Genomic DNA, 83,920 nt, shown 5'->3' on the forward strand with positions numbered 1-83,920 from the left:
TATTTTGCCTGATGAAGCATCCTGAAACAGCATCACACCAAATGTCCTGGAAAAGTATGTTGTATCCAGTATTATTACTGCAGATTTGGGGTAAGTAGCAGTAAAGCTATCTACTACTAAGCTCAACCTACGTCGTATGGTTCGCTTTGAACATTTATAAAGAGTGGATAGATCAGAAATCGTTCGATTTGCCGTCAGATAGTCATTCCATAGAGAAATATTATTTATACGCAGATCACCTTGAAATTGTCTACCACAATCCTTGCAAAAATACATCTGAACAGTACGTCGATGCCCATTTTTTTTAACATTTGAGCTATTACAGAAGATACAGTTTTTTTATTCATAGGTTTTCAAATGCTGCAAAGGTAGTAAATAAAAGGATTCAGAGAGGTTTTCAGCCTACCAAATGTCCATTACGCCGTCATTCATATATCATTTCCCAAAATTTAAAAGGTCACGGATGAAGAGTTTTCTTTTAAAAAGGTCACTTGAAGGTCACCGGCAAAAGAAAAAGCACTTGCGATAAAATTCGTAAGTGCTTGATTTTCATTTGTGGACCAGATAGGGCTTGAACCTATGACCTCCAGATTATGAGTCTGTTGCTCTAACCAACTGAGCTACAAGTCCAGTAAAGAAACAAATCTGTTCGGAGTGCAAAGATAGGTAATTTTGCGAGAAACACAAAATATTTAAGAAGAGATTTCAGCCGTAAGCATGATTTCACAAGCCCATTCAATGAGCCAACGACCCACTTTATGCATGCCCATTCAGACCCTCTTCATTCTCTGTTGTCAACGATAAATGGCGGAAAAGACGATGCTGTGCTTGGTTTATTTTGTCTGCATTCGCATAAGGATTCGGTTGATGTCGTTGATAAGTTTGCTCCAACAGAAACACTTGTTGGCGATTTTCTTCAGACAACATCATCCAATGAATTAACCGTTCTAAATCAGAGGTGCTGATTTCGCCCGTGACGAACTGTGCGATTAATTGGTAATCTATGCGTTGCACGACTTGATGTATAAGTGAATATAAAACGCTATATTGCCGTTTCTCCCATTCTTTCAGTGGAAGAATGTACTTATATAAACAAGTGTGGCGCGAGATTTACTTAATCCAAACTAATAAAAAATGTTATCACGCGAAAGAAACAGCCCGCAATTTCTTGCGCAACACGCGCAGAGCCTTATAAAGATGCACCTCAACCGTGCGTGGTGAGATGGCTAATTGCACAGCAATCTCCTTTTTCTTCTTTTCATGGAGATAGCTCAACACAAACACTTTCCGGCACTTCTCGGGGAGCGAATCAATGGCCATTCGGAGCTGTTCTTGCATTTCTTCGGTAGCAGTCAGTTCGCCCACATCTCCATTTTCAGGATGATAATACGACAAACGCCATTGATCCATCTGCTGCATGGCACGCGCATAATCGGTTTCTACCTGCCGATGTTTAATTAAATTGATAGCTTTTGTGTAGACCACCCGATAGAGATAGGCCTTGACATGGTTCCTATTTGTGAACTCTTTTCCACGCATCCACAAATCGGTAAATGCCTCTTGCACAAGGTCATCCACCTCGTTTTCGCGCACCAAACGTGCAGCATACAACGCAATGTTAGGATATAACTCCCAAAAAAGTTGTTTAAATTCTTGTTCTTGCAACTTCATTTTTGTTAGGTCTTTTCGCATCATCTGCTCCCGAAAGATGATTGAAAACACCTCAAAGAAACAGCATAGGGCAAGCCCTTTGCGATTTGTTTTATGTAGTTACACTGCAAATGTACATCTTTTTGCAGGGATAACCGAAAAACAAATCGTTAAAATTGATAAAACCTCATCCTTCTTTTACCCACGAACGAAGCGCGTCTGCACATCGTAAGTCCATCGATAACGAAGGCTAATTGGCTGCAAGTGCCCACCACAGGGGCCCTCTTTAACGTAGCATCAGACCTTTTCTGAAGTATTTTTACCTCCTTCTTCAGGATAGGTGAAAGGCACAAACCATGTAATCAGCAAGGCTGGAATGGTGCAAATCAACACAAAAAAGAAAAAGTGTTTGTAGCCCAAAGCATCGCTAAAGAGGCCACTCACCATGCCCGGAAGCAGCACACCGAGGTTCATTAAACCGCTGGCAAATGCATAGTGTGCCATTTGATGCTTTCCACGAGCCACTTGTTGCATCATGAAAAGCGTTAATCCCACGAAGCCAAATCCATAACCAAAATACTCCAACACAATGCCCCCACCAATAAGTAGCAAGCTGTGGGGCTGATAATAAGCCAAAAGGGTGTAGGCCACGAAGGGGATATTAAACACCAAAGCCAAGGAGAACAGGCTTTTTTTCAATCCGCGCCATGCGATGTAATAGCCTGCAAGAATAGAGCCAATGACAAAGGCTGCCGCACCAAAGGTGCCATAACACAATCCAATCTCTTGCTCACTCAGTCCCAAGCCTTGCATTTCGCGAGGCGCTTTGAGAAACAAAGGCACAATTTTCATCACAAAACCTTCGGCAAAGCGATAAAGGATGATGAAACAAATGTAATAAACGATGTGTGGCTTTTTGAAAAATTCTAAAAACACTTTAGCCAATTCGTCCCAGGTCTGCTGTAAAGATAGCTTTTTCTCTTGTGCCTTTTCGTGGGCTTGCGGCAGCATAAAATAATGATAAATGCCAATCGCCACCATCAAAACAGCGATGATGAGCATCACCAACATCCACGCTTGCGTGACCCCAAAACGCTGAATGAAGAAACCGGCCAAATAAACCAAGCCTCCGGTGGCTGCAATTTTCGCAATGTTATAGAATGCCCCTTGCCAGCCAATCCAGCGTGCTTGTTCCTCATTCGACAACACCGACATATAGGTTCCGTCGGCAGCAATGTCGTGGGTTGCACCACTAAAGGCTATCACGGCAAGCAAAGCGACGGTGATTGTGAAGAAGGTTGGCAGATGTAATGCAAACGCTATCAACGCAAACAGCACACCGGTGAGCAGTTGTGTCGTTACCACAAAGAACTTTTTGCTTTTATACATCTCTAAAAAAGGACTCCACAAGGGTTTGAGTGTCCAAGGAAATATAATTAAAGATGTCCAGAAAGCAATCTGTTTGTCGGACACCCCCATGCCTTTATACATCAAGGTGCACACCATATTGAGCACCACAAAGGGCATGCCCATGGCGAAATAGAGCGTGGGAACCCAGCTTGCGGGACTTCGTTTTATTTGCATTTCGTTCTTTTTCATTCTTGATTGATCCTCTATGGAATTTTTATTTACCTAACCTTTAGTCATAAAACAACTCAGAAGTTGTTCCTACGCACTGTTGCAATCAATATTTAATGTTTATTCACTAAAAAGATAATTCATACGGCTGCAAACTGTTTTTAAAGCTGTTATTCATCTTTTTGCCGAGTGCTTGCAACAGTTGGCATCCCCCATCTTTTGCCAACCGTTCGACAATATAGTGCAAACTGCTGTGCCATTCTCCACTTATAAACTTACCATCCGGTTGGTATGATGAAACGATATAACAAAGATGGCACAGTAATAGCATATAAATTGCATGACAATCTGCACCATATTGTGCACTAATCTGTGTGACATTGCGGCGTAATCTATGCCATATTACTTTTAAGTGGTGCGTATGTGGAAATAAAAAAGCGCCGGCAAGCAGAGCCTGTCAGCGCGTGGTGGAGTTGTTTTCACATGCGAAAAAGGGTCGCATGTTCTTAAAGCAGACTTTGAATGGCTGCGTTAATATCTTTTATTTGCGTGTTGCGCAACTTCAAAGTGTTATCTTTTCCGATGAGGAAGAACGTGGGAATCGACTGCACATTGTATTGGGCTAAGATGGGAGACTGCGCTCCTGCGTCGTCTCTTACGCTAATCCAAGGCAGCGCTTCGGTCTGCGTTTTCCAGAAATGTTCATCAGGGTCGATGGATATCTGATAGATTTCTAAGCCTCGCGCATGATACTTGTTGTAGAGATCGCGCAACATCATGATGCGTTTCGGGCTTTGGTCGGTTGCAAACAAATGGAAATCTAAGAGCACAACCTTGCCTGCGAGGTCGGATAGTCGGCGCACTTTGCCATGATTGTCTGCCAATGCAATGTCGATGATGCCGCTCACTTTCACCTTGTTGGGGTCGATTTGTGCCGGTTGTTGTTCGGCTTGCAAGATGCGTGCATCCTTCATTCCCTGAATAGCGATGTTATGCAGGTTCACACCGCGTTCGGCTTTGGGATAGAAAGTGTCCCAACTTGTGGCCACAGCTGCATAGACTTTGTTGTCTTCTTTGTTGTTGCGTGGGTTGAAAATGAGCAGTTCATTGTTGCCCAACACCACGGTTTGGAACAGCGCAAAGTAAGCATAAGCGCGCATAGGTGCCTTGAAAATATAGTTCAACTTAATGTTGTTTTTATAGTTTTCGACCACACTGGCCACACTATCTTCAACGGCATCGATACCGAGATTAGGGTTCTTTGCGATGGCGTTGATGCGACTTTGCAAGTTTTGTTGCAGAATAGAAAGCGTCTGAATTTGCTTACATTCGTCACTTCCTGTTACTTCATATTGGCGCGACATGGTGGGATAGGCCGCCTTGATGGTAATCGACTCTGTCGAATCTACCGCCAAGTTGATGATTTGTCCGGCAATTCTCAACCGATAAAACTCGGGGGCTTGTTCCGCTTCGCCACTGAAATTAAAGTGCCCATTGGCATCTAACTTCGTTGAATCAACGACAACAGGACCGTTCAAGCTCATGTTTTCGAAATATAACATCGAATCTTGCGCTTGCGAAATCTCACCTTCTATGTGATATTTCTTGTTGTTACAGGCTGTCAAAGTGATGGCAGCAATGGCCACAACGGCCATACAGAAGTGCTTCATTCTTTTCATTTAATGGTTCTTTCCCAGGTTGCTCATGCAAATTTAATGCAATAAATGGATTTGACAAAACAAATCATTGATTATTTAAATCCACTTCGCTACTTGCATTCCACCATAAACTGCGAGTAGACCGAGGAACACACTGCCACTCACATAGCACGCCATGGCTAAGAATTGCTGCTGTCGAAGCAAGGCAAGACTTTCGTTACAGAAGGTTGAAAACGTGGTGAAGCCGCCACAAAAGCCCACGATGAGCAGCAATTTTAATGCGTCGTTCGCGTCGTTATGATGCGTGAATAAGCCATAGAAGAAACCTATCAGGAGACAACCTGACACGTTGACAAGGGCCGTTCCCCAAGGAAATGTGTGGCAATGATCGCTCAACAGCAAGCGAGGAAGGTACCATCGGAGCACCGAACCGGCTGCGCCTCCTAAAGCAACAAGCAATATATGATGTAAATGATTCATGCCACAAAAGTAATAAAAAAATGGGATGCTGCGCTTTTCCCTACGAACGAATAGGAAAAATCCCCCTCCGGTTTAGGCGTTTTCCTAACAGATGGCGCAGAAAAAACGTTTACCTTTGCATCAGATTTAACATTCAGAGAGTTATTACAGACGATAGGTTTAGCATTTTAAGGAAAAAGATTTCAACGACTAATTGAAATAAAACATTGTAGAATAGGATTAACTATGTGATGAAGGGCCATTTCCGCAGCTGTGGGGATGGCTTCTTTTTTGTGTAATCCGTTGTAAAATTCATGAAATAATAAGGTTAACATTCTTTTGTTTCATTTATAATAGGTAACTTTGCGCCACATTATATATATAGATGTAAAGATAAACAATAAATTTTAGATGAACGTTATTACAAAAAAAGTTCAATTGCCTGATGGGAGAACCATCACAATTGAGACCGGAAAAGTTGCAAAACAGGCCGATGGTGCCGCAGTTTTACGTATGGGCAACACAGTACTTCTCGCGACTGTTTGTGCAGCAAAAGATGCCGTTCCGGGTACAGATTTCATGCCTTTACAAGTGGATTACCGCGAGCAATATAGTTCTGCGGGTCGTTTTCCCGGTGGTTTTACCAAGCGTGAAGGTAAGGCCAGCGACAGTGAAATCCTCATATCGCGCCTCATAGACCGCGCTCTTCGTCCCCTTTTCCCTTCAAACTATCATGCAGAGGTGTATGTACAGGTGATGTTACTCTCTGCCGATGGGGTTGATCAGCCCGATGCTTTAGCGGGTTTTGCTGCTTCTGCGGCGATGGCTTGCTCTGACATTCCTTTTGAACACACCATATCTGAGGTGCGTGTAGCACGCATTCATGGTGAATATGTCATTAATCCTACGTTCCAACAAATGGATGAAGCCGACATGGATTTGATGGTAGGTGCTACCAAAGACAATATCATGATGGTGGAAGGTGAGATGGATGAGGTCTCTGAACAAGAGCTGATTGGAGCCTTAAAGGCTGCTGCTGAGGCCATCAAACCCATGTGTACGTTGCAAGATGAATTGTCAAAGGAACTTGGAAAAGATGTGAAACGCGAATACGATCATGAAATTAATGACGAGGATTTGCGCCAACAAATCAAGACAGAGCTTTATCAACCGGCTTATGATGTGAATAAACAAGCGTTGGAAAAGCAAGCTCGTCATGATGCATTCGATAAGATTTTAGCTGACTTCTTAGAGAAATATGATGCTGCACATGCTGATTTAAAGGAAGAAGAGCTTGAGGAAAAGCATGCTGAAGCAACTCGTTATTACGAGGATGTGTTGCGCGATGCCATGCGCAGATGCATTCTTGACGAGGGTAAACGCTTGGATGGTCGTCAGACAACTGATATCCGTCCCATCTGGTGTGAGGTGTCTCCGTTGCCCATGCCCCATGGAAGTGCTATCTTCCAGCGCGGTGAAACGATGTCACTCTCTACTTGTACGCTCGGCACAAAGTTAGATGAAAAGCTTGTAGATGACGTGTTAGAGAAGAGCTATCAGCGCTTCTTGCTCCATTATAACTTCCCACCTTTCTCAACAGGTGAAGCAAAAGCACAGCGAGGTGTAGGTCGTCGGGAGATTGGTCACGGCCATTTGGCATGGCGAGGTCTTAAGGGTCAGATCCCAACCGATTATCCTTACACCGTTCGTTTGGTGAGCCAAATCCTCGAATCCAATGGTTCTTCGTCGATGGCTACTGTTTGTGCGGGCACTTTAGCATTGATGGATGCGGGCGTTCCGATGAAGAAACCTGTGAGTGGTATTGCGATGGGACTCATTAAAAACCCAGGAGAAGAGAAGTATGCTATACTGAGTGACATCCTGGGTGATGAGGATCACTTGGGCGATATGGACTTCAAAACCACAGGAACACGTGATGGTCTTACAGCCACACAGATGGATATTAAATGTGATGGCCTCTCGTTTGAGATTTTAGAGCAGGCATTAATGCAGGCCAAAGCAGGTCGTGAGCATATTTTAAACTGCATGCTTGAGACCATTTCTGAACCTCGTGCAGAGTTGAAACCACAAGTTCCGCGTATTGAAGCCTTTGATATTCCTAAGGAATTTATTGGCGCTGTCATTGGCCCCGGTGGTAAAATCATTCAGCAGATGCAGGAAGAAACCAACACAGTTATCACCATTGATGAGACTGATGGCAAAGGACATATCACCGTTTCTGCACCCAACAAGGATAGCATCGAGGCCGCTATTGCCAAGATTAAAGGCATCGTGGCTATCCCAGAGATTGGCGAAATCTACGAAGGTACTGTGCGTAGCGTGATGCCTTACGGCTGCTTTGTTGAAATTCTTCCTGGAAAAGACGGTTTACTTCATATCTCAGAGATCGATTGGAAACGCCTCGAAAGCGTCGAAGAAGCTGGTATTAAGGAGGGAGATAAGATCAGAGTGAAGCTCATGGACATCGATCCTAAGACGGGGAAATATAAACTTTCACGTCGTATTTTGATGGAAAAGCCCGAAGGTTACGTTGAACGTGAGCGTCGTCCACGCCCGGATCGTCGTTCACATCGTGAGGGTGAGCGTCACGAATAATTGTATTTTTTATTATAATTCACATAACAAGGAGGAGAACAGACTTGCTGTTCTCCTCCTTTTCTTTGGGTATACCTGACGCGACAGATGGCGAACGATTGTAAAACTATTTATAGATGAGCGTGGTGAGACCTTGCTCGTGCATGATTTCCTCTGCCACAGCCTGAATACTTTCAGCTGTAACTTCGTCAATATGACGATAAAGTGAGGTGATATCACGCTCCCAACCATAATGCAAAAAACTCTTCCCGAAGTCCAAAGCAAAGTTCTCTTTATTGTCACAAGCGATGCCTATTTGCCCCTTTAACTGCCGTTTCGCTGCGGCAAGCTGCCGTTCTGTCAAAGGTTTATCAATCATTTTATGAAGTTCTCGCTTGACCAATCGCACACATTTATACATGTCATCGTGGTCGCAACCAAAGTAAACCGCCCACAAACCTGCATCATCATAGTTCACCATGGTGCTCTCAATGGTATAGACTAAACCATGCTTCTCGCGCAGACTTTGATTGAGTCTTGAGGTCATTCCGGGCCCACCTAATATGTTATTTAAGAGGTAAAGGCTCATTCTCTCTTCCTGATGAATGCTGTAACCCCGATGCCCCAACATCACATGTGCCTGACATGTGCCCTTATTTTTTGTAAACCAATCGGGAAAATAGCGCTGCAAAGGTTTCTGAACTGTCGGGTGAATGATGGGCTTAGCGGCAGGAAAATCGTTCGTAGCCTGCTCTAATAGCTTCACAACACGTTGGAAATCGACGTCGCCCGAGATAAAGAAAATGCTGTTTTCCGGGCGATAATATTTCGCAGTAAACATGCGTGCGATGTCACTATTGAATGCTTTTACCGTGAGTAGCGAACCTAAAATGTTGTGTCCTAAAGGGTGATTGCCGAACAAGATATTCTCAAAATCATCATAAATCAGTTCGGCTGGCGAATCATTATAACTATCGATTTCATCGCATATCACATCCTTTTCCTTGGCAAGTTCTTCTTCCGGATAGACCGAATGAAACACCATATCGGTCAAAAGATCAATAGCTTGCGGCGTATGTTCTTTGAGAATGGCCGCATGAAACACCGTGTCCTCTTTATTGGTAAACGCATTTAAATCGCCACCCACGCGCTCTAAAGCATTGCTGATGGCCCAAACACGCCGCCGTTTAGTACCTTTAAAGGTGGCATGCTCACAGAAATGTGCCAAGCCACATTGTAGGAATCGTTCGTTGCGCGAGCCTACATTGATCTCGTAACCGCAATAAACAACATGTGAAGAGGTGGGTAGATGGATAATCCTTAGCCCATTACTAAGGGTGCAAGTGTTGTATAAATTCATAGCGCAAAGTTACTTAAAAATTTGTATTTTCTACCGAATTCCCTTATATTTGCAACCCAACAAGCAGTCATCATAACGTATGCGTAAAGTCATTGGTATAGGAGAAACCGTCTTAGATATTATCTTTAAGGACAATAAGCCTGTGAATGCGGTGCCCGGAGGATCGGCTTTTAATGCCATCATCTCTTTGGGTAGAGCGGGAATTTCAGCCCATTTCATCGGCGAAGTGGGCCATGATCGTGTGGGAACTTACATCCTTGATTTCCTGAAAGCGAATCATGTTGATGGCTCTAACGTGGAGATTTCGCCCGAAGGACAGTCCCATTTGTCGTTAGCTTTCTTGGATGAGGGCAACAATGCCGATTATTTGTTTTATAAAGACCATGCCCATGATTCGTTTTCGATGGGCTATCCCGAGATAAACCGCGATGATATCGTGCTTTTTGGCTCATTCTTTGCGGTGAACCCTATCATACATGCCGAGGTAAACGAGTTCTTAAAATTCGCCCATCAAAAAGGCGCTATCCTTTATTATGATGTCAATTTTCGCCCATCTCATCGGCATGAGGTGATGAAAATCACACCCAACTTCATCGATAATCTCGAACTTTCTACCTTTGTTCGGGGGAGTCATGAAGACTTTGAGGTGCTTTATAAGCAGACAGATGCCGCGAAAGTCTATCAAAACCAGGTGAAGTTCTATTGTAAAAACTTCATCTATACGCGTGGAAGCAAGCCCGTTTCCGTGTTTGCCACACCCCAATTCCAAAAAGATTACGATGTTCCGCCGTTGCAACCCGTGAGCACCATCGGTGCAGGAGACAACTTTAATGCCGGTTTTATCTATGGTTTGTTGAAAGAACACATCACGTTGCAGCAAATAGAGGAAGGACTATCGGCTGTACAATGGGATGCTTTGATAGGCTCTGCGCAAGCTTTTTCTGCCGCGTGTTGCCAAGATATTTATAACTATGTGAGTGAAGCGTTCGGCCAAAAAATGTCGATGTAATCGGCACTTTTTAACCATTCAGCCGTTTTTTCGTTACGCCATATCTTGCAAAAGCGCGGCGATGTCAGTCAAGTTGTTTGCCGTTTGAATATAATCTTGCCATTTCCCGCGTATCATTTGTTGGGCTTGCAGGTCGTCAAGCAGGTTGATCAGCGGATTGAAAAAGCCCTTCATGTTATAAAGGATGATGCCCTTTTGGTGATAACCAATCGTTTTACTGGCTGCCACGGTAAACACTTCGTCAAGTGTTCCGATGCCTCCCGGCAAGGCAATGAGCACATCACTCTTTAGCAAAATCAAGTCTTTGCGGTCGCTAAGGTTATCACATGCAATACTTATATCCACGTAATCGCTCACTCTTCCACCTTGTTCGATGATGCGGGGAATAACTCCTATGGTCTGTCCACCGTGCAAATGCACCGCTTTCCCCACGCATTCCATAAGCCCACAATTACAACCTCCATAGACAATCGCGTGGCCTTGTGCGGCAATCCATGCACCTAAGGCCTCTGTTTCTGCAAAAAAGTCGGCATCAATCGTGTTGTTTGCCGAGCAAAATACACCTATTTTCATCCCACAAATTTACAGAAAAATGCGCAATAACGTCTCTCCTTTATCTTTTTTTGATAAAAGAATCTGTGGCATTGAAAAAGGTTTTTTAGCGTAATCAAGAGGTGTTGAACACCCCCTAATATCCATAGTTCCCGCTATTTGATGATGCGTAAATAGAAATCCCATGATTTTAATCCCACTAAAAGCTATTGAATTGTTGTCTAATAGGGTGCATATTGTCCAACAATTCAATAGAGATTACCGGACAATTTGGTATATATTGTTCTATGATTTCCTCATGATTGTGTAATGTGTGCCGATGTAGCTCTTGACGAAAGGGAATTAATTACTTTACGATTTGCCCATCATTGTGCGGTGAACATGGATGTAACGTTGTTTGATGAGGGATATTTCGGTGGAATATAGCTCTGAAAATGAAGGAGGAGATTTGCCTGTTTACATTCTTTTCCGTATATTTGTAACATTCAATAGTGAGGAGCATACAGGACGAAATCATGGCATTAAACATCCTACCGATAAGACTTCGCAACCAGCAATTAGAGGATTCACAATTCAAATCTCCCGAAGATTTAGTTGCATGGATGGGGGCTGTTCAGGCACAACAGCCTGAAATGGCTAAACTTGCACTTGCCTTGCGCCTGCAAAAGGGGGCGGTCGACAGTATTGATGAGGCCATTGATGAGGCAAAAATCATACGAACTCACGTGCTTCGGCCTACATGGCATCTTGTAACTTCACAGGATATCAGATGGATGTTGCAGCTTTCTTATCGCAGATTGAAAAATGCTTATGATACTTATGAAAAGGGTTCTGGACTGTTATCGGAAGGACATGAATGGGCCAAGCATCTTGATACGCTCGCTCATCTCTTATGTCATCGACACTTAACTCGTCAGCAACTATCGGAGTTGTTCACGCAAAAGTTGGGTAAACTTCATCCGCATTTTATGACCAGTTTGCTCTTGAATGCAGAGCTTGAAGGTATTGTTTGCAGTGGAAAACAACAGCAAGGGAAGCACACTTATACGCTCATGGATGAGTGGGTGCCACCTTATCCTGTGCCAACACACGAAGAAGCGTTAGCCCTTTTGGCACGAAAGTATTTTCAAAGTCATGGTCCTGCATGTTTTAAAGATTTTCTTTGGTGGTCGGGTTTAACCATCACTGAGGCGAGAGAAGCGCTCGCTTTGATTGGTCATGAGTTGCAAAAGGTGGTGCATGGAGACGAGGATTACTTCTTTTTTGAGCAAGCCATTATAAAAAGAAAGCGGGTGGAGCGCATCATCTTTCTACCTGCTTACGATGAATATATCATTGCTTATAACGTGCGAAAGGATGTATTTCGTGCGAAAGATATGCCTAAAGCCTTCACTAAAAATGGTCTCTTTTTTCCATTAGTCCTCGTCAATGGTAAAGCGATTGGCACATGGAAACTGAAAAACAAGAAGTTTCCAATGCCCTTATACACGATGTTTGAGGACATGAAACAGCCTAAAGAGTCCATACTTTCACGAGCTATTGAGGAGTTTTCTTTACGCCTTGGAACGGGTAAAGATGCGATGTTGTAGATGGTTGGGGAGCGATTTGGGCTTACCCCACAGCTATTAGAAGCACTAAAAAATAATTTTACTTAAGATATTTTCTACGGCTCCGACCTTGCTTTCCACATATTTTCCAGCCGCATCTCCTGCTTGACGCAAGAAATCGGCATCGGTTTCGAATTGTGATAACAAGGTATCAAAAGACGCTTCGTCGGTGATTTCGAAGCCTCCTTTTGCTTGTTTCAACTCTTGTGCTTCCTGAAAATGTTGGTTGTTAGGACCAAAAATGACGGGAATGCCCCATACAGCAGCCTCTAAAACATTGTGAATACCCACGCCAAAACCACCACCAACATACGAAACGGTGGCGTAATGATAGATGGATGACAGCAGACCAAAACAATCAATCAGCAGCACTTCGGCATCCAACACGTTTGTTTCATTGGCTTGTGTGTAGCGTACTACCTTGCGATGCGGCAGCAAGGCTTCGATGGCTGCAAGGTGATCTTCGCCAATAACATGCGGTGCGATGATGAGTTTCCACTCGGGGTGTTGTTCAAAATATTTCAAAAAGATAGCTTCATCGGGCAACCATGATGACCCGGCAACGAATACTTGGGGTGCTGAACCGACGAAACGTTCGACGATGGGAAGCTGTTTTGCGGCCGCTTTAATTTGCAATACACGGTCGAAGCGCGTATCACCCACCACGTCAACGGCTGTGATACCAAGCGTTTTCAGCAAGGCCTTGCTCTCTTTGTTTTGCACATAGAAGTGTGTAAAGCATTTCAATACCTTGGCATATTGCGCACCATACCATTTAAAAAACACTTGATCGGGGCGGAAAATGCTGCTCACACTGTACGTAGGGATGTGACGATGTTGCAAAATGTGGAGGTAGTTGTACCAAAATTCATACTTGATGAAGAATGCCATCACGGGTCTTACCGTGCGTAAAAAGCGCTGAGCGTTGCGAATAGTGTCAAGAGGTAGATAGCAAATGATGTCTGCCCCTGCATAGTTTTTGCGCACTTCATAGCCCGATGGCGAGAAGAATGTGAGCAAAATCTTATATTCGGGATGCGATTTCCGGATGCTTTCCATCAGCGGTCTGCCTTGTTCAAATTCGCCTAACGAGGCAGCATGAAACCAAATATAGCGTGCTTGTGGGTCGACTTTCTCTTTTAAAAGCGCCACAGCCTGTCGCTCTCCCTTCCACATTTTCTTTACTTTTTTACTGAAGAGGCTTGCAATCGCCACGCCAAGTAAGTAAAGATAGATGACAATTTGATACACGAGACTTGTTGTTTAAATCTACTTCCTGCTCCTTTTCCCTTATTTCAAAACTTCCACAGCACGTTGCATGCGACGCAAAGTCTCTTCTTTTCCCAAGAAAGCCGATATGTCGAACATCCCCGGACCCATGCCTTTGCCGACCAATGTGAGGCGGAATGCATTCATTACGTCGCCCAATTTGTAGCCTTTTTCTTCCACCCAGCGCATCACTACGGGCTCTTGTCCCTCAACAGTGAAGTCGGTTATGCCCGAAAGTACATCAGAAAGCTCCGTCATTTGTTGTGCAGAGTACTCTTTCCAGCGCTTCTTGACGGTCTTTTCATCATAGGAAGCGGGTGCGATGAAGAAGAAAGCACATAAATCCCACAGCTCTTTTACGAAGTTAACACGGTCTTTCATCAGGTGAACCACTTGCTGAATGCGCTCCATCGGCTCATCTACTCCGTTGTTAGCCACGATAGGTGCAAAGAGAGTTGCTATCTCTTCGTCGCTTTTTTTCAAAATATATTCGTGGTTAAACCATATCCCTTTTTGGTAATCGAACTTCGCTCCGTGCAAGGAACACTTGCTGATATCAAAAGCTTTCACCAGCTCTTCTAACGTGAAGAGTTCTTGTTCGGTACCGGGATTCCACCCTAATAGCGCTAAAAAATTCACGACTGCCTCGGGAAAATAGCCGCTTTCACGATAGCCTGACGACACTTCTCCCGTCTTAGGATCATGCCATTCCAAAGGAAACACTGGGAAACCGAGTCGGTCTCCATCGCGTTTGCTGAGCTTACCCTTGCCTTCCGGCTTCAGCAACAGGGGCAGATGAGCAAACGAAGGCATGGTGTCTTCCCAGCCAAACGCTTGATAAAGCAACACATGTAGCGGTGCACTGGGCAACCATTCTTCGCCTCTGATGACATGTGTAATCTCCATTAAGTGGTCATCCACAATGTTTGCCAAGTGATAGGTGGGCAATTCGTCGGCACTTTTGTAGAGCACTTTGTCGTCGAGGATATCACTTTTCACCACCACTTCGCCGCGAATCATATCGTGAACATGCACTTCTATGCCGGGTTTGACCTTAAATCGCACGGTGTATTGTGTGCCATCGGCAAGGAGTTGCTGCACTTCTTGCTCCGAGAGTGTTAGTGAGTTGCGCATCATGTTTCGCGTATGCGCATCATATTGAAAGTTTTTTATTTCATTACGCTTTACTTCTAACTCCTCAGGTGTGTCGAATGCAAGGTAGGCTTTGCCTGCTTTGAGCAGTCGGTCAACATATTCTTTGTAGATTTCCCGACGCTCACTTTGGCGGTAAGGACCATGCTTGCCGCCAAAACTGACCCCTTCATCAAACCGAATACCCAACCAACGGAAAGACTCTATGATATATTCCTCTGCACCAGGCACAAAGCGTTGTGAGTCGGTATCTTCAATTCTGAAGATGAGTTCACCACCATGTTGGCGTGCAAACAGATAATTATAGAGGGCTGTGCGTACGCCTCCGATGTGCAAAGCACCCGTAGGGCTGGGCGCAAAGCGCACTCTTACTTTTCTTTCAGCCATTTCTTTGAATGATTATTTTCCGCAAAATTAATATTTTTTTTTCAGTATTGTGTGATTTTTTAGTATTTTCGCAAGGTCAAATATAAAAGCAACAACATGGATGTATTCAGCAAATATCAAAATATTCAATGGCGAAAGATTGCGACCCAGTTCGTACTTATCCTCATAACCGTGTTAGTTATCGTGTGGTTTATGCCGCGACATCAGCAAATACAATTTCGCTATGACGTTGGAAAACCATGGATGTATGGGTCGTTGATTGCAGATTTTGATTTCCCTATTTATAAGTCTGACGAGAGTATCAAGGCCGAACAAGATTCTATTTTGGCAGCTTTCCAACCTTATTACAATTATAACAAGGCACAAGAGCGACGGCAAATCAAACTCTTTCATCAGGCCTTCAGCCAACCAATCAATGGGCTTCCGACACCCATATTGCGCGTGATTACCGATCGGTTGCATCGTTTGTATAGCGTGGGCATCGTTAATACGCCTGATTATAACCTCATCTCTGGAGACTCTATGCGCACGGTTCGCCTCATCAGCGGTAAGGAAGTCAAGAGCGTTCAAGTGAATTGTCTCTATTCAACCCTCACGGCTTACGAAACGTTATTGGGCGATCCGGTGCTCAGTCCCTATCGAAATATTTTGCAACGCCACAACTTAATCAATTACATTGCACCCAATGTGGTGTATGATCGCCAGCGAAGTGAGGCCGAAAAGAACGACCTTTTGAGCAGCATTCCTTTGGCCAGTGGCATGGTGATGAGTGGGCAAAAGATTATCGATCGGGGAGATATTGTAGATGAATACACGTTTAGAGTGCTCAATTCTTTTGATAAAGAGTTGCAAAGACTCAGTGCATCCAAGACCGAAATCACCGATACTTTGATTGGGCAAATTCTCTATATTGCCCTCCTTGTCGTCATCTTCACGTCCTATTTAAATCTGTTTCGTAAGGATTATTTACAGAAATCGCGTAACATTGCGATGCTTTATGCGAGCATCACAATCTTTCCTATTGCGGTTTCTCTGATGATAACGCATAGCATTTTCAACGTCTATGTGCTGCCATTTGCGATGGTTGCCATTTTTGCGCGTGTGTTTATGGACTCTCGAACGGCCTTCATGACCCATGTTGTCATGGTGTTAGCCTGCGCTGTTGCGGTGAGATACCAGTATGAATTTGTAGTCATTCAGTTGCTGTCGGGGCTCATTGCCATCTATTCGCTGCGCGAACTCTCGAGTCGTTCACAACTGTTTAAAACGGCTTTGTGGGTAACTTCGGGCAGCATGGTGGTGTTTTTCGCCATCCAACTCATGCAAAGCAACGACATCATGAAGATGGATTTCGACATGTACACCCTCTTTATCGTCAATGGTGTGTTGTTGTTGTTGGCCTATCCGCTGATGTATCTTATCGAAAAACTGTTCGGATTTGTTTCAAATGTCACGCTCATTGAGCTGTCGAATACCAATAAAGGGGTGCTACGTGACTTGAGTGAGATCGCTCCCGGCACGTTTCAACATTCCATTACCGTGGGAAATATTGCGGCCGAGATTGCCAATCGCATCGGTGCTGACAGCTTATTGGTGCGCACTGGTGCCCTCTTCCATGATATAGGAAAGATGAAAAACCCTGTATTCTTCACCGAGAACCAAGCCGGTGTGAACCCACATGACAACATGAGTTATGAACAAAGTGCACAAATCATCATCAGTCATGTGACCGATGGAGTGAAATTGGCCGAAGAAAACAATCTCCCCGCCATCATCAAAGAGTTTATTTTGACACACCATGGGCGCGGTGTGGCCAAATATTTCTACATTAAATATAAGAACGAACATCCCGATGAGGACGTTGATATAGAGAAGTTTACCTATCCGGGCCCCAATCCTTTCACGCGCGAACAGGCCATTTTGATGATGTCTGACGCTACAGAAGCGGCCTCACGCTCGCTGAATGACTACACAGAAGAGAGCATTAGCGGCTTGGTAAACAAAATTATTGATGGGCAAGTGACCGAAGGTTTCTTTGCCGAATGCCCCATAACGTTCCGCGATATTAGTTTGGCCAAGAAGATTATCGTGTTCCGTTTGATGGCCATTTATCACACCCGCATACAATATCCCGAATTAAGTAAACGGGCGAAAGACGAGGAAAAAAAGAAAGAAGCGCCCTTATCGCCCGCAGAAGCTGAAGCCGCTGAGGGCGCATAGCTTGTGGTGTATCCCGGAAAATGCATCGCAATGGTCGGCCGAAGCGAGGGGGTGCCGTGGCAAAGTGCAACGGGTGTGTCCATCATAACTGCCTTCAAGCACGAGCATTTCTCTCGATTGGAAATGGATGTAAATACCAATCGTTTTAATTTACAAAATATCTTATAGGATTGGCGTATTTTCATTCCAAAAGATTTTGGATGGGAATACGCCAAAAATGGTGTGTGTAGGTATGGCACTTATAACCAGGTGGTTATAAAACAAACGCCAAAACGACACATGAAAAATAGGCGAAAATGCTCATTTTGCGCCTTGTTTTCGCCTCTTTTTGTGTGAAATAACGATGCAAAAGCGCTGTGTTTGTGGTGTAAAGTGGGCTGTTTTACACACAAAAGTAGTAGCATTTGCTGCATGATTTATGCCGCATCATCAGGAAAAGCATCATTTTCAATAGGAAAAAATTCTATTTCCATTCTTTCAGAACATCACTTTTTAGTTAAGAATAGTTTACAAAATGGAGAATTAGAAGACCAAGATTTGATTTTAATACAGAAAACACTTAATTTTGTATTTGATATTTGAATCTACTAAACTTAACAACATGAAATATCATTATTTGTTAAACAAAAGAATATCATTTGTGAAACAGGCTTTTATAGTCGGTTTGTCTCTCTTTTTCTTTCTCCCGGTAAAGGCTTATCATATTCGGGGAAAAGTGATAGATCCAACACAAAAGCAGACGCTGATCGGTGCAAATGTGGTGGTCAAAAAGGATTCTACAACCATTTTAAAAACTACTCAGACAGATGAGAATGGCTGTTTCTCCATCAAAGATATAGCTGAACCGAATATCAGTATTGCCATTTCTTACTTTGGTTATAAGGGCATCACCCTTCATTACTACGGTAATTCGTCGGATATAGATATGGGAACCATCCACCTGTTGCCAGAAACACAGCAGTTGAAAGAAGTGACTGTGATAGGGAAGCGAGTCATTCAGAAAGCCGATAAATATGTCATCATCCCATCTACAGAAGAAATCAATAGGGTTTCTGCATCTATAAGTTTGCTGAATGAACTGAAATTAAAGATGCCGGGACTTAGAATTAACGAAGCCCTTCAAACGATTGCCATAGACGGTTCCGCACCGGTCTTCATGATTAACGGCAAAAAACAGCCGCTGTCTAAAGTGCAAGGGCTGAACCATCAGGATATACTTCGAATAGAATATAGCAACACACCAGACCTTCGTCATATAGATGATGGCAACGGAGGGGTTATTAATTTTATCATGAAAACGCCGGTACAGGGTGGTTTTATCATGGCAAATACGAATCAGGCCATTACAACGATGCGCAACAGGTCGCAGCTTACGGGCAGCTATTTCAAGAAGAAATCGGAATGGAGCATGCAATATAACACCACATGGAGGGACTCCAAAAAGGTATATGACAACAAGAACGAAAGGTTTATCGGTAGGGAGTATGATGTTATACGTCGGCAAGAGGGCTTGCCTTCGACAACGAAAGACTTTGACAACAGTTTGCTGTTTTCATATACTTATATGTATGATCCGTCAACGATGTTGATGGCTTCATTAGATTTGAAATTGCATCATAAGAAGGATTGTGAAGACAATCGCATCGTAGAGCAATATGGTTCTTCGGTGGAACGCTACACGAAGAATTACTATACAAACAGCCACTACACATCGCCCTCTTTAGACTTGTTTTTCAGAAAGGCGCTGAGCAAAACGCAAACGATTGAATTAAACAGTGTCGGTAGGTGGTCGAACGGCGACTATACCAGGGGAATGCGCAACAGCAATCTCTATCATCAAGAAAACAATACCCATAACAACAGCTGGAATATGACCCATGAAGTTTTATACACCCAGCTTTTTAAAACGCTATCCACGAAATGGGGAGCGAACTATTCCCATCAAGTAGCCGAAAACAACTATGCAGAGAACAGCAGGAAAAAGGTTACAGACAAGCTCTTTAAAGACGATATTTATCTCTATGGTGTGGTGAGTGGTTCTTTGAAGAGCCTTGGATATACAGTTGGTTTAGGGGGAAAGATGTATAGAAATGCAACTGCAACGCGCAGCAAGACATTCTTCAGGTTGAAGACTACCGCCACCTTTAATTATGCTATGGGTAGGAACTGGAGTTTGAATTACCTTTTCATGTACAACCCTTCCCAACCTTCTTTGGCTAATTTCTCGAACGTCGTGCAAACCATAGACCGTATTTCCGTGCAGGTGGGCAATGTGAATGTGAAGCCCAGTGTGTGGACAAGAAACCGTTTGTTACTCTTGTTTAATAAGAATCATATCAGTTCTTCGTTACAAACCAGCTATAGCGTAACAACCAATCCATTGGTTAACACATACCAATATATTTCAGATGCGGCCTCACCCTATCATGGTCTGTTCATGAAGAAAACAGAAAACGGGAAAAATGATCGGCATTTTAATGTGGAATATTCCTTTGGAATGCAGAATATTGCCCAGCATCTTTCGTTTCAGCTGATTACTGGCTGGAGCCGATTTTCCATGGAAGGGAGCAATTACCGGCATCATGTGTCTAAGATGTATGCCTCCATTTCCTTGAATGGTTATTGGAAACACTGGTCGGTTTTTGCCAATATTGACCTTGCACCACAGTATAGCATTTGGGGAACAAATCTGTATAGTGGAACGAAATACAACTATATGGGGGTGAAGTATCATTTAAAGAACTGGGATTTTGGTTTGCGTCTTGACAATCCTTTGACCAAACGCGGGTTCATTCAATGTGCGGAAAATATCTCAAATGTAGTCCCCTCTCATTCCGAATATTATATTTCGGACATGGCCAACATGGTAGAACTATCCATACAATATCGGCTTCCGTTTGGTAAAGCCTACAAAAAGGCAAGCAGAACCTTGAGGAATAAAAACTTTGATGCCGGGGTTAACAATGAATATTAATCCCCATCGGTTGATGAGCACTTGCAAGGATTTCGGTTTATAACAGAAACTCCTTCTTTATGGTGCAGACTTATGTTGGCTCATTCGGGCTATTTTCATTGCAAAGTCTTTGCTATTCATGGAAAATACATTAATTTTGCGGCCACAAATAGCTATTTGATGAAAATATTAATCACGGGTGCCAGTGGCTTCATTGGCAGCTTTATTGTGGAAGAAGCATTAAGGCGTGGCATGGAAGTATGGGCGGCTGTGCGCAAAAGCAGTTCGAAAGCCTATCTCACCGATGCACGTATTCACTTCATTACACTTGACTTCTCGTCGCAAGAAGCGCTCGAACAGCAACTTGCCCCCCACACCTTTGACTATATTGTGCATGCAGCCGGTCTTACCAAGAGTTTGCATCACGACGAATTTTATCGGGTGAATACCGACGGAACGCGTCATCTTGTGCAAGCCATTTTGGCCTGTAAGATGCCCATTAAGCGGTTTATTTATTTGAGTAGCCTGAGTGTTTTTGGTGCTATCAAAGAGCAACCGCCCTACCAAGAGATTGATGAGACCGACCATCCACAGCCCAACACCGTCTATGGTAAGAGCAAACTCGAGGCCGAAGAATACTTAGATAGTGTGGGAAATGATTTCCCTTACATCATTTTGCGACCGACAGGGGTTTATGGTCCGCGCGAAAAAGATTATTTCCTGATGGCACAAAGCATCAAAAATCATGTGGATTTTGCGGCCGGTTTTCGCCGTCAAGACATCACGTTTGTTTATGTTTTGGATGTGGTGCAAGCTGTGTTCCTGGCTTTAGACCGTGGAAAAGACGGGCGGAAATATTTTCTTACGGATGGAAATGTCTATCAAGCGGCTGATTTCAGCAACCTCATTCGACAATATTTAGGTCGGCCTTGGTGCCTTAGGGTGGTGGCTCCGCTATGGGTGTTGCGGCTCATTACGCGCATAGGTGAAGTTTATGGTCGTCTGACTGGACATATCACGGCCTTGAACAACGATAAATATCACATATTGAAACAGCGCAACTGGCGTTGTAATATAGAGCCTACTGTCGACGAGTTGGGCTATCATCCGCAATACAATTTGCAGCAAGGAACGCAGGAAACGATGGCGTGGTATCAACAGCAGCATTGGTTATAGATGGCAAAAAAACAAAAGCATCAGACATCAACCCTACCTTGGCAGGGGAAAGGGTGGAGGCCCGAATATAAAGGTTTGTTGCCTTTTGAATGGGTAGTGCTGGCTTATATCCTTTTTACAAGTGTCATTGTGCTGTTCACTTCCACCAAGATGGCCAATCCAGAGGCCATGATTTGGGGGCGCATAAGGGTGGGAACTATGACCATAGCCTTATGGATAGTCTATCGCATGCTGCCTTGCAAGCTCACGATGTTCATGCGTGTGGGGGCACAGATGGCGTTGTTGGCTTGGTGGTATCCCGATACCTTTGAACTGAATCGGCTGTTCCCCAATCTCGATCACGTGTTGGCCACGTGGGAACAGCAACTCTTTGGCTTTCAACCCGCCTTAATCTTTGCACGCACTTTCTCATCTCCTATCATCAGTGAGCTGATGGATTGTGGCTATGTGTCCTATTTCCCCATGATTGCAACCATCATTTTGTTCTATTTCTTTAGGCGTTATGATGAATTTCAGCGCACGGTTTTTGTGATTTTAGCCTCCTTTTTCACCTATTATGTCATCTTCGATTTGGTGCCCGTTGTGGGTCCAACGTTCTATTATAAGGCCATAGGTTTGCACAATGCCGCGCAAGGTGTGTTCCCCAATGTGCACAATTATTTCAATTTGCATCAGGATTGCTTGCCGAGTCCGGGCTATGTGCAGGGCTTTTTCTATGACTTAGTGGAGGATGCTAAGGCTGCCGGCGAACGACCTACTGCTGCTTTTCCAAGTAGTCATGTGGGCGTTGCCACCATTTGCATGCTCTTTGCTTGTCAAGCCAAGAACAGAACGTTACTCTTGAGCTTGCTGCCTTTCTATGTATTCTTATGTATGGCCACCGTTTATATACAGGCACATTATGCCATTGACGTTGTCGCTGGCTTTATAACAGGCGTGGCTTTTTATTTTATTTTCAAATGGCTTTATCCACAGCGCTGATTCGTTGGTGGATGAAGTAGCATCAATTCAAAAACAATGGAGAAAAAATTATATATTGAAACCTATGGCTGTCAGATGAATGTTGCTGACAGTGAAGTGGTTGCTTCCGTGATGAAGATGGCGGGTTATGACCTCTGTGAGGATGAAAATGAGGCCGATGCTATCTTTTTAAATACGTGTAGTGTGCGGGAGAATGCCGAAAATAAGATCTTCCATCGCTTAGACACGTTGCATGCTGAGCAGAAAAAAGGACGTAAACTCATTCTCGGTGTGTTGGGATGTATGGCCGAACGTGTGAAAGACGACCTCATTCAAAACCACCATTGCAGTTTGGTTTGTGGTCCCGATGCTTATTTAAATCTGCCCGAAATGATTGCAGAATGTGAGTTAGGGCATACTGTTATGGACACCGAACTCTCAACCACTGAAACCTATCGTGACGTGCTTCCACAGCGCATTGGCGGCAACAAAGTGAGCGGATTTGTGAGCATCATGCGCGGTTGTAACAATTTTTGTCACTACTGTATCGTGCCTTATACGCGCGGAAGAGAGCGTAGTCGCGATGTAGAGAGCATTCTTAACGAGGTGAAAGACTTAGCACAAAAAGGCTTTAAGGAGGTGACTTTGCTGGGACAAAACGTGAATTCATACGGACTTTTGCCGAATGGGAAGCGGCCAAAGGAAGGCACTTCGTTTGCCGAACTGTTGCGCAAGGTGGCGCAAAGCGTGCCTCACATGCGCGTGCGTTTCACCACTTCGAACCCTGAAGATATGACCGAAGACATTCTTCATGCGGTGGCTGAGGAACCCAATTTGTGCAAGCACATTCATTTTCCGGCGCAGAGTGGTAGCAGCAAGGTGCTGAAACTAATGAACCGCAAGTACACACGCGAGGAATATCTCGACAAAGTAGCGGCCATTAAGCGCATCATTCCCGACTGCGGATTGACCACAGACATCTTCGTAGGCTATCATAATGAAACAGAAGACGACCAACAACTGACGCTCGACTTGATGAGAACGGTAGCCTTCGACAGTGCGTTCATGTTTAAATACAGCGAGCGTCCCGGTACGTATGCGGCACAACATCTGCCCGACAACGTGCCCGAAGAGATAAAGATTGCGCGTTTAAACCAACTCATTCAGTTGCAAAACGAAATCAGTGCAGCGCAAAATAAAAAGGATGAAGGCAAGGAGTTTATCATTCTTACGGAGCGTTTTGGCAAGCGCGACCGCAATCAACTCATGGGAAGAACCGAGCAAAATAAAGCCGTTATCATTAATAAGGGCAAGCATCATATTGGCGAATTTATCAAAGTGCGCATCACGGGCTCAACCAGTGCTACGCTCTTTGGAGAAGTGATAGACGAAGCATAGGAGAGGAAATCATGAGAGAGTTTTTGCAGGTGCTGCGCCGTTTTGTGCCACCTTATAAGAAGTATTTGGCGTGGAGTGTGTTTTTCAACATCCTTTCGGCGGTGTTGAATATCTTCTCGTTTATGACATTGATTCCTATTTTGCAGATTTTGTTCAATACAAAGGATGTCACCCCGGTTGAGAAACTCATCACATGGGACAGTGTGCACGGCGTGGAGAGCATGGTAGATATGCTCACCAACAACGTCAATTATTACATTCAGCACTACATTGCGAGTGCAGGAGCCGCCAACACGTTATTGGTTATTGGTTTGTTTTTGGCACTGATGACCCTATTAAAGACGGCTGCTTATTTCTTTTCTTCGGCCACCATCATTCCCATTCGCACAGGTGTGGTGCGTGATATTCGCAATCAACTTTATCAAAAAATCAATGCCCTGTCGCTGAGTTTCTTTAGTGAAGAGCGGAAAGGGGATATCATTGCCCGTATGAGTGGCGACGTGCAAGAGATTGAAGGCTCTATCATGTCGAGCTTAGACATGTTGTTTAAAAACCCCGTGTTAATCATTAGCTATTTCATAGCCTTGGTGATTACCTCGTGGCAGCTCACCATTTTCACCATCATCTTTGTTCCTATTTTTGGTTGGTTTATGGGCTTTGTGGGACGAAAGCTCAAAGCGCAGAGCATTGAGGCACAAGGGTTGTGGAGCGACACGATGAGCATGGTGGAGGAAACCTTGGGTGGCTTGCGCATCATCAAAGCCTTTTGTGCCGAAGGTTTGATGAATAAACGCTTCGATGATATCAATTCAAATTTCAGAAAGCAGGTGATGCGTGTGAACATTCGGCAGCAGTTGGCACATCCGATGAGCGAATTTCTCGGCACGGTGATGATTATTATTGTGCTGTGGGTGGGGGGAATTTTGGTGCTCAATTACAACACTTTGACAGGACCTAAGTTCATCTACTACCTCGTGATGCTCTATTCCATCATCAATCCACTGAAAGAGTTTTCGAAAGCCAGTTACAACATTCCTAAGGGATTGGCCAGTATGGAGCGCGTAGACAAGATTTTAAAGGCCGAAATCAGCATCAAAGAGAAAGAACATCCCGTGCATATCGTCGGTTTCGAATACGCTATAGAGTTCCGCCATGTGTCGTTTAAATATGATCATAGGTGGGTGCTACGCGATATTAATCTCATCATTCCTAAGGGGAAAATGGTAGCCTTGGTGGGGCAAAGCGGCTCGGGAAAGTCTACCCTTGTCGACCTTATCCCGCGTTATTATGACGTGCAAGAGGGCGAAGTGCTCATCGATGGCATCAATGTGAAAGACCTTGGGGTGCACGATTTGCGCCAGCTCATTGGCAATGTCAACCAAGAAGCCATCCTCTTCAATGACACCTTTGCCAACAATATTAAGTTTGGTGCACAGCAAGCCACACCCGACGACATCGAACGGGCGGCCAAAATAGCCAATGCCTACGACTTTATTATGGAGACAGAGCATGGCTTTGACACGAATATCGGTGACAGAGGCGGGCGCCTTTCGGGTGGACAACGGCAACGTGTGAGCATTGCACGTGCCATCTTAAAGAACCCTCCAATCCTCATTCTCGACGAAGCTACTTCAGCTTTAGATACTGAAAGTGAGCGATTGGTGCAGGAAGCGCTCACTCATTTGATGAAAACGCGCACCACAGTGGCGGTGGCCCATCGCCTGTCAACGATCAGAAACGCCGACGAAATCTGCGTGCTGCATGAAGGACGCATCGTGGAACGGGGCACACACGAAATGCTCTTGGCGCAAGATGGCTACTACAAAAAGCTCCACGACATGCAACAAGTATAGTTAATTGCAAGGATAGTGGGTAGTGGTGCGTGCACCTTTACACGGTTAATGCGCGGGGGGAATGGTGTAATATATACCAAATTGTTCGGTAATCTCTATTGAATTGCCCGGCAAAGTGGGCTTCTTTGTTGGGCAATCTATGCTATATTGTTTGGCAATCGCTATCGCAATGTTTTATGGTCTTGTCCAAGTGGCAAGATAATAGGGGGAGTATGGGGTAGCAACTCAATACGAGTTGTGCTTTTGATCGTTCCACATTGGCGGATGCAATGTGCCTATGTGGGATGGAATGCGCGTCGGAAATAGGCCCAGTATGAGTTTTACCTTTTCGCATTGGTTCAAAAACAGTCTAAGGGTGATTTGGTTTTCATGCGGTTTGAGGGCAGAACGAATCAAAAAAGGGAAAAGCGTTGGTGGCTTTTCCCTTCTGAAAATAGCGATGGAATGGGCTATTTTATGATGCGATAATAATCGGCTTTCCGAGGTTTCACCGTCTTTGGATGAGACGAAGGATAGCCCAATACCAACGCACCAATGCCCATGAGTGCTTCAGGAAGTCCCCAATCGCGCATCAGTTGCTGTCCTTCGGCAGTTTCAAACATTTTCTCTTCCCGATTAATCCAGCAGCTACCTAAGCCCAAACTATGGGCTGCTAACATCATGTTGCCTAACACTAAACTGCCGTCTTTCACGTTGTTGGGCCACTCTTTTGGTGCAAAAACCAACACAATGGTGGGTGCACCATAATAAGGATCGCTGCTCACTTCCATCAGCCTTGCATTCTCTTTGCGCAGCCATTCCAACTGTTTTGCGTTTTGAACCGCCACGATATAGGGGCTTTGTAATCCTTTTCCAGTAGGCGCCCACGTGCCCGATTCCAACACCGTTTGCAGTTCTTCGTCCGTAATTTGTTCGGCTTTAAAGCTGCGAATGCTACGCCGTTCGCACAAAGCTTTTAATACTTCGTTGTCCATCTTCTATCTTCTTTATGTTAGTTTTGGACAAAGATAGTCAAAAAAGGCATAAATACCTATTTGTAGGTATTGCAGTTTTTCATCCGTTCTCATATCTTTGCATTGTTTAAAATGAATTTGTATTTAGGATTTTTTGAAAATAGTTTATGCAAAATACGAAACAGCGATTTTCCCTGTTCGTTATTCTCTTTGTCGTTTTTAGTGCTCTCATGAACCGTGTACAAGCACAAACGGCAAGTAATGCGTTCACTGTTCGTGTGACGGTTCTTGAGAAAGGAACGAACGAATCGGTCATGATGGCCAGTTGTTATCTGCACCCTTTAGAGGCCTACACCGTGACCAATATCGATGGAAAGGCCACTTTCAGCAAAATTCCTAACGGGCGTTACACCTTAGAAGTGCGCTATGTGGGGTATGAAAAATATCAGATGGTTGTGGATGTCACGCGTGATTTAGATTTTAAAATCAGCATCACGCCCACCTCTTTAGCCATTGAAAGAGGTGGTAGTGACGGCACAACAAAAGGCATCGGGTGCTTCAACAACGAGCATTATCGGCCGACAAGCCATTGATCACCTGCAGGCTTCGTCGTTAGGAGACATCATGCAGCTGCTTCCCGGCAAGCAAATGGGGAACTTAGACCTTACCCAACAGAGCAACCTTCAGCTCAGAACGTTGGTCAATAACAACACCAGTGCGTTTGGTTCAAGCATTGTTGTTGACGGAATGCCCCTTTCAAACAATGCCACAATGACGGCTGGAGGCTTCTCAGGCACGGCTTTTGTGGGCACCGATTTGCGTCAGATCAGCGCCGATAACATCGACAATGTGGAAGTGGTCCGTGGCATTCCTTCTGCCGAATATGGCGACTTAACAAGCGGTTTGGTGATTGTTCACTCTAAAGTGGGACTCACTCCTTGGCAGTTTAGAGCGAAAGTAAATCCCGCTTTACAGAACTATTCGTTGGGCAAAGGGTTCCGTCTGGCGCAGGCAGGCATCATGAATTTCAATTTCGATTATGCCAAAGCGTGGGGCGATCCGCGCATGAAGACGCGTTCTTATGGTCGTTATACGTTCAATGTGGGGCATGGCTATAACCTCTCGAAGCAATGGCATATCGACACCAAGCTGCGTTTGTTCTATGCCAATGATTGGAGTGGTAAGGACCCAGATGCTGTTAATGATGGCACGGAAAACAACAATAAGAATTACAGTTTCAACCTCACCCACAACGGACGCATTAGCATGAACCGCCCTTTGATGCGCACATTGTCCTACACGTTAGGTGGAAGTTTCTCGCAAGTGAATAGTAAAAACACCCGCATTGTCCCCGTTTCATCGGGACTTTTACCCATTCTTACGGCCGAAGAGACGGGCTATCACGCCGTGCCTTGGACGACTTCGAGCTATTTGGCCACAGGAAATACCCGGAGTAGTCCGGCCAATTTCTTTGCAAAGCTAAACGATAGCTTCTTCTTCAATGCAGGAAAAACGAATCAAAGCTTTAAGATGGGTGTTGATTATCGGGTGAGTTGGAATAGTGGACGAGGCTATTATAATGAGAATGATGAACGCCCTTATACCCCCAACAGCGATGGTCGGCCACGTGCTTTCTCGTCCTATCCGGCTTTGCATCAGCTTTCTTTCTATGCCGAAGACAACCTTACGTGGCACATTACGAAACAGCATTTCGTCCGTGCCAATGTGGGTTTGCGTTTCACGACGCAGCAACCCTTTGCACATGTGTCTACAACCGCACTCTCACCTCGGCTCAATCTCATGTATAGAGCGGCAAAATGGATAGATCTTCGCGGTGGAATCGGCCTCAATAGCAAGACGCCAAGTTTAGACTATCTCTATCCTTCACCCAAATATGAGGACCATGTTGCAGCGAATTATATGCCCGTTGGCGACCCTGCTGCGCAGCTATTGCTCTACCACACGCAGGTTTATCAGGTGCCTTATAGCAAGGGAATGAAGAATGCTACAACAACAAAGGTGGAGTTAGGCCTTGACCTTCGTTTGCCAGGTAACCGCAAATTGAGCCTCTTAGCCTATCAAGACCGGACGCCAAATGGTTTTAGTCCGCTCTTCAACTACATCACCTATTATAGCAATGTCTACACCCCCACACAAGGATTGGTGCTCACACCGGGGGCAGCCACGAAGGTAAATTTCAACAATCCCGCACGCCGTGACCTGCGATTTATGACAACAGGCGAGATTGGTAATGAGAATGTAACGGTGAACAAAGGCATAGAATTCGATTTTGATTTAGGTGTTATCAACCCCATCAACACGACTATCTATTTCAATGGGGCTTACGCTGAAATGGAAACATGGCAGAAGGGGCGCACATACAGCAGTGTTTCTCCGTCTCTTTTGCCTGCTACTTATTCTGCCTATGGGCTGACTCCTTTCAAAATGGTTTACTCTTCAGACTACAATCGCAACATTTATCGCCAATTTATCAATACGCTACGCATGGTAACCCATATTCCACGCCTGCGCATGGTGGCTTCGTTCACGGGACAAGTGATTTGGTATAATTATAGTTTTAACAAGGTGAGCACCACTAATCCCATCGGCTATCTTACGCCCGACCTCAACCATCACCCCATTACCCCTGACATGATGCAAGGCTTTTTAGACTTAGATGGCCATTATTATGCCGCAGCTCCGTCCGGTCACTATGTGCGTTTAAGCGATGTTGTGGTGCGTGCCAGTGATGCAGTGCCCACGAAAACGCCCATCACCTGGAACCTTTCCGCACGCTTAACCAAAGAGTTGGGCAATATTGGCGGCTTGAGTTTATATGTAAACAACGCCCTCTTCTATGAACCCTACCTGCACAATAGCACCACAACCACGCTTTCTCAGCGCAATGTGGGCAGCTTTGGTTATGGCGTTGAGCTTTATTTTAATTTATAATGAACAACAAAAAAATATGAGAAAATATCATCATCACGCGGCAAAGATGGCTGTAAAGGCTGCTTTTATAGGGCGCATTGCTTCAAGAATGAAATGCTTCGGAGGCTATATAGCCGTGGTTTTAACTTTGCTTTTAAATGGTTGTGTTGACTATAGCGACACCACACAAGCCGTTTCCACCACGATAAAACTGACCGTTCCCACGGCACTTACCGGCACAATGGCGCTGAATGGACACACTATCACGCTCACCAATGCCGATGGTGTCAAGCTAACGGCTACGACAAATGCGCAGGGTGAGGCCACATTTGCCAACCTTGTGCCCGACGTTTACACTGTCTCGGCGGCATGGAACCTATCCTTTGCCGAATACAGTCAGGTCACAGGCGACACACAAGTGAATGAGGGTGCTGTGGTATCGGCCACACTTAACAACCAACTCATTGATCGATCTACCACCATTACGTTGCCCACTATCCTTGCGATTAAACGCTCATTGGTCATCAGCAAGGTGTTTTATGCCGGCAACAAAGACCGAAACAACCGGAATTCGACAGCAGCACAATACATAGAGCTTTATAATCAGAGCGACCAACCCGTGGATGTGGCAGGCCTATATATCGGTTTATTGGAGACAGGCAGCATGCCGGCTTATACCCTTTCCAACCTCCATACGGCATATAACGACAGTATTGTTGTGTGCAAGCAGGTGTTCCAAATCCCCACTTCCACGCCTCATGTGATGCAACCCGGCGGTAGTGTCGTGATAACGAATAGTGCGGTGAACCACAAAGTGAATATTCCTTTGGCACAAGACCTCACCACTGCCGACTACGAAGCGAAGGATGCACGGGGCAAAACACAAAACAATCCTGCCGTTGCAGCGCTGGATTTGGTGTATTCTAATCTGCCTGCGCTCTCAAATATGAATTTCCTTGCGGGTGGACCCAATGGCGTTGTGATCTTTAAAACGACGCTTCGTGTGCAAATGTTCCCAAAGATTTATGCTTTTGGCAAGAACAATGGCATGCAATATTTGGCCATTCCTAAACGCTATGTCATGGATGGTGTTGACATTTTAAAATATAAACCTGCCGGAGTTGATGTGGCTACGAAACGCCTCAACAATGACATTGATGCAGGATATGGGGTTGTTCATGCCGTGAATGGTTATAACAGCGAGGTACTTTACCGACGTGTTTCCCGGCAAACGGGCGGTAGTGGGCAGCACATTTTGCAGGATACGAACAACAGTAGCAGCGATTTTGGTCGCTCAACAATGATAAATATTCGGGAATATGAAGAGTAAATATAGTCTCATCCTCTGTGTGATGGCGACACTTCCTGCGTGGAGTCAGTCTGCAAACGATAGTCTGATGTCTCTGGGACACTACCAGATGCTCGACCAACAACTGCTGTTTCGCCACACGAATAATGCGGCAGGCTTGGCCATTGACGCATCGCCTAACCGTGGAACAGCAGCTTTTCGTTACACTTATGATGGTGGACATTATCGTCGTGTGCAAGAGGGTACGTCGACACATGCGTTGCATTTTGTAACTGAAAGCTATCAAAAGCTCTCCAAATGGCTCTATGCCTACGGGAAGTTTGACTTCAACACGGGACGAACCAAGGAGAAAGCGTGGGCCGATGTGATGCGCCCTTACAACAGTAATCCCTATTTTGCAGGCTCATCTCGTGCAGGTCGCTACGATTTTCAGAACATTAAACTCTCGGCTTCAGTAGGAACAACCCAGATAGGTGCATGGAATTTTGGTGCGAAGTTGGATTATGCGGTGGGTGATTTGAGCCGTTTGCGCGACCCACGTTCACGTGCTGAGTTGCTGAACTATCGCATTACGCCGAGCCTGCTCTACCACTTTGGACGGCAAGCCATCGGTCTTTCGGGTTGGTATGACCGCCGAAAAGAGAAGATAAATGGGCTTACCACCGTGCAACAAGATGCCAACTTGAAGTATTATTTGATGGCAGGTATGGAGCATGCCGTGGGCACTTTGGGCGGCTTTAGTGCGTTTCAGCGCGAATGGGTGAACCACACTTTGGGCACAGAGCTGTCTTGGTATGCTCAAACAACCGACGAAGCGCTGCGCAGTTTGACCACACTCACACTGCAACGTGGCAGCGAAAGTGTGTTAGGGCAATATAAATACCGGCCGGGGCACTACTACACTTACGATTATGGTTTCACCCATCAAACGCTCATTCGCACGCAACATCTGTTGCATCGCATTGACTTGGGGGCACAATACGAAGAGGCTTATGCCAACGAATATCGTCCACAGTTGGTCATTACCACCGACCCTGCGACGGGCATCAGCTCCTATCGCTACGACAATCAGCTCACTTTCAAGAAACGTTACCAAGTGAAAGTGCTCAATGCCAACACACACTATCGTTTGAGCACGCTCGAAACACAAGGTAAATGGGGCTACATTGGCGGCTTGCTTACCTATCAAACGGTGACCAATCGCTATTTGTTGCCCACCTCAGAACTGCAATATCGTCGACTCAATGCGGCTTTAGAAATGGGTGGAAGCTGCCATGCCGTCATACTAAACGTGCAAGGTGGCTACAGCTTTTCTACGCGAAGCCGACTCGATTTGGCCGATGCGCATACCGATTATGCACGGCAAGTGCTGTTGCCTGATATGCATTATTACAGCCTCAACTACGCTTTCGGCCACGTAGATGTCGCTTATGAGCATCCCTTCGCGTTTAAAAACTATCGCGCCAAGGCATTCATCAAGGGGTGGATAGACGCGATTGCAACGGCAAAGTATCGGGGCAACAACTATCATCAATACCAGATGGGGGTGAGTTTGGGTGTCGTTTATTGAATAAAGGTGAGCCAACAAGATGACAATTACTGATGGATCATGATTTATACTATAAATACTTTTATTGATAAAATCATTTGGCTTGCAATTCGTTTTTGTCTATCTTTGCCACAACAGAGAACGAAATAGAAAGATAAACATTTTATTTTTTAAAAATATAGAGATATGAAAAATTTAGATTACACAGGCTTAGATGCTAAGAAAGTAGAGAAAGTTGTAAAAGAGTTAAGTCAACTGTTGGCTGATTTCCAAGTTTATTATGCTAATCTTCGTGGTTTCCATTGGAACGTTAAGGGTGATAAATTCTATCAACTCCATGAGTATTATGAAGGTCAGTATAATGATGCAGCTGCAAAAGTGGATGAGGTTGCAGAACGTTTGCTGCAATTGGATGCTCGTCCTGAGAACCGTTTCAGCGAATATTTGAAGCAGAGTCAGTTGAAAGAGGCTGGTTTTGAGCCCGAGAAGATGGAAGGTTTGAAATACATCTTGGACACGTTGAAGGTGATTATTGCACAGGAACGTCGTGTATTGGCTGCTGCACAAGAAGCTGAGGACGAAGTAACCGTTGCCTTAATGGATGATTATTTGACCGGTCAAGAGAAGAATGTTTGGATGTTAGTTGCTACATTGAGCTAAGCATCTGTAACAAATGAAAGAAAGGCTTTTGCATGTTCGCCATGCAAAAGCCTTTTCTTTTTATAAGCCACGCGCCTTTAATAAGGCCGAAGTATCGGGTGATTTCAACCCCGTGAAGCGGGTAAAAGTTTGCATTAAGTCCTCGGTGTTGCCCTTGCTCAGCACTTGTTGGCGGAACGCCTGCCCCACTTCGCGTTTCAAAGCGCCACGCTTGGCAAAGCAATCGGCAATGTTATCGGCCAAAACCTCGGTCCAAAGATAGCTGTAATAGCCTGCAGCATAGCCGCCACCCCACACATGATTGAAATAAGAAGTGCTGTAACGAGGTGGAATTTGCGCATCCAATAAGCCCACTTTAGCCAGTGCCTGCCGTTCAAAATCATCTGCTTTATCGGCTGAAGGCACTTCGTTTTCGGGCAAAGTAGTCCATGCCATGTCGACAGAAGAGGCGGCAAGGTTTTCGCCTAAAGCATAAGCTGAATGGTAATTCATCGCAGACATGATTTTATTGCGCAACGTATCGGGCATGGATTCACCCGTTTTTACATGCTTGGCAAAGTGATTAAACACCTCGGGAATGGTGGCAAACGACTCGTTAAATTGTGAAGGCATCTCCACAAAGTCGCGCGCTACGGCCGTTCCACTCAACGTGTTGTATTTGCAATCGGACAGCATACCGTGCAAAGCATGACCGAATTCATGGAACATTGTCGTCACTTCGTCCCACGTAAGCAGGGTGGGTTGCCCCTCGGGAGCTTTGGCATAGTTGCACACATTATATATAATAGGCTGTTGATGGCGCGCTTTACTCTGTTTGACAAAGCTGCTCATCCACGCTCCTCCACGCTTCGTTGGCCGGCGAAAATAGTCACAATACCACAAAGCCAAGGGCTTTCCGTCGTAATCAATGACCTCAAAAACACGCATATCGGGATGATAAGTGGGCAAATCTTTACGTTCTTTGAAGGTCAATCCATAAACCCTGTTGGCCGCATAGAATACGCCATTCACCAAAACGCTGTCGATATTGAAATAGGGTTTCACGTCGTCTTCGGAGAAATGAAACTTCTCTTGCTTCATCTTTGCCGAATAAAACATGCGGTCGTAGGGCTGTAATTGGAAATCGTTGCCCATGGTTTGGCGCGCATAGGCTTCAATCTCGCGCGTCTCTTGCTGTGCCTTGGGCCGATAAGCCGTGGTGAGTTGCTGCAAAAAGGTCTGCACATTTTGCGGCGTTTTGGCCATCGTTTTCTCCAAAGAATAGGCAGCATAGTTGGGATAGCCCATGAGTTTTGCCATCTCGGCGCCCAGTTTAGCCAACTCAACAACAAGCGGATAAGTGTTGAAAGCGTTTGTTCCGTCGGCACGATGACGCGAAGCCTCGTAGACTTTGCGGCGCAATTCGCGATTTTCCAAGTTGGTTAAGATGGGTTGTTGCGTGGTATTGACGATAACAATGCAATAAGGAGCCTTGCCACCACGACTTTCTGCATCCTTTTTACATTGCGCAATGTCGGCCTCACTCAAGCCTTTCAGCTCGTCTTTACTGTTCACCCACACCACAGCAGCATTGGTAGCAGCGGGCAAAACATTGCTCCATTGCTGTTGAAGGTCTGAAATTCGCTTGTAGACTTGCCCCATCCGCACCTTCTTTTCGGGCGAGAGCAGTGCACCATTGCGAACAAAATTTTTATAGATTTCATCTAACAAGCGCAGATCTTCGCCCTTTAACTGTTGGCGTTGATGGTCATAAACATATTTAATGCGCTGGAAGAGCTTCACATTAAACGTGATTTCGTTTTGCAAATCGGTGAGCAACGGCGTGATTTCCTGCTGCGTTTGCGCGATTACGGGCGTCTTGTGTGCGCCCACCAGTGCATAGAAAATGCTCGAAACACGGTCTAAAGTCTGCCCACATTGCTCGTAAGCCAGCACCGTATTGACAAAAGTAGGCCGTTGTTTGTTGTTCACAATGCGCTGAATTTCTTCGCGTTGTTGCCGAATGCCCTCTTTCAAAGCCGGCAGATAGTCGCCCTCTTGAATGCGATTGAAGTCGGGTGCACCAAATGTCAGTTTACTTTTTTGGAGCAGTGGATTGTTCATTGCGGTGGCAGGAGCAGTTTGTGCAGCCGCAACGAGTGCCATTGTCGAAGCCAGCCCCGTTGTCATCAGGGTGCGCTTCATCATTGTTTGTAGTCGTTTCATTTTTTCTTTCTGTTGGATTTGAATATTCTTTTCTGTTCAATCACACGTGGTGTTGCACGGCATCGCGCAGCTGTCGCAACGCTTGTTCCACTAATTGCCGTGGACACCCCACGTTTAATCGCATATAACCTTCGCCGCCTGGCCCGAACATCTCACCGTCGTTGAGAGCCAAATGGGCCTCGTCGATGAAGAGATGCAGCAGTTCCTCGTGCGACAAATGCAGTGCACGACAGTCTAACCAAATGAGGAATGACGCCTGAGGGCGCAGGGGTTTGATGGCCGGCATGTGCTGTTGGCAGAACGCTTCCACAAACAAAATGTTGCGTTCTACATAGTGAATCATCTGTTTGCGCCATGCTTCGCCCTCACGAAAGGCTGCTATCGTGGCAATAGGGGCGAAGAGATGCGGCTCGTCCAACTCGTTGACTGCAAGCCAATCGTAGAACACTTTTCGAATGTTTTCATTGGGAACGATGGCATAAGCCGACACGATGCCCGCAATATTAAAGGTTTTTGTGGGCGCTTGAAACGTGATACTGATGGCCGCAGCCTTATTGCTTACCGAGGCAAATGGCGTGTGTTGGTGGCCAAAGAGGGGCATGTCGGCATGGATTTCGTCGCTCACCACCAACAAATGGTGGTCGAAACAGAAGTCGGCCAAGCGTTGAAGTGTTGCCTTTGTCCACACCAAACCACCGGGATTATGGGGATTGCAGAGCAGGAGTACGCGGCATTTGTCGTCGCACACCTGCGCCAAGTTGTCGAAATCGATGTCATAATAGCCATCGCTACGCTTGCGAAGAGGGTTCCAAACCACCTCACGATGGTTGCCTTGTGGCGTTAAATGGAATGGATGATAGACGGGAGGCATGACAATTACCTTCTCATCGGGCTTCACAAACAGGTTGCAAATGATGCCGATGCCCTTCACAATGCCGGGAATGAAGCGCACCCATTCGCGCTGAATAGCCCAACCATGATGGGCTAACACCCAGTCGTGGATGGCCGGAAAATAGTCCTTTGGCTCAACGGTGTAACCCAAAATGGGATGATCTAAGCGCGCTTTCAGTGCCAGAATGATAGCCGGACAGACGGGAAAGTTCATGTCTGCTACCCACATGGGCAGCAAATCGTCGCGCTTCCAACGCGGGAGCAGTGCCTCGTGCATGAGGTCTCCGCTGCCTTTTCGCGAAATTAAGGTGTCGAAATCGTAGGTCATGCGAGGGCTTGTTGAATGTCGTTAAACAAATCATCCACATTCTCTAAGCCAATACTGAGGCGCACTGTGGTGTCGAGCACGTCCATCTTCGCCTTTTGTTCGGGCGTGAAAGCCACGAAGATGGTGCTATAGGGATGAATGGCCAGCGTGCGATTGTCAAACAAATTGGTGGCGCGATGAATGAGTTTCAAGCGATTGATGAAACGGAAGCAAGCCTCCTGGCTCGCCAATTCAATGCAAACCATGGCGCCAGATGTCGCACCAAACTGGCGTTTTGCAAGCTGATGATAGGGATTTTGGGGCAGTCCGGCATAATTCACATAGCGAATGGCGGGCAAATGCTGCAACCGAGTGGCCAATTCCAAGGCGTTTGCGGCCTGAACCCGGTAGCGTGCATCGAGCGTTTCGAGCCCAAGCGTTTGCAGATAGGCCACTTGCGGCGTCATGTAGGCACCGAAATTATAAAGCTGTTCGATGCGGATTTTGTGATCAAAGCCCTTCACTGTGCCATAATCAATAATGAGTCCGCCCAAAGACGTTGCGCCACCGCTGATATATTTGGTAGACGAAACCAACTCAATATCCACACCTAAGGCGTGGGCAGAGAAGCAAGTGAAAGGAATCATCGTCGTGTCGGCCACCAAAGGCACATGCTTTTCGTGGGCCACACGCGCCAAAGCGGCGATGTCAACAATCTCCATTTGGGGATTGGTCATGATTTCAAAGAACACACATGCCGTGTTTTCATCGATTAATTGTGACGTCTCTTCTATGTTAGAGAGGTCGGCTAAGCGCGTTTCTATGCCAAAACGAACGAGCGATTCGGTGAGCAATGAGTAGGTGTTTCCAAAGAGATGCTTCGACGTTACGATGTTCTTTCCTTGCGAGGTCAACGCCAAGAAAGCATTGCTTATGGCAGCCATGCCACTGTTGAATGCCGTTACACTATGCGCATCGGTGAGTGCTTTCACGCGGTTTTCAAAATAGGTCACCGTGGGATTGCCCGTGCGCGAATAGTCAGGAGCGCCCGAACGACCGGCAAAAGCCTCGGTCATGGCTGCGGCATTGTCAAACTCATAGGCCACAGCATGGTATACAGGCATGCTCAAAGCATCATAAACATCGCGGCGAGGATAGGCCAAATGCAACGCCTGGGTCGCCTTTCCCTGCACCTTACCCTCTTTCTTTTCGCCCTTAGATTCCTCTTTTTCTGACATTTCGTTCATGTTTTATTATTGTTTATCGTTATGATTTTCCTTGCTTTGGTCTGCACCTTGCGCCGGCATGGTTTCCTCTGTGGCAGACGATGCCACGCTTCACGTGCGCCTGTTTGCAGCAGCCTTTGGCAAAAGTAGTAACTTTTAATGAGTTGTGCAACAATCTTTTCATTGTATTTCGCGCATCATAACCCACCGATAAAATAATGTTTCAAAAACACATTGCACTACAAGAAAAAGGTTTTTAAGGCTGCTTAAAAGAGGATTATCAAGCACATCGGTCGCCATAATCATCGCTGAACATTGCTTTTTTATAGGTGATAACAAACTTTTTCCGCATTTTTTAGTCTGCTTTTAAAAAAAGTTTGTACATTTACACCGCATAACTGAGACAAATCAAATCGCGTAAGTGAATGAATAAAACTATCCTACTATTGCACTTTACCGCATCTTCCATACGACAAAGCGTGGAAGAACAAGTTCCTTTATCTGATATACTGCCAAGCAAACCGCGCGGAGGTCCTAAGTAAAGTGGTACAGATTAGGTTGCAATTTATGCTGTTTTCTACTAAAATATCATCTATTTTAATACATAATATATATGACTTTACACAAGAAACCTATTAGTTTTGCGCTATGGTTAGGCGCATCGCTCGTGACTCCTGCCGTGGGATGGGCAACGCAAGTGCCTGCTCCACAGCACACGCAACAAAGCAATCAGTGCACAGGAACCATTACTGACGAGCAAGGAGAGCCCGTTATTGGGGCAACTGTTCAAGTAAAAGGCACGAACAATCGGGTGATAACCGACTTCGATGGCCGTTTCACTTTGCAGAATGTCAATCGTGGTAGTGTGCTCATCTTGAGCTACATTGGCATGGATTCACAAGAAGTGAAATGGAACGGGCAACCGATTAAGGTGCACATGAGAGAGCAATCGCATGCCCTGAACGAAGTGGTTGTGACGGGTTATGGCGGACAACAGAAGCGTGCCACGCTGACAACGGCCATCTCGAAGATGGATAATAAGGTGTTGGATGCGGCTGCTTTCGCCAATGCGGGTAGCGCTTTGCAAGGCAGTGTGACGGGCTTGCAGGTGTTTAACGGTTCGGGACAGCCGGGAACAGCACCTTCCATCACGCTTCGTGGTGGCGCTTCGATCACAGGTAATGCACCTGCTTTGATCATTGTTGATGGTGTGGAGCGCACGCTTTCAGAGGTAAACCCATCGGACATTGAGTCGATGGAGGTGCTGAAAGATGCGGCGTCGACCGCCATTTATGGTGCAAGAGCCAACGGAGGTGTTATTTTGATTACCACAAAGCAGGCAAAACGTGGCACATCGAGCATCAATTACCGCATGAAAGTGGGTGTGAACTTCCGTCGGGATGACTACGATTTCATGAACGCACGCGATTATATCTATTATAATCGTTTAGGGATGAAGCGTTATGCAACGTCAATGGCCGGGCACGGAACTCCTGCAAATGTAGACGCTCAGAATGGTTATTCGGGCTATGGTTACAGCCATTACACCCCACGCACCGATGTGTTATACTATGATGCGACCAATCCCGACCACAAACGCATGTTGGAACAAGAGGGATGGCAGCTGATGGACGACCCTTATTACAACACTGGACCCGGCAAAAAACTGATGTTTAAAGACTATAGCGGCCTGTTGGAAGATGCTATTTTCCACAATCAGACCACCACACAAGACCATTACATGAGCTTTTCGGGTGGCAACAACTTGGGATCGTTTGTGGCTTCGTTGGGCTATTACCACGAGGATGGTGTCGTTCGCAATACCTCTTACAAGCGTTTCACGGGTAGTGTGAAGGGCGATTACCAAATTAAACCCTGGCTAAAGGTGCGTGCCGGTGCACAATACACCTGGTACACGCAACCCAATAGCTATTATGGCTCGTGGTCTTCACTCTTCTATCGCACGCGTTCTCAGCGTCCAACGTGGAACCCTTACTTGGAAGATGGTAGCCCAGCACCAGGTTGGAGCTCCTCAGATGGTAACTATTTGTATTGGAATGACAAGCTCACTACGAGCAATGGTAACCGCGCAGAGACTTACAATTTGGGCTTTGATTTAACGATTATCCCGAAACATCTCACGCTGACAACCAATGCTTCGGTCTATCATACGTTAGATCAACAGGAGACATTCAATAAGGCTTACTACACACAAAGCAATCCTGGCAAGATGAATACCACGCGTCGCGCGTATGGTTATTTGATGAAAGACACGCAAACGCAGCTCAATGCTTTCTTGAACTATCGCAATACGTTTGCCGAGAAACATAATGTTGACGTGATGTTGGGTGGCGAATACTTCGATTACAACTACTATCAGTTGTATGCTTCAACGAAAAATTCGCCCACAGACGATATTCCTACGCTCAATGCTGGTGCTGATAAAGACGACAATCCCAGCTCATATAAATCGCGCAATCGCATAGAATCGCTCTTTGGTCGCCTCAATTACGACTACATGCAAAAGTATTTGCTCTCGTTTACTTTCCGTTATGACGGCAATTCTAAGCTCAAAGATCATCGCTGGGGCTTCTTCCCTGGTGTGTCATTGGGCTGGAATGTGATGGAAGAAGACTTCTGGAAAGATTCTAAACTCGCAAAAGTGGTGAGCAATATCAAACCGCGTATCAGTTATGGTAGCAACGGAAACGTGAGCGGTATCGGCGACTTCTACATCTATGGTGTGTATGGTCAGCAGACAAACTACAACGGAAACACGGCCTTCTACGACCGTTCGCTCGTTAACACCGCACTGAAATGGGAGCAAAGCCACACGTTTGAAGGTGGTCTTGACCTTGGTTTCTTCAAAAATCGCTTGGCACTTATCCTCGATTACTACGTGCGCAACACCAGCAACCTGCTGCAAAGTGTCAACCTTCCTTCGTATATGGGTTTCCAATCTATCCAAACCAACTTAGGAAAGTTGCGCAACCAAGGTTTCGAAATGGAGGTGCGTGCCACACCAGTGCACCTGAAAAACGGCTTCCGTTGGGATCTTTCGTTCAACCTTTCAACAGTTAAGAACACCATTATCAAGCTGCCTAAGAGCGATCGTCCATTCAATCAGCTCAACGGAGTGGAAGTAGCTGCCGGGCCGGTTGATGCAAATGGCAAGACACCTACAAAGTGGATTGGTGGCTATCGCGAAGGAGGAAAGCTCGGAGACCTTTATGGTTATCAGCAAGATCACATCTTTCGCGACTGGGATGACGTGCGCACGCATGCCAATAAGCGCATCGATAACGTGGCAAAACTTTACGGACCGGGCCTCGCTGACGAGATAAATCCGCAAACGGGCGTGCTTTATAAGAACTCAACCGGTTGGAAACCCATCGAACCCGGTGATGTTTGCTGGGAAGATATCAATGGCGATGGCATCATCAACACGCTCGATCGCAAGGTAGTCGGCAACGAACGACCCAGCGTAACAGGCGGATGGTCGACCACACTCACTTATAAAAACCTGTCTTTGTATGCACGTTGCGACTATGCTTTGGGCCACACCATCTACAATGACCTCAAGTCTCGCTCTATGGGACAGTTTCAAGGGCAGTTTAATCTCATCACGAAAGTGAAAGAAATGTGGAGCGAAGACAACCCCAACAGCAAGTATCCGGTCTTCACTTACGCCGACCAACTGAACAAACATAACATCTGGCGCGGCAATTCTATCTTCTATGAGAAGGCCAGTTACATGGCTTTGCGCGAGATAACCCTCAGCTATAGCCTGCCCAAACAATGGATTAAGGCGCTCCAAATGAGCAATGCCAACGTGTATATCACGGGACAAAACCTCTTTTATCTCACCAGTTACGATGGTGCTTCGCCCGAACCTACCAACGGAGTTGACTATGGTCGCTACCCGGCACCGCGCACTTTACTCTTTGGGCTCAACATCACTTTCTAACAAAACAAAGTAATTTACAATGAAAAAGCTATTTTCTTATATCGCAGCCACCGTGGTAAGCCTGTCGCTTACGGGCTGTTTGGACTTAGAACCCACCAGTAGTATCACCGATGCCAACTTCTGGAAAAACGCCGACCAAGTGCAATCTTTCAACCAGGGTCTCCACTCTTTTGTGAGAGACTATGGCTATGAATACATCATTTGGGGCGAGATGCGCAGCAACATCTACAGCGGAACGCCCTTCAGTGGTGAGGCTTCGCAAGGCTATGAGCGCTTATGGAACAACACACTTGAAAAGAGTAGTCCTGTAATCAGCAAGTATGGCGGCCTTTATACGGGCATCAATCAAATCAACCTGATGATTGATAAGATTCACGAGGCAACGTTTTTGAGCAACGAACAGAAAAACAAATACCTCGCCAGCAGCCATGGTTTGCGCGCATTTCTCTATTTCCAGTTGCTGCGTAGCTATGGCGATGTCATTCTTTATCTGCAACACACCGAAGGCAACACCGTTGATTTGGACAAAGTAGCCCGCAAACAAGATGCGGCAGCCGACGTGATGACGCAGATAAAAGCCGACATCCAAGCCTCTGAAAACGCCTACAACAACAACTATTCCTTTGCCGATGGGCGCATGTATTGGTCGCTCGCAGCCACCAAAATGCTCAAAGGCGAGGTTTATTTGTGGAGCGGAAAGCAGATGGGAGGTGGCACAAGCGACTACCAAACGGCGCTGCAAGCCTATCAAGATGTGAAAAACAATGCCGATGTTGCATTGCTCAACAACTACAACGACGTGTTTGCCTACGACAAGAAAGGCAACAAAGAGGTGATTTTTGCCTTGCACAACCGCGAAAACGAAACCTCGTTGTGGAATGGGCTCTACACCTCTTTGGTGATGAACAAGCAGAATGTGAGTGGCTATCGCCTGCACGATGCCGGCGGAAATGCCATCCAATTCAGCCAATCACAGTATTTAAACCTCAGCCTTGGCAGCGGAGTGATGCGCTTTCCGCTTGACAAACAGCTGTGGACCAAGCTCTATTTCAACGGCAACGACACCCGCAGAGCCGGCTCTTTGGCCGATGTTTATGAAAGCGATGGCACCACCTACGTGGGCAACATCTGCAACAAGTTCCACGGAACGTTGCTTGCCGGCGGATCGGCTACCTCGTGGTTCGACGACCAACCCATCTATCGCTATGCCGAATGTCTGCTGGGAATGGCCGAGGCGAAGGTGCTTTTGGGACAAAGTCCGGCGGCAGAAATCAATCAAATTCGCAGTCGGGCTTATGGCGTAACCTATTTCACTGCTCACCCCGAGGTGCAATATCCCAACGAAAAGAGCACCGGTGGCTCGCCCGCTTTGACGGCATTCTACACCAATAATCCCTTTGTTGGTGGCGACGAAACGCCCGAAGAGGCCGTGTTAAAGGAGCGTATGCGCGAGTTTTTGTTCGAAGGAAAGCGCTGGCACGACATTCGTTTGTTCAACAAAGCCACGCAATATTCCACGGCTAACAACACGCGTTTGCTTTGGCCTATCGACGAAACAACGCTCTCTACCAACAACCTGTTGACGCAAACACCGGGCTATGGCGATTAAAAAGCATGCAAATTGCGCCGTAAAAAGATAGAGATTGCATGGCAAACCGATAGAGATTGCGCACTAAAATGATAGCTTTTACCCCACAAAGGAATTGCAAGCGCGAAACCAACCGGTAGCCATCGGGCGGAAAAGCCATTAAAACAGAGCCATAAGCTCCACAAAACAAGGTGCCTGATTTGCCGACATGAGCAAATCAGGCACTGTTCTTTTGCCCTCCAAACGCTGCACCTTTCACCTCCAAACACTGCACCTTCCACCGCCAAACGCTGTATCTTTCACCCTTCAAATGCTACACCTTCCACCGCCTTTGTTAGCAAACAAGGCACCTTCGACCGGCAAAAATGGCACAACAAGATGCTCTTTTGTCCTCATGATAGCGCATATTTCGACGAAATATTAACCCAATCAAAAGTAGGTTAACATTTCTCTTGTGCAAAAACAACCCAATTAAAAGTGGGTTAACATTGTTCTTTCCCAAAAGTAACCCAATTAAAAGTGGGTTAATATTTCTCTTGCCTGACGATAACCCAATTAAAAGTGGGTTAATATATCTTCCTATGCACGCCAAAAACAAACAGATTGGACGAAAAAGTGGGCTGCTTTAGGAGGCAAATCGGTTGCTTTTGAAACAAATTGTGGGTGAGGAAGGATTGAATGAAGGCTTGTTTTGAAACAAATTGTGGGTGAGGGTGGGTTGAATGAAGGCTGGTTTTGAGACAAATTGGGGGTGGGGGTGGGTTGAATGAAGGCTGATTTCGAGACAAATTGCGGGTGAGGGTGGGTGGAATTAGAGTTGGCTTTGAAACAAATTGCGGGTGCAGGTGGGTGGAATTAAGGCTGGATTTGAAACAAATTGCGGGTGAGGGTAGATGGAATTAAGGCTGGTTTTGAAACAAATCGGGCTCGGCAATGAGCTGGAAACTCTTGCGATGCAAGGGCGAAATGCCGTGCGTGAGGATGCCCATGCGGTGCTTCTTCGTGGGATAACCCACGTTGTGTTCCCAGTCATAATAAGGATATTGCGCCGCCATCTCGCGCATATAATCGTCGCGAAAGGTCTTGGCAAGGATGCTGGCAGCGGCAATCGTCTGATATTTCCCGTCGCCTTTCACCACGCAAGTGTGCGGCAATGTGGTGCCTTCGCCGGGCAATCCCTTGCCAACCACGTAGGCATCGAAACGGTTTCCATCCACCACAACGGCCTCGGGACGCACGCTTAACTGGTCGAGGGCGCGGTGCATGGCCAGAAAACTGGCATGGAGAATGTTGATTTTGTCAATCTCCTGGGGCGTCACAATGCCCACAGCCCAGGCCAAAGCATCCTGCATGATTTGTTCACGCAGCGCATAACGCTTGGCCTGCGTGAGCTTTTTGCTGTCGTTTAGATGAGGGTTGTCATAATCTTGCGGCAGAATAACGGCGGCCGCATAGACGCTTCCGGCCAAGCAACCGCGTCCCACTTCGTCGCAGCCAGCCTCGATTTTGTCGGTGTAATAGTGTGGAAGGAGCATCATTGTCGGTCATTTCGGGCGCCATCGGGTGCCATTAAAACATGGTTGCAATGCGCTTAATGGCGGCCACCAATGCGTCAACCTCTTCGAATGTGTTGTAGAATGCGAAGCTCGCGCGTGCAGTTCCGAGCACACCTAAGCGCTGCATGAGGGGCTGTGCACAGTGATGTCCGGTGCGAATGGCAATGCCCAAATGGTCTAACAGCGTGCCCATGTCCATGTGATGAATGTCTTTCACTTGGAAACTCAACACGGCATCGTGCTGCAAAGTGTCGAGGTCTGTATCTTGAGGAATGCCATAAAGGTGCATGCCTTCGATGGTTTGTAGCTGGCGGATGGCATATTTCGTGAGCGCTTCTTCGTGGGCTTGGATGGCATCCATGCCGATAGCCGACACATAATCAAGCGCCTTGGCCAGCCCGTTGGTGGCGATATAGTCGGGTGTTCCGGCCTCAAACTTCAACGGGGGCTGCTCAAATGTGGAGCCTTCAAAACTGACATGGGCAATCATCTCGCCGCCACCTTGATAAGGAGGCAACTGCTCTAACCACGCTTCTTTGCCATAGAGCACGCCAATGCCCGTGGGTCCATAGATTTTATGGCCGCTGAACACAAAGAAGTCGCAATCCATCTGCTGCATGTCGACCTTGAAATGGGGTGTGCTTTGCGCCCCATCAACCACCACGGGAATGGCATATTCGTGGGCCATGCGGATGACTTCGGCTACAGGATTGATGGTGCCCAACACATTGCTTACCTGCGAAATGCTGATGATTTTGGTGCGCTCGTTGATCATGTTGCGCAGCGCTTGCACATCCATTCGCCCGTAATCGTTCATCGGAATCACGCGCAACACGATGCCTTTTCGCGTGGCCTGCAGCTGCCAAGGCACGATGTTCGAATGGTGTTCTACGGTAGAAATAATCACCTCGTCGCCCGCTTTCATCATCGATTCGGCAAAGCTCGACGCAATAAGGTTGAGCCCTTCGGTGGTTCCGCGCGTGAAAACAATCTCGTTTGTGCTGCGGGCGTTGATGAAACGGCGCACCGTTTCGCGTGCCTGTTCGTGCAAATCGGTGGCTTGTTGGCTCAACCAATGCACGCCACGATGCACGTTTGCATTGACATTGAGGTATTCTTCGCGCATCGCATCAAGCACAACCATGGGCTTTTGTGTGGTGGCTGCATTGTCGAAATACACCAAAGGCCGGTCGTAAATGGTGCGCGCGAGGATGGGAAAATCGGCGCGTATCTGCTTTATATCGAGCTTATCTATCATTATCTTATTTCAAAAGGTCACCTATTTGCACAGCTGGCAGCCCTCACATTTATTCAGTTCGCCCCGGAAACGCTTCTCCACTAAGTGGTGAAGTCGGTCACGAAGCGGCACTAACTCCATCTTATCGATGACTTCATTGACGAAAGCAAACTGCAACAACAACTTTCCTTCGCGCTTGCTGATGCCGCGTTGCTGCATATAGAACAAGGCATCGTTGTTCAGTTGCCCTACGGTTGAGCCATGAGCACACTTCACATCGTCGGCATAAATCTCCAACATGGGTTGCGTAAACATGTGTGCTGTCTTCGTAGCGCACAGGTTTTGATTGGTTTCCTGGCTCACAGTCTTCTGCGCTTCCTGCCTCACTAACACACGACCAGCAAAGGCTCCCACGGCATTGTCGTCGAGAACATATTTGTAAAGCTCATTGCTTGTGCAATGAGGCACGCGATGATCGATGAGCGTATTGTTGTCTACGTGCTGGCTTTTGTCGGCAATCACGCAGCCATTGCAATGGCATTCGGCGCCTTCGCCTTTGAAAACAAGATCTAAACGATTGCGCGTGATGCCGTTATGCAGCGTGATGACGTTGTGATTGACACGGCTATTGGCCTGCTGATCGATGTAAACATTGCTCACACGCGTATTCTTTAGATGCGTCTCCTCTAAGCAATTCAACTCTAATTGCGCACCCTCGCCCACATAAGCCTCGATGACTTGCGTGGTGAGGAACCGGCGATTGTCGGCCGCATGATCGCAAAAAAGCAACTTCAGTTCGGCACCTTCCTCCAAAACCAACAACACACGGCGGTTCACCATCAGCTCAACATCGGCACGAAGAATGTTAATCACCTGAATAGTACGGTCGACTTTCACCCGCTTGGGCACATAGATGAAGAGCCCATCTTGCGCCAACATGGTGTTCAACGCCGTGATAGCGTCGTCCTTTGTCTGTGCCAAACCCGCATAATAGGGTGCAACTAAATCGGGACGTTCGGCTGCAATGCGATTTAAAGAGTCGATGATGACGCCTTCAGGCAGCTTGTTTTGTGGCAAAGCCTGCGTATAAAAGCCGTCATTTACTACGAAATAAACCGATGTACTAAGGTTGGGAACATCGCATGTAAACGTCTCGTATGGGTCGACAGGGATAGGCAATCGCTTGAGATTTAACCCGTAATCGGGTGCAAAAAGCGCCGCCATATCGGTGTATTTATAACGTTCTACCTTCTTTGTGGGGAAGCCTTGCGCCTTGAAATCAGCAAAAGCCTCATCGCGAACCGCATTCAACACATCGGCCGAATGGGTTTTAATCAGCTGCGAGGCCTGCTGATAAAGGTCTATATATTGTTGTTCACTCTTCATGATGTGCCTCCTTTTTATTCACCAAAGCGTGCATCGGCCTCTTCTTTTATCCAGTCGTAGCCGTGTTGTTCAATCTCTTTTGCCAGCTCGGGACCTGCCGTTTTCACGATTCTTCCTTTGTAAAGCACGTGCACTTGCGTGGGTTTAATCATGTCGAGCAGGCGCTCATAGTGCGTAATCACGATGGCTGAAGTTTGCGGTGTATGCATTTTATTCACGCCATCTGCCACAATACGCATGGCATCGACATCCAACCCCGAGTCGGTTTCGTCGAGAATGCTGAGCGTAGGTTCAAGCATTGCCATCTGAAAAATTTCGTTTCGCTTCTTCTCTCCGCCCGAGAATCCCTCGTTAACCGAACGATTTGAGAGCTTACTATCAAGGTCAACTAACTTGCGTTTCTCGCGCATCAGCTTCAGAAAGTCGGCCGCATTGAGCGGCGCTTTGCCCTGATATTCGCGCTTAGCATTAATGGCTGCCCGCATGAAATTGGTCATTGAGACCCCCGGAATTTCTACAGGATACTGGAAAGAGAGAAACAATCCCGCATGAGAACGGTCTTCAGGACTCATCTCTAACAGATTTTTTCCGTTGAAAAGTGCTTCACCCTCGGTGACGGTGTAGAGCGGATTGCCTGTCAGCACGGCACTCAATGTTGATTTACCCGAGCCATTTGGCCCCATGATGGCGTGGATTTCGCCATCCTTCACTGTGAGGTTTATACCCTTTAATATCTCTTTGTCCGCAATCGTTGCGTGTAAATTTTTAACTTCTAACATGGTTGTTTCTTCAAAAATGATGATTAATGGTGATTATCCTACCGTGCCTTCGAGCGTAACACTCAACAGCTTTTGCGCCTCAACCGCAAATTCCATCGGCAGTTTATTGAGCACTTCCTTGGCATAACCATTCACGATTAAGCCCACAGCTTGCTCGGTTGGGATGCCACGTTGGTTGCAATAGAAGAGCTGATCTTCTGAGATTTTCGATGTAGTTGCCTCATGTTCGACGATAGCCGAGTCGTTATGCACGTCCATATAGGGGAAAGTATGGGCGCCACACGTGCTACCTAACAACAGAGAATCGCACGAACTATAGTTGCGTGCATTGTCGGCATGAGGCGTAACGCGCACCAAACCGCGATAGGAATTTTGGCTCTTCCCGGCCGAGATGCCTTTAGAAATGATGGTCGACTTGGTGTTTTTGCCCATGTGAATCATCTTTGTTCCCGTGTCGGCTTCTTGATAATTGTTGGTAACGGCTACGCTATAGAACTCGGCAACGGAGTTATCGCCGCGCAAAATGCACGAAGGATATTTCCATGTGATGGCCGAACCCGTCTCCACTTGCGTCCAACTGAGCTTGGCATTTACCCCTCTCAGGTCGCCTCTTTTGGTCACAAGGTTCAACACTCCGCCCCTGCCTTGCTCGTCACCCGGATACCAATTCTGCACAGTTGAGTACTTTACTTCGGCATTATCCTTCACAACAATCTCTACAATGGCAGCATGTAGCTGGTTTTCATCGCGCATAGGTGCCGTGCATCCCTCAAGATAGCTGACATAAGCTCCATCTTCTGCCACGATGAGTGTGCGTTCAAACTGTCCCGTATTGGCTGCGTTGATGCGGAAATAGCTGCTCAACTCCATCGGACAGCGCACGCCCTTGGGGATGTAAACAAACGAGCCATCGCTGAAAACGGCACTGTTGAGTGCTGCAAAATAGTTGTCACGATAAGGCACCACCGAACCTAAATATTCGCGAACCAAATCGGAATGCTCGCGAACGGCCTCGCTGATGCTGCAAAAGATGATGCCTTTCTCGCGCAGTTTCTCCTTAAAAGTGGTTTTCACCGAGACCGAATCCATGATGGCATCCACAGCTGTTCCGCTCAAAGCCAAACGCTCTTCCAACGGAATGCCCAACTTATCGAATGTTTTTTCCAACTCAGGATCAATCTCTTTGTTTTTGGGTTTGCTGGCCAACGGGTCTGCATAATAGGATATGTCCTGGTAATTTATCTTGGGAAGATGCAGGTGTCCCCACGTAGGTTGTTGCTGTTCCTGCCAATATTGATAGGCCTTCAGACGGAAATCCAACAGCCATTGAGGCTCATTCTTCTTCTTCGAAATCAAGCGAATGATGTCTTCGTTGAGTCCTTTTTCTATGATTTCGGTTTGCACATCGGTGGTAAAGCCAAACGCATATTTGCGCTCTGCCACCTGCTTGACAAACCCATTCTTCTCTTTTTCTGCCATGTTTACTGAATACTTCTTTTGCTCTGCTACCTGCAACAAACTGCATACCACAAACAAAAGTGGTCACATTTGTTACAAAACACAATAGTGACACCCTTCCATGGATAGAGAGTGCCACTATGTTTAAGGTAGAATCGCTACACAATCACTACCAAATTGCTGTACAATATAGGCCACTTTAGTAGCCAATATCGCATGTTTTGCGTGGCAATCTATACCACTTTACTCGGCAGCTGTTGCGTGCTGATATTATAACTTCTGTTCTACTTCTATTTCAGTAAAGGTTTCTATCACGTCACCTTCCTGTATATCGTTATAGTTGACGAGGCTAATTCCACACTCCATGCCCATTGGAACCTCCTTCACATCGTCCTTATAGCGCTTCAATGCGTTGATGTCGGCCGTGCGAATCACAATGCCATCGCGCACCACACGGGCTTTATCCTTGGCGTGAACCTTACCCTCGGTGACCAAACCACCGGCAATAGTACCCACCTTTGATATCTTAAACACTTGTTGTACTTCTACTTGTCCGGTGATAACCTCTTTCTTTACCTTGTCAAGCATGCCCACCATGACACTCTTGATGTCGTCAATAGCATCGTAGATGATGGAATAAGTGTTGATTTCCACCCCTTCGCGGTCGGCCAATTTGCGTGCCTCTGACGACGGACGAACCTGGAAACCCACGATAACGGCATCGGAAGCGCTGGCCAACATCACATCGTTTTCGCTAATCTGACCCACGGCTTTACCAATGACATTCACTTGAACTTTCTCGGTAGAGAGTTTGATAAACGAGTCACTCAAGGCTTCAATAGAGCCGTCAGTGTCACCCTTCACGATGACATTCAGCTCATGGAACTCGCCTTTCGCAATGCGATGGGAGATGTCTCCCAGCGTGATACGCTTCTGAGTGCGCAGACCTTGCTCGCGTTGTAATTGCTCACGCTTGTTCGAAATCTCGCGTGCTTCTTGCTCAGTTTCAAGCACATGGAACTGATCTCCTGCGGTTGGGGCACCATTTAAACCCAAGATAATGGCGGGTTCTGCGGGACCTGCCTGCTCAATGCGCTGGTTACGCTCGTTGAACATGGCCTTGATGCGTCCCCAACTTGTGCCGGCAATCACCACATCGCCTATCTTAAGCGTGCCATTACTTACCAAAACGGTGCTCACATAGCCACGTCCTTTGTCGAGGGAAGACTCGATAATCGTGCCCGTTGCCTTGCGGTTGGGGTTGGCTTTGAGGTCTAACATCTCGGCTTCGAGCAGCACTTTGTCTAACAGTTCCTCAACGCCTAAGCCCTTCTTTGCACTGATTTCTTGGCATTGATACTTGCCTCCCCACTCTTCAACCAATAGGTTCATGTTGGATAAATCCTCACGAATCTTGTCGGGATTAGCACCGGGTTTATCGATCTTATTGATGGCAAATACCATCGGAACACCTGCTGCTTGTGCGTGAGCGATGGCCTCTTTGGTGGTCGGCATCACCGAGTCGTCGGCGGCAATGATGATGATTGCGATATCAGTTACTTGTGCACCACGGGCACGCATGGCTGTAAATGCTTCATGACCTGGCGTGTCTAAGAACGTCACCTTTTGCCCATTCTTCAGCGTTACACTATAAGCGCCGATATGTTGGGTAATTCCTCCGGCCTCACCTGCAATCACATTGGTGTTGCGAATGTGGTCGAGTAAAGAGGTTTTACCATGGTCTACGTGTCCCATCACAGTCACAATAGGCGCACGAGAGACTAAATCATTCTCGTCATCTTCCTCTTCACTCACAGCTTCTTGCACCTCCGCGCTCACATATTCGGTCTTAAATCCAAACTCATCCGCCACCATATTGATGGTTTCTGCATCCAAACGCTGATTGATAGACACCATGATTCCAACACTCATCAACGTAGAGATGACCTGCGTTACGGTGATGTCCATCATCGTAGCCAGCTCACTTACCGTGACAAACTCGGTAAGTTTAAGCACCTTTGACTCGCGCTTTTCGGCCTTAGCTTCTTGCTGAAGTTTCTCTTGAACGGCCTCTCTTTTCTCCTTTCTATATTTAGCTCCCTTCTTATTCTGGGTCTTATTGGTGAGTCGGGCAAGCGTTTCTTTCACCTGACGTGCAACCGCTTCGTCGTCAACCTCCAATGGTTTCTGATTGCGTTTGTTGCGGTTCTTTTTATTTTTGTTGCGCCCTGCATTGTTATTATTGCCGTTTTTGCCTTGCGAAGCATTGTTGTTCTGCTTGGCTTCGGCATTAATATCCACGCGTTCTTTATTGATACGCACCCGCTTTTTGCGCTCACCGCCCTGCTGAGCCGTCTTGTCTTCGCGCTCTTTTCGCTTCTCTTCTTTCGACTTTTTCTTAGGGCGTGTGTTCTGATTCAGCGCATCCAAATCCATTTTTCCTAACACTTTCACGCCGGGAGCATTCTGGATATTCTGCTCACTCTTCAGGGTATACAGCTCCGTCTCAGCAGCATTATCCTCCTTTTTCGTCTCTTCGACAGGAGTTTCAACGGCTTTCTCTGTAGGCTTTTCGGTGGGTTTCTCGTCCACTTTCTCCTCTTTTACAGGAGTTTCGGCAACCTTTTCTACAGGTTTTTCTTCAACTTTAGGAGCCACTTCCTCTTTCTTGGGTTCAGGTTTCACGGCAGCAACCTCAACCTTTTCTTCTTCTTTCTCTTCAGGAGCAACAGCTTTCTTAGCCGCAGGTTTCTTTCCTACGCTATCCAGATCAATCTTTCCTTTTGGCGTATACACCTGCTTTGGCGTCGCTTTCAGCAAGTCTTCTGCACGTGTTTCCTTCGTTTCAGCCGTTCGTTTCTTCTCCTTTGGCTTCTTTTGGAAAAGCTTTTCGGCTTCAGTACGCACGGCTGCATCTTGCTTAAAAGCCTCAACAAGCGCCTGGTATTGCTGGTCATTGAGTTTAAAACTCAAATCAGACTTCACCTCACCCAGTTCACTTTTCTTCTCAAGGAATTCAACTGCCGTTTGAAGTCCTATGTTTAATTCGCGTAATGCTTTATTTAATCTGATGCTCATGTACTTCTTTTCTTCTTAATCTTTTTGCCTATTTATGATATCATGTGTCTCGAAATAGCGTTTGTTACTATTATTGTTCAAACTCTGCACGCAACACATTGAGAACCTGATCCACGGTTTCTTCCTCAAGATCGGCCTTCTCTACCAACATCTCACGTGGCGCATTGAGCACCGCTTTCGCCGTGTCTAAGCCAATACTCTTGATGGCATCAATCACCCATTGGTCGATTTCGTCAGAGAATTCATCCAAATAAATATCTTCATCCACTTGATCTTCGGGCACTTCACGGAATACATCAATGGTATATTCAGTGAGCATTGAAGCCAATTTAATATTCATTCCGCCTCGACCTATCGCCAGACTTACCTCCTCAGGATGCAGATAAACTTCGGCTTTATGCTCTTCTTCGTTAACATTAATGCTGCTGATGCGCGCAGGACTCAGCGCACGTTGAATAAAGAGTTGCACGTTAGTGGTGTAGTTTACCACGTCGATATTCTCATTACAAAGTTCGTGAACAATGCCATGAACACGATTACCTTTCACGCCAACACATGCTCCTACGGGGTCAATGCGGTCGTCAAAGCTCTCAACAGCAATCTTAGCTCGCTCACCAGGAAGGCGTGCAATGCGACGAATGGCAATCAGTCCGTCGCCGATTTCGGGCACCTCCATCTCCAAAAGGCGTTCCAAGAACATGGGACTTGTGCGCGAGAGGATAATCTTTGGATTATTATTTTCGTTGTCAACACGTAAAATCACGGCGCGCATCGTTTCGCCCTTGCGATAAATATCGGCAGGAATCTGCTCGCTTTTCGGAAGAATAAGCTCATTGTTTTCATCGTCTATCATCAGCACTTCGCGCTTCCACACCTGATAAACCTCTGCAACAACAACCTGACCGACGCGGTCTTTATACTTATTATATAAGGTGTCGTGTTCCAATTCTAATACCTTTGAGGCCAATGTCTGACGCAAATTTAAGATGGCACGACGCCCAAACTTAGCGAAATTAACAGGCTCTGACACCTCTTCTCCCACTTCATAATCGGGCTCAATGGCTAAAGCATCTTTCAAAGCTATCTGCTTATTCTCGTCGGCTACCTCACCATCGGCAACAACAATGCGATTGCGATAAATCTCAAAGTCGCCCTTATCGGGGTTGACAATCACATCGAAATTCTCATCGCTGCCAAACAATTTGGCTAAAACATTGCGAAAACTCTCCTCTAACACACTCACCAGCGTGGTGCGATCAATGTTCTTCGTGTCTTTAAACTCACGAAAGGTATCTATCAAGCTGATTTGCTCACTATCACTTTTTCTTGCTGCCATAGCTCTATTTAAAACTGATTAAATATTTAGTATATTTTACATTATCCATTTGGAACGTATGATCGACATCCATTTTTTGCGGACGTTTCTTCCCTTCTACGGTCACTTTTTCGTTCACGGTCACCACAAAATCGTTCCCATCAACATGCTTTAGAATGCCTTGATATTTCTTTCCATCGGCAGCAAGCACCTCAACGGGCTTGCCAACAAAGTTAAGATATTGCTGAAGCACTTTGAAAGGCTGACCCAATCCGGCCGACCCCACCTCTAATTCGTAATCTTCTTCATCACGACTGAGATGGTCTTCGATGTATTTACTCAATGCAACACAATCGTCAATCCAAACGCCATCGGCATGATCAATCTCTACAACAATCTTGTCATCAGGGCTTATTTCGACATCAACGAGAAAATATTCCTTGTCTTCAAGCCATGTTTCAACTAATTTTCTTACGACATTTTTGTCAATCATACATGTTATATTAAAATAAAATGAGGAACTCTTAAGGAGCCCCCCATTCCACTGAACGCTGCAAAATTACGAAAAAAACGAATAGGCTGCAAACTTTTTGGCACTTTTATTTGCATGAGTAGTCAAGGCATCGCGTGTTTAAAGTCTCAATTTTGTGGCTAAAAGCTTGGTATATTGGTGTGTCAGCGTGATTGTTTGTGGGGTGAAATTTGTGCTGAAAAGAAGGTTTCCATTTCTGTGTTTGCTTGAGTTTTAATCACTTTTTGTTGGGGATGGAGAGCGGTTTTTAATGTGTTATTGCAGTCAAATAGTTTGTTTCGCTTAGTAATAATCATGTTTTATCACATAAAAAACGTTAATTAATGGTTGAAGTTTAGCATTTTATTCTTTCGTTTATTTTCCTTTTGTTATCTTTGTCGTCGAAATAAACAATCCGTATCATTAATATCATTACCGATATGAGACAAAAAAGAATTCAATTTTTGATGTTGTTCATGCTCTCTTTTACACCTATTTATATGATGGGACAAACGGGAGGGGAGCGAACAATTACAGGCATTGTGCTGGATGCCGAAACGAGTGAGCCGTTAATCGGCGTGACCGTGCGTGCTCCGAAGAGTGGTTCGGGCGTAACAACAGACTTGAATGGAAAGTTTGTTGTGAGGGTTCAGCCCAACGATTCTACGCTTTCTTTCTCTTATATAGGTTATTCTCCGAGGCATGTAAATGTAGTGGGGAAGAGCCGATTGAACGTTTCGCTGTCCGAAATGGCTAATACGGTGGGCGAAGTGGTTGCTGTTGGTTACGGAATCCAAAAGAAAGAAGATCTCACGGGGGCCATCTCTGTGGTGGACATGAAGGAAGTAAACAAGCTTTCGGCTTCGACATTGAGTCATGCTTTGCAGGGTCAAGTGGCAGGAGTTGACGTGACAAGTTTCTCAGGTTCGCCTGGTTCGGGTATTTCTGTGCGTGTGCGTGGTATCGGAACACTCAACGATTCGGATCCATTGTTTGTGGTTGACGGCATGATGGTGGGCGACATCAATTTCCTAAACACTGCAGATATAGAGTCGGTTCAGGTGTTGAAAGATGCTTCGGCCACGGCTATTTATGGTTCGCGTGGCGCTAATGGTGTCATTATCATCACAACAAAAAAAGGAATAGCAGGTAAAGCGACGATTAATTTCTCGGCTTATTATGGCATACAAAACGTGTGGAAATCGAGTAATATGTGTGATGGTCCGACATGGGGTATGCTGAGAAACGAAATGTCTGCAGGGCTTGGTGGCGGAACACTCATAGAAGATACGCGCACATTGCCGACAGTTGACTACTTTGATGCGATTCTTCATAAGGATGCTCCCGTGAAGAATGCCGACTTTTCGGTGTCAGGTGGTAATGAGAAAGGTACGTATTTCTTGAGTCTAAACGGTTTCAGTCAAGACGGAATCATCAAGAAAACGTCTTTCGACCGTGTTACTTTGCGTGCGAATGGCGATTTTAAAGCCAATTCATGGCTTACCGTTGGCGAGAATATCACGTTGATACGGACAAATCATAGAGGTGGAATTGAGAACGATGAGTGGACAAGTCCCATCATGACCACTTATACCCGCGACCCGATTACGCCCATTCGCAATGAAGATGGCAGCTTTACAAAGTCTACTTTCAGTGACATTTGGAACCCCATGGCAACTATTGAGTACAATAATCCTAAGAACACCGTGTACCGTGTGTTGGCCAATGTCTATGGTGAAATCAGTTTTTTGAAACATTTTAAGTTTCGTTCAGCCTACTCAACCGAGTATGCTAACAATGAATATTCAAACTATACACCCGTTTACTACGTATTTGCTGCGCAGCAAAATCCCAATGTCAACTCACTCACAAACTATACTTATAGCACTTATATAAGGCAGTTTACGAACACGTTGACCTTTGATAAGAAGATAAAGGAACATGCGTTCTCGGCCATGTTGGGCAGTGAATCGTATGCAGTGACCTATAAAAGTCTGCAAGCTACGGTAAAAGATATTCCCAGCAATGACCCGAATGTGATGTTCATTGATAATGCCCGCACGAAAGATAATGCTGCTGCGGCAAAGGGAATCACAACAGAAAATAAGCAGGCTTCGGGTTTTGCACGCTTGAATTATAATTTCTTGGAGCGCTATCTTCTCACGTTCAACGTGCGTATGGACGGTTCTTCTAAGTTTACAAGAGGCCATCGTTGGGGCGTTTTCCCGTCGGTTTCAGCAGGCTGGCGCGTCACAGAAGAGCCTTTTATGAAGAATGTAAAGGTGCTCAACAACCTTAAACTTCGCATGGGTTGGGGGCAAATTGGTAATGAAGGCAGTGTCGATGCCTATTCGTATGCCACATTTGCTTCTTCAGGATCCAATTATTTGTTTGGTGGTGTCTTTGTTCCTGGCTTCAGTTTCAACAGCGCTGGTAACACAGAATTGAAATGGGAAAAGACCACAACAACTAATCTTGGCATTGATTTTGCGCTCTTCAACAGCAAGCTGAGTGGTACTGTGGAGTTCTTTAACAAGATAACAAGCGATATGTTAATGCGTGTTCCTGTGCCAGGACAGACGGGTATGCAGGAGCCTCCTTTCCAGAATGCAGGAAAAATGCGCAACCGTGGTTTGGAGATTTCGTTGCAATATAAGAATTATGACCACCCTGTGGGTTATTCAGTGGGGGCAAACTTCACCACCATTCAGAACCGTGTGCTTGACTTAGGTGCAAACAATGCCAACATTGATGGGGCTTCTTTCATGAATACCGTGCATCTTACGCGCACCACTGTGGGCAGACCTATTGCACAATTTTACGGTCTAAAGACCGACGGACTGTTCCAGAATTGGGATGAAGTGCATGCACAAACTGCACAAAAGAATGTTGCGCCTGGCGATGTACGCTATAAGTTGGTGAATAAAGATAATCTTTTCAGTAGCGAGAATTACACCTATTTAGGAAGTCCGTTGCCTAAGTTCAGCTATTCTTTCAATGCCGCAGCCAGCTATAAAGGATTTGATTTGAGTGTAGCCCTGCAAGGTGTCTATGGTAATAAAATATACAATGGTCCTTCAACTTATACGCGTTCTACACAAAATCTGTCGTATAACTATGCTCGTGATATGATTAAACGTTGGCGAGGAGAGGGAACACAGACCGATGCACGCTATCCTCGTTTGGGCGGATTAGATGCAAATAACTCCATCTTGCAATCCGATCGTTACCTGGAAGATGGTTCTTACTTGCGCATTAAGATGGTACAATTGGGCTATACGCTTCCTGTTACACTCACAACAAAGATTGGAATTAAGTCTGTACGCATCTATATCAATGCACAAAATCTCTATACCTTTACGAAATATACGGGACTTGACCCCGAGATTGGTATGAAAGGTGGTGAAGATCCTTTGGATATTGGTGTAGACAGAGGTTATTATCCTATGCCTCGTCTATATAGCATAGGAATGAATGTGACATTATAAACAAACAATCTAAAGTAAAACGACAATGAAAAGATATTTAATTTATGTGCTTTCAGGCGCACTTTTGGGCTTAACCTCGTGCGAAAGTTTTTTAGATACCCCTGTTCCAAGCATCGACCAACATACATTCTTCTCTGGAGAACAGACTGCTTATAGCGCATTGGTTGGCGTGTATGACCCTGCGGGTTGGATGGAGAATATTCAGTTTCTCGACTGGGCGATTGGTGATGTTGTGTCAGATGATGCCACAAAAGGTGGCGGAGGGGATAGCGATCAACCGCAGATTTTAGACCTCGAACACTTTAGAGCGACACCTGAAATGGCTACACTTTCAACGGTTTGGGACCAAGATTATGAGGGAATCAATCGTGCCAATCGTGTGATTGAGGGCGTGAAGGATAACTCATTTATCAGAGAAGACGTGCGCAAACGCTTTGTAGCTGAAGCCCGCTTTATGCGTGGTTACTATTACTTTTCATTAATGAAAATCTTTGGTGCCGTGCCCATCGTCGACCATATCTTGGCACCTTCCGAATATAAAGGGCCGAGAAATACGATGGAACAATGCTGGAACTTTGTTGAAGACGATTTCAAAGCTGCCATGGAAGGGCTTCCTCATAAGAAGGCTATGCCAGCTTCTGAGCTTGGAAGGGCAACATGGGGTGCCGCAGCAGCGTTCCTTACGAAAGCTTATATCTTCCAAGAGAAATGGAAATTGGCTGAAGCACAAGCAAAAGCAGTCGTGGCTTCGGGCGACTATGACCTGCAACCCAACTATGGAGATCTCTTTACGATTGCTACAGACAATGGTATTGAATCGGTGTTTGACATTCAACTCAAAGACTTTAAGATGACACAGTGGGGCGATGAGAATGAAGGTAGCATGTTGGAAATCTATCAACGGAGTCGCGATGACCGTAATGGCGGATGGGGATTTGACCAGCCTACGCAAAGCTTATATGATGAGTTTGAACCAGGTGACATACGTCGTGAGTGGACAATTATCAAGAATGGTGATGTGCTTTGGCAGGGAACGGCCGACGAAGAGATTATTTATACAAACTATGATCCCGTCCATAATCCCGATGCTCCGCGCGTAGGCTATTGCAAACGCAAAGGAACCCTGCCCAAGAGTCAGCGCCCTGATATGACCGATGCAGCCAGTCTCAATGTGCGTGTCATTCGCTTTGCCGATGTATTGTTGTGGCAAGCCGAAGCAGCTGTGCACAACAACAGTGACTGGCAAACGCCACTCAACCGTGTGAGAGCACGTGTAGGATTAGGTGAAAGCCCATATAAGGCAGACCCACTTAAAGCAGTTTATCACGAACGCCGCGTAGAATTGGCTATGGAAAGTCATCGTTATTGGGACTTAGTGCGTACGGGTCGTGGCGCTCTGATGGCTGGTTACACGGATAACAAACGCTATTTCCCCATTCCACAAAAGGAAATCAATCTCAATCCTAACTTGGTACAGAATCCCTATTGATGGATAAAACATAAAAATGACATCGTTATGAAAAAGTTTATTTATTCAACTACCGTCCTCGTCACTATGTTAATCTCCTGCGAACCCCAGCAGATGGAGACGGGAAAAATCGGTCCTGCGCCCATAAACGCAGCGATAACAACGAATGCAACCGACCCACATAATCCCATATTCACGGCACATGCCGATAATGGTTATATCTTTCATTGGGACATGGGCAACGGGCAAACCATTGCTCCAGGCGCCAATACCGCCACATCTTACTATCCTTTTGTCGGCACTTACACCGTGGGTGTAACCATTTATGGCGAGGGTGCACAGGAAGTGTTGGCCGAAACGTCTTACAAGGTAACGAAAAATGACCCCGAGATAGCTAAAAAGCCTGTGTGGAAAGAGCTTACAGGTGGTGGAACTGGGCGTACATGGGTCTACAATACTAACCCTGCAACGGGCAAACCCGACTATTGTTATCAGACAACAGGCGATCTTGTCAACTATAAGGATAACTGGATGCCCTCGGCAAGTTGGGGACAATGCGACCGCATTACGCCCGATATTAACGGCGAAATGACGTTCGATCTCAACGATGGGGTGAACTACACCTATCATCATGTTGCAGGTGACGCTGGTGTGAAAGGCACATTCATTCTCGATACCGAGAAGATGACGCTCACAGTCAAAGACCCTTTCATTCTCGATCACAATGCAGCTTGCACCAATGCAGCCGCTGCTGCCACAGGAGTATATCAAATCAAGAAGCTCACCGATGACGAATTGGTACTTTGGCAGATGCAGACTCATCCCACTTCAACACCAGGTTCAGGTGTAGGTTGGGGCTGGAGTTTTAAGAGAAAGCCATAAATGCAAGCAGCAAAGGCTTTTAAAACAACCATAACAGGGTGTGAAGAAACCACACTTTGCACCCCTGTTCAATAGCCTTTAGGCTAAAACAACAAAAAGCGTTCTTTCACATTTTTAATCACAACGAGACAAGTCCGTGCACGACCTACGCTGTTGTCGACCATGTTGAAATTGTAATCTGACAGAAATCGCAAGAGAAAAAGAAACGAAAGTAAACGAAAATTCGTACTTTTGCAGCATACGATTTAATCAGATTTCAAGCATGGTACAACAAAAAGGAGCAACAGAGAATGCCCTCTTTCAGGAAGAAAGGTTAGGAAAAATCATTGCACTATTAGAAAAAGAAGGTCGTGTAGTGACGAAAGACTTGGTAGAAACGCTCGGAGCTACCCCTGTAACACTGCGCAAAGATTTGCTGCTGTTAGAAAAACGTGGCTTGCTTAAACGCACACATGGCGGCGCAGTAAAAGTGAAACAGCTATATCCTGGATTAGCACTCAACGAGAAAGAGAAGATAAATCTGGAAGAAAAGATGCGCATTGTGCGCAAGGCTGTAGCTTTTATCTCTGAAGGTGACACGATAATCCTTGATGCTGGTTCGACAACAAGCCTGCTGGCAAAGGAGATTAAGCACTTTAAGCGCTTGGTAGTGATTACCAATGCGATTAATATTGCCACCGAACTGAGCAACACTTCTATTGAGGTTATCATGGTTGGTGGCAATCTTTTAAAGCAAGGGGCAACGCTTGTGGGACCCTTAGCCGACGAAGTGTTGCGCAAAATATCTGCCGATAAGCTCTTTATGGGTGTTGATGGCGTTGACTTTAAAGTAGGATTGACCACGCCCGACATCAATGAAGCCAAGACCAGTAGGGTGATGATGGAGGCCGCAGGAGAAGTTTTTCTGTTGGTAGATTCCTCAAAGTTCGGGCGACGTAGTCTCGGTGTTATTTCCGATGTGAAGCACATCGATAAGCTCATCACCACGAAACGATTGACAGGAGCTGAATTTCAGCTGCTTCTGACAGACAGAGTAGAGGTGTATATGGTATAAAGCTCACACATAAGTGTTACTCATACGAGTAGATTTTATGTTGTTTTCTTCCTTGCTTGTCGCGTGATGCTATCAAAGAAAAGATATAAACAATATAAAAACAAAAAGTATGAGAACAAAGAAAACATTTTTTGCATTGAGTTTGTTCGCAGCATTGAGTCTCAATGCTTTCGGACAAAGTAACGTTTATCCGCAAGTAGCCGACGACCAATTGGTCATACAAGGTGATAAATGTGGTTGGGATGCCGGCACGGTACACACGTTCTCGATTGTCGAAGCCAACAAAGACGGCTACAAATATTGGGGCTATTATGCGCTTGACCATTATGAGAACGATGTACATTTGCGCAAGGCTGGCCTCGTGAGAAGCAATAATTTGCTTGATTGGGTGAAATATGAAGGCAACCCAATCATTGCTTCTAACTGCCGATGGCCGACCGTTGTGACGAGCAATGGCAAGTTCTATATGTTCTATGCCGAGTACAAAGGCCCCAACAAAGACAGTCGCATTGTGATGGCTGAGAGTGACAATGGTATTGATTTCGATAACAAACGTGTCGTAGTACCTTATGCAGATGGTCAGCAAAACCAAAATCCGTTTATCTATTTCAATAAGAACGACGGCTTCTACTACCTTTTTTATTATAACGGAACCGAACAGGCCAAGAGCAATCAATATTGGAGTGTGATGGTGAAGAAGAGCAAAAACGTTGCCGATTTGCCTACACAAAAAGCTTATACGGTTGTTTCTTCAAACAAAACATTGGCTGCTCCATCTGTGGCTTACTACAATAACACCTATTATTTGTTGGTAGAAGAGTTCAGCGACGATACCCATACCAAATGGGTTACCAATGCTTTTGCTTCAAAAGATGTTGACAAAGGCTACAAGCGTGTGACCAACAATCCCGTGTTATATAAGAATGATGCCTGCGCATTCCAATATGTGCTTGACAATCATCTCTATGTAACCTATTCACATTGTATAGATTTGTCAAAGGGACAATGGGTGTTGCGAATGATGAAAGCAAAATAAACACTATTATATAATGTGGCTGCCTGTGTCAATAGACATGGGTGGCCTTTCATTCAACCCTATCATTACAAATAAACTATGAATATGAAAAAGAATCAATTTCTTACAGAAATCATGGAGCAACCCGCTGCCATCCAAAATATTATTGAGTTCTATTCTGGCGAAGCGGGCATGACATTACTCGCAAAAATCAAAGAGACCATTGCACAACATTCCATCGAACACGTGATTTTCACAGGTATGGGCAGTTCGTTTTTTATCTCGTTTGCTGCAGCCAACCTGTTCAATCAGTTGGGCATTCCCGCCATGTATATCAATACAAGCGAGTTGTTGCATTACAATCTAAACCTGCTTCATCGTCCCACGCTCTTAGTTTGTTCGTCGCAATCGGGTGAAAGCTACGAGATAAAAGAAATTTTAGAGCATCTCCCTGCTACGGTATTCTGTGTTGGTATCGTCAATGAAGAAGACAGTGCACTGGCAAAAAAGGCCGATATAGCTTTGCTTTGCAAGGGAGGAAAAGAAGAAATGACCTCCACCAAGACCTACGTTGTCACGTCAATGGCGGCTTATATCTTGGGCTTATACCTTGCAGGCAAATGGGATGATGCAGCGATTACCCGATTGAAAGCATTGCAACACCATTTTGAAAGCGCACTCTCGGGCTATGAAGTGTGGCTGAATAAAGGTTTAGACTTCCTGGGTGACATCACAACGTTGCAGATTATTGCCCGCGGTCCGGCTTATTCCACGGCAAGTCAGAGTGCCCTGATGTTCAAAGAAGCTACCCACATTGCTGCAACGGGCATCTTGGGAGGCGAGTTTCGACACGGTCCGATGGAGATGGTGGCCAAAGGTTTCAAGTCAATCTTGTTTGCATCTGAAGGCAAAACATTGGAGCAAAGTTTGAAAATGGCCGAAGATATTGCCCAATTTGGCGGCAAAGTGTGGCTCCTCACCAATGCCAAAGCGGCGTTAAGCAAGCACAATGACCACATCTTACCCGTCTATATTGACGAACAAGATGAGTTCCTTTTCTCCGTACAGAGCATTATTCCCGTGCAACTCTTCATAGATGAATATGCCAAACGCCACGGTTTCGAGGCAGGAAGTTTCTCGCGTGGTGCCAAAGTCACCATCACCGAATAAGCATAAGCTATGAAACAGCGCGAAAAGAAACACACCTTTCTCTTGGTTGTCACAACGTTGATGTATGTGATATTTGGTTTTCTGACCTCGGTTATCGGTGTCGTTATCGATCGCTTTCAGGCCGAATACAACGTATCGTTGGCCGTGGCAGCCCTTTTGCCCTTTGCCTTTTTCTTGGCTTATGGACTCACATCCATCCCATTTGGTATGCTGATGGACAGGCATGGCGCCAAGCCTGTGTTGCTTTTGGGCACGGCATTGATGTCAATCGGGTCTTTTCTTTGCTATTTCAGCAGCAACTATGTGGCCGTCATCATATCGGTTTTTCTCATCGGAATTGGTGTTACGGCTGTTCAGATAGCCGGGAATCCGTTCATTCGCGTGTTGGATGCACCGTCAAGATACACCGCTAATCTCACCATGGTTATCGGAATCGGTGCGTTAGGTTATGCTTTGAGTCCGCTCGTTGTGCCCGTATTGCAGGCCAACGGCTTTTCTTGGAAAGCCATTTATCTGCTCATTGCATTGGTCAACATCGCCATTCTTGGCATTGTGGCCTGCTCACGCTTTCCCGAAGCCAAGTCAACCCAAGACGAAAGGCTCGACTTGTCGAGGGTGTGGGCACTCTTTCGCCATCCGATTGTCTGCACTTATGCGCTCGGCATCTTCCTTTATGTGGGTGCCGAAGTGGGTGTTTCGTCCTACATCATCACCTTCATGAACAGCGTTCACCACCTCACCAACACACAATCTTTCTGGGCCGAAGATTCGTTCTTCTATCAACTCTTCCCCTCGAAGACAGCATTAATCGTGGCTTTGTTTTGGTTGTTGCAGGCCGTTGGGCGCATGGTGGCTTCGTTTTTGATGCATTGGATGAGCGAAAAGAAAATATTTATTTTCCACAGCGCCTGCACCATCGTCGCCCTTTTGTGCGCCATGATGGGCAGCGAGAGCGTCTCTTTGGTGTCATTTGCCTTGGTGGGCTATTTCACCTGCGTCTCTTTCACGTCCATCTTCAGTGCCGTTATCAACAGTTTCGACCGCGACCACGGCATGCTTTCGGGCCTCTTGGGCACAGCAATCGTAGGTGGAGCCTTTGTGGGATGGCTGGTTGGGTTTGTCGGAAACCAATGGGGTATGTGTGTAGGCATGTCTATCAATGTGCTGGCCTTCCTCTATGTGTTCTATCTTTCGGTATGGGGAAAGGGGCGATTAGATGTCAGCGATCATTAAAATCTTCAGCAAATGAAAAAGCAAATTATCATAGGTGTCGACCTTGGCGGCACGAAAATCATGACGGGTGCCATCAATCAAGACGGCAAAGTGCTTGGCACGCCCGTGAAAGTGCCCACAGAAGGCACACAGCCCAAGGAGGTTATTTTGAATAAAATCGTCACCTCGATAGCGCAGGTGATGGCCGACAATGCCATCACCACAGCCCAGCTACAAGGCATTGGCATCGGTTCTACGGGGCCACTCGACAGTCAGGCGGGCATGATATTGGAGTGTCCGCAGCTGCCCACCCTGCATTTCTTTCCGCTAAGAGATGCCATCAGTCAGCGATTTGGCGTGCCCGTCAGGCTCAACAACGATGCCAACTGTCTCATTCTTGGCGAAGCCCTCTTTGGCGCAGGCCTCGGAAAGCGGCAAATAGCAGGCTTCACGCTGGGCACAGGCATTGGCTGTGCACTCGTCTTTGATGGCAAAATATGGAATGGTGCCACAGGAACGGCCGGCGAAATCTGGTGCTCGCCCTACGGAGACGGCTCCATTGAAGACAGCATTTCAGGTCATGGCGTGACGGCCATCTATCGTGGTTTCTCCCAAAAGGAGGCCACTTCGCTCGAAGTTTTCAAGCTGGCCGAGCAAGGAGACCCCTTAGCGCTGGCCACATGGGAGGCCTTTGGCAAGGCTTTGGCCGTGCCTTTGGCTTGGACCATCAACCTCATCGACCCCGAAGTGGTTATCCTGGGTGGCTCGATTGCCGGGGCTTACCGTTATTTCAGTGCAGCCATGGAGCGCGAACTCCGCCAAAACATCTGTCCCGTTCCGGCCGAAAGGACGCGCGTGGTGTGCTCCACGCTGGGCGACCATGCCGGCTTTGTTGGCGCAGCCTGTCTGATGTTGGACAACAAGTCGCGGGAAACGATGCAATAAAAACGATGTTTTTGCCACACGATATGGCCCATATTGCCACACGATTTAGTGCATTTTGCAGCATGATTTGGCCTATATTGCTATGCGATTGGGCACAGATTTCAAAAGAGATGCAAGCGACCAGCGAAAAAGGTGTATATCTTTTTGCGGAAAAGTATATACTTTTCGCCCAAAAAGTACATACTTTTTTCCATCGCAAATATATGCCTTTTATTCAAAGGATATATCGTTTTTTCAAAAAGGTACTATGGTTTGATGGAAAAAGTACTATCGTTTTGCCTAAAAAGTACTATCGTTTTGCCTAAAAAGTACTATCGTTTTTTGAGAGAAGGCCTATCGCGTTGCAATCGTCTAACTGTCAGTTGATTGAGGAAGCATGGCTTTTTCGATGAAAAGACTTTGGAAAATGGCGTGGCATCGCAACACCTTTGGTGCTGTTTTAGGCCGATAAATACATAAAAAATAAAAGTAAATTCAACGAACAACAACACAATGAAACCAATCCTTTCAACCATCTTTGCCCTCGTGGCGGTTGTGACCATGCCGGCACACGCCACAGATGGCAAGCAGTTGCTCACCCATTGGAGACTGAAATCGTCCACACAGGTGACACCGTTGGGCAATGTTCTCTCGCTGCCCACTTATCAAACGCATGACTGGTACCAAGCTACGGTGCCTACAAGCGTGTTGGGCGCGTTGGTCAAGGCGGGCGTTTATCCCGACCCACACTTTGATTTGAACGACCTCAAGATACCCGATGCGTCAGACAATCTGAACAAACGTTTGGGATTAAGCAAATATAGTTACATCAAAGGTGTGGCCAATCCGTTTAAAGACCCCTATTGGTTTCGCACCAAATTCTTGGTTCCGGCTCATCAAAAGGGACGGCGCACGTGGTTGAACTTCGATGGAATCAACTATCGGGCAGACGTTTGGGTGAACGGAAAGCAGGTGGCCGACCACAAGAACATGGCGGGTATGTTTCTGCGTTTTAAGTATGACATCACACGATTTGTAACGGTTGGCAAAGAGAATGCGGTGGCCGTGAAGATTTATCAGGTGGACAACGTGGGCACACCCTCGCCGGGTTATCTCTTTCAACCGTTCGGACAGGCACGCGGTCAGGGGCAAGAAATTTTCCGAGACGTCACGCTAAAGTTTATGGCAGGCTGGGATTGCTCGCCCGTTGTGCGTGATCGCAACATGGGAATCTATCAGAATGTCTACCTGACGTATACAGATGACGTGAAGATTGAGCATCCTTACATTGTCACCGACTTGCAACTGCCCGATACAACGAATGCTTATCTCACCGTTTCTGCCGAGCTCCGCAATGCCGGAACGGCTGTTTGCCGAGGTGTTTTGCGTGGGACGATTGACTTGGAAAAGGAGGTTGACTTCTGCACCTATAAGAAACAGATGCCCGGAACAATGCCGACCGTGGTGTTTGAACGCGCGGTTGAAATCCCTGCGGGGCAAACCATTACCGTGGCTTTCACGCCAAAAGACTATGCGCAACTGCACATTCGAAATCCACATCTGTGGTGGCCCAACGGCTATGGTATGCAATATCTGCACAAGTTGAAGCTCACTTTCGAGATGAATGGCAAAGTGTCTGACGAGCAAACCACCACCTTTGGTATCCGCAAAATCACCTCTACACTGAAGGAACGCGATGGCGAACACGGGCGAATCTTTTGGGTAAATGGCAAAAGAATCTTCAGCAGGGGCGGCTTTATCCAGCCAGATATGTTGCTGGATATGAACCGTAAGCACATGTATGACGAGGCTCGACTCTTGGCTTTGGCGGGAGTTAACATGATAGCCAATGAAGATATGCCGTCGCCTCCCGAAGAAGTGATGGAGACTTACGATAAATATGGGCTGCTGATGTGGGAGGTTTTCTTTCAGTGTTGGACCAGTTATCCCGGCACAGAGACCTTTAAAAACCCCACCGATACGAAGTTGGCACTGCGCAATATGTACGATGTGGTGAAACGCTACCGCAATCATCCCAGCCTCGTGCTGTGGTGTATGCAGATAGAAACTATCATTCGCGAAGAACTCTACGTCCCTTTGCGCGAGTATATTCGCCAAAACGACCCCACACGTCCCGTCATTGCAACGTCAAGTCACGGCTGGGATGTGGACAAAGAGACACCTTATATCAAGCCCGATCTGCCCACAGGCATGACCGATGAGAATGCGCCCGACTACACTTGGTATCCACATCCTTATTACTATAACAAGGTTTTGGAGGTGAAAGACCAAATGTTTCGCAATGAGATGGGCGTGCCCGCGGTGTCTACCTTGGCCAGCATGAAGAAATATATCTATCGTTTGGGCAAGGGAGAAAAGACCGCTTATTATCCGTTGGATAGTGTTTGGGCCTATCATGATGCATGGGATTCGATTTGTTGTCCGCCCGAAAGTTATGCTTATAAGCCTTATGATGAGGCTATTCGGCGGGAGTTCGGACAACCACAAAGTGCCGAAGATTATATTCGTTGGGCACAATATATCAACGCGGGCAGCTATCGTGCGATGTATGAAGCTGCTAATCATCGCATGTGGGACATCACAACGGGCGTAATGTTGTGGAAACTTAATGCCACATGGCCTCAGGTGTTGTGGCAGATCTACGACTGGTTCCTCAATCCAAATGCGGGCTATTTCTATGCCAAAAAGGCTTTGGAGCCGTTGCATATCCAGATGAACGAGCACAATCGTATGGTTGCTGTCATCAACACCATGCATCGTTCGCACGAGAAACTCACAGCCGATGTTCGCCTTTATGACTTTAATATGAACATCGTTTGGCAGCAACAACAGCCACTTTCTATCGGTGAAGATTGCTATAAAGAGCTGTTTACGCTGCCACAGCCCAAGGAAATTACACCCGTTTACTATGCTCGCCTGCTCTTGAAAGATGGGAATGGCAAGGTGGTTTCCGAAAACTTCTATTGGCTTTCGGCCGATGGCAAGAACGATTTCCGCGCCATTACGCAGATGCCTAAGGTGGATTTGCAGCTCACTTCCACTACAACAACGAAAGATAATGACATCGTCATGCGGATAAAAGTAAAGAATTCCACCAATCGTTTGGCCTTTATGCACCGCCTGATGATAACCAAAGGCGACAGCGAAGACGAAGTTTTACCCACCTTTTGGACAGACAATTTCCTCACTATCTTCCCTGGTGAGGAGCGCGAAGTCATGGCAACTTTTGCACGCCAAGACTTAGAAGGTGCCACACCTGTATTGAAATTGGATAGGAATCAATAAAGAAGCATTCAATATGACACAATCCATAAATTTTAAGAATATGAAGAAATATGGTTTTCTCATCGCATTTTTGCTGCCCCTTTTCATCAGCGCATGCAGCAAAGATGACGCAAATTCGGCCAAAAACGATGCCGATTACATCACCGTTGATGCCAAAAAGGCACTCACAGGTAGTTTCATTGAGTTCTCGGGAAAAGACGATTGGGCACCCTATCAGTGGAATAGCTTGCTCGAAGGAATGAAAAAGACGGGGCTAAATACGGTTATTGTGCAGTTCGCTGCCTATAATGACAATGTGTGGTTCAACTCAAACAACACTTTTACCAAGAACAGAAGTAAGTTTCAATTGGGGCGTTTGTTGGCCGCAGCCGAACTGAAACACATGGAGGTTTACATCGGACTCTATTTCAATGAGGAGTATTGGCACAAACAAACCGATGTCGATTGGCTCAAGTTGCATGCTGACCGCTGCATTGAAATTGCACAGGAAATTAACGCACAGTATGGAAACAGCCCGGCTTTCAAGGGTTGGTATATCCCGCATGAGCCCGAACCTAACGCTTATAACACTGATGCTAAGGTGGCCTCATTCAGAGATAACTTCGTCAATCGTATCTCCAACAAGCTGCATCAGCTGAACAATAAGCCTGTTTCGATTGCTGCTTTTTGGAACAGCGACCTTTCTACGCCCGAACAATTGCAGCACTTCATGGCCGAATTGAGCAAAGCCAATCTGCAAATTATTATGCTACAAGACGGAGTAGGTGTAGAACATGTTAAACTTGATCGTCTTAAAAGCTACTATGACTATGCTGCAAAGGGACTTTTTACCGAGAATACGGTTTATCAAGGAGCATTTTGGACTGACCTCGAAACGTTCACTTCGTCTCACACACCTGCGCCGTTTGATCGCATCAAGCAACAACTTACCACCGAACTTGCTGTCGAAAAGGTGAGCAAAGCCGTGTCTTTTCAATATTATAACGATATGTGTCCCACGGGACCATTTGGCAAATCGGCTGGCAAACTCCGTCAGAATTATCGCAATTATATCAGTACAATGAAATAAAAAACCTCAAATCTTTCATAGTAGTAGTTTTAGTTAGTAGTTAATTCAGATGCCCACCGTCAATTTAATGTTGGCGGTGGGTTCTTCTTCTGAATAGAATGGTGCATGCTTGTAATGACTAATGGCTAAGGATGCAGCAGCTTTTGATATCTCTTCTCGTCCAAAAGTAATCGCTCTGCCGCTTTGATTTGCTTGTCATGCTTTAGCGAATATTCAACACCCCCGCGCTGATAATAATACATTGTTACAATATCGCCGGCCAAAGCCTGCATGATTCGTTCACGATTATAGTCTAAATCTTTCGCCATATTGTGCTTCAACTTCTGCTCAAGTGCGGCAAAATCTGCCTTTGCACCATCGTAATAGCCTTCGAATACGGCTGTTTTCTTGAGCTCGGCCAATATCTTTTCGCTCACGCCATCATATTTGAAACCACTCGACAGCACATGCTTTTTAAAAGCTTCATAATCAGCATCCGACAATTCAAACGCCGAAGGTTCTGCTATTTTGTCGTGGGTAGCCCGATAGTGGGTGACATAGTCTAACACCGTTTCTGTGGAATCGACCACCGTCATGAGATAACTCTGTATGTTAGAGGCTGTATCGGGCTTCACCTCTACGTCGGGTTGAATGCCTCCACCATCGTGCACTTCACGCCCATTTCGCGTGTGAAAAACGCGCAATAGCGAATCGGGTGTCTGCACATCTCCCCCCATTCGTCTGCGATTGTAGTTGATAGCCTGGATACAACGCCCACTGGGAATATAATATTTTTGTGAGGTTAGCTTCAAATTACCATGATAAGGCAAATCGACTGTCATTTGAACGAGTCCTTTACCAAAGGTCTTTGTGCCCATAACCACTGCGCGGTCTAAATCTTGAAGCGCACCACTTGTGATTTCACTTGAGCTGGCTGTGTTGCCATTCACCAACACAACAATCGGCATAAGAGTATCGAGTGGTTCATTCTTTGTTTGGTAAGCGTGATTCAATCGCTTTAATTTTCCACGATTAGAAACCACTGTTACTCCTTTGGGAACAAAGAGATTAACGATGTCTACGGCCTCGTTTTCCAAGCCTCCGCCATTGTTTCGCAGGTCTATAACCAATTTCTTGGCCCCCTGTTGCTTCAAATCAATAAAAGCATTGCGAAAATCTTGTGCGCAATTTTCAGTGAATTGATTCAGGTTAATATAACCAATGCCATTGTTTTGCAGCCCATAATAGGGGATGGAAGGCAGCTTGATGGCACGGCGGGTGAGCCGCAATTTCAACACTTTTCCCGTGGAAGGGCGGCGCACTGTGATGATAAATGAGGTGCCGGCATCGCCGCGAAGTTTATCACTTACATACGCTGTTTGTTTGCCTTCCATCGATTCTTTGTCGATAGCCAGCACCAAATCGCCCTTGCGCAACCCTGCTTCTGCCGCAGGCATGTGCTCATAAGGCTCTTCAATAAACACGTTCTTGTATTTCGGACTATAGCGAATCAAGGCTCCGACACCAGCATATTTGCCCGTGACCATCATCTTTAAATCCTTCGATTGTGCGTCAGAATAATACTCAGTGTAGGGGTCAAGCGAGCCCAACATCGCTTCAATAGCCGTCCCAACAACGGTGTCTGCCGAGAGCTGATCCACATACATTAAGTCCAAATTCTTATAAATAGCATTGAACACCTCAAGGTTTTTCGCCACTTCAAAATTATGATCCTTGCTGTTTTGCGCTGCCATAGGCAAACAAAACACCGTCAACATATAAAGCAATACTCGTTTCTTCATGTCAACAAAAGTAATACATTAATGTGTAAAAGCTTACAACACAAGCCGTGTTTTACATAAAAATCACATCTAATTTGTTTTTTTCTGCAAATAATTTGGTAGTTCAGAAAAAAGCATTTACCTTTGCAAACGCAATTTAGGGTAACTCCTTTGCACAGGCTTCAATAGCTCAGTTGGTTAGAGCACCTGACTGTTAATCAGGGGGTCGTTGGTTCAAGCCCATCTTGAAGCGCATAGAGTGAGAATTCTTATCAAGGATTCTCACTCATTTTTTGTTTATGATAATCCTCCAATGGTGCGGAGATGAGGCTCAGTAGCAATTCCGTGCGGATAAGCAAATAGTTTAGCAAGCCTAAAGAGAAAGAAACTTTTATCAGCTACCTCTTTTAGATTTGGCCTAAATAGTTTTATCTTAGCATTAAAAGGGGTCAGTAAAAATGCTCACTAAAGATTTCTACTGAGCCGGTTTTTGATGGGTCAAAACGCCAGTTACATCCATGTAACACGATGTAAGATGGGGTGGATATAAGCACAAAAGCATGGTTTTGCCTATCACATGAAGCCCAGCATCAGCCTATTCAAAGGGCTGATGCCGGGTTTTAAGGTATGATGAATAATGTTGTTAAGCGAATGTTGGCTTTACTTGACGCTGTATTTCTTACCCCCAACGATATAAACACCTGCCGGAAGTCCTTGCAAAGCCTGCTGCATCTTCACTTTTCGGCGGACACAATGACCGCCTATCGTGTAGACCTCTACGAGGGTTTGTGGGTCATAGGTGTTTGCTTTGATAGCTGAAGGCGTCTGTCTCACAAAGATTGCAATAGCTTTTGCTGTGGAAGAAGGTTTGTAACATGAGAAGCGATGCGCAGAACCATTGAAGTATATGCCACGCTCCGTGTGCTGAATGGGGGCGATATCCGCGTTGTTGTCAGCACCAATCTTGATGAACCATTGCGACTCTGCATTGGTTGGATCGGGGTTGTTATAGAGTGCATTCTTCGTACCTCTGAAGGAAAGATAGGTCTTTTCGACAGGGTCATAGAAGGTATAAGCGGTTCCTTGTTGCCCTAAAATAAAGACACGTGGTGCTTTTTCTCCTTGCAAGGGCAGGCTGACAGTCTGGTCAAAAGGAATTTTGATATATTTAAATTTGCGGTAGTTTCTCTCGGTGTTGGTCATGAAAGCGCCTGCGGCGGTATAAGTAAAGACGATCTCATCGCCGGCCTTTAGTTCGGCCAAAGAGGTGACTTGTTTGAACACTACTTCACCAGTTGGGGGATTAACGGGTGGTGTTGGGGGCACGATGGGACCGGGATTGGGATGTGGTTCTTCGCCGGGATTGGGCGTAGGTGTGGGAGACTCGCCGGTTTTCCCATCATAGTGGAAGGCCACATTCACACTGTCTCCCCACACATATTGCTCTAATCCCGGGTAATCGATGAAAGGATTACGGTTGTGTTGCAAGGCGTAGATGGCCTCATTCCGTTTGATTTCTTTCTCACTAACCGGATCGTTTTTCGCCCAACGTAGCAGCATTTGCAGTTGCCATTGCGCAATGCCGGGATAGGATGTGGGGCCGAAGATGGGGCCTTCCCAGCTGTTTAAATAGTCTTCATAGCGCGTAGCCATATAGAAATAGGTGCGTGCAAAGTCGCCTTTATATTCATCGGCAGGCTCGAACACGGTGCTATGATAGCCCGTAGTGGTACATTTCCCGAGCTTTGACAAACCACCTTGTGACGTATAGATTTCGCCTTGGTTCTCGCCAAAAGGATAGTTTCCACGACGACTGTTTACATAGCCATCAGTAGGATAGACGTGGAAGAGGTCGGAACGCATGGGGGATTGCTTGTTGAACCAGCTCTGTGGCACAGAATGTTCGCGGTTATAGCAGTCGCCTTCTTTTTTATAATTGCCGGCTCTGTTGGTTTTTGGATTGTAATGCGTGATGCTTGAATACATATCCCAAATCGTTCCGTCGGGGCGCAAGTCGGTCTTTTCATAAGCCTCCCATAGGGCATTATAACCTAAATCTTGCGTTCCGTGGCCAATGATAGTGGCTAAAGCCGTTTTTAGTGCGCTACCTTTTTGAAGATTGGCAGTTGCATAATAGGTGCCTGTATTGTTAGGCCCTTGTGCATGTATTGCTAATAGGGTGCATAACAACCATGCGAGTGTTAGAAGTCTAAGGATTCTCATAGGTAATATGTTTAATAATTATGTTTCGCTTTTATAGGATAAAGTCCCGATGGATATAGCCTTGGTAGGTTTTGATGGAAAGTTTGATACGACAACCTTGAGGCAAATGTCGGATGGGAATACTGATATAACCATGGGTTGAATAGTATTCGGGCACGCCACCTTGATGGTGATACAGCTGTAGGTGAACGGATTGCAGTTGACTTCCATTCATGACGCTGTCCATTTCTACCATGGAGAGCTGCTGATAGTGGATGCCATTCTCTTGTTTTCCCGTCTTTAAAGCTAAGCCAATGTTAAGATATTGGCGGCGTGTGCTCAGCCAAGCGCTTTCAAAAACCACAGGGTCGGTGTACAAAATGCCGAAGCGTTGGCGAGGAATATAGGGCAACACAGCGATAGGAATGAGTTGGTGAACGGCCGTGGTTGTCATGGATGAGGGCTGATGATAGAGCAAGGCACGATAAAGTGTGTCGTGCCTTGCAAGCCAAGGTGCGGTGAAAGATGGGGCGAAACGTAGGGTGTCGCCCGCATCGGTAACGGCAAATGTGATGGAATGTTGTTGTGCGGGTGCCTCAACAAAGTCAGCTCGCAGATAGGAAAAGCGCCCATCCCCATCGTCATAGCTGTTTTTTGAACAAGCTAAGAGCAGTGGCAAGCACAAACTTATGGTTGCCACGAGCCCTGCTTTGTTAAGTTTCTGCATCTTATTTGACGAATGGAAGATGGTTGAACCACGATTTAAAACGCCCGTTTCCGTCGCGTGCCGCCATATAATTCTTGGCCGGATAAGCATATTGGCTGAGCATACAGAGGCGCAAGAACTTGTCGTCTTTGTTGTCAATCTCAATCTTTGCCAACTGGGTTTCCATATATTCCTCAAAGGCTTGCAGCTCCTCAGGCGTATATTCGTCGGTATAGAGACGCGTGTCTTGTATCAAATCAAGCGCAATGTAGTTGCAGGGATAGAGCCGATAGTTGCGGTGAATCTCGGTGTCAATGTGTGCAGCGATAGTGTCGAAGAGCTTATTTTTCGGCATGTCTTCATCCACTGTAAGTAGCCATTTATCGATGCAAGGGGCGCAAACATAGTTGATGTGACCCTTATAACCGCGGATACCCGTGAGCATACTCTCAATGTCGTCGCCGTCACCTTTCTTCCAATAAGGCACATCCCGGCGCAGTTGGTACTCGCGTGCTTTGAGATAATCGCAGGGATCATACTCGTAGGAGATGGCCAACGGAACGATATGTAATTGCATGAGACGCTCGATGATGGAGCCTTCTCCGCCCATTGCCATCATTTTCAGAATGGCAGGCTGGGTTAAATCATTCGAGTTTTTGGCGCGTCCTTGGCGTTGGGCAATCCAAACGTTTTCGTGTTTCTCGTTGATGGCATAGTGGATGTATTCCGACATGCGCTTGCTGGCACGCAGCATCTCAACGGAATGAAGTGCGCGCTCTACGGTGAACGACTTGTTGACGCGCACCAAATCGTGCACCCAAGGCAATTTCAACAGGTTGTCACCAATGGCAATTTCGCACGTTGTGTCGAAGCCAACATCAATCAACAGTTTGTCTAATAGGGCAGAATCGAGCACAATGTCGCGATGATTGCTCACAAAGGTGTAGCGATCTTTGATGTTGATGTTGGAGGCATCCATGTTGCATCCTAACGAGAGTTTGTGCACAAGTCCCTGTAAAAAGGGATAGCAGAAGGTTTTTTGAAACTCAAGATTGGTTTTACAAGCGTGCATCTTGGCCGCAATTTGCTCAAAAGGTACCTCTGGATAGAGATAGTTCAACACTTGTTCGAATTGCTCATCTGCCAGCAACCGATCATAAACGGCGGGCAACTCCTCCGGCTCAAAAGGCCGAATAGGATCAAATTCTGCGGGGATTTTCATAATGATGGGGTTTAAAACTGGTTCTCAACAATGTCGCTGAGCACGTCTTTGATATTCAAACCGGCAGCTTTTACTTGCTGAGGAATGAAACTTGTTGGGGTCATGCCCGGCGTTGTGTTGATCTCCAGCATGTTAATAACGTCGTTTCCTTGCTCGTCTTTCGAAATAATATAGTCAATGCGAATGATACCATTGGCATGAAGGATGTCATAGATGCGCGCGGTTTCAGCAGCCACTTTCGCAGCCGTTTCCTCGGATAAGCGGGCGGGAGTAATCTCGTCTACCTGGCCATTATATTTCGCATCGTAATCAAAGAACTCGTTTTTCGTTACCACTTCCGTTGCCGGCAACACCACTTGCTTCCCTTTTGTTTTATAAACACCTTGCGAAATTTCCATGCCTTGAAGGAATTGTTCTATCATCACCTCGTTGCTTTCCATGAAAGCTACACGCAAAGCCGGTGCCAATTGGTCGGCATTTTTCACTTTTGAAACACCGAAACTACTGCCGTCGGCCGCCGGTTTCACAAAACAAGGCATACCAATGCGACGTGCAATGGCCTCCTCGTCATAGCGTTCTCCGCGACGGAGCAACACACTGTTGCCCACATTTACACCGAAACCACGCAGGTAGTTGTTGAGTACATATTTGTTAAACGTCATGGCTTCAACCAGCACACCACTGGTGGAATAGGGCAGATGTATCAAGTCGAAATAGCCTTGCATTACGCCATTCTCACCGGGTTGCCCGTGGATAGTGATATAGGCGTAGTCGAAAAACACGCGAAGACCGTCTTTTTGAAAAGAGAAATCGTTCTTGTCAATTTCGGCAATGCCGCCGTTTTCGAGATTAACATGCCAGTCGGTGCCTTTCACATCAACAATAAACACGTTGTAACGCTGTTTGTCGAAAAACGAAAACAAGCCCTGTGCAGAGCGCATGGATACGTCATGTTCGGATGAATCTCCACCACAAACGATGGCAATATTTCTTTTAGAATTTTCCATATATAATGATGTTATGTTTCTTTATGCTGTAAAAGTGTCTTGCGTAGTACCTGATAAATAGGCGCGCCACTTATCAATTAATGCCGAAAAATCTGCCGGCCAATCCGAATCGAAGTCCATTTGCCGGCCTGTTGTGGGGTGGATAAAGCCCAATGTCTTTGCATGTAACGCCTGTCTCGGACAGACTTTGAAGCAGTTTTGAATAAAGGCTTTGTAAGAACTGCTGCGCTGTCCGCGAATTATCTCATCGCCGCCATAGGTGACATCGGCAAAGAGTGGGTGCCCAATGTGCTTCATGTGTGCACGAATTTGGTGCGTTCTGCCTGTCTCCAAAATACATTCTACCAATGTAACATAGCCAAAACGCTGCATCACACGGTAGTGAGTGATGGCCGTTTTGCCCACTTCGCTATCCAAAGGAAATATCTTCATGCGCAATCTGTTCTTGGGGTCGCGTGCAATATTGCCCTCTATGGTGCCTTCATCTTCCACAAAATTACCCCAAACGAGGGCATGATAGCTGCGGTGGGTGGTCTTATTGAAAAACTGTTTGCCCAATTTCGACTTGGCATCGGCGGTCTTTGCTACGACGATGAGCCCGCTGGTGTCTTTGTCTATGCGATGAACCAACCCCACATCCGGGTCGTTTGCATCAAATGTGGCCAAGTCTTTTAAATGCCAGGCCACGGCATTGATGAGCGTACCCGTGAAATTTCCGGCACCGGGATGCACCACCATACCCGCTTTTTTGTTGACAACCATGAGATCATCATCTTCATAAACAATGTCTAAAGGAATGTCTTCGGCCACAATACTCGTGTCGTGTTTGGGCGTGTCGAGCATCAGAGTAATCACATCATGTGGTCTGATTCTATAGTTACTCTTCACCGCTTGCCCATTCACTTCAATACAACCGGCATCGGCCGCCTGCTGTATTCGGTTACGACTTTGATAGGGATTTTTGTCCGTCAAGTATTTATCGATGCGCACAGGCGTCTGCCCTGCATCGACTTCTATCTTCCAATGCTCAAAACGTTGTGGCGTTTCGGTAGCCAATTCGTCATCTATGATTTCTTGTTCTTCAATCATACACTACTCTTTAGGCGTTGTCTTGCTTGGATTTTCTTTGGTGCCTTCACCTCCCTTTGTAGGACTATCGGGAGCGGTTACCACCTCAAACTCATCCACATCTCCACCGGTTTCGTCAAGATGAGGCATGGCCGGGTCTACATAGTCCACTGAATCGTCGGCACTCCGCTCGCCATTTCCCACTTGAATAACCAACGTTGCCTCTACAGAAATCTTGTCACCTGCGTTCACAGGACGGCCATTTACCAACACACCATACACCCAATCCTTCTCCCCTGCAATATATTTTGGTGTACCAAGTTTAAAGCCCATGGCGGTTAATTTCGCCATTGCTTCGCGCAAAGAACTGTTATCGATGATGTCGGGCAGTGTGATGGTTGGGGACAGAGGCGAATTGATGGTGACATAAATAATGTGTCCCGACTTCACTTTCTCGCCGGGAGCCAACGATTGTCCAAGGATATAATCGGCAGGAAGCGACTTCACATAGCCCGTATCTACCACTTGAATTTCGAGTCCTAACTCGTGCACCAAGTGCTCTGCATCCGTTAAAGCTTTGTGTTTTAAGTCGGGAACGGGGATGGCTTCACCATGGTGTGTGTAGAAGTCGAGGCCGAACTTTACGCCAATACCTAACACAGCGACAACCAAACCCATGATAAGAATATTCTTCCACAGATACCAACTGCTAAACTTTCTAACGAATTCTGATGACTGCATTTGCCCGATTAACTTCGTTTTTCCTATGTTGCAAAGATAAGATAAATGGCTTAAACAACAAAATAATTAAATGCAAAAAGCAGCAAAGAACAATGCACTTTGCTGCTTTTTTGGGTCTATCATCAATCTCCTCGATGCTACTTGCCGTGATTTTCGTCAGAGACTGTTAATTTCTTTCTACCATGAGCGCGACGTGAAGCTAACACACGGCGGCCATTCTTTGTTGCCATTCTCTCGCGGAAACCATGCTTGTTCACGCGACGGCGGTTGTGAGGCTGGAATGTTCTTTTCATTTTCTTTCTTATTTATTTTGTTATTTATTGCAACGTATGAGCGCTCTTCGGTCGTGCCGGACCAGCGTTCGTTCCTCCTTTTTGGCTTGCAAAATTACTTATAATTTTCGAATTACCAAAGAACTAAGTGAATTTTAAGCATCTGAGCGACGATTTTCTATAAAAATATCGTAACTTTGCAGGCCAAGAAGAGGGTGCAGAAATGGCACTTTAGCAACGCCAAAAGATTATCATAAATATCAATTATACAACAATGATTAATTCACAAGAAATAAAAATCGGTACCTGCATCCGTATGGATGGTGGTATTTGGAAGTGCATTGACTTTCAACATCGTAAGCCGGGTAAGGGAAACACGGTGATGAACACGAAATTAAAGAATGTTGCTGACGGTCGTGTTTTGGAGCGAACATTCCAGGTTGGCTTCAAATTGGATGATGTTCGCGTGGAGCATCGCCCCTATCAATATCTCTATGAAGATGCAACAGGACACATTTTTATGAATCAAGAGACATTCGAACAGATACCCATTAATCGCGAACAGATTACGGGTGTCGACTTCATGAAAGAGGGAGACGTGGTTGATGTGTGTACCGATACCACTGACGGGACCATTCTTTCGGCTGAGATGCCTGTGAAGACGACGCTCAAAATCATGCACAGTGAACCGGGGGTGAAAGGCAATACGGCAACGAATGCAACGAAGCCTGCCACTTTAGAAACTGGTGTTGAGGTGCGTGTGCCTTTGTTTGTGAACGAAGGCGAGACCATTCAGGTCGACACACGCGACGGAAGTTACCTCGGACGCGTCTCAGAATAAATAAAATACAAACCTACTTTTGTGCGTGATCTATCCGCACAAAAGTAGGTTTTTTCATTTAAAATCCATTCGTTGCTATGAAATACTCCATCATTGTTCCCGTTTTTAATCGGCCGAATGAAGTTGAAGAACTTTTGGAAAGTTTGACAACACAGTCGCTTTCCGACTTCGAAGTGCTGATTGTTGAAGATGGTTCGCAAATCACTTGTGAAGCCGTTTGCAAGCGTTTTGCACAACAGCTTGACATCAAGTATTTCATGAAGCCCAACAGTGGCCCTGGCATGAGCCGCAATTATGGTGCAGAGCGTGCGCAAGGCGACTATCTTTTGATTTTGGATAGCGATGTGGTCTTGCCGCCAGACTATCTCAAAGCCGTTGACGATGAATTGAAAAAAACATCCGCTGATGCGTTTGGCGGCCCCGACAGGGCACACGAATCGTTCACCGATACGCAGAAAGCCATCTCTTATTCGATGACCAGTTTCTTCACCACAGGCGGTATTCGCGGCGGGAAAAAGAAATTGGATAAATTCTATCCGCGCTCATTTAATATGGGCATCCGGCGCGATGTCTATCAGCAATTAGGTGGTTTCAGCGACATGCGCTTTGGAGAAGACATTGATTTTAGTATAAGAATCTTCAAAGCTGGCTATCGTTGTCGTCTGTTTCCTACGGCATGGGTGTGGCATAAACGCCGCACAGACTTTCGCAAGTTTTGGCGGCAAGTCTACAACAGTGGCATCGCTCGCATCAACCTCTATATGAAATACCCCGAGAGTCTGAAGTTCGTTCATGTGCTTCCGGCCGCTTTTACCTTTGCTTGTGCACAGTTTCTGCTGTCGATTCTCAACGGGTTTGTGCTGTATCTTTGCACCATGCCAGATCCCGTTTCCATCATAGGCATTCTGATGATGGTTTGTGGTCTCGCACCAATATCGCTGTATTCGCTCATCATTTTGATTGATTCTACTCGGCAAAACCATAGCTTTAAGATTGGAATATGGAGCATTTTTGCAGCCTATATCCAGCTGATTGGTTATGGGTGTGGTTTTTTCGAAGCACTTTGGAAGCGCATCATCTTGCGGCGCGGCAGCTTCAATGCCTACGAAAAGACCTTTTATCAATAGCCTTTCCCACCCTCTCTTTCTCACCCTTTACCGCACATGGAAGAAACACACGAAAAACATTGCACCAGCATTGCGCATTGGGCCGAAGAAGATCGGCCGCGCGAGAAGCTCGAACGCCTTGGAGCTCAAGTACTGTCGAATGCCGAATTGCTGGCTATTCTCATCGGAAGTGGCACGTCTAACGAAAGCGCTGTCGCTCTGATGCAGCGCATCTTGAACGATTGTCACAACAATCTCAACACATTGGGCAAGCTCACCTGCCGGGAATTGCAGCGTTATAAAGGTGTCGGTCCGGCAAAGGCCATCACCATCTTAGCCGCGTGCGAGTTGGGCAAACGACGCGCTATGGAGAAGGCCGAGGAACGAAAGGCCTTGGATTCGGCGGCGGCCATCTACGAATACCTGCATCCACGCATGCAGGATCTCGATGTCGAAGAGGCATGGGTGCTGTTGCTCAATCAGCATTTCCGGCTCATAAAGTCCCTTTGTATCAGCCATGGCGGTCTGAGCGAAACAGCTGTCGACGTGCGCATCATGTTGAAAGAAGCCCTGCTCTGCAATGCTACTGTGCTGGCTTTGGCTCACAATCATCCCAGCAACCATGCGCAACCCAGCTCGGCCGACGACCAGTTGACCCGTCGTGTGCAAGCCGCTTGCGAAACCATGCGCATCTATTTTCTCGACCATGTCATTGTCACCGACGGGCAATATTTCTCCTATCGTGAAGAGGGGAAATTATAAAAGCCCACCGCTTTTCAAACAAAGCAATGGGCCGCAAGATGAAGTTAAGAAAATGTTAGAACTTTGATTCGCCCTCCACATATTGCCCCAACAGCAAATGTTCGCCATCGAAGACTGCATAGGTGAATTGCGAAATCCAATCACCCAAAATCAGCATGCGTGCCGTTTTGTTGATGGTTATATCCAATTCGATGTGGCGATGGCCAAAAAGCAAATAATCAATGTCGGGATGGTTGCACTGATACTCCTGTGCAAACCGCACCAAATATTCTTTTTCTTCGCCCATGAATGGCACCTCCTTGCCATCTATTCGTTTCAAGCGGCTGTGCTTAGCCCAGTTCAATCCCAAAGCCATGCCCCAGCGCGGATGCACAAAATTGAGCAGTCGTTGGCAGCAACGGTTGTGGAAAACACGTCGCAAGAAGCGAAACATAGGGTCGGGGTCGCCCAAACCATCGCCGTGTGCCAAATAGAAAATCTTACCGTAAAGCTCTGTTGTGATGGGCGCTTTATGCACGATGACGCCACATTCCTTTTCTAAATAGCCATAGGTCCACACATCATGGTTGCCCGTAAAAAAGTGCACTTCGACTCCATCGTCGGTCAGTTCGCTCAACTTGCCCAAAAAGCGCGTAAATCCTTTCGGCACCACGTAGCGATATTCGTCCCAGAAATCGAACATGTCGCCTAACAGATAAATCGCCGAGGCTTTCTCCTTAATGCTGTCTAAGAAACGCACCAAACGACGTTCTTGCGTGCGAGCATGCGGAATGGCCAACGAACCTAAATGCGCATCGCTCAAGAAATAGATGTTCTTTTCCATGTAGATAAAGTTTAGTTACACGATAGCACCACCACAACTGCAAGCGGCGCCCCATTCATTCAAATCCCAATTCCACGCGCGCTTCCTCCGTCATCATGCTTTGATCCCAAGCAGGTTCAAACACCAAGTTGACATTGGTTGCCGCAACGCCTTCAACACTATCAACCTTTGTGCGCACATCCTCTAAAATAAAGTCGGCCGCAGGACAGTTGGGAGCCGTGAAAGTCATGTCAAGATCCACGTTACCATCGTCCTTTACATCAATCTTATAAATCATGCCCAAGTCCCAAATGTTGACCGGAATTTCGGGGTCGTAAACCGTTTTCAACACATCAACAATGCGTTCCTCAATCTTTGTCTTTTCCTCTTGTGTCATATTTTTGCTGTCGTTATCGTTGCAAAGATAGCAAATAATATGAAATAGCAAGAGCCACGCGCCATATTTTTGTCGCCCACCGTGCTGCCAACTGCCTCTTGTTGTTTTCGGCATGCGTTCTTTTTTCCCTCGAAACATTTTTTACGAGTAAATTTGTTGCTTTGCGCAAAAGTTTATAACTTTGCCGCCGAATTAAACAGAAAGTGTTTGTATGCAGATGAAAAATAATTTTTCAAGCAGTGTAAGTTTTAACATCTTTTATTTGGCAGAACCAAATAAAAGTGTAAACACACACACACACACACACACACACACACACACATTCTAACAACGGTCTAAGTCTCTGTACTAAGGCGATAGCGGTGCGCCCGGCGCGGGTGTCGGTCCACCGTTTCAAGCATCTGCAAGGAGCTTTCAAAGCTCTTTGCAGATGTCTTTTTCGTGTGTGTAATTGAACCTGTGAAGCAAGAAATTAATAGTAGTAAATATAATCAATTTAAACAAAACAAAAATAGAAAGAAAAAAATAGTATAGAAACGCCTGCATGTACGGTCATTCCGTTGGCGACAGAGTATGCGTTATTAACGAAAGTCCCGTGGCACGTCCCGGTGGCGGTGGTGAACAGGTCACAAAGGCAGCGTCAGCGTAGGTGATTTTGAAGATGGCGGCAGCGAAGAAGTCGAAGACGAAGATTAAACAGCGTG

61 protein-coding genes, 2 tRNA genes and 2 pseudogenes are annotated in these 83,920 nt (G+C 46.1%); 31 read left to right on the forward strand and 34 right to left on the reverse strand.

What is annotated here, in order from left to right; translation table 11 throughout:
• The 8 genes and pseudogenes from HMPREF9431_RS13520 to crcB all read right to left on the reverse strand — a co-directional run.
• Positions 1–276: pseudogene (locus HMPREF9431_RS13520) on the reverse strand (IS256 family transposase, variant Zn-binding type); the annotation flags it as partial.
• A gap of 6 nt (positions 277–282) precedes the next feature.
• Positions 283–330, reverse strand: a pseudogene (locus HMPREF9431_RS13775) (hypothetical protein); the annotation flags it as partial.
• A gap of 226 nt (positions 331–556) precedes the next feature.
• A tRNA-Ile gene (locus HMPREF9431_RS07500) sits at positions 557–630 on the reverse strand.
• Positions 631–756: 126 nt separating this feature from the next.
• Positions 757–1,014 carry a hypothetical protein gene (locus tag HMPREF9431_RS07505; RefSeq protein WP_025070667.1) on the reverse strand — a complete coding sequence of 86 codons (258 nt, stop codon included), beginning with the start codon at positions 1,012–1,014 and terminating at the stop codon, positions 757–759.
• Positions 1,015–1,140: 126 nt separating this feature from the next.
• On the reverse strand, positions 1,141–1,671 hold the full coding sequence (locus HMPREF9431_RS07510; RefSeq protein WP_004380616.1) for an RNA polymerase sigma-70 factor: 531 nt from the start codon (positions 1,669–1,671) through the stop codon (positions 1,141–1,143).
• Positions 1,672–1,947: 276 nt separating this feature from the next.
• The gene (locus HMPREF9431_RS07515) at positions 1,948–3,249 is read right to left on the reverse strand and encodes an MFS transporter (RefSeq protein WP_040561328.1); all 1,302 of its coding nucleotides are present in this window, start codon (positions 3,247–3,249) and stop codon (positions 1,948–1,950) included.
• Between the two features lie 485 nt (positions 3,250–3,734).
• A complete protein-coding gene (locus HMPREF9431_RS07520; protein ID WP_040561329.1) occupies positions 3,735–4,907 on the reverse strand; it encodes a TlpA disulfide reductase family protein in 1,173 nt (390 codons plus the stop codon).
• Positions 4,908–4,982: 75 nt separating this feature from the next.
• On the reverse strand, positions 4,983–5,366 hold the full coding sequence (crcB, locus tag HMPREF9431_RS07525) for a fluoride efflux transporter CrcB (protein WP_004380619.1): 384 nt from the start codon (positions 5,364–5,366) through the stop codon (positions 4,983–4,985).
• A 390-nt stretch (positions 5,367–5,756) separates the two neighbouring features.
• Between crcB and pnp the strand changes: the two genes are divergently transcribed.
• Positions 5,757–7,961 (forward strand): polyribonucleotide nucleotidyltransferase, encoded by a 2,205-nt coding sequence (pnp, locus tag HMPREF9431_RS07530; RefSeq protein WP_004380621.1) that lies wholly within the window; start codon positions 5,757–5,759, stop codon positions 7,959–7,961.
• A gap of 106 nt (positions 7,962–8,067) precedes the next feature.
• On the opposite strand, the gene HMPREF9431_RS07535 is transcribed toward pnp, so the two are convergent.
• Positions 8,068–9,300 (reverse strand): M16 family metallopeptidase, encoded by a 1,233-nt coding sequence (locus tag HMPREF9431_RS07535; protein WP_004380622.1) that lies wholly within the window; start codon positions 9,298–9,300, stop codon positions 8,068–8,070.
• 79 nt (positions 9,301–9,379) lie between these two features.
• Here HMPREF9431_RS07535 and HMPREF9431_RS07540 point away from each other — a divergent pair, with 79 nt between their 5' ends.
• On the forward strand, positions 9,380–10,309 hold the full coding sequence (locus HMPREF9431_RS07540; RefSeq protein WP_004380623.1) for a PfkB family carbohydrate kinase: 930 nt from the start codon (positions 9,380–9,382) through the stop codon (positions 10,307–10,309).
• 33 nt (positions 10,310–10,342) lie between these two features.
• On the opposite strand, the gene HMPREF9431_RS07545 is transcribed toward HMPREF9431_RS07540, so the two are convergent.
• Positions 10,343–10,882 carry an LOG family protein gene (locus HMPREF9431_RS07545; RefSeq protein WP_004380624.1) on the reverse strand — a complete coding sequence of 180 codons (540 nt, stop codon included), beginning with the start codon at positions 10,880–10,882 and terminating at the stop codon, positions 10,343–10,345.
• A 494-nt stretch (positions 10,883–11,376) separates the two neighbouring features.
• Here HMPREF9431_RS07545 and HMPREF9431_RS07550 point away from each other — a divergent pair, with 494 nt between their 5' ends.
• Complete coding sequence (locus HMPREF9431_RS07550) at positions 11,377–12,450, forward strand: winged helix DNA-binding domain-containing protein (RefSeq protein WP_040561332.1); 1,074 nt, start codon at positions 11,377–11,379, stop codon at positions 12,448–12,450.
• A 45-nt stretch (positions 12,451–12,495) separates the two neighbouring features.
• On the opposite strand, the gene HMPREF9431_RS07555 is transcribed toward HMPREF9431_RS07550, so the two are convergent.
• Together HMPREF9431_RS07555 and gltX are read right to left on the reverse strand one after the other, a co-directional pair.
• On the reverse strand, positions 12,496–13,719 hold the full coding sequence (locus HMPREF9431_RS07555; RefSeq protein ID WP_040561334.1) for a 3-deoxy-D-manno-octulosonic acid transferase: 1,224 nt from the start codon (positions 13,717–13,719) through the stop codon (positions 12,496–12,498).
• Between the two features lie 39 nt (positions 13,720–13,758).
• Entirely contained in the window at positions 13,759–15,276 is a 1,518-nt protein-coding gene (gene gltX / locus HMPREF9431_RS07560; protein ID WP_004380627.1) for a glutamate--tRNA ligase, read from the reverse strand.
• Positions 15,277–15,372: 96 nt separating this feature from the next.
• Between gltX and HMPREF9431_RS07565 the strand changes: the two genes are divergently transcribed.
• From HMPREF9431_RS07565 to HMPREF9431_RS07590, 6 genes are all read left to right on the forward strand, one after another.
• On the forward strand, positions 15,373–17,496 hold the full coding sequence (locus HMPREF9431_RS07565; protein WP_004380628.1) for an HD family phosphohydrolase: 2,124 nt from the start codon (positions 15,373–15,375) through the stop codon (positions 17,494–17,496).
• 601 nt (positions 17,497–18,097) lie between these two features.
• Positions 18,098–20,470 carry a TonB-dependent receptor gene (locus tag HMPREF9431_RS07570; protein ID WP_004380629.1) on the forward strand — a complete coding sequence of 791 codons (2,373 nt, stop codon included), beginning with the start codon at positions 18,098–18,100 and terminating at the stop codon, positions 20,468–20,470.
• Between the two features lie 159 nt (positions 20,471–20,629).
• Positions 20,630–21,625 (forward strand): NAD-dependent epimerase/dehydratase family protein, encoded by a 996-nt coding sequence (locus HMPREF9431_RS07575; RefSeq protein WP_040561436.1) that lies wholly within the window; start codon positions 20,630–20,632, stop codon positions 21,623–21,625.
• Positions 21,626–22,606: a phosphatase PAP2 family protein gene (locus tag HMPREF9431_RS07580; RefSeq protein WP_004380631.1), complete on the forward strand. Its 981-nt coding sequence runs from the start codon at positions 21,626–21,628 to the stop codon at positions 22,604–22,606.
• Positions 22,607–22,642: 36 nt separating this feature from the next.
• Positions 22,643–23,983, forward strand: a complete 1,341-nt coding sequence (miaB, locus tag HMPREF9431_RS07585; protein ID WP_004380632.1) for a tRNA (N6-isopentenyl adenosine(37)-C2)-methylthiotransferase MiaB — start codon at positions 22,643–22,645, stop codon at positions 23,981–23,983.
• An 11-nt stretch (positions 23,984–23,994) separates the two neighbouring features.
• Complete coding sequence (locus HMPREF9431_RS07590; protein ID WP_004380633.1) at positions 23,995–25,836, forward strand: ABC transporter ATP-binding protein; 1,842 nt, start codon at positions 23,995–23,997, stop codon at positions 25,834–25,836.
• 449 nt (positions 25,837–26,285) lie between these two features.
• On the opposite strand, the gene HMPREF9431_RS07600 is transcribed toward HMPREF9431_RS07590, so the two are convergent.
• On the reverse strand, positions 26,286–26,810 hold the full coding sequence (locus HMPREF9431_RS07600) for a nitroreductase family protein (RefSeq protein WP_004380634.1): 525 nt from the start codon (positions 26,808–26,810) through the stop codon (positions 26,286–26,288).
• Between the two features lie 209 nt (positions 26,811–27,019).
• Between HMPREF9431_RS07600 and HMPREF9431_RS13525 the strand changes: the two genes are divergently transcribed.
• The 5 genes from HMPREF9431_RS13525 (at position 27,020) to HMPREF9431_RS07620 (ending at position 33,238) form a co-directional block, all read left to right on the forward strand.
• A complete protein-coding gene (locus tag HMPREF9431_RS13525; protein ID WP_231287787.1) occupies positions 27,020–27,382 on the forward strand; it encodes a carboxypeptidase-like regulatory domain-containing protein in 363 nt (120 codons plus the stop codon).
• On the forward strand, positions 27,318–29,741 hold the full coding sequence (locus tag HMPREF9431_RS07605) for a TonB-dependent receptor plug domain-containing protein (protein ID WP_231287789.1): 2,424 nt from the start codon (positions 27,318–27,320) through the stop codon (positions 29,739–29,741). The genes HMPREF9431_RS13525 and HMPREF9431_RS07605 overlap by 65 nt, the downstream gene beginning before the upstream one ends.
• A 16-nt stretch (positions 29,742–29,757) precedes the next feature.
• Positions 29,758–31,050 carry a DUF4876 domain-containing protein gene (locus tag HMPREF9431_RS07610; protein ID WP_004380637.1) on the forward strand — a complete coding sequence of 431 codons (1,293 nt, stop codon included), beginning with the start codon at positions 29,758–29,760 and terminating at the stop codon, positions 31,048–31,050.
• Positions 31,040–32,599 carry a DUF6850 family outer membrane beta-barrel protein gene (locus HMPREF9431_RS07615; RefSeq protein ID WP_004380638.1) on the forward strand — a complete coding sequence of 520 codons (1,560 nt, stop codon included), beginning with the start codon at positions 31,040–31,042 and terminating at the stop codon, positions 32,597–32,599. The genes HMPREF9431_RS07610 and HMPREF9431_RS07615 overlap by 11 nt, the downstream gene beginning before the upstream one ends.
• A 165-nt stretch (positions 32,600–32,764) precedes the next feature.
• On the forward strand, positions 32,765–33,238 hold the full coding sequence (locus HMPREF9431_RS07620; RefSeq protein WP_004380639.1) for a Dps family protein: 474 nt from the start codon (positions 32,765–32,767) through the stop codon (positions 33,236–33,238).
• 60 nt (positions 33,239–33,298) lie between these two features.
• On the opposite strand, the gene HMPREF9431_RS07625 is transcribed toward HMPREF9431_RS07620, so the two are convergent.
• The 3 genes from HMPREF9431_RS07625 to HMPREF9431_RS07635 are packed head-to-tail and all read right to left on the reverse strand — an operon-like array spanning position 33,299 to position 37,879.
• Positions 33,299–35,443, reverse strand: coding sequence for a M3 family metallopeptidase (locus HMPREF9431_RS07625; RefSeq protein ID WP_004380640.1), 2,145 nt, complete (start codon positions 35,441–35,443; stop codon positions 33,299–33,301).
• 40 nt (positions 35,444–35,483) lie between these two features.
• Positions 35,484–36,662, reverse strand: coding sequence for a MalY/PatB family protein (locus HMPREF9431_RS07630; protein WP_004380641.1), 1,179 nt, complete (start codon positions 36,660–36,662; stop codon positions 35,484–35,486).
• Positions 36,659–37,879, reverse strand: coding sequence for a trans-sulfuration enzyme family protein (locus HMPREF9431_RS07635; protein WP_004380642.1), 1,221 nt, complete (start codon positions 37,877–37,879; stop codon positions 36,659–36,661). The genes HMPREF9431_RS07630 and HMPREF9431_RS07635 overlap by 4 nt, the downstream gene beginning before the upstream one ends.
• A 601-nt stretch (positions 37,880–38,480) precedes the next feature.
• Between HMPREF9431_RS07635 and HMPREF9431_RS07640 the strand changes: the two genes are divergently transcribed.
• Together HMPREF9431_RS07640 and nanU are read left to right on the forward strand one after the other, a co-directional pair.
• Positions 38,481–41,834, forward strand: coding sequence for a SusC/RagA family TonB-linked outer membrane protein (locus HMPREF9431_RS07640; protein ID WP_004380644.1), 3,354 nt, complete (start codon positions 38,481–38,483; stop codon positions 41,832–41,834).
• 19 nt (positions 41,835–41,853) lie between these two features.
• A complete protein-coding gene (nanU, locus tag HMPREF9431_RS07645; RefSeq protein ID WP_004380645.1) occupies positions 41,854–43,443 on the forward strand; it encodes a SusD family outer membrane lipoprotein NanU in 1,590 nt (529 codons plus the stop codon).
• An 878-nt stretch (positions 43,444–44,321) separates the two neighbouring features.
• Here nanU and HMPREF9431_RS07650 read toward each other — a convergent pair.
• From HMPREF9431_RS07650 to rimP, 8 genes are all read right to left on the reverse strand, one after another.
• Positions 44,322–44,957: a ribonuclease HII gene (locus HMPREF9431_RS07650; RefSeq protein ID WP_004380646.1), complete on the reverse strand. Its 636-nt coding sequence runs from the start codon at positions 44,955–44,957 to the stop codon at positions 44,322–44,324.
• A 34-nt stretch (positions 44,958–44,991) separates the two neighbouring features.
• Positions 44,992–46,236, reverse strand: coding sequence for an aminotransferase class V-fold PLP-dependent enzyme (locus HMPREF9431_RS07655; protein WP_004380647.1), 1,245 nt, complete (start codon positions 46,234–46,236; stop codon positions 44,992–44,994).
• Positions 46,237–46,257: 21 nt separating this feature from the next.
• Entirely contained in the window at positions 46,258–47,601 is a 1,344-nt protein-coding gene (gene sufD / locus HMPREF9431_RS07660; RefSeq protein ID WP_004380648.1) for a Fe-S cluster assembly protein SufD, read from the reverse strand.
• Between the two features lie 14 nt (positions 47,602–47,615).
• Entirely contained in the window at positions 47,616–48,380 is a 765-nt protein-coding gene (gene sufC / locus HMPREF9431_RS07665; protein WP_004380649.1) for a Fe-S cluster assembly ATPase SufC, read from the reverse strand.
• A 33-nt stretch (positions 48,381–48,413) separates the two neighbouring features.
• Positions 48,414–49,859, reverse strand: coding sequence for a Fe-S cluster assembly protein SufB (gene sufB / locus HMPREF9431_RS07670; RefSeq protein ID WP_040561443.1), 1,446 nt, complete (start codon positions 49,857–49,859; stop codon positions 48,414–48,416).
• Positions 49,860–50,108: 249 nt separating this feature from the next.
• Positions 50,109–52,916 (reverse strand): translation initiation factor IF-2, encoded by a 2,808-nt coding sequence (infB, locus tag HMPREF9431_RS07675; protein ID WP_004380651.1) that lies wholly within the window; start codon positions 52,914–52,916, stop codon positions 50,109–50,111.
• Between the two features lie 70 nt (positions 52,917–52,986).
• A complete protein-coding gene (gene nusA / locus HMPREF9431_RS07680; RefSeq protein ID WP_004380652.1) occupies positions 52,987–54,252 on the reverse strand; it encodes a transcription termination factor NusA in 1,266 nt (421 codons plus the stop codon).
• Between the two features lie 4 nt (positions 54,253–54,256).
• Positions 54,257–54,724 carry a ribosome assembly cofactor RimP gene (gene rimP / locus HMPREF9431_RS07685; protein WP_004380653.1) on the reverse strand — a complete coding sequence of 156 codons (468 nt, stop codon included), beginning with the start codon at positions 54,722–54,724 and terminating at the stop codon, positions 54,257–54,259.
• 458 nt (positions 54,725–55,182) lie between these two features.
• On the opposite strand from rimP, the gene HMPREF9431_RS07690 reads away from it, so the two are divergent.
• The 11 genes from HMPREF9431_RS07690 (at position 55,183) to HMPREF9431_RS07740 (ending at position 70,330) form a co-directional block, all read left to right on the forward strand.
• On the forward strand, positions 55,183–58,230 hold the full coding sequence (locus tag HMPREF9431_RS07690; protein ID WP_231287791.1) for a SusC/RagA family TonB-linked outer membrane protein: 3,048 nt from the start codon (positions 55,183–55,185) through the stop codon (positions 58,228–58,230).
• A gap of 25 nt (positions 58,231–58,255) precedes the next feature.
• On the forward strand, positions 58,256–59,719 hold the full coding sequence (locus HMPREF9431_RS07695) for a RagB/SusD family nutrient uptake outer membrane protein (RefSeq protein ID WP_004380655.1): 1,464 nt from the start codon (positions 58,256–58,258) through the stop codon (positions 59,717–59,719).
• 27 nt (positions 59,720–59,746) lie between these two features.
• Positions 59,747–60,580: a PKD domain-containing protein gene (locus tag HMPREF9431_RS07700; protein WP_004380656.1), complete on the forward strand. Its 834-nt coding sequence runs from the start codon at positions 59,747–59,749 to the stop codon at positions 60,578–60,580.
• Positions 60,581–60,842: 262 nt separating this feature from the next.
• A complete protein-coding gene (locus HMPREF9431_RS07705; protein ID WP_004380657.1) occupies positions 60,843–61,634 on the forward strand; it encodes a DeoR/GlpR family DNA-binding transcription regulator in 792 nt (263 codons plus the stop codon).
• Positions 61,635–61,743: 109 nt separating this feature from the next.
• A complete protein-coding gene (locus HMPREF9431_RS07710; protein ID WP_004380658.1) occupies positions 61,744–62,670 on the forward strand; it encodes a glycoside hydrolase family protein in 927 nt (308 codons plus the stop codon).
• Between the two features lie 78 nt (positions 62,671–62,748).
• Positions 62,749–63,819 (forward strand): SIS domain-containing protein, encoded by a 1,071-nt coding sequence (locus HMPREF9431_RS07715; RefSeq protein ID WP_004380660.1) that lies wholly within the window; start codon positions 62,749–62,751, stop codon positions 63,817–63,819.
• Between the two features lie 9 nt (positions 63,820–63,828).
• Positions 63,829–65,052, forward strand: coding sequence for an MFS transporter (locus HMPREF9431_RS07720; protein ID WP_004380662.1), 1,224 nt, complete (start codon positions 63,829–63,831; stop codon positions 65,050–65,052).
• A 12-nt stretch (positions 65,053–65,064) separates the two neighbouring features.
• Positions 65,065–65,976 carry an ROK family protein gene (locus tag HMPREF9431_RS07725; protein ID WP_004380663.1) on the forward strand — a complete coding sequence of 304 codons (912 nt, stop codon included), beginning with the start codon at positions 65,065–65,067 and terminating at the stop codon, positions 65,974–65,976.
• 5 nt (positions 65,977–65,981) lie between these two features.
• Entirely contained in the window at positions 65,982–66,281 is a 300-nt protein-coding gene (locus HMPREF9431_RS07730) for a hypothetical protein (RefSeq protein ID WP_196794591.1), read from the forward strand.
• Between the two features lie 187 nt (positions 66,282–66,468).
• Complete coding sequence (locus HMPREF9431_RS07735; protein WP_004380667.1) at positions 66,469–69,261, forward strand: glycoside hydrolase family 2 protein; 2,793 nt, start codon at positions 66,469–66,471, stop codon at positions 69,259–69,261.
• 13 nt (positions 69,262–69,274) lie between these two features.
• Positions 69,275–70,330 carry a DUF4434 domain-containing protein gene (locus HMPREF9431_RS07740; RefSeq protein ID WP_004380669.1) on the forward strand — a complete coding sequence of 352 codons (1,056 nt, stop codon included), beginning with the start codon at positions 69,275–69,277 and terminating at the stop codon, positions 70,328–70,330.
• Positions 70,331–70,455: 125 nt separating this feature from the next.
• Here HMPREF9431_RS07740 and HMPREF9431_RS07745 read toward each other — a convergent pair whose 3' ends face one another.
• Positions 70,456–72,111: a S41 family peptidase gene (locus HMPREF9431_RS07745; RefSeq protein WP_040561343.1), complete on the reverse strand. Its 1,656-nt coding sequence runs from the start codon at positions 72,109–72,111 to the stop codon at positions 70,456–70,458.
• A gap of 158 nt (positions 72,112–72,269) precedes the next feature.
• Between HMPREF9431_RS07745 and HMPREF9431_RS07750 the strand changes: the two genes are divergently transcribed.
• Positions 72,270–72,343 (forward strand) — tRNA-Asn (locus HMPREF9431_RS07750).
• 407 nt (positions 72,344–72,750) lie between these two features.
• Here the strand turns inward: HMPREF9431_RS07750 and HMPREF9431_RS07755 are convergent.
• The 7 genes from HMPREF9431_RS07755 to rpmH all read right to left on the reverse strand — a co-directional run bounded on the left by HMPREF9431_RS07755 (position 72,751) and on the right by rpmH (position 79,329).
• A complete protein-coding gene (locus HMPREF9431_RS07755) occupies positions 72,751–74,313 on the reverse strand; it encodes an HNH endonuclease signature motif containing protein (RefSeq protein ID WP_004380671.1) in 1,563 nt (520 codons plus the stop codon).
• A gap of 31 nt (positions 74,314–74,344) precedes the next feature.
• Entirely contained in the window at positions 74,345–75,019 is a 675-nt protein-coding gene (locus tag HMPREF9431_RS07760) for a NigD1/NigD2 family lipoprotein (protein ID WP_004380672.1), read from the reverse strand.
• Between the two features lies 1 nt (position 75,020).
• Complete coding sequence (locus HMPREF9431_RS07765) at positions 75,021–76,220, reverse strand: 1-acyl-sn-glycerol-3-phosphate acyltransferase (RefSeq protein WP_004380673.1); 1,200 nt, start codon at positions 76,218–76,220, stop codon at positions 75,021–75,023.
• An 11-nt stretch (positions 76,221–76,231) separates the two neighbouring features.
• Positions 76,232–77,227, reverse strand: a complete 996-nt coding sequence (locus HMPREF9431_RS07770) for a D-alanine--D-alanine ligase (protein WP_004380674.1) — start codon at positions 77,225–77,227, stop codon at positions 76,232–76,234.
• 21 nt (positions 77,228–77,248) lie between these two features.
• Entirely contained in the window at positions 77,249–78,316 is a 1,068-nt protein-coding gene (locus HMPREF9431_RS07775) for an RluA family pseudouridine synthase (protein WP_004380675.1), read from the reverse strand.
• A 3-nt stretch (positions 78,317–78,319) separates the two neighbouring features.
• Complete coding sequence (locus HMPREF9431_RS07780) at positions 78,320–79,036, reverse strand: PASTA domain-containing protein (RefSeq protein ID WP_004380676.1); 717 nt, start codon at positions 79,034–79,036, stop codon at positions 78,320–78,322.
• 137 nt (positions 79,037–79,173) lie between these two features.
• Positions 79,174–79,329, reverse strand: a complete 156-nt coding sequence (gene rpmH, locus HMPREF9431_RS12410) for a 50S ribosomal protein L34 (protein ID WP_004378018.1) — start codon at positions 79,327–79,329, stop codon at positions 79,174–79,176.
• Between the two features lie 253 nt (positions 79,330–79,582).
• On the opposite strand from rpmH, the gene efp reads away from it, so the two are divergent.
• The 3 genes from efp (at position 79,583) to radC (ending at position 82,017) form a co-directional block, all read left to right on the forward strand.
• A complete protein-coding gene (efp, locus tag HMPREF9431_RS07790) occupies positions 79,583–80,149 on the forward strand; it encodes an elongation factor P (RefSeq protein WP_004380678.1) in 567 nt (188 codons plus the stop codon).
• A 77-nt stretch (positions 80,150–80,226) separates the two neighbouring features.
• On the forward strand, positions 80,227–81,276 hold the full coding sequence (locus tag HMPREF9431_RS07795; protein ID WP_004380679.1) for a glycosyltransferase: 1,050 nt from the start codon (positions 80,227–80,229) through the stop codon (positions 81,274–81,276).
• A 36-nt stretch (positions 81,277–81,312) separates the two neighbouring features.
• Positions 81,313–82,017, forward strand: coding sequence for a RadC family protein (radC, locus tag HMPREF9431_RS07800; RefSeq protein ID WP_004380680.1), 705 nt, complete (start codon positions 81,313–81,315; stop codon positions 82,015–82,017).
• Positions 82,018–82,072: 55 nt separating this feature from the next.
• Here the strand turns inward: radC and HMPREF9431_RS07805 are convergent, their stop codons facing one another.
• Both HMPREF9431_RS07805 and HMPREF9431_RS07810 read right to left on the reverse strand, forming a co-directional pair.
• On the reverse strand, positions 82,073–82,840 hold the full coding sequence (locus HMPREF9431_RS07805) for a UDP-2,3-diacylglucosamine diphosphatase (protein ID WP_004380681.1): 768 nt from the start codon (positions 82,838–82,840) through the stop codon (positions 82,073–82,075).
• 55 nt (positions 82,841–82,895) lie between these two features.
• Complete coding sequence (locus tag HMPREF9431_RS07810; protein WP_025070686.1) at positions 82,896–83,216, reverse strand: metal-sulfur cluster assembly factor; 321 nt, start codon at positions 83,214–83,216, stop codon at positions 82,896–82,898.
• Positions 83,217–83,920: the final 704 nt, after the last annotated feature.

Origin of the sequence: Segatella oulorum F0390 (genome assembly GCF_000224615.1) — a bacterium.
Classification (GTDB): domain Bacteria; phylum Bacteroidota; class Bacteroidia; order Bacteroidales; family Bacteroidaceae; genus Prevotella; species Prevotella oulorum.

What these genes read in the sequence shown, in the direction of transcription:
- HMPREF9431_RS07510 (WP_004380616.1), bottom strand. Translation starts at nt 1,671, where the DNA reads ATGAAGTTGCAAGAACAAGAATTTAAACAACTTTTTTGGGAGTTATAT.
- HMPREF9431_RS07515 (WP_040561328.1), bottom strand. Translation starts at nt 3,249, where the DNA reads ATGAAAAAGAACGAAATGCAAATAAAACGAAGTCCCGCAAGCTGGGTT.
- HMPREF9431_RS07520 (WP_040561329.1), bottom strand. Translation starts at nt 4,907, where the DNA reads ATGAAAAGAATGAAGCACTTCTGTATGGCCGTTGTGGCCATTGCTGCC.
- crcB (WP_004380619.1), bottom strand. Translation starts at nt 5,366, where the DNA reads ATGAATCATTTACATCATATATTGCTTGTTGCTTTAGGAGGCGCAGCC.
- pnp (WP_004380621.1), top strand. Translation starts at nt 5,757, where the DNA reads ATGAACGTTATTACAAAAAAAGTTCAATTGCCTGATGGGAGAACCATC.
- HMPREF9431_RS07535 (WP_004380622.1), bottom strand. Translation starts at nt 9,300, where the DNA reads ATGAATTTATACAACACTTGCACCCTTAGTAATGGGCTAAGGATTATC.
- HMPREF9431_RS07540 (WP_004380623.1), top strand. Translation starts at nt 9,380, where the DNA reads ATGCGTAAAGTCATTGGTATAGGAGAAACCGTCTTAGATATTATCTTT.
- HMPREF9431_RS07545 (WP_004380624.1), bottom strand. Translation starts at nt 10,882, where the DNA reads ATGAAAATAGGTGTATTTTGCTCGGCAAACAACACGATTGATGCCGAC.
- HMPREF9431_RS07550 (WP_040561332.1), top strand. Translation starts at nt 11,377, where the DNA reads ATGGCATTAAACATCCTACCGATAAGACTTCGCAACCAGCAATTAGAG.
- gltX (WP_004380627.1), bottom strand. Translation starts at nt 15,276, where the DNA reads ATGGCTGAAAGAAAAGTAAGAGTGCGCTTTGCGCCCAGCCCTACGGGT.
- HMPREF9431_RS07565 (WP_004380628.1), top strand. Translation starts at nt 15,373, where the DNA reads ATGGATGTATTCAGCAAATATCAAAATATTCAATGGCGAAAGATTGCG.
- HMPREF9431_RS07570 (WP_004380629.1), top strand. Translation starts at nt 18,098, where the DNA reads ATGAAATATCATTATTTGTTAAACAAAAGAATATCATTTGTGAAACAG.
- HMPREF9431_RS07575 (WP_040561436.1), top strand. Translation starts at nt 20,630, where the DNA reads ATGAAAATATTAATCACGGGTGCCAGTGGCTTCATTGGCAGCTTTATT.
- HMPREF9431_RS07580 (WP_004380631.1), top strand. Translation starts at nt 21,626, where the DNA reads ATGGCAAAAAAACAAAAGCATCAGACATCAACCCTACCTTGGCAGGGG.
- miaB (WP_004380632.1), top strand. Translation starts at nt 22,643, where the DNA reads ATGGAGAAAAAATTATATATTGAAACCTATGGCTGTCAGATGAATGTT.
- HMPREF9431_RS07590 (WP_004380633.1), top strand. Translation starts at nt 23,995, where the DNA reads ATGAGAGAGTTTTTGCAGGTGCTGCGCCGTTTTGTGCCACCTTATAAG.
- HMPREF9431_RS07600 (WP_004380634.1), bottom strand. Translation starts at nt 26,810, where the DNA reads ATGGACAACGAAGTATTAAAAGCTTTGTGCGAACGGCGTAGCATTCGC.
- HMPREF9431_RS13525 (WP_231287787.1), top strand. Translation starts at nt 27,020, where the DNA reads ATGAACCGTGTACAAGCACAAACGGCAAGTAATGCGTTCACTGTTCGT.
- HMPREF9431_RS07610 (WP_004380637.1), top strand. Translation starts at nt 29,758, where the DNA reads ATGAGAAAATATCATCATCACGCGGCAAAGATGGCTGTAAAGGCTGCT.
- HMPREF9431_RS07615 (WP_004380638.1), top strand. Translation starts at nt 31,040, where the DNA reads ATGAAGAGTAAATATAGTCTCATCCTCTGTGTGATGGCGACACTTCCT.
- HMPREF9431_RS07620 (WP_004380639.1), top strand. Translation starts at nt 32,765, where the DNA reads ATGAAAAATTTAGATTACACAGGCTTAGATGCTAAGAAAGTAGAGAAA.
- HMPREF9431_RS07625 (WP_004380640.1), bottom strand. Translation starts at nt 35,443, where the DNA reads ATGAAACGACTACAAACAATGATGAAGCGCACCCTGATGACAACGGGG.
- HMPREF9431_RS07630 (WP_004380641.1), bottom strand. Translation starts at nt 36,662, where the DNA reads ATGACCTACGATTTCGACACCTTAATTTCGCGAAAAGGCAGCGGAGAC.
- HMPREF9431_RS07635 (WP_004380642.1), bottom strand. Translation starts at nt 37,879, where the DNA reads ATGTCAGAAAAAGAGGAATCTAAGGGCGAAAAGAAAGAGGGTAAGGTG.
- HMPREF9431_RS07640 (WP_004380644.1), top strand. Translation starts at nt 38,481, where the DNA reads ATGACTTTACACAAGAAACCTATTAGTTTTGCGCTATGGTTAGGCGCA.
- nanU (WP_004380645.1), top strand. Translation starts at nt 41,854, where the DNA reads ATGAAAAAGCTATTTTCTTATATCGCAGCCACCGTGGTAAGCCTGTCG.
- HMPREF9431_RS07650 (WP_004380646.1), bottom strand. Translation starts at nt 44,957, where the DNA reads ATGCTCCTTCCACACTATTACACCGACAAAATCGAGGCTGGCTGCGAC.
- HMPREF9431_RS07655 (WP_004380647.1), bottom strand. Translation starts at nt 46,236, where the DNA reads ATGATAGATAAGCTCGATATAAAGCAGATACGCGCCGATTTTCCCATC.
- sufD (WP_004380648.1), bottom strand. Translation starts at nt 47,601, where the DNA reads ATGAAGAGTGAACAACAATATATAGACCTTTATCAGCAGGCCTCGCAG.
- sufC (WP_004380649.1), bottom strand. Translation starts at nt 48,380, where the DNA reads ATGTTAGAAGTTAAAAATTTACACGCAACGATTGCGGACAAAGAGATA.
- sufB (WP_040561443.1), bottom strand. Translation starts at nt 49,859, where the DNA reads ATGGCAGAAAAAGAGAAGAATGGGTTTGTCAAGCAGGTGGCAGAGCGC.
- infB (WP_004380651.1), bottom strand. Translation starts at nt 52,916, where the DNA reads ATGAGCATCAGATTAAATAAAGCATTACGCGAATTAAACATAGGACTT.
- nusA (WP_004380652.1), bottom strand. Translation starts at nt 54,252, where the DNA reads ATGGCAGCAAGAAAAAGTGATAGTGAGCAAATCAGCTTGATAGATACC.
- rimP (WP_004380653.1), bottom strand. Translation starts at nt 54,724, where the DNA reads ATGATTGACAAAAATGTCGTAAGAAAATTAGTTGAAACATGGCTTGAA.
- HMPREF9431_RS07690 (WP_231287791.1), top strand. Translation starts at nt 55,183, where the DNA reads ATGAGACAAAAAAGAATTCAATTTTTGATGTTGTTCATGCTCTCTTTT.
- HMPREF9431_RS07695 (WP_004380655.1), top strand. Translation starts at nt 58,256, where the DNA reads ATGAAAAGATATTTAATTTATGTGCTTTCAGGCGCACTTTTGGGCTTA.
- HMPREF9431_RS07700 (WP_004380656.1), top strand. Translation starts at nt 59,747, where the DNA reads ATGAAAAAGTTTATTTATTCAACTACCGTCCTCGTCACTATGTTAATC.
- HMPREF9431_RS07705 (WP_004380657.1), top strand. Translation starts at nt 60,843, where the DNA reads ATGGTACAACAAAAAGGAGCAACAGAGAATGCCCTCTTTCAGGAAGAA.
- HMPREF9431_RS07710 (WP_004380658.1), top strand. Translation starts at nt 61,744, where the DNA reads ATGAGAACAAAGAAAACATTTTTTGCATTGAGTTTGTTCGCAGCATTG.
- HMPREF9431_RS07715 (WP_004380660.1), top strand. Translation starts at nt 62,749, where the DNA reads ATGAATATGAAAAAGAATCAATTTCTTACAGAAATCATGGAGCAACCC.
- HMPREF9431_RS07720 (WP_004380662.1), top strand. Translation starts at nt 63,829, where the DNA reads ATGAAACAGCGCGAAAAGAAACACACCTTTCTCTTGGTTGTCACAACG.
- HMPREF9431_RS07725 (WP_004380663.1), top strand. Translation starts at nt 65,065, where the DNA reads ATGAAAAAGCAAATTATCATAGGTGTCGACCTTGGCGGCACGAAAATC.
- HMPREF9431_RS07730 (WP_196794591.1), top strand. Translation starts at nt 65,982, where the DNA reads ATGTTTTTGCCACACGATATGGCCCATATTGCCACACGATTTAGTGCA.
- HMPREF9431_RS07735 (WP_004380667.1), top strand. Translation starts at nt 66,469, where the DNA reads ATGAAACCAATCCTTTCAACCATCTTTGCCCTCGTGGCGGTTGTGACC.
- HMPREF9431_RS07740 (WP_004380669.1), top strand. Translation starts at nt 69,275, where the DNA reads ATGACACAATCCATAAATTTTAAGAATATGAAGAAATATGGTTTTCTC.
- HMPREF9431_RS07745 (WP_040561343.1), bottom strand. Translation starts at nt 72,111, where the DNA reads ATGAAGAAACGAGTATTGCTTTATATGTTGACGGTGTTTTGTTTGCCT.
- HMPREF9431_RS07755 (WP_004380671.1), bottom strand. Translation starts at nt 74,313, where the DNA reads ATGAGAATCCTTAGACTTCTAACACTCGCATGGTTGTTATGCACCCTA.
- HMPREF9431_RS07760 (WP_004380672.1), bottom strand. Translation starts at nt 75,019, where the DNA reads ATGCAGAAACTTAACAAAGCAGGGCTCGTGGCAACCATAAGTTTGTGC.
- HMPREF9431_RS07765 (WP_004380673.1), bottom strand. Translation starts at nt 76,220, where the DNA reads ATGAAAATCCCCGCAGAATTTGATCCTATTCGGCCTTTTGAGCCGGAG.
- HMPREF9431_RS07770 (WP_004380674.1), bottom strand. Translation starts at nt 77,227, where the DNA reads ATGGAAAATTCTAAAAGAAATATTGCCATCGTTTGTGGTGGAGATTCA.
- HMPREF9431_RS07775 (WP_004380675.1), bottom strand. Translation starts at nt 78,316, where the DNA reads ATGATTGAAGAACAAGAAATCATAGATGACGAATTGGCTACCGAAACG.
- HMPREF9431_RS07780 (WP_004380676.1), bottom strand. Translation starts at nt 79,036, where the DNA reads ATGCAGTCATCAGAATTCGTTAGAAAGTTTAGCAGTTGGTATCTGTGG.
- rpmH (WP_004378018.1), bottom strand. Translation starts at nt 79,329, where the DNA reads ATGAAAAGAACATTCCAGCCTCACAACCGCCGTCGCGTGAACAAGCAT.
- efp (WP_004380678.1), top strand. Translation starts at nt 79,583, where the DNA reads ATGATTAATTCACAAGAAATAAAAATCGGTACCTGCATCCGTATGGAT.
- HMPREF9431_RS07795 (WP_004380679.1), top strand. Translation starts at nt 80,227, where the DNA reads ATGAAATACTCCATCATTGTTCCCGTTTTTAATCGGCCGAATGAAGTT.
- radC (WP_004380680.1), top strand. Translation starts at nt 81,313, where the DNA reads ATGGAAGAAACACACGAAAAACATTGCACCAGCATTGCGCATTGGGCC.
- HMPREF9431_RS07805 (WP_004380681.1), bottom strand. Translation starts at nt 82,840, where the DNA reads ATGGAAAAGAACATCTATTTCTTGAGCGATGCGCATTTAGGTTCGTTG.
- HMPREF9431_RS07810 (WP_025070686.1), bottom strand. Translation starts at nt 83,216, where the DNA reads ATGACACAAGAGGAAAAGACAAAGATTGAGGAACGCATTGTTGATGTG.